The sequence below is a fragment of the Flavobacterium sp. 2755 genome (genome assembly GCF_031455715.1).
In the GTDB taxonomy this organism is placed as follows: domain Bacteria; phylum Bacteroidota; class Bacteroidia; order Flavobacteriales; family Flavobacteriaceae; genus Flavobacterium.
Genome location: NZ_JAVDTG010000006.1, coordinates 230,686 through 346,028, shown reverse-complemented (window position 1 = coordinate 346,028; position 115,343 = coordinate 230,686). Strand labels below are relative to the sequence as shown.

95 protein-coding genes (2 of these 95 only partly in view) are annotated in these 115,343 nt (G+C 33.3%); 41 read left to right on the top strand and 54 right to left on the bottom strand.

From position 1 onward, the window contains the following. Window positions 1–585: the 3' portion of a helicase HerA-like domain-containing protein gene (locus J2Y38_RS16335; protein WP_309844543.1), read on the top strand. The gene continues 933 nt to the left of window position 1, outside the view; only the last 585 of its 1,518 coding nucleotides appear in the window; its start codon lies beyond the left edge, outside the window; the stop codon is at window positions 583–585. 161 nt (window positions 586–746) lie between these two features. Here J2Y38_RS16335 and J2Y38_RS16330 read toward each other — a convergent pair whose 3' ends face one another. Further along, window positions 747–2,090, bottom strand: coding sequence for an NAD(P)/FAD-dependent oxidoreductase (locus J2Y38_RS16330; RefSeq protein ID WP_309844540.1), 1,344 nt, complete (start codon window positions 2,088–2,090; stop codon window positions 747–749). A gap of 301 nt (window positions 2,091–2,391) precedes the next feature. Between J2Y38_RS16330 and J2Y38_RS16325 the strand changes: the two genes are divergently transcribed. The 7 genes from J2Y38_RS16325 (at window position 2,392) to J2Y38_RS16295 (ending at window position 8,810) form a co-directional block, all read left to right on the top strand. After that, complete coding sequence (locus J2Y38_RS16325) at window positions 2,392–2,985, top strand: GNAT family N-acetyltransferase (RefSeq protein ID WP_309844537.1); 594 nt, start codon at window positions 2,392–2,394, stop codon at window positions 2,983–2,985. Between the two features lie 72 nt (window positions 2,986–3,057). Next, entirely contained in the window at window positions 3,058–3,597 is a 540-nt protein-coding gene (locus tag J2Y38_RS16320; RefSeq protein ID WP_309844534.1) for a hypothetical protein, read from the top strand. A 36-nt stretch (window positions 3,598–3,633) separates the two neighbouring features. Then, window positions 3,634–4,425, top strand: coding sequence for an AraC family transcriptional regulator (locus tag J2Y38_RS16315; RefSeq protein WP_309844531.1), 792 nt, complete (start codon window positions 3,634–3,636; stop codon window positions 4,423–4,425). Between the two features lie 74 nt (window positions 4,426–4,499). Further along, complete coding sequence (locus tag J2Y38_RS16310) at window positions 4,500–6,008, top strand: serine hydrolase (protein WP_309844528.1); 1,509 nt, start codon at window positions 4,500–4,502, stop codon at window positions 6,006–6,008. A 43-nt stretch (window positions 6,009–6,051) separates the two neighbouring features. Next, window positions 6,052–6,519, top strand: a complete 468-nt coding sequence (locus J2Y38_RS16305) for a nuclear transport factor 2 family protein (RefSeq protein WP_309844525.1) — start codon at window positions 6,052–6,054, stop codon at window positions 6,517–6,519. Window positions 6,520–6,744: 225 nt separating this feature from the next. Then, a complete protein-coding gene (locus J2Y38_RS16300) occupies window positions 6,745–8,208 on the top strand; it encodes a serine hydrolase (RefSeq protein ID WP_309844523.1) in 1,464 nt (487 codons plus the stop codon). Window positions 8,209–8,360: 152 nt separating this feature from the next. Next, a complete protein-coding gene (locus J2Y38_RS16295) occupies window positions 8,361–8,810 on the top strand; it encodes a hypothetical protein (protein WP_309844521.1) in 450 nt (149 codons plus the stop codon). A 111-nt stretch (window positions 8,811–8,921) separates the two neighbouring features. On the opposite strand, the gene J2Y38_RS16290 is transcribed toward J2Y38_RS16295, so the two are convergent. Then, window positions 8,922–10,622 (bottom strand): RDD family protein, encoded by a 1,701-nt coding sequence (locus J2Y38_RS16290; RefSeq protein ID WP_309844519.1) that lies wholly within the window; start codon window positions 10,620–10,622, stop codon window positions 8,922–8,924. 55 nt (window positions 10,623–10,677) lie between these two features. After that, entirely contained in the window at window positions 10,678–13,065 is a 2,388-nt protein-coding gene (locus tag J2Y38_RS16285) for a penicillin acylase family protein (protein WP_309844518.1), read from the bottom strand. A gap of 116 nt (window positions 13,066–13,181) precedes the next feature. On the opposite strand from J2Y38_RS16285, the gene J2Y38_RS16280 reads away from it, so the two are divergent. Further along, window positions 13,182–14,738, top strand: coding sequence for a hypothetical protein (locus J2Y38_RS16280; RefSeq protein ID WP_309844516.1), 1,557 nt, complete (start codon window positions 13,182–13,184; stop codon window positions 14,736–14,738). Between the two features lie 385 nt (window positions 14,739–15,123). Beyond that, the gene (locus J2Y38_RS16275; protein WP_309844512.1) at window positions 15,124–16,932 is read left to right on the top strand and encodes a hypothetical protein; all 1,809 of its coding nucleotides are present in this window, start codon (window positions 15,124–15,126) and stop codon (window positions 16,930–16,932) included. 55 nt (window positions 16,933–16,987) lie between these two features. On the opposite strand, the gene J2Y38_RS16270 is transcribed toward J2Y38_RS16275, so the two are convergent. The 21 genes from J2Y38_RS16270 to J2Y38_RS16170 form a co-directional block, all read right to left on the bottom strand. Beyond that, the gene (locus J2Y38_RS16270; protein WP_309844511.1) at window positions 16,988–17,422 is read right to left on the bottom strand and encodes a YMGG-like glycine zipper-containing protein; all 435 of its coding nucleotides are present in this window, start codon (window positions 17,420–17,422) and stop codon (window positions 16,988–16,990) included. 410 nt (window positions 17,423–17,832) lie between these two features. Next, entirely contained in the window at window positions 17,833–19,110 is a 1,278-nt protein-coding gene (gene kynU, locus J2Y38_RS16265; protein ID WP_309844509.1) for a kynureninase, read from the bottom strand. Between the two features lie 235 nt (window positions 19,111–19,345). Beyond that, window positions 19,346–20,395: a tRNA preQ1(34) S-adenosylmethionine ribosyltransferase-isomerase QueA gene (gene queA / locus J2Y38_RS16260; RefSeq protein WP_053472529.1), complete on the bottom strand. Its 1,050-nt coding sequence runs from the start codon at window positions 20,393–20,395 to the stop codon at window positions 19,346–19,348. A gap of 311 nt (window positions 20,396–20,706) precedes the next feature. Then, complete coding sequence (gene aroA, locus J2Y38_RS16255; protein ID WP_309844506.1) at window positions 20,707–21,936, bottom strand: 3-phosphoshikimate 1-carboxyvinyltransferase; 1,230 nt, start codon at window positions 21,934–21,936, stop codon at window positions 20,707–20,709. A 134-nt stretch (window positions 21,937–22,070) separates the two neighbouring features. Then, window positions 22,071–22,397: a nucleotide pyrophosphohydrolase gene (locus tag J2Y38_RS16250; RefSeq protein ID WP_012022600.1), complete on the bottom strand. Its 327-nt coding sequence runs from the start codon at window positions 22,395–22,397 to the stop codon at window positions 22,071–22,073. Window positions 22,398–22,399: 2 nt separating this feature from the next. Beyond that, window positions 22,400–24,391 (bottom strand): DUF3857 domain-containing protein, encoded by a 1,992-nt coding sequence (locus tag J2Y38_RS16245; protein WP_309844494.1) that lies wholly within the window; start codon window positions 24,389–24,391, stop codon window positions 22,400–22,402. Between the two features lies 1 nt (window position 24,392). Next, the gene (locus tag J2Y38_RS16240) at window positions 24,393–26,357 is read right to left on the bottom strand and encodes a DUF3857 domain-containing protein (protein ID WP_309844493.1); all 1,965 of its coding nucleotides are present in this window, start codon (window positions 26,355–26,357) and stop codon (window positions 24,393–24,395) included. Between the two features lies 1 nt (window position 26,358). After that, on the bottom strand, window positions 26,359–28,374 hold the full coding sequence (locus J2Y38_RS16235) for a DUF3857 domain-containing protein (RefSeq protein ID WP_309844491.1): 2,016 nt from the start codon (window positions 28,372–28,374) through the stop codon (window positions 26,359–26,361). Window positions 28,375–28,379: 5 nt separating this feature from the next. Next, window positions 28,380–30,287, bottom strand: coding sequence for a DUF3857 domain-containing protein (locus J2Y38_RS16230; RefSeq protein ID WP_309844490.1), 1,908 nt, complete (start codon window positions 30,285–30,287; stop codon window positions 28,380–28,382). Window positions 30,288–30,351: 64 nt separating this feature from the next. Beyond that, a complete protein-coding gene (dtd, locus tag J2Y38_RS16225; protein WP_309844488.1) occupies window positions 30,352–30,804 on the bottom strand; it encodes a D-aminoacyl-tRNA deacylase in 453 nt (150 codons plus the stop codon). Window positions 30,805–30,909: 105 nt separating this feature from the next. Next, window positions 30,910–31,887, bottom strand: a complete 978-nt coding sequence (gene rsgA / locus J2Y38_RS16220) for a ribosome small subunit-dependent GTPase A (protein ID WP_309844486.1) — start codon at window positions 31,885–31,887, stop codon at window positions 30,910–30,912. A 138-nt stretch (window positions 31,888–32,025) separates the two neighbouring features. Further along, complete coding sequence (locus J2Y38_RS16215) at window positions 32,026–35,421, bottom strand: VIT domain-containing protein (RefSeq protein ID WP_309844483.1); 3,396 nt, start codon at window positions 35,419–35,421, stop codon at window positions 32,026–32,028. A 217-nt stretch (window positions 35,422–35,638) separates the two neighbouring features. Beyond that, the gene (locus J2Y38_RS16210; RefSeq protein ID WP_099709674.1) at window positions 35,639–36,721 is read right to left on the bottom strand and encodes a bifunctional 3-deoxy-7-phosphoheptulonate synthase/chorismate mutase type II; all 1,083 of its coding nucleotides are present in this window, start codon (window positions 36,719–36,721) and stop codon (window positions 35,639–35,641) included. A gap of 12 nt (window positions 36,722–36,733) precedes the next feature. Next, a complete protein-coding gene (locus J2Y38_RS16205) occupies window positions 36,734–37,594 on the bottom strand; it encodes a prephenate dehydrogenase (protein ID WP_309844480.1) in 861 nt (286 codons plus the stop codon). Window positions 37,595–37,730: 136 nt separating this feature from the next. Then, on the bottom strand, window positions 37,731–38,876 hold the full coding sequence (locus tag J2Y38_RS16200; RefSeq protein WP_309844477.1) for an aminotransferase class I/II-fold pyridoxal phosphate-dependent enzyme: 1,146 nt from the start codon (window positions 38,874–38,876) through the stop codon (window positions 37,731–37,733). 83 nt (window positions 38,877–38,959) lie between these two features. Continuing rightward, complete coding sequence (locus tag J2Y38_RS16195) at window positions 38,960–39,799, bottom strand: prephenate dehydratase (protein ID WP_309844475.1); 840 nt, start codon at window positions 39,797–39,799, stop codon at window positions 38,960–38,962. A gap of 408 nt (window positions 39,800–40,207) precedes the next feature. Then, a complete protein-coding gene (locus tag J2Y38_RS16190; protein WP_309844473.1) occupies window positions 40,208–40,483 on the bottom strand; it encodes a hypothetical protein in 276 nt (91 codons plus the stop codon). 7 nt (window positions 40,484–40,490) lie between these two features. Next, entirely contained in the window at window positions 40,491–40,715 is a 225-nt protein-coding gene (locus J2Y38_RS16185) for a hypothetical protein (RefSeq protein WP_309844471.1), read from the bottom strand. Between the two features lie 105 nt (window positions 40,716–40,820). Continuing rightward, entirely contained in the window at window positions 40,821–43,214 is a 2,394-nt protein-coding gene (locus J2Y38_RS16180; protein ID WP_309844469.1) for a ribonucleoside-diphosphate reductase subunit alpha, read from the bottom strand. A 266-nt stretch (window positions 43,215–43,480) separates the two neighbouring features. After that, window positions 43,481–44,458: a ribonucleotide-diphosphate reductase subunit beta gene (locus J2Y38_RS16175; protein WP_053472511.1), complete on the bottom strand. Its 978-nt coding sequence runs from the start codon at window positions 44,456–44,458 to the stop codon at window positions 43,481–43,483. Between the two features lie 336 nt (window positions 44,459–44,794). Then, on the bottom strand, window positions 44,795–45,364 hold the full coding sequence (locus J2Y38_RS16170; RefSeq protein WP_073485373.1) for a DUF3109 family protein: 570 nt from the start codon (window positions 45,362–45,364) through the stop codon (window positions 44,795–44,797). A 381-nt stretch (window positions 45,365–45,745) separates the two neighbouring features. Here J2Y38_RS16170 and J2Y38_RS16165 point away from each other — a divergent pair, with 381 nt between their 5' ends. The 3 genes from J2Y38_RS16165 to J2Y38_RS16155 all read left to right on the top strand — a co-directional run bounded on the left by J2Y38_RS16165 (window position 45,746) and on the right by J2Y38_RS16155 (window position 47,240). After that, window positions 45,746–46,324: a MarC family protein gene (locus J2Y38_RS16165; protein ID WP_309844465.1), complete on the top strand. Its 579-nt coding sequence runs from the start codon at window positions 45,746–45,748 to the stop codon at window positions 46,322–46,324. 106 nt (window positions 46,325–46,430) lie between these two features. Further along, window positions 46,431–46,631, top strand: a complete 201-nt coding sequence (locus tag J2Y38_RS16160) for a hypothetical protein (RefSeq protein ID WP_053472508.1) — start codon at window positions 46,431–46,433, stop codon at window positions 46,629–46,631. Between the two features lie 3 nt (window positions 46,632–46,634). Next, the gene (locus J2Y38_RS16155; protein WP_309844462.1) at window positions 46,635–47,240 is read left to right on the top strand and encodes an FAD-dependent oxidoreductase; all 606 of its coding nucleotides are present in this window, start codon (window positions 46,635–46,637) and stop codon (window positions 47,238–47,240) included. A gap of 105 nt (window positions 47,241–47,345) precedes the next feature. On the opposite strand, the gene J2Y38_RS16150 is transcribed toward J2Y38_RS16155, so the two are convergent. From J2Y38_RS16150 to J2Y38_RS16130, 5 genes are all read right to left on the bottom strand, one after another. Continuing rightward, entirely contained in the window at window positions 47,346–47,663 is a 318-nt protein-coding gene (locus tag J2Y38_RS16150) for a hypothetical protein (protein ID WP_309844459.1), read from the bottom strand. A gap of 90 nt (window positions 47,664–47,753) precedes the next feature. Next, a complete protein-coding gene (locus J2Y38_RS16145; protein ID WP_309844457.1) occupies window positions 47,754–48,119 on the bottom strand; it encodes a nuclear transport factor 2 family protein in 366 nt (121 codons plus the stop codon). A gap of 19 nt (window positions 48,120–48,138) precedes the next feature. After that, complete coding sequence (locus tag J2Y38_RS16140) at window positions 48,139–49,716, bottom strand: S41 family peptidase (RefSeq protein ID WP_309844455.1); 1,578 nt, start codon at window positions 49,714–49,716, stop codon at window positions 48,139–48,141. Further along, window positions 49,716–50,147: a dCMP deaminase family protein gene (locus J2Y38_RS16135; protein WP_291152575.1), complete on the bottom strand. Its 432-nt coding sequence runs from the start codon at window positions 50,145–50,147 to the stop codon at window positions 49,716–49,718. Before J2Y38_RS16135 ends, J2Y38_RS16140 begins: the two co-directional genes overlap by 1 nt. A 5-nt stretch (window positions 50,148–50,152) precedes the next feature. Next, window positions 50,153–50,746, bottom strand: a complete 594-nt coding sequence (locus J2Y38_RS16130) for a HupE/UreJ family protein (protein ID WP_309844453.1) — start codon at window positions 50,744–50,746, stop codon at window positions 50,153–50,155. A gap of 169 nt (window positions 50,747–50,915) precedes the next feature. Here J2Y38_RS16130 and J2Y38_RS16125 point away from each other — a divergent pair, with 169 nt between their 5' ends. After that, window positions 50,916–51,347 carry a TerB family tellurite resistance protein gene (locus J2Y38_RS16125; RefSeq protein WP_073485385.1) on the top strand — a complete coding sequence of 144 codons (432 nt, stop codon included), beginning with the start codon at window positions 50,916–50,918 and terminating at the stop codon, window positions 51,345–51,347. Between the two features lie 129 nt (window positions 51,348–51,476). On the opposite strand, the gene J2Y38_RS16120 is transcribed toward J2Y38_RS16125, so the two are convergent. After that, window positions 51,477–51,968, bottom strand: coding sequence for a hypothetical protein (locus J2Y38_RS16120; protein WP_309844450.1), 492 nt, complete (start codon window positions 51,966–51,968; stop codon window positions 51,477–51,479). Between the two features lie 154 nt (window positions 51,969–52,122). Next, entirely contained in the window at window positions 52,123–53,130 is a 1,008-nt protein-coding gene (fbp, locus tag J2Y38_RS16115; RefSeq protein WP_309844447.1) for a class 1 fructose-bisphosphatase, read from the bottom strand. A gap of 250 nt (window positions 53,131–53,380) precedes the next feature. Between fbp and J2Y38_RS16110 the strand changes: the two genes are divergently transcribed. Both J2Y38_RS16110 and J2Y38_RS16105 read left to right on the top strand, forming a co-directional pair. Then, window positions 53,381–53,875 carry a GNAT family N-acetyltransferase gene (locus J2Y38_RS16110; RefSeq protein ID WP_291152579.1) on the top strand — a complete coding sequence of 165 codons (495 nt, stop codon included), beginning with the start codon at window positions 53,381–53,383 and terminating at the stop codon, window positions 53,873–53,875. Window positions 53,876–54,060: 185 nt separating this feature from the next. Then, window positions 54,061–55,320, top strand: coding sequence for an aspartate kinase (locus tag J2Y38_RS16105; RefSeq protein WP_309844440.1), 1,260 nt, complete (start codon window positions 54,061–54,063; stop codon window positions 55,318–55,320). 197 nt (window positions 55,321–55,517) lie between these two features. Here J2Y38_RS16105 and J2Y38_RS16100 read toward each other — a convergent pair whose 3' ends face one another. The 3 genes from J2Y38_RS16100 to J2Y38_RS16090 form a co-directional block, all read right to left on the bottom strand. Beyond that, the gene (locus tag J2Y38_RS16100; RefSeq protein ID WP_309844437.1) at window positions 55,518–57,764 is read right to left on the bottom strand and encodes a TonB-dependent receptor domain-containing protein; all 2,247 of its coding nucleotides are present in this window, start codon (window positions 57,762–57,764) and stop codon (window positions 55,518–55,520) included. 114 nt (window positions 57,765–57,878) lie between these two features. Further along, on the bottom strand, window positions 57,879–58,928 hold the full coding sequence (locus tag J2Y38_RS16095) for a helix-turn-helix domain-containing protein (protein WP_309844436.1): 1,050 nt from the start codon (window positions 58,926–58,928) through the stop codon (window positions 57,879–57,881). Between the two features lie 2 nt (window positions 58,929–58,930). Next, window positions 58,931–59,992 (bottom strand): helix-turn-helix domain-containing protein, encoded by a 1,062-nt coding sequence (locus J2Y38_RS16090; protein WP_309844435.1) that lies wholly within the window; start codon window positions 59,990–59,992, stop codon window positions 58,931–58,933. A 196-nt stretch (window positions 59,993–60,188) separates the two neighbouring features. On the opposite strand from J2Y38_RS16090, the gene J2Y38_RS16085 reads away from it, so the two are divergent. The 3 genes from J2Y38_RS16085 (at window position 60,189) to J2Y38_RS16075 (ending at window position 65,629) form a co-directional block, all read left to right on the top strand. After that, complete coding sequence (locus J2Y38_RS16085) at window positions 60,189–63,620, top strand: hypothetical protein (protein ID WP_309844434.1); 3,432 nt, start codon at window positions 60,189–60,191, stop codon at window positions 63,618–63,620. Window positions 63,621–63,684: 64 nt separating this feature from the next. Continuing rightward, window positions 63,685–64,257 carry a hypothetical protein gene (locus J2Y38_RS16080; RefSeq protein WP_309844433.1) on the top strand — a complete coding sequence of 191 codons (573 nt, stop codon included), beginning with the start codon at window positions 63,685–63,687 and terminating at the stop codon, window positions 64,255–64,257. Between the two features lie 295 nt (window positions 64,258–64,552). Next, window positions 64,553–65,629, top strand: coding sequence for a glycosyltransferase (locus J2Y38_RS16075; protein ID WP_309844431.1), 1,077 nt, complete (start codon window positions 64,553–64,555; stop codon window positions 65,627–65,629). Between the two features lie 136 nt (window positions 65,630–65,765). On the opposite strand, the gene J2Y38_RS16070 is transcribed toward J2Y38_RS16075, so the two are convergent. From J2Y38_RS16070 to J2Y38_RS16060, 3 genes are all read right to left on the bottom strand, one after another. Further along, window positions 65,766–67,061, bottom strand: coding sequence for a porin (locus J2Y38_RS16070; protein ID WP_309844430.1), 1,296 nt, complete (start codon window positions 67,059–67,061; stop codon window positions 65,766–65,768). A gap of 162 nt (window positions 67,062–67,223) precedes the next feature. Beyond that, window positions 67,224–68,309 carry an ATP-binding protein gene (locus J2Y38_RS16065; RefSeq protein WP_309844428.1) on the bottom strand — a complete coding sequence of 362 codons (1,086 nt, stop codon included), beginning with the start codon at window positions 68,307–68,309 and terminating at the stop codon, window positions 67,224–67,226. A 228-nt stretch (window positions 68,310–68,537) separates the two neighbouring features. Next, window positions 68,538–69,221, bottom strand: coding sequence for a response regulator transcription factor (locus J2Y38_RS16060; RefSeq protein ID WP_012022635.1), 684 nt, complete (start codon window positions 69,219–69,221; stop codon window positions 68,538–68,540). Window positions 69,222–69,454: 233 nt separating this feature from the next. Between J2Y38_RS16060 and J2Y38_RS16055 the strand changes: the two genes are divergently transcribed. The 4 genes from J2Y38_RS16055 to J2Y38_RS16040 all read left to right on the top strand — a co-directional run bounded on the left by J2Y38_RS16055 (window position 69,455) and on the right by J2Y38_RS16040 (window position 75,223). Then, a complete protein-coding gene (locus tag J2Y38_RS16055; protein WP_309844426.1) occupies window positions 69,455–72,268 on the top strand; it encodes a TonB-dependent receptor domain-containing protein in 2,814 nt (937 codons plus the stop codon). A 195-nt stretch (window positions 72,269–72,463) separates the two neighbouring features. Next, the gene (locus J2Y38_RS16050; protein ID WP_309844425.1) at window positions 72,464–73,657 is read left to right on the top strand and encodes a hypothetical protein; all 1,194 of its coding nucleotides are present in this window, start codon (window positions 72,464–72,466) and stop codon (window positions 73,655–73,657) included. 107 nt (window positions 73,658–73,764) lie between these two features. Further along, complete coding sequence (locus J2Y38_RS16045) at window positions 73,765–74,103, top strand: T9SS type A sorting domain-containing protein (protein WP_056208428.1); 339 nt, start codon at window positions 73,765–73,767, stop codon at window positions 74,101–74,103. A gap of 85 nt (window positions 74,104–74,188) precedes the next feature. Further along, a complete protein-coding gene (locus J2Y38_RS16040; protein WP_409025146.1) occupies window positions 74,189–75,223 on the top strand; it encodes an acyl transferase in 1,035 nt (344 codons plus the stop codon). A gap of 65 nt (window positions 75,224–75,288) precedes the next feature. Here the strand turns inward: J2Y38_RS16040 and J2Y38_RS16035 are convergent, their stop codons facing one another. Further along, window positions 75,289–75,633, bottom strand: coding sequence for a hypothetical protein (locus J2Y38_RS16035; protein WP_309844420.1), 345 nt, complete (start codon window positions 75,631–75,633; stop codon window positions 75,289–75,291). Between the two features lie 133 nt (window positions 75,634–75,766). Then, window positions 75,767–77,062, bottom strand: a complete 1,296-nt coding sequence (tyrS, locus tag J2Y38_RS16030) for a tyrosine--tRNA ligase (protein ID WP_309844418.1) — start codon at window positions 77,060–77,062, stop codon at window positions 75,767–75,769. Window positions 77,063–77,215: 153 nt separating this feature from the next. Here tyrS and J2Y38_RS16025 point away from each other — a divergent pair, with 153 nt between their 5' ends. Then, window positions 77,216–78,217 (top strand): NAD-dependent epimerase/dehydratase family protein, encoded by a 1,002-nt coding sequence (locus J2Y38_RS16025; RefSeq protein ID WP_309844416.1) that lies wholly within the window; start codon window positions 77,216–77,218, stop codon window positions 78,215–78,217. A gap of 3 nt (window positions 78,218–78,220) precedes the next feature. Here the strand turns inward: J2Y38_RS16025 and J2Y38_RS16020 are convergent, their stop codons facing one another. The 3 genes from J2Y38_RS16020 to J2Y38_RS16010 are packed head-to-tail and all read right to left on the bottom strand — an operon-like array spanning window position 78,221 to window position 80,794. Next, window positions 78,221–78,709 (bottom strand): DUF4296 domain-containing protein, encoded by a 489-nt coding sequence (locus tag J2Y38_RS16020; protein WP_309844413.1) that lies wholly within the window; start codon window positions 78,707–78,709, stop codon window positions 78,221–78,223. Between the two features lie 9 nt (window positions 78,710–78,718). After that, window positions 78,719–80,059, bottom strand: a complete 1,341-nt coding sequence (locus J2Y38_RS16015) for a dihydroorotase (protein ID WP_309844412.1) — start codon at window positions 80,057–80,059, stop codon at window positions 78,719–78,721. Window positions 80,060–80,068: 9 nt separating this feature from the next. After that, window positions 80,069–80,794 carry a polyprenol monophosphomannose synthase gene (locus tag J2Y38_RS16010; protein ID WP_073485429.1) on the bottom strand — a complete coding sequence of 242 codons (726 nt, stop codon included), beginning with the start codon at window positions 80,792–80,794 and terminating at the stop codon, window positions 80,069–80,071. Between the two features lie 107 nt (window positions 80,795–80,901). Here J2Y38_RS16010 and J2Y38_RS16005 point away from each other — a divergent pair, with 107 nt between their 5' ends. The 3 genes from J2Y38_RS16005 (at window position 80,902) to J2Y38_RS15995 (ending at window position 83,060) form a co-directional block, all read left to right on the top strand. Further along, the gene (locus J2Y38_RS16005; protein WP_309844410.1) at window positions 80,902–81,570 is read left to right on the top strand and encodes a DUF4271 domain-containing protein; all 669 of its coding nucleotides are present in this window, start codon (window positions 80,902–80,904) and stop codon (window positions 81,568–81,570) included. 14 nt (window positions 81,571–81,584) lie between these two features. Further along, entirely contained in the window at window positions 81,585–82,334 is a 750-nt protein-coding gene (locus J2Y38_RS16000; RefSeq protein ID WP_053472472.1) for a uroporphyrinogen-III synthase, read from the top strand. A 255-nt stretch (window positions 82,335–82,589) separates the two neighbouring features. Continuing rightward, the gene (locus J2Y38_RS15995) at window positions 82,590–83,060 is read left to right on the top strand and encodes an Lrp/AsnC family transcriptional regulator (protein WP_035681816.1); all 471 of its coding nucleotides are present in this window, start codon (window positions 82,590–82,592) and stop codon (window positions 83,058–83,060) included. 542 nt (window positions 83,061–83,602) lie between these two features. Here J2Y38_RS15995 and J2Y38_RS15990 read toward each other — a convergent pair. From J2Y38_RS15990 to leuS, 5 genes are all read right to left on the bottom strand, one after another. Next, window positions 83,603–84,289, bottom strand: coding sequence for a zinc metallopeptidase (locus tag J2Y38_RS15990; RefSeq protein ID WP_309844396.1), 687 nt, complete (start codon window positions 84,287–84,289; stop codon window positions 83,603–83,605). A gap of 149 nt (window positions 84,290–84,438) precedes the next feature. Beyond that, window positions 84,439–85,032: a hypothetical protein gene (locus J2Y38_RS15985; RefSeq protein ID WP_309844392.1), complete on the bottom strand. Its 594-nt coding sequence runs from the start codon at window positions 85,030–85,032 to the stop codon at window positions 84,439–84,441. Continuing rightward, entirely contained in the window at window positions 85,019–85,492 is a 474-nt protein-coding gene (locus tag J2Y38_RS15980) for an RNA polymerase sigma factor (protein ID WP_309844390.1), read from the bottom strand. The genes J2Y38_RS15985 and J2Y38_RS15980 overlap by 14 nt, the downstream gene beginning before the upstream one ends. A 169-nt stretch (window positions 85,493–85,661) precedes the next feature. After that, complete coding sequence (locus J2Y38_RS15975) at window positions 85,662–86,342, bottom strand: alpha/beta hydrolase (RefSeq protein ID WP_309844387.1); 681 nt, start codon at window positions 86,340–86,342, stop codon at window positions 85,662–85,664. A 512-nt stretch (window positions 86,343–86,854) separates the two neighbouring features. Continuing rightward, window positions 86,855–89,719: a leucine--tRNA ligase gene (gene leuS, locus J2Y38_RS15970; protein WP_309844385.1), complete on the bottom strand. Its 2,865-nt coding sequence runs from the start codon at window positions 89,717–89,719 to the stop codon at window positions 86,855–86,857. Between the two features lie 198 nt (window positions 89,720–89,917). On the opposite strand from leuS, the gene J2Y38_RS15965 reads away from it, so the two are divergent. From J2Y38_RS15965 to truB, 6 genes are all read left to right on the top strand, one after another. Continuing rightward, window positions 89,918–90,265 carry a winged helix-turn-helix domain-containing protein gene (locus J2Y38_RS15965; protein ID WP_053472466.1) on the top strand — a complete coding sequence of 116 codons (348 nt, stop codon included), beginning with the start codon at window positions 89,918–89,920 and terminating at the stop codon, window positions 90,263–90,265. 237 nt (window positions 90,266–90,502) lie between these two features. Beyond that, on the top strand, window positions 90,503–93,064 hold the full coding sequence (locus J2Y38_RS15960) for a TonB-dependent receptor domain-containing protein (RefSeq protein ID WP_309844383.1): 2,562 nt from the start codon (window positions 90,503–90,505) through the stop codon (window positions 93,062–93,064). Window positions 93,065–93,351: 287 nt separating this feature from the next. Then, window positions 93,352–94,227, top strand: a complete 876-nt coding sequence (locus tag J2Y38_RS15955; protein WP_053472464.1) for an ABC transporter permease — start codon at window positions 93,352–93,354, stop codon at window positions 94,225–94,227. Window positions 94,228–94,341: 114 nt separating this feature from the next. After that, the gene (locus J2Y38_RS15950; protein WP_309844377.1) at window positions 94,342–94,602 is read left to right on the top strand and encodes a DUF3098 domain-containing protein; all 261 of its coding nucleotides are present in this window, start codon (window positions 94,342–94,344) and stop codon (window positions 94,600–94,602) included. Between the two features lie 91 nt (window positions 94,603–94,693). Beyond that, on the top strand, window positions 94,694–95,491 hold the full coding sequence (locus tag J2Y38_RS15945) for an undecaprenyl-diphosphate phosphatase (RefSeq protein ID WP_309844375.1): 798 nt from the start codon (window positions 94,694–94,696) through the stop codon (window positions 95,489–95,491). Beyond that, entirely contained in the window at window positions 95,491–96,183 is a 693-nt protein-coding gene (gene truB, locus J2Y38_RS15940) for a tRNA pseudouridine(55) synthase TruB (protein WP_309844374.1), read from the top strand. The genes J2Y38_RS15945 and truB overlap by 1 nt, the downstream gene beginning before the upstream one ends. Window positions 96,184–96,555: 372 nt before the next feature. Here the strand turns inward: truB and J2Y38_RS15935 are convergent, their stop codons facing one another. Then, on the bottom strand, window positions 96,556–97,173 hold the full coding sequence (locus J2Y38_RS15935) for a thioredoxin family protein (RefSeq protein WP_309844371.1): 618 nt from the start codon (window positions 97,171–97,173) through the stop codon (window positions 96,556–96,558). Between the two features lie 190 nt (window positions 97,174–97,363). On the opposite strand from J2Y38_RS15935, the gene pyrH reads away from it, so the two are divergent. The 3 genes from pyrH to J2Y38_RS15920 all read left to right on the top strand — a co-directional run bounded on the left by pyrH (window position 97,364) and on the right by J2Y38_RS15920 (window position 101,340). Beyond that, window positions 97,364–98,071 carry a UMP kinase gene (pyrH, locus tag J2Y38_RS15930; protein ID WP_053472459.1) on the top strand — a complete coding sequence of 236 codons (708 nt, stop codon included), beginning with the start codon at window positions 97,364–97,366 and terminating at the stop codon, window positions 98,069–98,071. Window positions 98,072–98,162: 91 nt separating this feature from the next. Next, window positions 98,163–98,726 carry a ribosome recycling factor gene (frr, locus tag J2Y38_RS15925; protein ID WP_053472458.1) on the top strand — a complete coding sequence of 188 codons (564 nt, stop codon included), beginning with the start codon at window positions 98,163–98,165 and terminating at the stop codon, window positions 98,724–98,726. A gap of 118 nt (window positions 98,727–98,844) precedes the next feature. Further along, complete coding sequence (locus J2Y38_RS15920) at window positions 98,845–101,340, top strand: DUF5686 family protein (RefSeq protein ID WP_309844366.1); 2,496 nt, start codon at window positions 98,845–98,847, stop codon at window positions 101,338–101,340. 348 nt (window positions 101,341–101,688) lie between these two features. On the opposite strand, the gene J2Y38_RS15915 is transcribed toward J2Y38_RS15920, so the two are convergent. From J2Y38_RS15915 to J2Y38_RS15900, 4 genes are all read right to left on the bottom strand, one after another. Next, the gene (locus tag J2Y38_RS15915; protein ID WP_309844363.1) at window positions 101,689–103,959 is read right to left on the bottom strand and encodes a cation:proton antiporter; all 2,271 of its coding nucleotides are present in this window, start codon (window positions 103,957–103,959) and stop codon (window positions 101,689–101,691) included. 214 nt (window positions 103,960–104,173) lie between these two features. After that, window positions 104,174–104,893 carry a response regulator transcription factor gene (locus J2Y38_RS15910; protein ID WP_309844361.1) on the bottom strand — a complete coding sequence of 240 codons (720 nt, stop codon included), beginning with the start codon at window positions 104,891–104,893 and terminating at the stop codon, window positions 104,174–104,176. Next, complete coding sequence (locus tag J2Y38_RS15905) at window positions 104,856–105,617, bottom strand: histidine kinase (protein ID WP_309844358.1); 762 nt, start codon at window positions 105,615–105,617, stop codon at window positions 104,856–104,858. Before J2Y38_RS15905 ends, J2Y38_RS15910 begins: the two co-directional genes overlap by 38 nt. 154 nt (window positions 105,618–105,771) lie before the next feature. Further along, entirely contained in the window at window positions 105,772–106,101 is a 330-nt protein-coding gene (locus J2Y38_RS15900; RefSeq protein ID WP_309844356.1) for a multidrug efflux SMR transporter, read from the bottom strand. A 181-nt stretch (window positions 106,102–106,282) separates the two neighbouring features. Here J2Y38_RS15900 and J2Y38_RS15895 point away from each other — a divergent pair, with 181 nt between their 5' ends. The 4 genes from J2Y38_RS15895 (at window position 106,283) to rpoN (ending at window position 112,790) form a co-directional block, all read left to right on the top strand. Continuing rightward, on the top strand, window positions 106,283–108,649 hold the full coding sequence (locus J2Y38_RS15895; RefSeq protein ID WP_309844355.1) for an efflux RND transporter permease subunit: 2,367 nt from the start codon (window positions 106,283–106,285) through the stop codon (window positions 108,647–108,649). Between the two features lie 197 nt (window positions 108,650–108,846). Then, a complete protein-coding gene (locus J2Y38_RS15890) occupies window positions 108,847–109,377 on the top strand; it encodes a hypothetical protein (protein ID WP_309844353.1) in 531 nt (176 codons plus the stop codon). 356 nt (window positions 109,378–109,733) lie between these two features. After that, entirely contained in the window at window positions 109,734–111,179 is a 1,446-nt protein-coding gene (asnS, locus tag J2Y38_RS15885; protein ID WP_309844351.1) for an asparagine--tRNA ligase, read from the top strand. 150 nt (window positions 111,180–111,329) lie between these two features. Next, a complete protein-coding gene (rpoN, locus tag J2Y38_RS15880; protein ID WP_053473445.1) occupies window positions 111,330–112,790 on the top strand; it encodes an RNA polymerase factor sigma-54 in 1,461 nt (486 codons plus the stop codon). A 394-nt stretch (window positions 112,791–113,184) separates the two neighbouring features. Here the strand turns inward: rpoN and J2Y38_RS15875 are convergent, their stop codons facing one another. Together J2Y38_RS15875 and J2Y38_RS15870 are read right to left on the bottom strand one after the other, a co-directional pair. Continuing rightward, window positions 113,185–113,604 carry a hypothetical protein gene (locus tag J2Y38_RS15875; RefSeq protein WP_309844348.1) on the bottom strand — a complete coding sequence of 140 codons (420 nt, stop codon included), beginning with the start codon at window positions 113,602–113,604 and terminating at the stop codon, window positions 113,185–113,187. A 47-nt stretch (window positions 113,605–113,651) separates the two neighbouring features. After that, window positions 113,652–114,242: a thymidine kinase gene (locus J2Y38_RS15870; RefSeq protein ID WP_053473446.1), complete on the bottom strand. Its 591-nt coding sequence runs from the start codon at window positions 114,240–114,242 to the stop codon at window positions 113,652–113,654. A 245-nt stretch (window positions 114,243–114,487) separates the two neighbouring features. On the opposite strand from J2Y38_RS15870, the gene J2Y38_RS15865 reads away from it, so the two are divergent. Next, window positions 114,488–115,343: the 5' portion of a hypothetical protein gene (locus J2Y38_RS15865; RefSeq protein ID WP_309844346.1), read on the top strand. Its footprint extends 176 nt past the window's final position; 856 of the gene's 1,032 nt are visible here — the first part of the coding sequence; it begins with the start codon at window positions 114,488–114,490; its stop codon lies off the right edge, out of view.

Below are 115,343 nucleotides of genomic sequence, written 5' to 3'. Positions count from 1 at the left end.
AAATTAATTCGTTCAAAAGGTGTCGGCGTTTATTTTGTTACTCAAAACCCAATGGATGTTCCGAGTGGGGTTTTGGCACAATTAGGATTAAAAATTCAGCATGCACTTAGAGCTTTTACAGCAAATGATCGTCAGGCGATTAAAAAAACTGCGGATAATTACCCAACTTCTGAATATTATAAAACCGATGAATTGCTGACAAGTTTAGGAATTGGAGAGGCTTTGGTAACAGCTCTAAACGAAAAAGGAGTTCCAACGCCGCTTGTTGCCACAATGATGCGCGCACCGCAAAGCCGAATGGATATTTTATCGGCTTCAGAAATTGATGAAATAAACGGTAAATCAAAATTGGTTAAAAAATATAGTGAAGAAATTGACCGAGAAAGTGCCTTTGAAATCTTATCTAAAAAAATAGCTGATGCTAATGAAGCTGCTGCTCAACAAGAAGAACATGCTCCAGCAAAATCTTCAAAAACAGGACCGAGTACTACAGAAGTTGTTACAAAATCTGTTTTAAAAGTAGTAACAAGCGCTACCTTTATAAGAGGTGTATTTGGCGTTTTGACCAAAATCTTTAAAAAGTAAAAAATATTAAACCATATAAGTTATATAAGTTCATTTAATTTATATGTCGAATTACATTAAGTATCTAAATATCAAACCCGACAGGTTTTTGAAACCTGTCGGGTTTGTTCTATACGCAAAGCATTATATTAACTTATATCACTTATATGGTTTAAAAAAAATTATGCTTTTTGCAGTAAACCCAGGATTTTATTTTCAACTTCTGGTGAGTCCCAGATATTTTCTATGTTGTCCAGTTTTAAAACTTCTTCCATAATACCGTTTTGGAAATCTCCAATTGCAAGTGCTTCGGCATACGGACGGTCACTAAAGGTAACACGGCTGTAAAGCGGAATCCATTTATCTGGGTGTTTATCTGAAAATACTTTTTCTATTTTCTTTTGTAATAAGAATTTTTCATCTGCCGTTTTGGTACTCATTTCCATGAAATTTCGGTACGAAAGTTCAGCAATTGCATCGGCATTTGGTTTGCGAGAAATTTGATATTCAGAGAAAATCTTTTTCCAGTCGTTTCCAAATTTCTCAATCATTTCATTTAGAACCGTAATATCTTCAAAACCGGCGTTCATTCCTTGCCCGTAAAAGGGAACAATAGCATGGCAGGCATCTCCAATTAAAGCAATTTTATCTTCGTAAGTCCATGGAAAACATTTCATGGTTACTAAAGTACTCGTTGGATTCTTAAAGAAATCATTTGCCAGTTCCGGAATCACTTCAATCGAGTCAGGGAAATTTTTCTCGAAGAAATCTTCCACCATTTTACGATCTGTAAGCGACTCAAAAGAATTAGCGCCTTCAAAAGGCATAAATAAGGTACAGGTAAAACTTCCGTCGAGATTAGGAAGCGCAATTAACATGTACTCGCCTCTTGGCCAAATATGAAATGAATTTTTATCTAATTTATGAGTTCCGTCAGCATTCGCGGGAATATTCAATTCCTTATACCCCATATTTAAAAATTCCTGAGAATAATTAAACATACTCTGACGCTGCATTCTGTGGCGGATTCTCGAAAAAGCCCCATCGGCACCAAAAACCATATCGTATTTTCGTTCTTCCCACTCGCCTCTTTCACTTTCGCCAATGTGCAAAGTTGCATCACTCAGCGTTACATCCCAGATTTTTTGTTCAAAATGAAATTCGGCTCCGGCATTTTCGGCTAAATCAATCATTTTGCGGTTTAGCTTTCCTCTGGAAATCGAATAAATTGATTCGCCTTCCTGTCCATAATTCTGAAAATTGAGTTTATCGACCAAATGAATGGCACGTTTATCCATAGGAATTGCAATTTCCCGAACCGCATCTCCTATTCCAACGCCGTCAAGCGCTTTCCATCCACGATTAGACATTGCAAGATTAATAGAACGTCCAGAAAAATTTATTTTTCGAATATCAGGGCTGCGATCATAAACATGAACTGTGTGACCTGCTTTTTTAAGATAAATTGCCAACAGCGATCCTACAAGTCCAGAACCTACAACAGCAATTTTTAGAGAAGTTTGCATCGGGGAAAATCTAATATATAAGATCGTAAAAATAAGTAATAATTGTACATAAGCTTTAAATTACAACAAATATTTAACCTTAAACACCAATATTTAGCTGGGCATGACCCGCCGAAAAAAGCGGGTCGGGCTTTCGGCTTTATCTTTTATTCCGCTCCGCTTCATAAAAGGATATCGCCTCTATCCCTCATGCAACACTCGTTTTCATAACAAAATCTCGTTTTAATGGATTTATTTAGATTTTCAAAAGAAGTAATTTCGCTACAGAAAACTATTAATCTATTCCAATTAAATAACCACAATGAACAGCGAAATTTTACAATCGGAAATCATTTTAGAAAATGAAAAAGTATTATTGATTCCATTTGAGAATGAAAGAAACATCGAACTCAAAGAAATTATTTTTGATGACGAAATCTGGAAATATATGGGAATGTATGTTCGCAACGATCAGGATTTCGAAAGTTATATTCAAAGTACCTTAAAACAAAAAGCAGACGGAATTTGTTATCCATTTCTCATTATAGATAAAGCTACAAACAGAGTTGCCGGAAGTACTCGTTACGGTTATTTAAATCATGCGAGTCAAAAATGTGAAATTGGCTGGACTTGGTACGGAAAAGATTTTCAGGGAACTGGTTTAAATAAAGCCTGTAAATATGAATTACTAAATTTTGGCTTCGAAAAAATTCAATTTAAAAGAATACAATTCAGCGCTGATCTTGAAAACTTAAGATCACAAAGAGCGATTGAAAACTTGGGAGCTTTAAAAGAAGGTTTATTTAGAAATAATTATATAGATTCTGAAGGAAACAGCAAAGACGATGTTTATTATAGTATAATTTTAGAGGAATGGCAGCATACTAAGCGAGATTATTTTGATGAATTTGTGTAAAAATCAATTCATATGTTTAATAAAAAAAGTAATACATTAGCTTGATATAAACTTATCTTTTCTTCGTAACCTATGAAAATTAAAACTTATTTAACAGCACTTCTTATTCTGGTTTCTTTTAATTTTTATGCTCAGTCAAAAATGCTAACCGGCCCTAAACATTTAATAAGGCTGGAAATTCCTAAAAACTGGGTTCAGGCCGAAAATGATCAAATTCCTTTTTTAATAAGGCCAGACGAGAAAAATAGCAGCGACGATACTTATATGTATGTTTATGGATTAGATTATCAATCGCCGCCTGATTTAAATTTATGGATTGAAGGAAATAGTTCGGAATTAAAAAATGATATTCCTGAAATAAAGATTGGTGAATTAAATTACAGCTTTGAAAATTTAAAGAAAGATAACTTTTTAACCGGACGTTATAAAGTTGTAAGCTACATATATCCTAATTTTAAAGAAGAAGCTTTATTGGTTATTGAATCTAAAACTACCATTATTACAGCTGTTTTAGCAGCAAAAGATCATGCTGAATTTGATAAATATCTTAATTCGTTTAAAGAACTTGTAAATTCAATTAAAATTAATGCTGCGAAAGTAACATTTGAATAAATTTTTAAGAGAAACAATTCAAACTAATAAACAAAAATGAACCTCTACTCAGAACATTATGTAACTCAAAAAGCTGAAAGGTTCGTCAATAAAATTTGGTGTTTAGACAACAGCATCGGCGAAAGCCTGATCGAAAATAAACTCGTTTTGCCAAACGGCTGTTTTAATCTCGCCATTGTAACGGGAAATGCTATAGAAGTTCATACCAGTAAAAACAAATACGAAATGAACAAAGGCATTTACTTTTGTTCGCAAATGACCAATAAAGTTTTGGTGAATATTCAGCCGAAAACTAAAGTTACTATAATACAGCTTCATACATGGACGCTTTCGATGTTTCCTAAATATGATTTAAGCAATTTTACAGATTCTATTCTTAAAATTAATCCTGAAGAATTACCTTTTAAAATTCAAATTGATGCTGAAATTGAAACTTTATTGAAAACCATAAATACTTATTTTGAAGAACTGTCTGATTTACATTCAGATAAAAATATGATTGAAAAAATCTGCGAAATCATTAAAAAACAAGAGGAAATTTCGGTTTCTGAAATCAGTAAAGATTTAAAATCATCACAACGATTGCTGCAGATTAAATTTAAAACGGCGACCGGATTAACTATTAAAAAATACATTCAGATTTTGAAGTTTAGAAAATCTGTTGATCAAATGGTAAATTCTGATTTAGAAAAACTAAAACTAACTGATGTTGCATTGTACAATAAATACTTCGATCAATCGCATTTCATAAAAAAGTTTAAAGATGTAACGAAGACAACGCCAAAGATGTTCGACCCCAATTCCTATTTTCTTTCGCAAAAAAGGTAAGTTTTCGCTTTTATACTATTTTTCAATTTTTGATTGATGTAATATTGCAAGTCATTAATCATCAATCAATCACAATGAAAATCAATCACACTTTTTTTCAATTAAAATTTATTTTAGTTGGAATTTTACTTTTTCAAATCCAATTTGGATTTTCTCAGGAAACCGAAAACTCGGCTTTGTACAAAACCATTATGTCAAAAGATAGTCTTCTTTTTAATATTGGTTTAAATACCTGCGATATAAAACAATTTGAAAATCTTTATACCGAAGATTTTGAGTTTTATCATGACAAAGACAGCATTTCGGATAAAGCCAGATTTTTAAAAACATTGAAAAACGGAATCTGTTCTCCAACAAGAAAATATAACTATCGCAGAGAACTAATTGATGGAAGCACCGAGATTTATCCGTTGTATAAAAATGGTATTTTATACGGAGCGATTCAAATGGGAACGCATCGTTTTTATGAAAATACGGCTGGCAGTACTGAACAGGCCGGAAGTTTTGCCAAATTCACGCATCTTTGGCTCTTAAAAAATAAAGATTGGAAATTAGCGCGATCATTGAGCTACAATCATCAAATGACAAGTTCGGCACCAAATAAATCGACTCTTTTTGATAATGACGATTTAACCGAAAAATGGCTGAAAGAAAACAAAGTACCAGCCCTTGGAATTGGAATTATAACAGATGGAAAACTAAAACAGGTAAAAGTTTTTGGCGAATTAAAAAAAGGTGTTACCGCGCCATATAATACCATTTGGAACGTAGCTTCTTTAACAAAACCTATCACTGCGATTACGACTTTAAAATTAGTGAGTTCAGGAAAATGGGATCTTGACGAGCCGCTTTATAAATACTGGACAGATCCTGATATTGCAAATGATCCTTATTTAAAATTATTGACTACGAGAATTGTTTTAAGTCATCAAACTGGTTTCCCAAACTGGAGATTTTTAAACGAATCTAAAAAACTGGATTTCAAATTCAAACCCGGAACTCAATATCAATATTCCGGCGAAGGTTTTGAATATCTGCGAAAAGCATTAGAGAAAAAATTTCATAAAACATTAGAACAATTAGCCGCAGAATTGGTTTTTGAACCGGCAAAAATGAATGATTCACAGCTGGTTTGGAATGATAAAATTGATCTTTCAAGATATGCCATTAATTATGACAAAAATGGAAATCCTTATGAACCGGTTAAAAATAAAACTGCAAACGCTGCCGACGATTTATTAACGACTATTGAAGATTACGGTAAGTTTCTTTGCAGTGTTTTAAACAGCGAAGGCTTGAGTAAAAAAGTGTTTGACGACATGAATGCGCATCAGGTCACAACGAAAAAAGATAAATATTTTGGTCTTGGTTTTGAAATTTATGATTTCGGAAACGGAGAATATGCTTTATCACACGGCGGCGCAGATCAGGGTGTTCAAACGCTGTTTTTCATACTTCCAAAAACAAAACAAGGTATTATTATTTTCACCAATGTTGATGACGGCTATAAAGTATACAAAGATTTAATTTCGCATTATCTTGGCGAAAATGGGCAAAAACTAATTGATATTGAAACGAAATAATTCACCCGAAAATCAATATTATAAAACTATAGCTATGCCAAAAATGATCAACATATTAGTTCTCTTTATGCTATTTTTAAAAAGAGAAGCTATCGCGCAAACCAATTCAGAGGTTTTAAAAATGGATCTTTTAAAAACTGAAATTATTAAAATGGACAGTTTACTTTTTGATGTTGCATTCAATCAATGTGATGCTGCTCTCTTTAAAAAAATAATTTCAGAAGATGTGGAGTTTTACGATGACCGTTCTGGATTGAACATATCTCAGGCAAATGAAATCAAATCGCTGATTTCAAAATGTGAGAGTCCGAAAAAATTAACCAGAAAATTAAATTCCTGTACAATTGATAAATTAGGCGATTTTGGAGCTGTACAATTAGGAGAACATACTTTTTATGTTGATGGCGTTCCAAAAGGAACCGGGAAATTTGTTCATATTTGGGAAAGGAATGGTAAAGACTGGAAATTGAAACGAATTGTGAGTTACGAGCATAGACCTTATAAAAACTAGCTTTTAGTTGACACTCAAATTCTTTTTTAGTAAAGTGAATGAAAAAAATCGTTGAATGTTGAAACCAAAACAAAATTCAATCGTCTAACATTTTAAGCACTTGGATTTATTGAAGTAAAAAAAATCGTACTTTCGGTTTCATTTTATTGAAAAATCTAGTTCTTAGAAGTTTCAATCATCAATCAAAAACGCATCATTCATTAACTAAACCCATAACCCAGCATTATGAAAAAATCAATCAAACTCATTGCACTCTGCGCAATACTATCGCTTTTTACAATAACTACTTTTGCGCAGGACAAAGCAAAACAAATCGAAGACCTTTTAGCCAAATACACTGAATACGGACAGTTTAACGGATCTGCTTTGGTGGCAGAAAACGGAAAAGTAATCTTTAAAAAAGGTTTTGGTCTGGCTAACATGGAATGGAATATTCCAAATCAATCTGATACTAAATTCAGATTAGGTTCTATCACCAAACAATTCACAGCATTTTTAATAGTAAAACTGGCTGAAGAAGGAAAAATAAAACTAGATGTGCCAATCACAACTTATTTACCCGATTATCCAAAAGAAAACGGCGATAAAATCACGATTCATCATTTGTTAACACATACATCGGGAATTCCAAATTATACTTCTACTCCAAACTTTCTTAGAGATAAAAGCCGTAACCCATATTCTCCGCAAGATTTTGTAAAAACATTTGATAAACTGCCACTTGAATTTAAACCGGGCGAAAAATTTAACTATAGTAATTCTGGATACTTTTTATTGGGTTATATTATCGAAAAAATTACAGGTAAAACCTATGAGCAATATTTACAGGAAACTATTCTTACTCCTTTAAATCTGGTAAATACAGGTTTTGACCATAGCGAAATTATCCTTAAAAACAGAGCTTCCGGTTATGAAAAACAAGGCAAAAACTTTGTTAACTCTTCTTTTATCGACATGAGTATTCCTTATGCTGCAGGTTCTTTATATTCGACTGTAGAAGATTTATATCTTTGGGATCAGGCGCTTTATGGCAATAAAATACTTTCAGAAAAATCAATGGAATCTTTATTCAAACCTTATATAAAATCATGGGGAGATGAATCTTATGGTTATGGATGGTCTTTAGAAGATGTTACTATTCAAGGTAAAGGCAAATTAAAAATTATTGAGCATGGCGGCGGCATAAACGGATTCAACACCATCATTTCACGCGTGCCTGCTGATAAAAATTTAGTTGTTTTACTGAATAATACCGGCGGAACGGTTTTAGGCGAAATGAATGAAGCTATTCGTAATATTTTATACAATCAGCCTTATAATCAGGCTAAAAAATCAATGGCACTTGAGCTTTTAGAAATTTTTAAAGAAAAAGGTACAGCTGCAGGTGTAGATACTTATAAGAAATTAAAAAGTGACCCTACTTATGGTATTAAAGAAGGCGACATGAATAATGCGGGTTACCAACTATTACAAACTGGAAAAAAGAAAGAAGCAATCGAAATTTTTAAAATTAATGTAGAAGCTTTCCCAAAATCAGGAAATGTTTATGATAGTTTAGGCGAAGCTTATTTAGCCGATGGAGACAAAAAACTGGCCTTAGCTAATTATTCAAAATCGGTTGAACTTGATCCTTCAAACGAAAATGGTAAAAAAGTATTAGAAGAGCTTTCAAAAAATAAAGCGAAATAATTTTTAGAAAATCTCTTAAAACCAACTCCGATAAAACCGATTTAAAATCTGTTTTATCGGAGTTCTTTTTGTTATAACTTGTAACATTCAAACTTTATAATTTATCATAAAAAATATTATTTTAGCCGTACCCAAAACAACTAAAATAACCTATGAAAAATCTAAAAAAGCACGCTTTTCTGGCTTTATTGCTATGCCTTTTAATTCCAACTATTTGTGTTTCGCAGACAAATTCTCCATCTGCAAAAATGCCTTCACAGCAAAATAAAATCATAATTGATAAAATCGTCGAAGCGGCTCATTACAAAAATTATGTAATTGATTATTGCCTTTCTAAAATAAACGAAGCTTCTGCAAAAGAAGGCTGGAACGAACAAAAAGCAATGGAAATTACGGAAAGCATTAATTACAAAAACTTCAGGGATGCGATCTACAATCTTTTTGTTGTGTATGACGAAGTGGAGCTTGAAACTCTGCTAAAAGCATACGAGAAAGATACAGCGTATCAAAGTCAAAATATTATGACAACAAGTAAAGTCCTTACTAATAACCTGAATATTTTTGCTAATGATATTGTGAAGGGGAAGTATATTGCAAAGTAAAGGCTCTGAGGTTCTGAGATACTAAGGCGCTAAGTCTTTTTTAAATTTTAAAAAACCTTTATCAAACATCAATTTGATAAAGGTTTTTTTATATCACAAACTTTGTAAAGTTTACTTTAACAAAATAACTGTGGCTTCGTGTTGATCCTTTGTTCCTGATATTTCGTAAATAAACTGCTTGTTTAGACTATCATTTACTATTACTTTTAATTTATAATTTTCAATGCCTTTTCCTTCTGCGATCAGATAAACTATATAGTTATCATCAAAATCCGTAGGGAAATCATCTACATTCCATTTTACATTTTTGCTTTCTGGAATTATTGAAACTACTTCGGCAGGAATGCCTTGGTTGTGTAATCTCAACTTCAACAACAATTCATTATCAGTAAAATTTGGTTCAAATATTGCCTTTAAATTAGGCGAATTCAGCTCTAACACATCGTCAATATATTTTCCTTTTAACATAGGAATTTCAGATATTCCTAGAAAAGGCTTTTTATCATCTTCTTCATAATGAGGAGATTGTTTAAAATCCCTTAAAATCATCCTTTGCAAATCGCTTCTTTTTAATTTGACTCTCCGTAATTTTCCTTTAGCATTTTCATATCCCTTTTCAATATAGAGATCATCTCCTGTTTCTTCCACATATAAAACTGAAAATTCAATAATAGAATCTGTTACTTTCTCCGTTTTTAAAAATATGTTTCTAAAATTAAAAGCATTGGTTGGTAATTGCAATACCGTATTTGTATCAATAGTTTTTAAAGATGCTGTTATTTTTTCATTTTTTTCTCTAAGAACTTTATTTGAATATTCTAAATCCATTTCTTTTTTTACTTTAACCTCCCAACAATGCATTGAAGTCAAAACAATTGCGCATACTGGAAGAAGTAATAAATAGTATTTGCCTTTAATTCCCGTTTGTTTTTCTTTGTAAACTACTGTATTAGAAACAGAATCGTGCCAATTTCCTTTACCTAAAAACGAAAGCGGATCAAAAGGAATATTTCTGCTCAGGGATCTTTTAAAAATAGTTGAAGCAGATACTTTTGCACCATTTTTATCTGTTACTCTGCTTTCTGTTAAAAATTTACCGGGTGTTGCCTGAAAAAGACTTTCAAATACAAAATAAAGAAGAGTACCAAAAAAGAAAACGAGAAACGAAATAAGAACTTGTCTATTAAATTGGGTTTCGAAACTCCTAAAAAACAAATCCAAATTATCAGTATGTGCAAAAATAAATAAGAATTGAAAACTAATAATTCCAAAAACTACTGCATCAATAATAAAATGCAATAATCGCTGCCAATTATCAGGTTTAAAGTAAATTATTTCTGTAGTTCTTGTATACACAAGAGTTTCAGAATCTATTACTTTTAACTTATTCAGATAAATAGTGCTTTTATAAAGAAAATAAAATATAAAAATTCGCAATCCTATTAAAGCAATGCTATAGATAATTTCCAGCACACTAAGCTGTTGTTCCGGGGCGAAAATAAAATAAAAATTGAATATAAGAGTATAGCAATTACTTATCAATAATACCGGAAAAGCGAAACGTAAAATTCTGGTTTCTTTTTCTTTAGAAAAATAAAAAACAAGACCTCCAATGAAAACCAGAACATTAAAAAGCACTATCCAGGAATTTCCACTTATCCACAAAATATCTTCTCTTATAACTAATACGTTATAATTAAACTGAAATAATACAGTCGAAATTGTTCGATTAATATCATCGTAAAAAAATTGAAGTATTAATCCTGAAATTGAAATCAATAAGGCAAGAAGCGTAATTATTTTTTTATACATTAAAAAAGAGTTAGGTTTCAAAAATAATCAAAATATTTTGGCAATATAATTACTGCTAATGTTTCGGTTTCAAAACCAGTTTAGTCGACGTTTTTATAATTTCCTCTTTATTCAATTTCATTTTTCTAAACTTTCCGGCGTTGTACATTTCTGCCTGATCACTGTAATGTTTACTGAACGGATTTCCAGATTGTCCGGTAGGCAGAATACTCCAGCTGTTTTCGATATCTGAAAAATCTACAATTCTTCTCGTTGAAGGTCCGCCTTTTACATAATACTTTCCTTCATTGGTTAAACCGAAAAATAAATTATTGATTACTTCATTTGAACCTGGCGAAGCAAAAGGCCCTACATTAAATAATCCACGAAGTGCTGCGACTTTTCCTAACGGATGTTCATGTTCAACCGTATGAACTTCTCCCCATTTCCAATCAGCAATTGTGGTTCCCAATTGTTTTTGAAGATCTGAAATAGCTTCATGAAATGATTTTGAAACAATGTCTTTTCTGGTTTCTTTTACATTTTTGGTTTTGATATTATCCCACCAAACCGAATTTTCATTTTTAACCTGATTGGCAATAACTTGTTTTCCAACAGAAATTCCCAAAAACATATTAAAATTGTCCTCGCCCATTTCGTCTTCAAAAGTATTCTTCAGATAAAGATAAACCCATTTATTATAAATCGTTGGCGCAACATCTTCCATGTTTGTAGTTCCTTTCCATGATTTTAAAACTTTTATAGCTTCTTTTTCTGATGCCGAAACAGTATTAAGATCAATATTCGAAATTAGATTTTGAACCGTTCCAACTGCAACTTCCGATGTATTATCATAAATCATTTTGCTGATTGCTTCTTTATCCCAATCTGATTTTGCATCCATTAAGCCCGAAATTCTTTTCGCACGATCTTCGGGCAGATAATATCCCGGATATAAAAATCCATCAATTGGTTCCGGTTGATTATTAGCCGAGTATACATAACCCCATTTCGGATTTTCAGCCGATGGGTTTTTCGAAAAATCTAAATATTCTACAATATCATCTTTCCCGCTTGAACCGTCTAAAATTAAATGTGTATTTACGCCTTTGCTATGTTTATACAATTTTCCTGTCGCCCACCAGCCTACATTTCCTTTGGCATCGCCGTACATCACATTTAATCCCGGCGCAGCAATTAAGCTGGCAGCCTTTTTAAAATCCTCTTTATTTTTAGCATGCGAAAGACCATAAGCGGCATCCAGAATTTGAATGGGTTGCTGCGTGTATGTCCACAACATGGCAATTGGATGTTTGCGATCCAATCGTTCCAGTAAATCATTCATGATTGGCCCGTGTCGGCTTGACTTAATTGTCAGCACAACATCCGAAGTATCTTTTACCTTAATTGTTTTTTTTCTGACTTCGTAATTCGAAAAACCCGTTGGCGTTTGATATTGATTAGAATCTCCGTCTTTATTTTTTTCCTGATAAAAATCGATGTCATCATTTTCAAACATCGTTAAACCATAGGCATAATCACGATTGTGCGCCAATAACGGAAACGGAGTTCCGGCCAAATAACAACCGTACAATTCATGTTTCGGAGTTACAATATGTGCCTCGTACCAAGTGGCTGGCTGCGAAAAACCAATATGCGGATCATTGGCAAAAATCACTTTTCCGCTTTTTGTTTTGTGCGGTCCCGCAACCCAGCTGTTACTTCCTATAAATGGCGGAATTGGCGATTTATCCAACAAAGCCGTAATTGATTTTGAAACAGCGGTATAATCTTCAATGTTTTCTTTTGAACTTTTGATCTGCGTAGTATTGAATTCACCTTCAATTCCTAAATCTTTCAAATATTCAACACCATATTTATTGCGAATATCGGTCAATAAAGGATCTGTTTTTTGAGCCATTGCAAAGCTAAAAGACATATATCCGAAGATATTATAAACATCTTTTATGGTAAATTTTTCCTTTTTTACGCCGACCAATGTAAACTCAACTGGCGTCGTTCCTTCTTCTAAATATTGATTTATTCCGTCCAGATATGCTTGCGTTAATTTATAACTTTCACTGTTTTTATCTAATTTGGCAATGGCTTTCGCCGAAGCTTCTTCAATACCAATTCCGGCAAAAAACTTATCATTTTTAAGTGCCACAGATCCGAAGATTTCCGATAATTTTCCCGGAGCAATTCTGCGAAGCAATTCCATCTGCCATAATCTTTCCTGCGCGTGAACGTATCCAAGTGCTGTCATGGCATCTTTTTCAGAATCGGCATAAATGTGAGGAATCCCATATTCATCAAAATATACTGTAGTTTCCTTTGAGAGATTTTTCAATTCTAATTCTCCTTCATACTTGGGTTTCAAATGAAAAATATAAGCACATAAACCTATTCCAAGTACAACAATAAGCAGTACTAAAACCAGCAGAAATTTTTTAAATCTTCTCATATTTTGCAAAAGTATAAACCGTGATGTTTGTAAAATGATGTAACCAAAATGAAGAATAATGTAATAATCATCCTTTTTTAAAGCCTAAATTTATGTATTTAAAATCAATCTTATAAATGTCAATATATAAAAAAATAGCAATCGGTGTAATTTCCCTTTTCTTACTTGTGATTTTGGCAAATATTGGCCTGAATTACTGGATTAAAAAACAGCTTCCGATTATTATTCACGAGAAAAACAAAACCGTTTATAATATCAATTATGAAAAAATTGAAGTTTCTCTTTTTTCCCGAAATATCTATGCAGAGACATTATTAGTAAGTCCGAAGAATCAGCCGAAAGACAGCAAAAATGGACTTTTCTCTAAAATTGAATCCATTACAATCAAACATTTTAACATTTGGGATTTGGCTTTTCGTGATATTATTCAGGCCGAAAGTATTATCATCAATAAACCCAGAGTGATTTTATATAAAAAAGGCGAAAAATTGTTGAATAACAGCAAAAGTATTAAAAGCGAAATCTTTGAACCTTTCCGTAAAATTGTTGCCGTTTCGAATATTTACTTAAATGACGGAACGGTCGATGTTGTTTCTTTAGATACTCAAAAACCAATTTTCAGCATTAAAAAAATCATTCTGAAATTAGAAGGAATTTTATTGACCGATGCTACTTTAAAAGAAAAAATTCCGCTGCAGTATAAAAGTTATGCCTTAGTAATTGATAGTTTATTTTATCGCCCGAGTGCTTTTTATCATATCAACATCGGAAAAATAAGTACCGAAAAGAACTTTCTAAAAATCAATAATTTCTCTAATCTTCCGCAATTTAGCCGAAGAGAATTCACGAAACGTTTAGATAAAGAAAAAGATATTTATACACTTAAATTCGACTCGGCTCAAGTTTCAAAAATGGATTGGGGATTTAAAAATGATCGTTTTTTCTTTAAAGCAAATTCACTTGTAATCAATCATTTTGACGCGAACATTTATCGCGGAAAAATGCCGAAAGATGATTTGAGCAAAAAATACCTGTACAATCATTTATTACGAAATATAAAATTCCCGCTTCAAATTGATACTTTGCAGGTTTTACAATCAAAATTGGTTTACGAAGAAGAAATTGATTTCTCCAAAGGTCCCGGAGTTTTAAATTTCGACAAATTCAATTTGCAGGCAACCAATCTGAGAAGTGGTTTTGGTTTGAAAAAAACAAACGATGTCAAAATCAAAGTGAAATGTATTTTTATGAAAACTTCGCCTCTCGATGTTGATTGGAGTTTTAATGTTTTGGATAAAAATGACAGTTTCCACATTCAGGGCGTGATTTCAAATTTTGATGTCAGGGCGATTGGGCAATTCAGTAAGCCGTATATGAATGCTTCTTTCACTGGAGTTTTTAATAAATACCGTTTTAATTTCTACGGAAATGACAATATTTCAAAAGGAAATGCTTCGTTAGATTATGACGATTTAAAAGTGAAATTGTACAAAAAGAAAAATCCTGAAAAAGAAGCCAAACTAAAATCGGCAATTGCTAATCTACTCGTCAAAAATGATTCAAAAGACAAAGCCAAAACCGCCGATGTCGAAATTGAAAGAATTCAGGAAAAATCATTCTATAACTTTTTATGGAGAAGTATTGCAGAGTCTTTGAAGAAGATTTTGATATAAAAGCATCTACGTTAATATAGCCTGCGGTTTCAACCGCAGGAACACAAGGCATTTCTACAATACGTTTCCCACGGTTGAAACCGTGGGCTATGTTTTTTTTATGAATCATAGTATTCCGAATAGTTTTGTCATTCCGAGGAACGAGGAATCGCACAAGAAACTCCGTACAGCATATCGCCAATCTTTGTCGGTTCCCTAATGCGATTCCTCGTTCCTCGGAATGACAAGATTGTGGAAATGTTCACGAATTAATTTTTAAAATTCTTCTAATAAAAATTTGTGAAAATTTGGGTAATTCGTGGCAACCAACCCACAAACCTGACAATTATCAGCTTTTAAAAAAATCCTTTTTTCAATATTTGCCTTTATTTTAATCTGAAAACAAATGGCAAAAATACCTTTACACACTTTTCATATTCCGGTGATGGGTCTTGCATATACAATTGACAGCCCAATTCGCGTGGCGCAATATGGAATTTCATCTGTTATTGCTCTCGCTGATGATGATTTGATTGAGAAGATGCGTAACTTTTACAGCACTAAATTCAATATTCCATACGAAGAAATCACTCAGAAATTTCATGATTACCGTGCAGAAAGAATTACTTCTTACTTAAATTTAGTTGATAAAATCGTAAAAGAAAAATTCGAGAATTTTAAAACGGAATTAGCAGAAAGCAAAACTTCTCTTGAAAATTTTATGTCGATGTTGCCTAATACTTCTGATATAAAAAAAGGATTTCAAAATTTACTGGATGATGGAATTGCTTTTAAAGAAAATATTCAGAATTATATCGAAACGAATCTTTTTCCGGGAGAAATCGACGTTAGCATTATGACGAAACTGGACAAAGATAATTTCATTAAAAACGAACAACTTCCGATTGAATTTAATGACGCTCACGCCGCTTTAAGAGGTTTTGCAAACAGTAATTTAGAATCGTCTGTTGTACTTTCTGCCGGAATGAATCCGAGATTGTTTGGTTATTTCGAAAATTTCAAAGATTTTTTCCCAAATGAAAATAACGAACTTAAAAAGAAAATCATTCTAAAAGTTAGTGATTTTAGATCAGCTATGATTCAGGGAAATTTCTTGGCCAAAAAAGGGCTTTGGGTTTCTGAATACCGAATTGAATCGGGATTAAACTGTGGTGGACACGCCTTTGCCACCGACGGACTCTTATTAGGTACGATTTTAGAAGAATTCAAGCAGAAAAAAGAACAACTGGTACAATCGACCCACGATTTAATGATTAAAGCTTTACAGCTAAAAAATCAGGCTTTTCCGGAAAAACCTTTAGAATTGAAAATTACAGTTCAGGGCGGAGTTGGAACAGCAGAAGAACATGAATTTTTATTAGATGAATATCAAGTGGATTCTGTTGGCTGGGGATCTCCGTTTTTATTAGTTCCAGAAGCAACTTCTGTAGATCAAGAAACAAGAAATTTATTGATGAATGCCAAAGAAGATGATTTTTATTTAAGCAATATTTCACCTTTGGGAGTTCCTTTTAATACTTTAAAAGGAACAACAAATGAATTTTTAAAACAAAAAAGAATTCACGAAAATAAAGCCGGAAGTTCTTGTCCGAAGAAGTTTTTAGCTTTAAGCAAAGAATATGATTCGCATGGAATTTGTACGGCTTCTAAAAAATATCAGGATATTAAACTGGAAGAGTTAAAAAATATAAAAGATACTTTATCTGCCGATGCATTTGAAAAAAGCAAAATCAAAATAACCGAAAAATCTTGTCTATGTGTTGGCCTAGCAAATGCTTCATATCTTGAAAATGACATAAAAGTAAAAGGTCAGGCACAAGGCGTTGTGATTTGTCCGGGGCCGAATTTAGCTTATTTTGATCATGAAGTTTCTTTAAAAGAAATGATACAGCACATCTATCACGGAAAATCGGTTTTGAGAACAGAACGTCCAAATTTATTTGTGAAGGAATTAAAAATGTATGTTGATTATTTTAGAAATGAAATTGAAAACATTTCAGGAGAAGTAACCGCAATGCAGTTAAAAAAATGGAATTCATTTAAAACAAATATTTTAGAAGGAATTGAATATTATCAGAATCTGTTTTTATCCACTTTTTATTTTAAAACCGAGGAAGAAAAAATCAAAAATCAATTCGATTTTTATAAATCAGAATTAAATGCGATCCAGATTCCGAAACCAGAATTAGTATAAAACAAAACGCCGATTTAGAAATTCTAAATCGGCGTTTTTAATATATAGTTAAAATCTATTCTTTCTTCTTGTTTTTGCTGTCAATAACAGCACCAGTTCCAGTTCCTAAAGCAGCTCCGGCCAAACCACCAATGATAGCGCCTTCACCTTTTTTCTTACTCACAATTGCTCCGGTTGCAGCACCAACTCCGGCACCAATTACAGCACCTTTAGCAGTTGCACTCCATCCTTTCTTTTTGGTAGTTGTGGTAGTTGTAGCATTTCCGTTTGCAGCTTGCTCATGTACAACAACAACTTTTTGAGATTCAACTTTCTGCTCTTCTTTTATCTTCGCCATTTCTGTCTTCATTGAATCGATAACACGCTGCTTGTTAATCTCAACTTTCATTGAATCAATACTGGCTTGTTTGGCTTTGTTTATATCTTCTTTACTTTGATTTTGACAAGAAGTGATAAGTATTGCCGCTAATAATATATATAAGCCTTTCATGATTGTAGTTTTTAAAATTATACACTACAAAATACGGAATATATCCCGTGCTGATTATTACATGATTTTTGAGAAACGTTATATGATTAGAAGATTTTGTGCTGTTTTCTCGCAAAATTTTTATTTTAAGCTGAATGGTTTAATCTCGCAAAGTTGCAGAGGCGCAAAGTTTTAATTTTTTAAGTTCAATTGCGTCCAGCTCTAGCTGGATGAAAAATTGATCAAAAGAAAAAAGCTTTAGCCAAACTATGCGTTTGGCTAAAGCCTTTTCAAATTTTATATTTAATACCTCCAGCTAAAGCTGGAGGCAATTGAAAAAAATCTTTTTAATTCTTTTATCCCGATAGCTATCGGGAGTGGCAAAAAAACTTTGCGCCTCTGCGACTTACGAGATTAATTTGCAACCGTTCTTACTTCCCTAAAATTCCTTTTTTCAAAATCTGTCCAAAGTCATACATATCCTCATAAGAACAATATAAGGGAACCGGTGCCAAACGAATTACATTTGGTTCTCGCCAGTCTGTAATTACTCCGTTTTTCATTAAATAATCGAATAAACTTCTTCCTTCTCCATGCAGAAAAACAGATAATTGTGAAGCTCTTTCGATTGGGTTTGAAGGTGTAATAATTTCAAAATTACCTGCAACTTCTTTATCTATTTCGTGTAGAATAAATTCTAAATAAGAAGTAATGTGATCTCGTTTTGCAATTAAAGCATCCATTCCAACCTCAGCAAACATTTCTACAGAAGCCAAATAAGGCGCTAAAGACAAAACCGGAAGATTACTAATCTGCCATCCTCCTGCTCCGTGAACGGGATCAAAATTAGGTTCCATTTTAAAGCGACGTTCTTTGTTATGTCCCCACCAGCCAGCAAAACGTGGTAAATCCGGATCGTTGTGATGTCTTTCGTGAACGAAAACTCCAGAAGCATTTCCTGGCCCTGAGTTCATATATTTATAACTGCACCACGCGGCAAAATCTACATTCCAGTCATGAAGTTCTAATTTTATATTTCCGGCAGCGTGTGCTAAATCCCAACCTACTTTTGCTCCGGTTTTTTGTCCGGCAGCCGTAATGGCTTTAATATCGAAAACTTGTCCGGTATAATAATTTACTCCACCAATTAAAACTAAAGCTAGTTCATCGCCAACTTCTTCGATTTTTGCCAAAACATCTTCCAGACGAATATTATGTTCTCCTTCACGACGTTTAATTTCTACGATCGCATCTTCTGGTTTGTATCCGTGAAAATGAACCTGGCTTTGAAACATATATTGATCTGATGGGAATGCTTTTTCTTCGCAGATAATTTTATAACGTTTTCCTTTTGGCTGATAAAAAGAAACCATCAATAAATGAAGGTTTACAGTTAAAGTATTCATTACCGTAACTTCTGACGGAAGCGCTCCCACAATTTTACTCAATGGTTCTGCAAATCTTTCTTGGTAATCCCACCAAGGTTTCTCAGCATAAAAATGACCTTCGACAGCCAATTCAGCCCAGTCGTTCATTACTTCATCTATATAGGCTTTGGTGCGTTTTGGTTGTAACCCTAATGAATTTCCGGTGAAATATATAACTCGTTTGTCATTTACTTTAGGAAAAATGAATTGTTCCTGATAGTGATTTAGTGTGTCTTTCGAATCTAGCTCTCGTGCAAATTCGCGTGTATTTTGAAAAGTCATTGTGTTTATTTTGAGTCGTAAAAATAACAAAAATTTCGATTATTGTTTTTTTTGTTTCAGGTTTCAGGTTTCACGTTGATATGGTTTGTGAAATTTAACGCAATCCCGATAGCTATCGGGATTGCGTTAAATCACATAACGAACTTGAAACCTGAAACTTGAAACAAAACTATTAAAAACAAAAACCCGACAGGTTTTAAAAACTTGTCGGGTTTCTTTATAAGATAAATTCTAGTTATAGAATTAACATTGCATCTCCGTAAGAATAGAATTTGTATCCTTCTTTGATTGCTTCGTCGTATGCTTTTTTCATTAAATCATGTCCACAGAAAGCAGAAATCATCATTAATAATGTTGATTTTGGTGTGTGGAAATTTGTAATCATACAGTTTGCAATACTAAAATCGTGAGGAGGGAAAATAAATTTATTTGTCCATCCTTCATAAGGATTTAAAGTATTAGCAGAAGAAACAGAACTTTCGATTGCACGCATAGAAGTTGTTCCTACTGCACAAATACGTTTTTTCTTTGCTTTTGCTTCGTTTACGATATCACAAGCTTGTTGATTAATGATCAATTCTTCTGAATCCATTTTGTGTTTAGATAAATCTTCAACCTCAACTGGATTGAAAGTTCCTAAACCTACGTGTAAAGTTACCTCAGCAAAATTTACTCCTTTGATTTCTAATTTTTTCAAAAGGTGTTTTGAAAAGTGTAAACCAGCAGTTGGTGCCGCTACAGCTCCTTCTTCTTTTGCGTAGATGGTTTGGTATCTTTCAGCATCTTCAGCAGTAACTTCTCTGTTGATGTATTTAGGAATTGGAGTTTCTCCAAGTTCTGTCAATTTGTTTCTGAATTCTTCATAAGAACCATCGTATAAGAAACGTAATGTTCTACCACGAGATGTTGTATTGTCAATTACCTCAGCAACTAATGAATCGTCGTCACCAAAATAAAGTTTATTTCCGATACGGATTTTTCTAGCCGGATCTACTAAAACGTCCCATAAACGCTGCTCTGAATTTAATTCTCTTAATAAGAAAACCTCAATTCTCGCTCCTGTTTTTTCTTTGTTTCCGTACAAACGAGCAGGGAAAACTTTTGTATTGTTAAGAATTAAAACGTCTCCGTCATCAAAATAGTTGATAACATCTTTAAACATTTTATGTTCTATAGTTTGTTTTTGACGGTCAATTACCATTAAACGAGATTCATCTCTATTTTCTGCCGGGAATTCAGCTAAAAGTTCTTTCGGTAAATTGAAATTGAAGTGTGATAATTTCATATTTGAAGTTAGATTTTAAAATATCAATCTTAGATTTTTTTATCTAAAATTTTAAATCGCCTGCAAATATACGATTGTGAGATAGGCGTTGTCAAGTGTTTTGACGTTTATTTTCAAAAGTCCTTGATTTAGTGCCGTTTCGAGAACCATTAAAAATGCTTTTTTGAACCATATAAGTTATATAAGTTAATTTAATTTGGATTCCTTTAACAAAAAAGCCTCTGATTAAAACCAGAGGCTATGTTTTTTTCGCCACGAATTCACGAATTTATAATTTAAAAATTCGTGAATTCGTGGCTATTTTTTATTTGTTATAATTCTGAGACTTGGAAGTTTAAGGCTTTTAAATCGTTCCAGAAATCCGGGTAGGATTTAGAAACTACTTCGGCATCGTCGATAATAATTGGCACTTTTATCGCAAGCGGCGCAAATGCCATTGCCATACGGTGATCGTTATATGTTGCGATATGTATGTCGTGATTAATAGTTGAAGACGGTTTTAAAGTTAAGCTGTCATTTGTTACTGAAATGTTTGCTCCTAGCTTTGTAAGCTCAATTCTTAAAGCTTCTAACCTGTCTGTTTCTTTAATTTTTAAAGTATGAAGACCTGTTAAATGACATCCAATTCCTAAACCTAAACAAGTTACTACGATTGTCTGTGCAATATCCGGCGTGTTATTCAATTCAAAATTTACATCTTGGTAATTAAATCCTGCCACTTTTTCCAAAGTCATTTTGTTGTTTTGGAAAGTGGTTTTTACACCCATTTTTTCATAAAGTGAAACTAATTCTGAATCTCCCTGAAGACTGTTTTCTTTATAACTGCTCAAAGTGATTTTTGCAGCATCGGCCAAAGCCACGAGACTAAAGAAATACGAAGCTGAACTCCAGTCAGATTCTACAACCATTTCTTTTGATTCAACAGATTCTTTAGGATAAACTTTAATTATATTTCCTTCAAAAGTTGTTTTGATATCTAAATCATTTAACAAAGCCAAAGTCATTTTGATATATGGAACTGAAGTAATTTCTCCTTCTAATGTCAGTTCTAAACCATTTTCTAGTTTTGAAGCGACTAATAAAAGTGCCGAAATATATTGGCTGCTTACATTTGCTGCTAAACTAACTTTTGAAGCGGTAACTTTTTTTCCTTTGATTCGAATTGGCGGATAACCAACTTCTTTTTCATAACTAATCTCGACTCCTAATTGTGCTAATGTTTCAACCAAAATTTTGATTGGTCGTTCCTGCATTCTGCTTGAACCTGTCATTACGACTTCTCTGCCTTCAGTTACCGCAAAATATGCTGTTAAAAAACGCATTGCAGTTCCGGCGTGGTGAATGTCTACAATTGTATCATTGCCAATTAATGCTTTCTGCATTACTTCGCTGTCGTCTGAGTTTGAAGTATTTGCTAAAGTAATATTCGGGAATAAAGCTTTTAGTAATAATAAGCGGTTTGTTTCGCTTTTAGAACCTGTGATATTTAATTGTGAATTATCAATGGTGAATTGTGAATTCGTACTTAATTTTAAATTCATTTTTTTAATTGTAAGTTGTGAATTATGAATTATGAATGATTAGAAACATAATTCAGCCCCGCAATTTACCACTCCCCATTCATAATTCAAAATTCAAAACTCATAATTCAAAACTTATGAGTGATATTTCACAATTATTTCAATTTATCGTTGTTTTTGTGACGATCTTTATCTCTAACCGATTTTAAGTCCATTTTTTTATCAAAAGCAGCTTGTAAATCGATTCCAGTTTGGTTGGCCAAGCATAAAACTACAAATACAACATCTGCCAATTCTTCGCCTAAATCTTTATTTTTATCGCTTTCTTTTTCAGATTGTTCTCCGTAACGACGGGCAATAATTCTGGCAACTTCACCAACTTCTTCTGTAAGCTGTGCCATATTGGTTAATTCGTTAAAGTAACGAACTCCGTGTTCTTTTATCCAGGTATCAACATCTAGTTGTGCATTTTTCAAATCCATGATTACATTTTTTTAAGGACAATTTTTTCATTTTGACTGGCAACAACTTTTTGAAAAATATTTTTCAGACCTGTATATTGCTCTGCTGCAAAAATACTGCTGTTAATTTCTTTTGAGCAGGTTATTTGAATTTTATTTCCTTCGGCAGAAAAATTTAGCAAATAGATTATATTTTTATCTTCTGTCGCAATTCTAATAGGCTGTGGCAGAGATTCTACTTGAAAACCTTCTGGAATTTCGATATTAACATTATATTTTTGTTGATTTTTATATCCAAAATAAACCGGCATAACTCTTTGTTCCTGATTAAATGGATTTTTGGTTCTTGTAAAAAACAATAACGGACTTACGAAAATTTTCCCTCCTATTATATCCGACTGACTGCCTGATGTAAAAGAAAAGGTTTCCAGAATTGGATCTTTAATATTTGATTTTTGATTCTCAATTTTATAATTTGAAATAGCCAAATTTCCTAATTCTGCTTCAAATTTTTCAAGGTAATTATCCTGGGTTTTAGCACCATTTTCTACCCTAAAATGATAGGCATCATAATCTGTTCGAAGAATTCTGACCTGTCCGCTCATCTTTCCATCCTGAGCAATTTTTGCCATCAAATTAAAACTTTCTTTGGAAGGATTTGAAGGTTCTAATTCGATCTCTAATGAAGTTCCGTCATTTTTTATAAGTCTTCCTTTCCAATTCAAAACATTTAAAGGCAAAATATTTGGAGAAGTATATTTGTGTGTTGCGTCAAGTAGAAATTGTTTTCCATCAATTTCTGCCGCGGCAATTACATAATTAAATCCGGTTCTGGTAGGATAAACAGGCTGTCCGTTTTCGATTGTACTTACTAAAACTGGGGCTGCCTCTATTCCTGCCAATCTTAGCATATTAATCAAAATGAAATTAATTTCGGCTACATTTCCTGTTTGGTCAGTATATGCTTTTTTAATTCCTTTATCTGTATAATAACCGTAGTTTTCATTCCAGTTCATTTTGTTTTGAACGTAGGTAAAAACCAAATTCAGTCTTTCGTTTTGAGATTCTACATTTCCAATTAATCTTTTTACATCTTCGACTAAAAAACTCATTTCATTAAGTTCTTTTCCAAAGCTGTCATCTTTAAAAATTGTTTTTGCCACACCTTCCCAAGTCATCGTATAATCTTTTACGGGTTGTTCCGGCATTCTTACTCTTTCCAGCTCGTGTTTGATTGTTCCTTTGTAATTTTCAATGTTATTTACATACGGTTCCTCATACAAAGCCGGTACATTTTTTCCTGAATAATAGGCTTCAATTTGTCTATATGAAAATGAATTGGTTTGATTGTGTTCATTTTCGAATGTTTGGCTTCCTGTAGAAAACTTAGAATCATTTTCCAGCGGAATGTCTCCTATTAAAATTGGTTTATAGATGTAGAATTCCGGTATTTCAGTTTTATAATAGAAGTAATTAACCGGAATATCGTATTGCATATCAAAGTCAGGGAATTTTACAATATTCTCAGACTTCAAAATGTATTTATATTCGATAATTGAACCCACTTTTACATTGGGCAGTGTAATGGCTTTTTCTTTCCAGTAATTATTGATTTTTTTCTTAAATGCGCCTTGATTCTCCAGCTTGGTTTTTACTACGGCGCCATTTTCGAGATTATAGGTAATTGCATCAGAAAATTCTAGTCGGTCTTCGTTTAAGTTTTCATAACCTATATAAAATCTAACTTTTTGATCAGCCCATTTTAGGCCTTCTTTTTTGTAAATTTTAATTTTGACTTCACAGATATGGTTGGCCGTAAACCCGGCATCTTTATTATAACTAAAATAGGTTCTGCCTTTTTTAAACAATATAGCTGCAGAGGCGCTGCTGTCTATTGGATGCACTTTTTCCTGAAGTTCGGCAATAGTTACTTTTCCCAATTGATAGTTTTGAGAATTGGCTTTTGCGATAAAAACAAAGAAAATTATAGCAATTAAAAATTTTGGCAGCTTCATATTATATTCTTTTTAATACTATTTTTTCGTTTTGATTGGCTAACATTTTCTGATAAAGATTTTTCAATCCTTCATATTGATCTGCTTCAAAAACGCTATTCTTAATAACTTTTGAGCAGCTAATTTGTATTCTGTCATCGACATTCACAATATCTAAAACAAAAACTATCTCTTTATTTTCTGATGAAATCTGAATAGGTTTAGGCATTGATTCTATTTTATAACCTGCAGGAATTTCCAGGTTTATAATAATTTTTTCCTCTGAAGGATATCCAAAATAAATGGGTAATACTCTCTTTTCCTGATTAAATGGATTTTTAGTTTTGGTTAAAAATAATAAAGGATTTAAAAATATCTTATCATTGATAATCTCCGATTGATTTTCTGCTGTAAAAGAAAAACTCTCCAAAACGGGTTCTGCAAGATTTGTTTTTTTATTTTCTATTTTATAATCTGATATCTGCAGATTTCCTAATTCTTCTTCTAACTTTTCAAGATAAGTTTCCTCATTTTTATTGTCATTTTCAACCCTAAAAACATATGCTTCATAATTAGTTCTCTGAATTCTGGCTTTACCATTCATTTTCCCTAAATCGTCCATTTTTACCAGAATGTTTGTGTATTCCTTAGATAAGTTGACTGGTATTAAATCAATTTCCTGCGAGGTGCCGTCTTTTTTGATTAGCCTTCCTTTCCAGTTTAATAAATTTAGCGGTAATATATCTGGTGAAGTGAGCTTGTGAGATGCATCTAAAAGAATTTGCTTTCCGTCAATTTCAGCAGCAGCAATAACATAGTTAAAACCAGTTTTTGTGGGATAAACAGGTATACCGTTTTCAACCGTGCTTACCAAAACCGGATTTGCTTCTATCCCTGCTACTTTTAGCATGTTTATCAATATGAAATTGATTTCGGCAACATTCCCAATCTTGTCTTTATATGCTTTTATCACACCTTTATCTGTGTGGTAACCTTTTTCTCCATTCCAGTTCATTTTATTTTGGAGAAACTTAAAAATAATATCTAATTTTTCTTTTTGAGATTCAACGTTTGCAACTAATCGTTCGACATCTTCGGCCAGAAATTCTTTTTCTTTTAATTCTTTTCCAAAGCTTTCACTTTTGTAAATGATATTCACCACATCCTGCCAGGGATCAGCAGATTCTACAAAGGGTACATTCTGAAGTTTTTTTCCTTGCAATTCGTTATGTATGGAGCTGAGATAATTATTTATATTGTCAATATAATTTTCTTCAAAGAGTGCCGGAATATTATGGGCTTTATAAGTATTATTGGCTACTTTAAAAGTAGTCCCATATATTTCTTTATTTTCTGTGAGATGAGATTCATTTTCTATTTTATTAAATCCTATTAACAATGTTTTGTAAATATAAAACTCCGGGATTTCGGTTTTATATTCGGCATAATTAACGGGTATATTAAACTGAAAATCAAAATCCGGAAGCCTAATTAACATTTCTGTTTTTAAAATGTATTTAAACTCTATTATTGAGCCTTCTTTTACATTAGGAAAAGTAATCGATGCTTCGTTCCAATATTTATTTTTTTTTGCCTTAAAACTACCTTCGCTTTTCAATGGCGTCTTTACGATTACACCATTTTCAAGATTGTATGTTACCGCATCTAAAAATTTAACGGTATCATCATTCAAACCATCATAGCCCACATAATACGGAACTTTTTGATTTGCCCAGCTTAAACCGCCTTTTTTATAAATTTTGATTTTTATTTCGTAGACATTATTCGAAACAAAACCTGCTGACGGACTGTGAGTAAAAAAAGTCCTTCCCTTTTTAAATAAAATAGCAGCGGATGCGCTGCTATCTTTTGGGTGTATTTTTTCTTCAAGTTCAGCAATAGTTACTTTTCCTAACTCGTAATTTTGGGATTGTACCTTTACAATAAAAAGAAAAAACAAAATAAATACTGAACTTGAAAATTTCATATTAGATTCTTTTTAAAACTATTTTTTCAGTCTCTTTCGCTACCATTGCTTTGTAATATTCCTTTAGCATTTCATATTTTTCTGCAGATACAATTGCTTCATTAATTTGATGTGTAACTGATAATTGTAAAAAATTACCATTAGCAGCAATATTAAATTTAAAAGCCCCCAAATTATCTTCCATAGATATAGCTGCCGGAGCAGGCAATGTTTCAATTGTAAAACCTTCCGGGATTTGAATTGTGATATTATATTTGTCAGCAAATGGGTAACTAAAATCTACAGGGTATTCTCTCACTTCCTGTGTGAATGGGTTTTTATTTTCTGTGAAAAACAACATTGGGCTTACATAAATTTTCCCGCCAATTTGTTCACATAAATTTGTTCCTGTAAAAGAATAGGTCTCTGTTATAGGTTGTAAAACATCTTTTTCATTTGTTTTTACGTATTCGCTAATTTCGATTTTATTATTTCTGTTTTCCAGTTTTTCAAGATATTCTTCTTCTTTTAAACTACTAATGTTCTCTCTGGTAACCATCGCATTATAGTCTGTATATTGTCTTCTGGTTTTTCCTGTAACTTTTCCTTCAGAATCTATAGCATAATTCATAAATACATTATCACCTGAAACTTTTTTCGGCATTAAATCGACTTCTTCTGATGTCCCGTCTTTTCTAATTAAACGCCCATTCCAGTTTAAAGCCCTTAATGGTAAGGTATTTGGCGTCGAAAACTTGTCGGTTGCATCAAGTAAAACATTACCATTTGGAGTTTCTACTGCAGCGATAACATAATTAAATGCAGTTCTGTTAGGAAATAACGGAATCCCATTAGAACGTGTACTTACTAAAACCGGATTTGCCGTTAAGCCTGCATAGCGAAGCATTGCAGTAAGCATAAGATTTATATCGGCAACATTTCCTGTTTTTTCTTTATATGCTTTTTTAACTCCATTATCGCAACTATAGCCTTGATAATCATTCCATTTTACACTAGCTTTCACATGATTAAAAATACCCCATATCTTTTCTTCAGGTGTATTTAAATCTGCCAGTAATTTTTTCAAATCATCTTCAAAATAACCTGTTTTATTTAATTCCGGACCAAAATCGTCATAATCATAAATTGTTTTTACAACAGAATTCCAATCCGCAGAATATAATTGCTGCGGTCTGTTTGGCCATTTTTCTGAGGCTAGCTCAAAAGCTAAAATTGAAGTATAATTATCAATATTGTTAACGAAAGCTTCCTCTTTTATAGCTGGCAAATTTTTAGCTGTGTAAGTTGTTCTTGTTTCAGAATATTCTACCTTTTCTGTCGAAAATTTACTTTGACTTGAGTTATTTACGCTTCTTTCATTGCTTGTCAACAATACAGAGTTGGTTCTTGTCAGCATTGTTTTTTCAGGAAAAACATATCCTTTATGCATCACATTAAACACATAATATTCAGGAATATAAGTTGAGAACTCTGAGTCATTTACAGGAATATCATACTGAAATCTCCAGTCACGCATCCAGCTGATATAGGGAGCTCTCACTGTATATTTATACTCAATAACAGAACCTTCTTTTACATTAGGTAATGTGATTTTTTTTCTTCCGTAAAATTTACTAACTGACTCATCAAATATTCCGTCGCTTTTTAATTTTGTTTTTTCTACTTTTCCAGCTACTAAATTAAAAGTATTCGCATCAGATATTTGAACATTCTCTTTTGAATTTCCGGAAATAGAATAACCTATAGCTTGATTAGCATAACTATACCCTTCTTTTTTATATATTTTTATTCGCGTTTCAACTTCTGTTATTAGGACAAAACCATCATTCGAATTATAATCCAAACGGGAAACCCCATGTTTGAACAAAATAGCTGCCACTGCTGCTGTATCCTTAGGATGTTTTTTCTCTTCCAATTCAGCAACTGAAACTTTTCCTAGTTTAAATTCCTGAGCATTAATAGTAAAAATTGAAAAAAAGAAGAAAAAAAAGATAATTGGTAATTGGTTAATTTTCATTTTGGTTAGTTTTTGTTTAAGATGATTTTGGCATTGTCATTTCTTGATACCTGCTCTATAAAAAGACGGTATTCATCATATTCTTTGTTTGAATATTTTCCTTTATTTACAAACATAGAGCGTTTGTAAATCAGTTTATTGTTGTCTTTTTTGATAATTTCAGTTTTGTATTCTCCAAATTTCCCTTTTAATTCAAAGTTTGAAGGCAGAAATTCTATTGAAAAACCAGCAGGAAGATTGATCTCGATTTCGTCTGTATCTAAATATCCACGCTGAATTTGAAATGGATTTTTACGGTTTCTGATTCGTTTTATACTTCCTGTATATTGATTAAAAGCATCAACCACGAACATCATTTTTGTACCCGTAATTGTTCCGTAATTTGAAGCATTAATCTGAGCATCTTCAATAAAACGAACATTTTCTTTATCGTTTGTAAAAGTTATTTTGCCCAATTTCAAATTATTAATATTATCCCAATAATCTTTGTAATGTTCTTCTTTTTCATTGGGCTGCATCGTTTCAACTCTTGACTTTGAAGCATATTGGCTTCCTTGTGATGCAATTTTTAAAACACCTGAAAAGTTTCCGTTTTCATCAATTGTATAAGTTCCTTTTCCTTCCTGAGTATTTCCTTTATCATCGTAAATTTTAGTACGAACAATTTCTCCTCCTTCAGGTTTTACTACTAAAACATCACGATCATCTGTAAAAATGCCCTGATATCCAAAAGGATCATCCTGACTTGTACATTCTAACCAGATATAATTATTCCCGTTTGGAACGGCGAGAATCATATGATTGCCCTGCATCGAAACAAAATCTGACTGAATATCTAACTTATAACGATCTCCATATAAAATAGTGTTGTAAGACGGCACATCTACAACCTCCAGAAGTGCTTTTGTATAATTTGATAATGCTTTACAATCTCCATATCCTAAACGATCTACATCGCTGGCAAACATAGGCTTCCATCCTCCAATGCCAACTGCAATATTCACATATCTGGATTTTTTTTGAACATAATCGTAAATAATTTTAGCTTTCTTGACAGGATCTTTTTCGTCTCCTACAAGTGCTTTTATTTTTACTTTAGTTTCATCTGGTAAAACAGTAGTTCCATTTAAGATTTTTTCTCCGTACCATTTTCCAAATGCTTCCCATGTAGTAGCTTTTCCGTCAACTCCTTCTAGGTGAAAATTTTCTAATCCCATCATAACTTTTGGAAAAAGCTCTCCATAAGACGGACTCAAATCTTCTTGTTTCTGAGCCACAATATTGGTTGCTGTGTAGCTCAAATTAGTATCTGTATCAGACGTTTTTTTAATATTGAAACCATCAAATCGGAACTCTTTCTTTTTAAATCCCAATTCTTTAGGAAAAGTAACATTCAAAACACATTTCTCTACGCTTAGATTATAAGCACTCAGGAAATACCATTGCGGTATAAAAGCTGTATTTGAAGTTTCTGTTTCACAGTTGTAGACAATTGTAAAAGGATATGAGATTGGAGTATAATCTAAATAAAGTACGCGATTATCTGAAAACAGCGTACTGCCGCTAACTGCACTTTGATCTCTAAACTCTTTTTTCCTGATTTTTTTTATTTCATTTCCTAATACATCATAAACTATAGCTTCTATATTTTTTATTGAAGTAGTTTTATCATAATGTGCATAAGCGTCAATGTCATTTAAACCTTTTTCATTTAAAACAGAAACCACTCTTTGACTTTTGATATTCATACTTCTTTGTGAAGCAATAACAATATCCATTTGATCTAATCGAACAACAGCATTAGCATTTTGTTTAAGACTATCTGCAATAGTAACTGTAGAATAATTAGTCTTCTGAGCAGAAGAAATAAGGGAAAATAAGATAAAAAAAAGCCTAAAACAGGTAGATTTCATTAGTCAGTAATTTCGTCAAATATATATTATTTTTAGAAATTCTTAACATTTGTTGAGTTTATTTTTACTCTCTGTTTTTGCTATCGATTAGGATCGTTACAGGGCCATCATTTAATAAACTGACTTTCATATCGGCACCAAAAATTCCGGTTTGTATCTTTTTATCAAATTCTTTTTCTAAAGCTTTTACAAAGTTCTCATACATAGGAATTGCAAATTCCGGTTTGGAAGCTTTTATGTAAGATGGTCGGTTTCCTTTTTTTGTAGAAGCGTGAAGTGTAAATTGGCTCACAACAATAATTTCGCCATCGATATCCTGAACCGAACAGTTCATAACATCATTTTCGTCACCAAAAATTCTCATTTTTATGATTTTTCCAGCAAGCCAGTCAATGTCTTCCTGAGTGTCGGCATCTTCAATTCCAACTAAAACTAATAATCCTTTTTTAATATCGGCTGTTTTTTGACCGTTAACAATTACAGATGCTTCGGATACTCTTTGAAGAACAATTTTCATTTAATGATTAATTGTGAATTATTAATTATTGATTTTTTCTTTAGAGGTGATAAAATTAAAATTGCAGTCAATGATAATTTACAATTAACCATTCACAATTAATAATTATTTACGTGTTTCATCACTCGCAGCTCGATCATCACCATAAATATCAGTACGATAATGTTCTTCATCACCTTCTAATATTTTTAGGTAACTATTGTAACGTGACCACGCAATTTCATCTTTTTCTAAAGCTGCTTTTATGGCGCAATGCGGTTCTTCTTTATGGAGACAATTATTAAACTTGCATTGATCTTTCAGTTTAAAGAATTCAGGAAAATAACCGCTGATTTCTGATGGTTCCATATCGACGATTCCGAAACCTTTTATTCCTGGTGTATCGATGATTCGCGCATCAAAAGACAAATCATACATTTCGGCAAAAGTTGTTGTATGTTGTCCTTGTTTGCTTTGCTCTGAAATTACAGTTGTTTTTAAATGAAGACTTGGTTCCATCGCGTTTACCAAAGTCGATTTTCCAACTCCAGAATGTCCAGAAAACATACTCACTTTACCAATCATCATCTCTTTAAGTTGGTCAACTCCTTTATTTTCTGTTGATGAAATTCGGAGGCATTTATATCCAATTTCGGTATAAATATGCTGTAAGTAAAGCTGATCGTCTAAAGTCTGTTCATTGAGCGTATCGATTTTGTTGAAAATTAAAACTGCTTCTATTCCGTATGCTTCCGCAGTAACCAAAAAACGATCAATAAAACTTGTTGTAGTTGGTGGATTATCAATAGTAATCAGTAAAAAAACCTGATCAATATTCGATGCAATAATATGTATCTGTTTTGATAAGTTAACCGATTTACGAACAATGTAATTTTTTCTTTCGTGAATTTTATGAATCGTTCCCGTTAAGGCATCCGAAGTTTCTTCTAATTCATAATCGACAATATCGCCTACAGCAATTGGATTGGTACTCTTAATACCTTTCATTCTGAATTTCCCTTTCATACGGCACTCGATAAAATCCCCTTTTTCAGATTTTACGGTGTACCAGCTTCCTGTAGATTTATATACGATTCCTGTCATTCAAATTTTAGATTTCTGATTTTAGATTTTAGATTGCTCTTAAAACTAAAAATTTTAAAAGGCAAAATTACGTTTTTAGAATTGAACAACGCAACTTCGCCTTTTAAATTTGAAATCTCTAATTTGAATTTATGAATCTTACCAGACTATTTCAGCTAAAACTTCATTTTCTTTCACTTTTCCTAATTGAATTGTTTTTAAAGTTCTGGATATTTTTCCAGCTTTAGTTGTATAAATTTCAACCATAATTGTAGCCGGGCCATTTTCTGTTAATTCTGTTTCTCCAAAATAATTGGTTTTAATTTGATATTTACCTTTTACAGCATTTCGAATTATATATTGTTCCGGGCCATAACCTTCTGTAAAATCTTTAGAAAATCTTCCACCAATTTGTGTTGAAGTATGGCTGTAGTAACATTCTTCATTTGTTGGTTCAATAACATGAAGATCTAAATCGACATCCATTTGGTTCCAGTTCATTATAATTCGAATATCAACTGGCTTTTTTGCTGTATATTTTTTATCAAGTTTTCCTGTTTTCAAACCTGAATGCTCTGCCATCAATCGATTAATATCCATTAAAATAATATCTTCAACACCTTCGTATTGACCGCTCATTTCTCCGTAATAATTTACTTCCATCGCTTTAATTAATTGATCAAAAGCTTCCTGATATTTTCCTGCATCTTCTAGTGTTAAAGCATAATCTCTAAGACTCTGTGGTTCATGTTCTCTCCATTTTGCAACTTGTTTTGCGGTAAAAACTGCATCATTATAATCTTTCCACTGACGTAAAGTATAAGTGAGAGTTTTATAAAGCTGATGATTTTCTAAACCTAAATCGGCAATATTACTGATAATCAATAATGCTTTTTTGACATCTCCCTGATTGTAAAAGAAATGCGCCACATCAAAATAAAAACTCGGATTTCTTTCCTGTGCTTTTCTTAATTCTAAATACAAATCGTATTGTTTTTCTTTTGTAGCTTTTGCTAAAGCTTTTAAATACAATCGATCTGGATTCCAACTTTTTGTTTGGACAACTCCACTATTTGTAGACTGCTTTTTCGTTGTTATTATAATAACTCCATTTGCCCCTTTGCTGCCATAAGCAGCAATTCTCGAAGCATCTTTCAAAACATCTACGGTATCGATATCATCTGACTTTAAATCGGTGAATTCACCCTCATAAAACTGACCATCAACTATAATTAAAGGTTTTTTTGAATCTCCATCTAAATATCCCAGATCTAGATTTGAATCTTGTGGAATATCTTTATTTTTTGAGATGCCTTCTGAAATAGCACCAACAACATCTGATTTTTTTTGAGTCCCATATCCTACAACAATTGTTTTTTGTGATTTAGCAGCATTTACCTCTCTTTGTATCACTTCGCTTCCAACCTTTTTATCTTTTAATTCAACAATTCTTGGGATGTCATCAATAACTTCTTCTGCTTTTGCAACCACAGGCGCAACAAATTTAACCTGATCAGCTTGAGGTGTAGATGATGCAGGAGCGGCATTATACACCCTATTGTCTTCCTCAATAACCATTGCAGCTGGAGCTGCTCCAACAGGTTCGTCTATTGTTAAAACAGCATCCGGATCTCCTTTTATAGTTTCATATCCAATTGTTATATCCTCATCTCTACTTCTTGCCCCTGGCGGTGGCGGCGGTGGCGGTGGAACTTGTCCTTTGTGCTTATACTTCGACGCTATTTTTTGTCCTTTATACTTAATATTTTTTTTCCACCAAATATCTAATCCGTTAAAATAACTTTCTATATTGTCCCAATTACTTTTTTCCTGCGCTAAAGTAGTATCATGTTCCTGTTTTTTAATTCTGTCAAATTCTGCACGTAATTCTGCCGGTGGAATAATATCGTACGAAATATAATCGCGGATATTTTCTAAAACAATCAACGAAGTATTTTTAGTAATGATGCCGTATTTTTTTCCCAAAAGTTCAATTTCGTCAGCATTTTTAGCATATTCAAAATCAAGATTTGCTATTTTTTTCTGTGCCCAAAGTTTTTCAATATTTACATCATTAGTGTTTTGAATCGCACCATCAAGCGTAATTTTTCTTTCTAAAACAGCTTCATTATTATATCCGAATAATAACGTAATCTCATTTTTTGGATTTAAAGAAATCCCAGAAAAACTAAAATTTCCTGAAACTGAAGTTCCTTCTATTGGGAACAAATCAGTTACTGTTAAATTCTCTTTTATTCCTAAAAATTTCAAATTTGTATTTGTCAATTTATCCAGAGCAATTTCAGTATTACTTTGATTTAAATTGATGAAATTGCCGCCCGTCTGCATTGCTGAATAATTCAGAAAAGCAAAATCAGCAGACACTGAAGAGGTAATCGTATAAATTGATTTTTTAGTTTTTGGCAGAAGATTTTCACTCAAAGAAGACAATCCATCTGTAAAAAACAAATATTCATCCTGACCCGTAAAGTTGAGCTGCGAAAAACGGGTTCCTCCATCGTATTTTGTTTTTTCTAAAACGGCTTTTAAAGCATCCCAATTTCCGTTAGAAACAATATATTCTTGTTGTTTATCAAACGTATAATTCAAAAAGTACAGCGTAACTTTTGTGTTTTTTATTTTCTGAAAATACGCATCCAGTAAATTCAATTCTTTCTTTACATCCCTGTTCTGACAGCTTAAAGAATTATCCCAAATTAATCCAATTGAAGCTGGTGATTTTTTAACTGTTTTATTGCCTTCGATAAAAGTATTTCCGTAAAAGTAATGCTGTCCGCCAACGTCCTGCATCAAAACACTTGGAATACTTTGTTGTATTGGAATTTTAAGCACAATTTTTTCTGCAGGCTGGTAATTTTCTTTTTTAACAGAAGCCTGAAAAGCTTGATTCCATTTTGAAAAGACAATTTCGTTTCCTGAATTCTCAGTAACGGTTGGTGCTGTTGAAGTTCCTAAAACCGAAACATTAATTTCAAACTGATCTAATTTCTTCGGAAAACGACTTACCAATTGATAGGCCAGATTATCTTTATCAAAAGCCGCAAGTTCTTCTTCGTAACCAATTATTACAGTTCGTTCTCCGTTTGGCATTAAAGGATAAATTCTGGTTCTGAAATTATTTCCATCTACTTTCTCTAACAATCCCGGATCAACACGACGATGTTCAATAGCTTCAAAAACCTGTTTTCCTTTATTTTTATTTACAGGAACGGCTTCTCTCATTTTTCCATTGATATCAATGGCATATCTTGAAACCGAAACATTTTCCGGCAGCGGAAAAATAAGTTCTGCTTCCATCTGTCGAGTTCCCGAATTGAAAAAATGCATTTCGGCAGTGGTGTAAGCGATATTCCCAACAACTTTTACATTGACTAAAAGTTTGTTCATTCTCACTTTTTCAGCATCATCACCTTTAACATTTAGTTCAGGGCTTTGTGCGAAAGTTTTTGTTCCTAAAAACAGTACAAAACAAAATAACAATTTGAAGTTAACTTGAAACATTGCTGGCATAAAAACATTGGTTTTAGATTTCATAACGTGAAAGTTAAGGTTGTATATTGATATAGAGAGCAAAAAACATCAAAAGGTTGGGAAGAGAATACTTATTTTCAAAAAAAATCTCCAAAGCCTTGCGACAATGGAGATTATAAAATTTTACGATATAAGTGATATAAGAAAATCTAAGGGTTGAATTTGCAAAAATTAAATAAAACTTATAACACTTATGTAACTTATATGGTTTTAGAAAAAATTATGCGTTGAAAATCTTCTCTTGGTGACCAATACTTTCCTGGTGAATTGCTTTGAACATTCTTAAAACAAATTCTTCAGTAAGACCTTTTTTCTCACCTTCTAAAATCATTTTTCCTAAGATTTCGTTCCAACGATTGTTTTGAAGAATCGCTACGTTTGCATCTTTTTTCACCTGACCAATTTCGTCAGCAACTTTCATACGTTTTCCTAACAATTCTAATAAGTTAGCATCAAGAACGTCGATATTAGCTCTTAGTTTTGTCATTTTTTGGCTGTACTCATCTGTAGTATCATCCGTTTTTCTGATAGTCAAATCTTTAATGATTTGTTTCAAAGCATCTGGAGTAACTTGCTGCGCAGCATCAGACCAAGCGTTGTCCGGATCGTAGTGCGTTTCGATAATCATACCATCGTAGTTCAAATCTAAAGCCTCTTGCGTTACTTCAAAAATCATTTTACGATCTCCTGTAATGTGAGATGGATCGATGATTAATGGTAAATCAGGGAATTTATTTTGTAATTCGATAGCAATCTGCCATTCTGGAATGTTTCTGTATTTTGTTTTTTCGTAAGTAGAGAAACCTCTGTGAATAACTCCTAATTTCTCGATTCCAGCCATGTGTAAACGCTCAACACCACCTAACCATAAAGCTAAATCCGGGTTTACAGGGTTTTTAACCAAAACAATTTTATCAGTTCCTTTCAAAGTATCAGCAATTTCCTGAACCGCGAAAGGGTTTGCAGTTGTACGAGCACCAACCCATAAAACGTCAATATCATGTTCTAAAGCTAGTTTACAGTGAGCCGCAGTTGCAACTTCAGTTCCCATTAATAAACCAGTTTCTTTTTTAGCTTTTTGTAACCATTTTAATCCAATTTCTCCAACACCTTCAAATCCTCCTGGACGTGTTCTTGGTTTCCAGATTCCTGCTCTGAATACACTAACTTTTGAATCTTTCAATTCGTGAGCAATTTTCAATACTTGATCTTCCGTTTCTGCACTACATGGTCCAGCTATCACAAGTGGGTGATTTAAATTGAAATCTTCTAACCACTTTCTCATTTCTTTCTTATTTTCCATCTTAATTTTAATTTATTTCTTAGTTGTTGTTAATCCGTTTAATATCTCTTTTATTTTATTTGTGCTTTCCATTTCTTCAAAAATGGCATTGTAATTTTCATCTTTCAACAAATCTCTAAACCGACTGAGATTTGAAATGTATTCTTCTAATGTTTCCAGAACGTGTTCTTTATTCTGTTTAAAAATTGGTGTCCACATTGCGGGCGAACTTTTTGCTAAACGAACCGTACTTTCAAATCCACTTCCCGCCATATCAAAAATATCCTGTTCGTCTTTTTCCTTATTCATTACCGTTTTACCCAGCATAAACGAACTAATGTGCGACAAATGCGAAACGTAAGCGATGTGTTTGTCGTGTGAAATCGGGTCCATATATCGAATCCTCATTCCGATTTCGCTGAAAAGCTTCAACGCCTTTTCCTGCAATTTAAAAGTGGTTTTTTCCACTTCGCAAATAATATTTGTTTTTCCTTTAAACAAACCTTTTATTGCCGCCGAAGGTCCTGAAAACTCCGTTCCTGCTATTGGATGTGTGGCAATAAAATTTCTTCTTTTTGGATGACTTGCTACTGCTTCGCAAATTGGCTTTTTAGTTGATCCTACTTCAAAAACAATTGTTTTATCTCCAACTGAATCCAGAACTTTTGGCAAAACCGTCAGCGCCACATCGACCGGAACCGAAACGATTACAAAATCGGCTTCAGCCAAATCTTCAAAACTTCCTGCTTCGTCGATAACTCCTAAGTCAATGGCTTCCTGCAAATGCTTTTCGTTGCTGTCGATTCCAAAAATGGTCGAATCAGGATGTTGATCTTTGATGTCCAGCACCATAGAACCGCCTATTAATCCTATTCCTATTACGTATACTTTCATACTATTTCTTTAATTTCCAAATCTTGATTTTTTATTTGTCACCCTGAGCGAAGTCGAAGGGCTTTCCAATTGGAACGTGGGCTTCGACTTCGCTCAGCCTGACAATCTAAAATCTAAAATCTGATATCTAAAATTTTCAAAATCGGTCAATCGCTTCTTGTACTTTTTCTTCTTTTACACACAATGAGAATCTGATATAACCTTCACCATTGCTTCCAAAGATTGTTCCCGGTGTAATGAAAATATCTTTCTCGTATAATATTTCGTCAATGAACTTCTCTGCTGATGCTATTCCTTCCGGAAGTTTTGCCCAGACAAAAAGGCCAACTCCTTCTTTATAAACTTCGCAGCCTAACTTTTCTGCTAACTTTTCAGTTAATTCTCTACGGCGTCTGTAAATTTTGTTTTGGTCTTCGAACCAGGATTTATCACATTTTAAAGCTGCAATTGCACCTTTTTGGATTCCGTAGAACATTCCGCTGTCCATGTTGCTTTTTACTTTGAGGACTGCATCGATAATTTCAGGATTTCCTAAAACCATCCCGACTCTCCAGCCTGCCATGTTGAAAGTTTTACTTAATGAATTCAATTCTAAAGCCACATCTTTTGCTCCTTCAACCTGCAATAAACTCATTGGGTTATCATTCAAAACAAAACTATACGGATTGTCGTTGATCAATAATATGTTGTGTTTTTTAGCAAAAGCAACCAATTTTTCAAATAACGCTAAACTTCCTCTCGCTCCTGTTGGCATGTGCGGATATCCCAGCCACATAATTTTAACTTTCGAAAGATCTAATTTTTCAAGAGCTTCAAAATCCGGTTCCCAGCCATTTTCTTCTTTCAAATCATAATAAACCGGAACTGCCTGAACCAAATTGGTTACCGAAGTATAAGTTGGATAACCCGGATTTGGAATTAAAACGTGATCGCCTTCATTTAAAAATGCTAACGAAATGTGCATAATTCCTTCTTTTGAACCCATAAGAGGTAAAATCTCATTATTTGGATTCACTTCAACACCAAACTGATCTTTATAAAAATCTGCCATCGCCTGTCTCATTTCCGGTAATCCCTGATAGCTTTGATAACCATGTCCGTTTTCGTCTTGAATTGCGGCAGCGACTGCTTCAATTACTGCTTTTGACGGACTCAAATCAGGGCTTCCAATTCCCATATTGATGATCGATTTTCCTTCAGACATCAGTTGACGAACTTCTCTCAATTTTGATGAGAAGTAGTATTCTTCAACTGTATCTAATCTTTTTGCTGTTGTAATCATTGTTTTTAATTTTTGCTATATGCTTTAAGCTTTAGGCTATATGCTTTTTCTTTTTTGACTTTAAGACTTTCGACTTTCCAACTTTATGACTCAGTCAAAGGTTTTGTATTTTTATATTCTCCTAATACTTTGAAATATTCTGCCATGATGTTTAATAACGCTTTGGCTTTTGCAAAATCTTCATATTTCTCAAATGTCACGTCTACAAAGAATGAATATTTCCAAGGTGTTTCGATTTTTGGAAGCGACTGAATTTTTGTCAAATTCAGTTTGCAGTCACTCATTACATTTAAAACCGCTGCTAAACTTCCTCTTTTGTGATCTAATTCAAATTTTACAGATGCTCTATTGATTTCGTTTTCCGGCAAAAATGAATTTTGCTTTTTGATGATTACGAAACGCGTCATATTATTTTTTATCGTTTGAATCGACGGCGCAATAATATCCAGATCGTACATTTCAGATGCTGTTTCACTTGCAATCGCTGCAATTCCGGTTAATTGTTTTTCCTGAATTCTTCTTGCCGTTTCAGCGGTATCTTTATCTTCAACCAATTTGATGTTTGGATATTGTTTCAGGAAATCCATGCATTGCAAAAGTGCCATTGGGTGTGAATGAACTTCTTTTATATCTTCAATTTTCTGACCTTTTAAAGCCATTAAATTCTGCTGAATGTTTAAATAATGTTCTCCAATAATGTGTAAATTATTCTTGTCAATCAAAGCATAATTCGGAATAATTGGTCCTGCAATTGAATTTTCGATCGCCATAACCGCCTGATCAGATTTTCCGGCAATAAGGCTGTCGATCAATTCTTCAAAAGACAAACATTCATCAATATCTACATTTTCAGAGAAATACTCCTTCACAACCTGATGATGAAAAGATCCTTTAATACCTTGTATTGCAATTTTCGTTGTCATATATTCAAAAAAAAATCCTGATTTGCATCAGGATTGTATATTAGTTTTATTTGTCTTAGAAATATTTCTCAAATAACCATAGCACAATCCTGACTTCTACTAAAGAAGAAATAAAAACTGTTGCTAAAATAAAAACGGTTACTTGACATTTTGTTTGTGTTATTTTGTAAATTCTCTGCGAATGTATAAATTATTTTTACCGCACCAAAAAAAATATTGCATTTTATGAAACAAAAAGGGATTTCTTAACAAATTTAGGCTGATTTGTATGATAATATAAAAATATGGGCTTAAAATGAGATATTTACAATTGAGTTTTTTCTAAGATGCTAAGATTCTGAGTTACTAAGGTTCTCAGATGTTTTATTTACTAATGATTTTTAAGAGAGATAAAATCCTGTTGAGTAATCAATAAATTATTAAAAATTCATCTATAAATTCCTTATCTTTATTTACATATAAAAAATAGGAACCGACTTCTTTTTGATCTTGAAGAAGATTCAATCTAATTTCAACACAAGGAGTTAAAATAAAATCATGGTCGATTAATATCGAAATAGACTTTGAAATAACTGCATTGAATTTCTCATGTTCATAATCCTCAACAATTATATTATTGAAGTACTCATTTGCAAGATTATAATATTCGTTTTTATTTCCAACAACAAATTCATTTAAATCCATTTCTATACTATTGTATCATTTTACAGTTTACACCAAATCTATCTGCTTCATTAAGAAACTCTCGAGCTATATTTTCATCTTCAATTTCTAAAATTATTATCTGATCTTCTAAAAGCATATCAGCATTTGTTTTAGATTCAAGTAAAGACAAACCAAGCTTTTCATGTTGTAATTTAGTCAGAGATATCATCTGCAATCCATATCTCCAACTTTCCATTATTACTTTTGCCATAAAATATTTATATTAAAAAAGCAGTTATCATTACAATAACTGCTTTCTATTAACTAAAGAATAAACTTTTTCTCTTTCTTCTAATTTTTTTCTTCTAAAAAAGAATTAAGACCCACACATTTCACAATCTTCAGGATCTGCGGCTTGTGCTTTTAAAAGCATTGCTTTATAATCCTCAACGCTGATTGCTTCAGTTTCTGCAACTAATGTTGGAGCTGTTTCTTCTTTTTTATCGTTGTTTAATGTGAATTTAATCGCATCTACAGCCGCTTTTGTTCTTAAGTAATACATTCCTGTTTTTAAACCTGACTGCCAAGCGTAAAAGTGCATTGACGTTAGTTTAGAATAGTTTGCATCCTGCATGAACAAGTTCAACGATTGAGACTGGTCAATAAAATATCCTCTTTGACGAGACATATCGATAATATCTTTCATCGACATTTCCCAAACTGTTTTGTATAGTTCTTTTAAATCTTGTGGGATAATGTCAATATTTTGAACAGATCCGTTATGACGCATAATTTCTTGTTTCAACGTTTCGTTCCACAAACCTAATTTTACTAAATCTTCTAGTAAGTGTTTGTTTACTACGATGAACTCTCCAGACAATACACGACGTGTGTAAATGTTTGATGTATATGGTTCGAAAGCTTCGTTGTTTCCAAGAATTTGTGAAGTCGACGCAGTTGGCATTGGCGCCACTAACAATGAGTTACGAACTCCGTGTTCTACCACTTCTTTTCTTAATGAAGCCCAGTCCCAACGTCCTGATAGTTCTTCATCTTTCATTCCCCACATATTGTGTTGGAATTCTCCTTGTGACATTGGTGAACCTTCAAATGTAGAATATGGTCCTTCCTCTTTTGCCATTTCCATAGAAGCGGTTACAGCAGCAAAGTATAATGTTTCGAAAATCTCTTGGTTTAATTTTTTAGCTTCATCGCTTGTAAACGGCATACGTAACATAATGAATGCATCAGCTAAACCTTGCACACCTAAACCAACCGGACGGTGACGCATGTTAGAGTTTTCTGCTTCTTTAACTGGGTAATAGTTTCTGTCGATTACTTTGTTCAAGTTACGGGTTACACGTTTTGTAACATTGTAAAGTGCTTCGTGATCGAATTTTCCGTTTTCAATAAACATTGGCAACGAAATAGAAGCTAAGTTACAAACTGCAATTTCATCTTTAGAAGTAAACTCCATAATCTCTGTACACAAGTTAGAAGAACGAATTGTTCCTAAATTCTTGTGGTTCGATTTACGGTTTGCTGCATCTTTGTACAACATATATGGTGTTCCGGTTTCGATTTGTGATTCAAGGATTTTCTCCCATAATTCACGAGCACGGATTGTTTTTCTTCCTTTTCCTCTAAATTCATAATCAGTATACAATGCTTCGAATTCATCTCCGTAAACATCATATAATCCCGGACATTCGTTTGGACACATTAAAGTCCAGGTTGAATCTTCCTGAACACGTTTCATGAATAAATCTGAAGTCCACATGGCGAAGAATAAATCTCTTGCACGCATTTCTTCTTTTCCTGTATTTTTCTTTAAATCTAAGAAATCAAAAATATCAGCATGCCATGTTTCGATGTAAATCGCAAAACTTCCTTTACGTTTTCCACCACCTTGATCTACGTAACGAGCCGTATCGTTGAAAACTCTCAACATCGGAACAATTCCGTTTGAAGTTCCGTTTGTACCGCGAATATAAGATCCTGTTGCACGAACGTTATGAATAGAAAGTCCGATTCCTCCCGCTGACTGCGAGATTTTTGCTGTTTGTTTTAATGTATCATAAATACCATCAATACTATCATCCTGCATTGCCAAAAGGAAACAAGAAGACATTTGAGGTTTTGGAGTTCCTGCATTGAACAACGTTGGCGTTGCGTGCGTGAAGAACTTTTTAGACATTAAATCGTAAGTTTCAATTACTGATTTTAAATCGTCTAAGTGAATACCAACAGAAACACGCATCAACATATGTTGTGGTCTTTCTACGATTTTCCCGTTTATTTTAAGAAGATAAGAGCGCTCTAAGGTTTTGAAACCAAAATAGTCGTAATTAAAATCTCTTGTATAAATGATATGAGAATCTAAAAAAGCAGCATTTTCCTGAATCACTTTAAATACGTCATCAGCAATTAATGGTGCATCCTGACCATTTCTTGGATTTACGTAGTGGTACATATCTTTCATCGTTTCTGAGAAAGATTTTTTTGTATTTGAATGTAAATTCGAAATCGCCACACGAGCTGCTAATTGTGCATAATCTGGATGAGCAATCGTCATAGATGCCGCAGTTTCTGCCGCAAGATTATCCAATTCAGAAGTAGAAACTCCATCATACAATCCTTCGATAACTCTCATTGCTACCTTAACAGGATCTACAAGCTCATTCAGGCCGTAACACAATTTTTTGATTCTTTCTGTAATCTTGTCAAACATTACAGGCTCTCTGTGTCCATCTCTTTTTACTACATACATAAGCTTACTATTTAAAGTTATTGAATAAATGAAAGTAACTAGAAAACGAATTCCAGTCCTTAAACATTGCGTGTTTTTAAATTATTTTTTGAGAATTACAGGATTCTCAATAGTTGTCCTTTCCCAATTTGAATATCAAACCGAAAAGCCGTTAAAATTGCTATTAAATCTCCGATTTGGGTGATAGAGATTTAACCTAAAATGTTCTGTAAAAATTAATCCGGGCTTTAGATAAAATTGTCCCGAATTAAAAAAATGCTGTTGTTCTAAAAATCTGCGTCAAATGAAATTTTTTGAGCATCGCTGTCTGTGTTCATCACACCAGATTTTTGATACTCGGCAACACGTTTTTCAAAGAAATTAGTTTTTCCCTGAAGAGAAATCATGTCCATGAAATCAAACGGATTCGCTGATCCGTATACACGCTCGCAACCTAATTCAACCAAAAGTCTATCTGCGACGAACTCCAGGTACTGTGTCATTAAACCTGCATTCATTCCAATTAAACTTACCGGAAGAGATTCTGTTACAAACTGTCTTTCGATATCCAGTGCATCAACAATAATTTCTTTGATTCTGTCTTTTGGCACTTTGTTTACCAAATGGTGATTATGCAAGTGAACTGCAAAATCACAATGTACGCCTTCGTCACGAGAAATCAATTCATTAGAAAAAGTTAAACCTGGCATTAAACCACGTTTTTTCAACCAATAAATTGAACAGAAAGCACCTGAGAAAAAGATTCCTTCAACAGCGGCAAAAGCAATAAGTCTTTCAGCAAATGAATCAGACTCGATCCATTTTAAAGCCCATTCTGCTTTTTTAGCAATTGCCGGGAAAACTTCTAAAGCATTAAACAACTCTGCTTTTTCTGCTTCATCTTTCACATAAGTATCTATTAATAGTGAATAGGTCTCACTATGAATATTCTCCATCATGATTTGAAAACCGTAGAAAAATTTTGCCTCAGCATATTGAACTTCATTTACAAAGTTCTCAGCAAGGTTTTCATTTACGATTCCGTCAGAAGCAGCAAAGAATGCTAAAATGTGTTTAATGAAATATCTTTCGTCGTCATTAAGTTTATTATTCCAATCTGTCAAGTCCTGGTGCAAATCGATTTCTTCAGCAGTCCAAAAACTAGCTTCCATTTTTTTATACCATTCCCAAATATCATGATGTTTGATAGGAAAAATAACGAAACGATTTTTATTTTCTTGTAAGATTGGTTCTACTTGTGACATGACAAATTTTGTTAAATTTTTATACTGAAACTTTACTAATTCAGTAGACTACAAAGATTGGCAATTATAGCTAAAAATGAAAGTCAAACTTATTCACAATTTGATGTAGTTTTTAACAAAGGTTAAAATTTGAAACATTTTTCATACAATAATTAATTTACTGTAAATGAACGCATTAAACACACCAATTACACGTTGAAGCCCCGTAGAATATAGACTTTTTAATATAAAAAGCAAGAAATTTTAAATTGTTTTAAAAAGTTTTTTTGAGTCAAAACTTTATTTTTTTGAGTCAAAATAAGCCTTCGCAAAAAGGTATTTTTTACACTTTAATTTTTAAGAATTTTTAAGTTCCTGAGCTACCTTTTCAAGTTCTAAATACCAGTCTTCGCCAAAACGGCGAATCAAGGCTTCTTTCACAAATTTATAAACCGGAACTTCTAATTCTTTTCCTAAAGAGCAGGCATCATCGCAAATATCCCATTTGTCATAATTAACCGCTGCAAATTCTGTGAAGTCTTTTACACGAATTGGATATAAATGGCAGGAAACCGGTTTTTTCCAATCTACGATTCCTTCATTATAAGCTTGCTCGATTCCGCAAAGCGCGGTTTTTCCATCAAAAATAACATAAGCACAATCTTTATTATCGATAAGCGGCGTTTCAAGATCGCCGTCGGTTCCTTTTACCCAGGTTCCCTGTGCTTCGATTGCAGCAATTCCTTCTTTTCGTAAAAAAGGTTTCACTTTTGGATAAATTTCTTCTAAGATTTTAGTTTCTGCTTCACTCAAAGGCGCGCCTGCATCTCCATCCACACAACAAGCCCCTTTACAAGCTGACAAGTTGCACACAAATTCTTTTTCCAGAATGTCCTCTGAAACAATAGTTTTCCCTAACTGAAACATGATAATAAAATACGCTAAATTTATAAAGTGCAAAGATAGTCAAAGAAAACAGATATATTTTTATTCTTTTTTTTCACGCAGATTTGGCAGATTTAAGCAGATAATAAAGATTTATTTAAAAATAAAGTAAATCTTAACCATCAGCAAAAAATTAAAAATCTGCTCAAATCTGCCAAATCTGCGTGAAAATTTTTTATACGATCCAAAAAAAATCATTTGAGCTGCCTTTGAATTAGCAATCTAAATCATCAATTGTTATAAATATCATTTTTTTAACCACAAAACCATGTTTTTATAACAAAAATGAATTATACCGAAAAAACACCTAACTTTATTAACTACTTTTGCAGCAGTTTTTTAAACCCTTAAAATCAAAGCGATATGTTAGATATAGACTTTAAAGAAATCATTACAGTAAGCATGGTACTTTTTGCCGTAATTGATATTGTAGGTTCAATTCCAATTATCGTGAACTTAAGAGCAAAAGTGGGACACATTGAATCTGAAAAAGCTTCGATTGTTGCTGGAGCTATTATGATTGTTTTTCTTTTTGTTGGAGAAGGATTATTGAACTTAATTGGTATTGATGTGCATTCATTTGCCGTTGCTGGTTCTTTTGTATTATTTTTTCTTGCTTTAGAGATGATTTTAGGAATCCGTATTTATCGTGACGAAGAGCCGGGTTCTGCTTCTATTGTGCCATTGGCTTTTCCGTTAATCGCCGGAGCGGGAACTATGACTACTTTACTTTCTCTTCGATCTCAATTTCATACTATTAATATAATCATTGCGATTTTACTAAATATTATATTGGTTTATGTTGTTTTGAAATCTTCTAAAAAAATCGAAAATTTACTAGGAGAAAACGGACTTGGCGTGGTCCGCAAGACATTTGGAGTGATACTTTTAGCAATTGCTGTTAAATTATTCGCTGCTAATGTTAAAGGTTTGTTTGTCTAAGATTTATTTTTATACTTTTACCCCCATTAAATTTATAAAATACAACTTTAAGTCATTTTTTATTAGAGTTTTACTTTGATATTTTTATACAAACAAAACAACCAATATGAAAATCTTCACTTCAATCTTAGTGCTTTTAGCATTAGCTTTAATTGTGTTTAATATTACGCTATTAGACTTTACAAATCCTTTTCAAGGAGACAGTATGGTAGCTTTTATTGGAATCGCAGCTTCATTTTGCGCCGTGTTGATTCTTTTGATTTTTAGAATTTCAAAAAGAATTGAAGAAAAAACAAACGGTCGATAATATATGTTTGACGTTTTAATTATCGGCGGGGGCGTATCGGGCATGTCTTGTGCCTTAGTTTTGGGATCTGCTAAAAACAAAGCTTTTGCTACCGAGAAAAAAATCGGAATTTTTACGCATCAGAAAAACTCTTCTTTACAAGAGGCTATTTTCTACAATGCTTATGGCATTACGCCAGGCAAATTAGGTTCTGAATTACTGGAAGAAAGTACGCAGGATTTAGCAGCATCTTATCCGCATATCGAACAGATTGCAAATGAAAAAGTAATTAAAGTAGAAGGTTCTTTTCCTTCCTTTACTGTTATTACCAACAAAAACTCTTATCAAACAAAAAGTATCGTTGTGGGAATTGGTTCTGCCAATACATTTGATATCGAAGGTTTGACACAATATATTGAGCCGCATAAAAAGGCACTTCCGGAAAAACAGCGCATTCAGCTTAAAAACGAAGATCATAAAGTTACTGACGGCATTTATGTTATTGGAACTTTAGCCGGATGGAGAAGCCAATTGGCGATTGCTGCAGGAAGCGGCGCTGCTGTTGCCACAGATATTCTAACTTTATGGAATAACGGAACGCAGACTCACTCTCACGACAGCATTCGATAAAATTTTTAAACCATATAAGTTATATAAGTTCATTTAATTCTATACGCAAAGTATAATATGAACTTATATAACTTATATGGTTTATTTTTTTGTTTGTTGTTGGCTTTATTTCACCGAAACAATCTGTGTTACTTTGATATGGTTTTCGTCGTCGGTTTTCCAGATTTCTCCTTTTAGTGACACTACATCTCCAATTTTGAGTTGTTTGTAATTTTGCGGACCGCCAACGTTTACAATGCTGATGGTTGCAAAATATACTTCTTTTGTGTCTGTATTGATTTTTGCCGTGTAACCGTCTTTTCCGGATTCTATCGATTCTACTTTTCCTGAAACTGCACTATTTTTATCATTTTTCATAGTTGTACAAGAGATTGCAAAAGTCATTAAAACGATAAGGAAACTTATTCTTTTTAGATTTTTCATGTTTTGAAATTTTTAACCGCGAAGTACGCTAAGATTTACGCAGGGTTCGCTAAGTTTTGTTTTATGTTACTATTAAATTTGAAACAAAATTTATGCCAGCTGAACGCAGCTTCCGGCAATAACTTTCAAATTGCCTTCAAATTGTTTCCAGACTCTTATGTATTTCAAAACGCCGTTAATAGGATTATTGTCGTAAGTTCCTTTTAATGAAATAGAAACGGCAACTACAGCAGTATCACCTATAATATTTATAATTTGATCTGAAGCTTCAAGAGAATCAACTTTCATTTTACCCGAACGATAAGAATTTAAATCAAACTCTTTTGTGATGGTTTCTCCGGTTGGTAAATTAAAAAGCAAATCGTCGTGAAGAATTTGTTCTAAAACAGAAACATCGGCGTTTTTAATTGCGGTTAAAAGTTCAATTTCGGCATTTACAATTAGATCTTTTTCCATCAAATTAGAATTTTAAGGATTATTTCTTCGGATTCAAAATTGTCTTTATCATGGCATCATCTTTTAAAATAACATCATAATAATACATTTCGCCATATAACTGGCGGGCAAATTCGGCCGTAATATGTCGGTTTACCAATGCTTTGGTTTTGTCTAATTTAAGATCTAAACCTGTCAGTAAAATATAGTTTTTAAACTTTTTGAAATAAGTATCAGAGCTTTTCATTTTCTCTAAAAACTCATTGAATTTAACTCCCGCAAAAGCATTTCGGTTTTTATCTAATTCTTCAAAAACAAAATGACCAACAATTCCCGTTTGAAGCAAATAGGCCACATTTTCGTTTCCGTGCTCTGCTTCCATCGGAACAAAAACATCCGGAACGATTCCGCCGCCGCCATAAACGATTTTACCTTTTGGTGTTTTAAATTTTAAAGAATCGGCCACTTTTATACTGTCTTTTGCGTACAATTCGCCAGAATTTATTCTTGATTCAGATTCTTTAAAATATTCTTCGTTTCCTTTTTTATACGGTTTTTGAATGGATCTTCCGGTTGGCGTATAATATCTCGCAACGGTCAAACGAACGGCAGATCCATCGTTAAAATCCATCTCGCGCTGTACTAAACCTTTCCCGAAAGAACGACGCCCAACAATGGTTCCGCGGTCACTGTCCTGAATTGCTCCGGCCAGAATTTCACTTGCAGAAGCGCTGTTCTCATTAATTAAAACATATACTTTTCCGGTTTCAAAACTTCCGGCTTTTGTGGCGTATGTTTTTTCAGTCGTTCCGTTTTTATTTTTGGTAAAAACAATTAACTGTTTGTCTTTTAAAAATTCATCGGCAATTGCAATCGCCTCTTCCATATAACCGCCGCCATTATCGCGAAGGTCAATTACAAGCGACTGAATTCCTTTTTGTTTTAAACGTGTTAAACCGGTTTTGAATTCGTTAAAAGTGGTTTCGGCAAAACGATTGATTTTGATGTAACCTGTATTATTTCCAATTAATAAAGAGGCATCGACACTTTTTATCGGAATAACATCTCTTTTAATTTTAAACTTGAGTTTCTTTTGTTCCGATTTTCTAAAAACGGTCAATTCGATTTCAGAACCTTTAATTCCTTTTAATTTTGAGAATAAACTATCCGAAGGTAGTCTTCTGCCATACAATTTAGTTTTCCCAGCATATAAAATCCTATCGCCCGATTTTAATCCTGCTTTCGCAGAAGGTCCGTTTTCGACTGGTTTTATAATCGCAACAGAATCTTTGTACATATAGAAATTGATTCCGATTCCAACGAAATCGCCTTTCATGCTTTCGGCAACTTCTGCTTGTTCGCTTGGCGGAATATAAACAGAATGCGGATCTAATTTTGAAAGTATATTATCGACTGTAAGGTTTACAATCGAATCTGTGTTAACACTGTCAACATATTCAGTATTGATAAAATCAATCAGTTTATTCAGCTTGGTTTTGGAGTAATTTTTGGCCAAAAGCTGATCATCTGCGGAAGAGTTTGTTAAACTTCCGATTACGATTCCGAGGGCAAGTGTCGCCCCGATAATCATTGGCAGATATTTTGGATTAAATTTCATTATTCTTCTAAAACAGGAATATGTTCGACTTCGACACCTGCTTTTATTAAAAACTGAATTCCCGAATCATCGCGGTATCCATCTTGGTACACCACTCTTTTTATCCCGGATTGGTGTATTAATTTACTGCATTCTTTGCAAGGCGAAAGTGTAATATACAAGGTTGCACCTTCGCAGGACTGCGTTGATCTGGCTACTTTTAGGATTGCATTTGCCTCGGCGTGCAAAACGTCCCAGCGTGTTAATCCTTCTTCATCTTCGCAGCAATTTTCAAATCCCGATGGCGTTCCGTTATAACCGTCAGAAATTATCATTCTGTCTTTTACGATAATCGCTCCAACTTGTTTACGCTTGCAGTAGGATAATAAACTCCATTCTTTAGCGATTCGCAAATAAGCTTTATCGTATTTATTTAATTTTTTTACTTCCATTTATTTTATCTGTTCCAAATTGGACTTTCAATAATCATCGGAATTACAACTCCAATAATAAAAGCTGACATTACCAGTGCCCAATCGCGTTTTGAAAAACGAAATACTGTTTGTACAATATAGGAGATTACCAAAACTACAAATACAACTACCAGCTGTGCGGCTTCAATTCCTAAAGCAAATTCTCCTAAAGGCAATAATTTTGAACTTGCCGATCCTCCTAAAATTGTTTTAAAATAGTTTGAGAATCCAAGTCCGTGTATAATTCCAAAGAACAAAGTCACAAAAAATATCACATTTACGCCGTCATTTTTAGTTGCTTTTCCTGCAGTAAAAAGATGGTACAATGCCGTGATCAAAATCGTAATAGGGATTAAAAATTCAACGATATTTACTTTTATGGCAATTATTCCGAAAACAGAAAGTATTAAAGCTAAGGTATGACCGATTGTGAAAACGGAAACCAAAAGCAATATACGTTTCCAGTCTTTAAATGAATACGGAACAGTTAATGCGATTAAAAAAAGAACGTGATCGTAAGCGTTGATATCTAATACATGCTTTAATCCTATTTGAAAATAAATCCAAAATTGCGACATATGGGTAATACTATTAAATGATTAGGGGTTGTAAACTTACGATTTATTTTGAAGAATTTACGATGCGGATTCTTAAAACAACAAGTAAAAATAAGTTAAATTTATGAGAAATTTAAAATTGTTAAATTAAAATAAGATTTATCTTTGCGTGATAAAAAACTTTATAATTATGTCATTTTCAGATTTATTCGATAGCGAATTCAAACAAAGAAACAAAGGTCATTTTTCAGCTATTGTTCGTGTAGCATTAGCAGACGGAATAGTTCACCCTGAAGAAAAAAGTTTCTTGGATAAATTAGCTTCGCGTTTAGAAATTTCAGAGTCAGAATACGAAGAAATTTTAAACGATCCTTTAAAATATCCAATCAACCCTCCTTATTTACACGTACAACGTTTAGAGCGTTTATACGATTTAACGAGGATGGTACACGTGGATCACCATTTAGAAGATCAACAAGAAGTAATGCTAAGAAAATTAGGAATTGCTTTAGGTTTCACACCAAGTAACGTAAATTATATTATTGCAAAAGCATTGTCTTTAGTTGATAAAAAAGTAGATGCTGATACTTTTGTATACGAAATGCAGCACATGCATAAATAGTATTTAGTTTGTAGTTTTCAGTCACAGTTTACAGTTTGTGCTGAAACTTCATACTTATATCAAATTATAAACCCGACAGATTTTAAAAATCTGCCGGGTTTTGTTTTTATTTTCAATTGATTGTCAATTTTATTTAGTTTGTTCCATTACGATTTTTCCGTGTAGTTCGCCTTTAAAAGGCACTTTCACATTTTTTATTCCATCGTAAGCTTCTGGAGAAACAAATTCAAAGTCAAAATTAGAATCGCCTTTGTCGGTTATTTTAAGAGAATATCCCACAATGTAATATCGTTTTTCTGGAGCATAAAACTCAGCCATTACCAATAATTCATCAGCCGTTCCAGGCCCAAATGAATATTCACCAGTCAAATTTTTCTGAGATGCGGGGAAAGAAATATCAATATATAAGTATTCTTGTTTTCCTTCGTTGTTAATTACAAACCGAACTCTTTTCTGAGTTTCAAAACTTGCTTCCTCATATGAATAAGTCGCTTTATTTGGTTTAAAGTTAATTCCATCAATAACAATTGAAGAATTCACTCCCGCTTTGTCATCTTCATCAGATGAACATCCTGTTGCTAAACCTAATATTAAAAAAAGAATTAAAGTAATATTTTTCATGTAAATAATTTTAATCAAATATATGTAAAAGTATAAAACGTAGGTTACCTTAATATCATTTTTAGCCCATTATAAAAATGAAACCCGACAGATTTTAAAAATCTGTCGGGTTTGCTATATCTGAAAACTGTGACTAAGACTGAAAACTAAAAACTTACTCAGCCACCGCCATAAACTCCTCCGCTTTTTCTACCATATTATAACTTCCGCAGAAAAAAGGAACTCTTTGGTGCAGTTCTGTCGGCTGGATTTCCATAATTCTTCCAAAACCGTCTGTTGCTTTTCCTCCGGCTTGTTCTGCCAGAAATGCCATTGGGTTACATTCATATAATAAACGCAATTTTCCTTTTGGTGCTTTTGAACTTGTTGGATAAAGATAAATTCCGCCTTTAATCATATTTCTGTGAAAATCGGCCACTAAACTTCCTATATATCTTGAAGTATAAGGTCGGTCTTCTTCTTCACGCTGACAATATTTGATGTAGTTTTTTACTCCTTGCGGAAAATGGATATAGTTTCCTTCGTTTACCGAATAGATACTTCCGTCTTTTGGAAATTTCATATTAGGATGCGAAAGGTAAAATGTACCAATTGCAGGATTTAATGTAAATCCGTTTACGCCATAACCGGTTGTATAAACCAGCATTGTCGAAGTTCCGTAAATTACATAACCTGCTGCAACCTGATTAATTCCCGGCTGCAAAAAATCTTCGATTGTTACCGGAGTTCCTATTGGTGTAATTCTTCTAAAAACAGAAAAAATAGTTCCTACAGAAACATTTACATCAATGTTTGAAGATCCGTCAAGCGGATCCATTAAGATCACGTACTTATTATTATGACTGTTGTCGCTCCCCTGAACAGTTATAAAATCGTCGTTTTCTTCAGAAGCAATACCACAGACAATCTCACGGTTTATTAACGTCTGGATAAATACTTCGTTTGCATAGACATCTAATTTCTGCTGGTCTTCTCCCTGAATATTCTGCTCGCCTGCGGCGCCAATAATATCCACCAATCCAGCTTGGTTTACTTTGTGATTGACAACCTTGGCTGCCAAACGAATTGAGTTGATGATCCGGGAAAGCTCTCCCGACGAATACTGAAATGCTTTTTGGTTCTCAATAATAAACTCTCCCAGTGTTTTATTGCGTTCTTCCATTGCTATATCGTTATAGTTTTAATTTTAAGTCACAAATATCGCTTATTTTGTGAGAATGATTTAAAAATTATTTTGTTAGTTTGCTACTATTGTATATTTGCTAATTAAAGACAAAAAGAATGCAGTAAATACATTTTTTTTTGGCTAATATGCAGTTAATAATAAGAATAAATGAATTGCTTCTAAAGAAAGTCTGCTTTGAATAGTTTAAAAATACAAAGCAATTTTATGAGGCACAAATAAGTAAATTATGAATATTAGAAAAGGAAATCCTGAGGACATGAAATCGGTTTTGGGGTTAATTCAGGAGCTGGCAATATTCGAAAAAGAACCTGATGCTGTAGTCATTACAGAGGAAGATTTAGTACGTGACGGATTTGGAGAAAAACCACTTTTTCAGGTTTTTGTAGCTGAGATTGATTCAAACGAAACTGAAACAGGAAAAGAAATAGTGGGAATTGCGTTGTTTTATTACCGTTACTCAACCTGGAAAGGAAAAACAATACACCTTGAAGATTTAATTGTAAAGGAAAAAATGCGCGGTACCGGTTTAGGATCTGCACTTTATGCCGAAATAATGAAACAAGGAAAAAGAGACAATGTTAGAAGAGTGGAATGGAATGTTTTAGACTGGAATACTCCGGCCGTTAATTTTTATAAGAATTCCGGCGCGAGAATTCTCGATGGCTGGCAGGTTGTTCAAATGGATGAAACAGGAATTAATTCGTTCTTAGAAAAATTATAAAAATTTATTTTGCCACGAATTTCACAAATTCCCACTAATTTAATTCGTGCTAATTCGTGAAATTCGTGGCAAACCGACACAGATTGTAAAATCATTTTAATCCTTATAATCTGTGGCAAAAAAACATAAAAGAATACCTGATTTCATTCAATCTGAAATCTAAAATTAAAAATCTAAAATTAAAAATGAGAGTATTTAAATTTGGTGGTGCATCGGTAAAGGATGCCGAAGGAATTAGAAACGTATACGACGTTTTACAAAAAGTGGGTTATGAAGATGTGATTTTGGTCGTTTCGGCAATGGGGAAAACCACAAATGCTCTTGAAGTTGTAATCAAGAATTATTTTGAGAAATCGGCAGAGTTGAATTCATCTGTACAAGAAATAAAAAAATACCACAATCAAATATTATTAGATTTATTTGATGATGAAAAAAATGCTGTATTTGCTGCGGTAAATGAACAGTTTTCAGAATTAGAATACTTCTTAGCACACAATAAATCACCAAACTACAATTTTGTTTACGATCAGGTTGTAAGTTTTGGAGAATTGATTTCTACAAATATTCTAAGTCATTATATGAATTTCAGAGGAATTCAGACGCAATGGCTTGATGTTCGTAATTTCATTAAAACAAATGCAAATTACAGAGACGCAGAAGTTGACTGGGAAGCTACACAGCAAAACATCAGCAAAAATGTACCTAGAAAACAGCTAAATATCACACAGGGATTTTTAGGTGCCGATGAAAATAATTTCACCACTACTTTAGGTCGTGAAGGTTCTGATTATACTGCGGGAATTTTTGCTTACTGCTTAAATGCCGAAAGTGTTACAATTTGGAAAGACGTTCCGGGAGTTATGAATGCCGATCCACGTTATTTTGAAAATGCAAGTTTATTAAACCAAATTTCATATCGTGAAGCAATCGAATTAGCATTTTACGGAGCAACGGTTATTCACCCAAAAACATTACAGCCGTTACAGAAAAAAGAAATTCCGTTATACGTAAAATCATTTATCAACCCATTATTAAAAGGAACTTGTGTTTCAAAAGGTGTTGATTTAGAGCCGCAATATCCTTGTTTTATTGTAAAAAGAGAACAGCTTTTAATTTCGCTTTCGTCTATTGATTTCTCTTTTATTATGGAAGAAAACATTAGTGAGATTTTCGGATTATTCCACGAATTTAAAATCAAAGTAAACCTGATTCAGAACTCTGCGATTAGTTTTTCTGTATGTGTGGAAGATAAATTCGGAAACTTTAATGAATTGAATGCAATTCTGTCTAAAAAATTCAAAGTAGATTTTAATGAAAATGTAACGCTTTACACTATTCGTCACTTTACAGAAAATGCTGCACAAACGGTTGAAGAAAACAAAGAGGTTTTATTGAAACAAGTAAGTCGTGAAACCATGCAGATTGTAACTAAAGAACTAAATTAATACTTGATAAAAAAGGTAATTATTAAAATTCAGATATTTTTGAAAAGGCTTCACTTTATTGGTGAAGCCTTTTTGTTTTTATTTAGATATTTAGGATTGTCGAGCCTCTTGCGTTCCTTCGACTTCCCTCAGGATGACAATAGATATAAAAATAAAATCTGTGTAAATCAGTTTAATCTGCGTCATCTGTGCGCCATTTACCTCGCCCTACTATTCTCTGACTGCTCAATTTCAGTTTTTTTATAATTTGTCTTTTTAGAGTTTCCGAAACTATACGTTGCAATTAGTTTAAAATAGTTTGTGGTATAAGTTCGGTGATAATAAATTTGAGTTTGCCCGACTTCATAATCACCGGAAACCATGAACTTGTGAAAGATATCATTTGCGGTAAAATTTAGTTTTAAGGCATCTTTAAAAAAATTTCTTTCGATTCCTAAAGTTACTGTTGAGCGTGCATTTTCACTTCGTAATCCGTAACTTTTATCTCCTAAATACCACGCTAATAATTGCACTTTAAAAAGATCCGGAATTGTAAATGTATTATTCGAATATAAATAGATTTGCGGCTTAACCGGACCCAACGCATATTCATAAAAATTATCGATCGATTTACTTAAACTCATGCTTACGGTATTAGTCGAAGTCCACCATTTGACATTGAAAGATCTTGAAAGCGAAGTAAAAAAAGTATGTTCTTTCTCAATGTTTAAAGATCTTAAAATATAACTGTTTGGCGTATCGCCTCGCAAAGCAGCGCCAGAAATAGGATCAATTTTATAAGTATAACCTATTTTAAAATCAAATTTCTTGTACATTGTTCCAATTTCAAAAGCGTGCACTTTTTCAGGAAGCAAATTTGGGTTTCCTTCAATTGTCGTAAACGGATCCTGATAAATAACATACGGATTCAAAGCCTGATATCTTGGTCGCGTAATTCTGGAAACATAAGATAAATGCCCTTTCCAATCTTCAGAAAAATCAAAATTTAAAAGCAGGTTTGGAAAAAAGTTACCATAGCTTTTTCCGAATTTCTGAATTCCGTTTGCATTTGTATACAAATCATAATTAGTTCTTTCTGCCCTTGCTCCTATTGAAAAATTGACTTTTTCACCCCATGTACTTCCAAAAGTAAAATAGGCCGCAGCAATTTTTTCATTGTATTTAAAATCACTTGAAAGTTCGTCATCCGGTTCAAAAATTATATCATCGGCATTGGCGATTAAAAAATCTGTTCCTGATTTTATGGTGGCGTAACTGTATTTTGCACCCATTTCGAGTTTGGTATTTTCTTTTATTTTCTTCGAATAATCGGCTTGAGCAGCGACAATATTTATAGTACTTCCCACATTATTTTTCAGATATTTTTGAATGTTGCTTTCATCAACCAAACTGTTTTCTTCGATAAAATCTCTTATCGTTCCGTTGTAATTGGAATATTGCGTTCCTATAAACAACGACGAACCTTTTGGATCCGTTATTATATTATAATTCAGGTTTACAAATTGATTCAGCAAAACATCATTTTTAGCAATATCGGTAGCATAAAAACTGTTTCCGGTATTATTTGTAATTGAATTTCTGCTTTCTACAACTCCGCCCAAATCTTCAATATTCCCGCTGTAAGCCAATGAAACATAACTTTTTTCAGAGAAAGTATACTGCAGACCAAATCCAAAATTCGAATAATTATTATATTCCCTTCTCCAGTCTGTTGTTAAAACGGATCTCATATATTCATCAGGATTTGGGCGCGTTCTTGTGGTGTACAATAATTCTCGACCTTTGCCTAATTGCAAACCATAATTGGTTATAAAAGAGAATTTTCCTTTTGAATAATTAAAATCAAGAAGTGTATTCGTGCTTTTTCCGGCAAATTTTGAAACGGTAACATGCTGACTTGCTGATCCCATTATCCCGTTTTCGATATTTTGTTTGGTAATAATATTGACTACCGCTTTTCCTTCGGCATCATATTTTGAAGACGGATTTGAAATCACTTCAATTTTGGCAATCTGTGAAACCGGAATTGCGGCAAAACGTTCGTAATTAATCAGGATTCCATTTAGGTAAATAATCGCTTCGCCTTTTCCCAGAACGCTGATTTGTCCTTCGGCAACAACAACATTTGGAACACGGCTCAATAATTCGTTTACAGAACTGCTTGTTGCGAGAACTGTTCCCTTAACATTGACATCGATTGTTCCGTTTGCACCATATTTTAATAATGACGGATTGCTTTTTACCACAACTTCATTTAACTGATTATGATCTTGATCCTTTACTATAGAATCCAGAGCAGACTCTGGTAATGTTGTTTTTTCTATTAGTTTATCCTCTTCAACATAGGATTTATCCCGATTATTTTTTACGACTTGTGCTTTTACTTCGATTGATGAAAAAATCAGGCAATAAATAGAAATAACAACAACAATAAGAAATTTCATAAACTTTAAAGATTAGCGGTTTGACTTTATTTGAAACAAAAGTCATCTGAAAATCTGTGAATAAGGTTTTAGAAAGCGAAATCAGGAGTACGGATTTATAAATTGATACTCCTTTTACGGCTGTAAAGCCTGAATTTGGTAATTTAAAGGTGTGGTTCCGGTATGTTTTTTAAAGGCAGCGAAGAATGTAGATTTAGAATTAAAACCTACATCATAACCAACCGATTCTAAAGTTAGTTTATCGTTTGAAGTAATAATTTCGCAGGCATTATTGATTCTGAATTCGTTTACGAAACTGGTAAAATTCTTTCCTAAATTATTGTTTAAAAATTGCGACAATTGATAACTTGGAATTTTTATTTCTTCAGATAAATCTTTTAAACTCAAATGCGGATTTTTGTATAATGCTTTTTCGTTCATTATTTTTTCCAGTTTTTGAGACAAAATGAAAGCTTCTTCTTCATTCAATTTTTTTTCTTTTTGAATATTGAGCAAAAACAAATCATCAGTTCTTGTTCGGTGCAAAAGAACTAAAATTATCAGGTATAAAATAAAAGTAAATGCTAACGCTCCGGTAATACAGGAAACAAACGGAACTCTCACAAATCCTAAAAAGTAGGATATAAATACTAAAGCAATTCCCAGAAAAATTGTTCCAAACCATCTTTCTGACGGAAGTGTGTTTTGGTAATTCTGAATTATTTTCTCCAATAATAATCTGATTTCAAAACCTGAAATAAAAATATAAGTAAACCATTGAAGGAAAATAAAAGCCACAAAATAATCATTCCATAAAACGGGATAATTTTGGTATGGAAATACAAAACCAATTATCAAAATAGTCAAAATCCAAATAGCTAAATGCGATTTCCATCTTACCGAAATTGTATTCTGAATTCCTGATTTTAAAGTAAAATATAAAAGCGGCCCGATTAATAAACCCGCCGAAAGACCAATTTGCAAATAGCTTTTCTGCAGATTATTATTGAAATATACAAAAACGGTAACGGCAATTCTAGTGCTTAAGGCGAATAAAAGTGCACCAAGAAATAAATTAGAAAGGTATTTTTTCTTTGTAAAAAACAAAAAGTACAGACTCAGAATAAATCCGTTGAAAGCGCCTAGAGCTCCAAAAAAGAATAATATTTCTTTACCTAAACTCATATTTAAGTTTGTAATGCCTGAAGCTGATAATTGAGCGGCGTTGTTCCGGTATGTTTTTTAAAAGCGGCGAAAAATGTAGATTTTGAATTAAAACCCACATCGTAACCCACAGATTCTAATGTCAGTTTATCTTTTGAAGTGATTATTCTACAAGCTTCGTTGATTCTGAATTCGTTTACAAAACTGGTAAAATTCTTTCCGAGATTGTTATTTAAAAATTGCGATAATTGATGGCTCGAAATATTAATTTCTTTGGACAAATCCTGCAGGTTTAAATTCGGATTTTTATACAAACTTTTGTCGTTCATTATATTTTCTAACTTTTCAGAAATAATAATGGCTTCCGCCGAATCTATTTTTTTACCTGAAATTTTCTGGGCATTCAGTAAAAACAAATCGTCGGTTTTTTTTCGGTATAAAAGAATGGAAATTATCAAATATAAAATAAACGAAAAAACAACGGCTCCGCTTATATAGGTTGCACCCGGAGCGCCCATAATGGCTAAAAAGTAAAAAAGAAACAATAAAAAATTTCCAAGAAAAAGCATTCCAAACCACATTTCAGATGGCGTTGTTTTTTCTTTTGTACTGCCTATTTTCTTTATAATACCACTAATTGTAAAGGCTGATAAAACGATATAAACAAACCATTGAAAGTAAATGATTTTTATAAAATAACCTCTCCAAAGTTCGGGATAGTATTCATAAGGATATAAAATTCCGGCAGCAACAATTATGGTTCCCCAAAACAGCAGAATAAATTTCCATGATTTTGGCATTACATTGATTTCTTCAACTGCTGATTTTAGGAAATAATACAAACAAGGACCAATAAAAAAACAGGCTGTTAACCCAAACTGCAAATACATTTTGGGAAGTTCGGGATGAAAATAAACAAATACAGATTTGGCAATCCTGATACTTAAAGCAAACAAAAGTGCGCCAAGGAAATAATTGGTCAGGTATTTTTTCTTGGTAAAAAAGAAAAAATAAATCCCAAGAATTACTCCGTTGAAAGCTCCCAAAGCACTAAAAAAGAATAAAAGTTCTTTGCCAGTATCCATATTTTAAATTCGTTATATACTGAACAAAGCTAAAAAAAAGATTGATGTGTGATAAGAATTCTACTTCAAATTATAATTAAATATCATATATACAATGAGAGATTGAGCTCAAAATCAGCTGGTTTCCCAATAAATAAAAGCCTCGCAATTTCTTGATTATATATACTACTTTTGAATTTTTAGAGTTAAAATGTTTATGTTGAAAAAATTACTGTTTTTTGCGGTACTGTTTTGGTATTCCGGGCTTATGGCGCAGGATACGGAATCGCTGTACAAAACAAAAAAAGTAATTGCTGTAAAAGACACAATTTATCTTGAAAAATTCAGCATAAACTCCAGCTTTTTTGAAATTTTAAACAGTAAAAATGAACCAATTGATTCGAGTTTTTACAAAATTGATTTTCAAAAAGGAACGCTTCTTTTAAATGAAAAATTCACTTCAGTTTCGGATACTTTAATTGTCAATTATCTCAATTATCCTGATTTTCTAACGAAAGAATATGGTCTTTACAAAGACAGTCAGGTTGTAAGCAATGATGTTGGAACTCAAAAATTATACAAAATTGACAATGCCAATGCTAAAAAAGTGACGCCTTTTGATGGTTTAAATACTTCCGGAAGTATTACCCGCGGCGTTACGATTGGAAATAATCAAAGTACGGTTTTAAATTCTAATCTGGATTTACAGATTACGGGAAAAATCTCAGATAAAGTAAGTTTGCGGGCTTCACTTCAGGATAATAATATTCCGCTTCAGGATGGCGGTTATTCCCAAAAACTGGATCAGTTTGATAATATTTTTATGGAACTTTTTACGGATGACTGGAACATTCGGGCGGGAGATGTTTTTCTGGAGAATCGGAAAACACAATTCCTGAGTTTCAATAAAAAAGTTCAGGGACTTTCTGCCAGTTTTGATTTTGATACAGAAAAAAGTAAAACCAATGTTTTTGCTTCGGTTTCGTTTGTAAAAGGGCAATATGCCAAAAGTACTTTTACGGGTCAGGAAGTAAATCAGGGACCGTATAAATTAAAAGGCCAAAATGGCGAATTGTATGTTTTGGTTATTTCCGGTTCTGAGCGTGTTTATGTAAACGGTGTTTTGCTCAAACGAGGCGAAAACAATGATTATGTTATTGATTATAATGCGGGCGAAATTGTTTTTACTTCGCTTTTTCCTATTACTTCTGAAATGAGAATTAATGTTGAATATCAATATTCTGAACGAAATTATAACCGATTAGTTACCTACGCTGGAGCAACAACTGAAAACAAAAACTGGAGTTTTGGCGGTTATTTGTATTCTGAAAATGATTTGAAAAATCAGCCTTTACAACAAAATCTTTCTACAGAACAAGTTCAGATTTTAGGTCAGGCGGGCGACGATCCAAGTAAAATGACAGCGCCTTCTGCTTATGAAGATAAATATGCCGACAATAAAATATTGTATAAAAAAACGATTGTAAACGGGGTTGAAGTTTATGAATATTCCAACAATTCTGCCGATGTTTTGTACAATGTAAAGTTCAGTCTTGTTGGCAATAATCTGGGGAATTATATTATTCAGAATACAAATTCTGTCGAAAGAATTTACGAATATGTTTCGCCTGTTGGCGGTATTCCGCAGGGAAATTACGAACCTATTGTTCAGCTTGTTGCGCCTATGAAAATTCAGGTTGCGACTTTTTTAGGAAAATACAATCCTGATGAAAAAACGCTTGTCGATTTTGAAATTGCCATGAGTAATAACGATAAAAATTTATTCTCCGGAATTGACGATTCTGACAATGAAGGAATTGCTTTTAAAACGAATATTAAAAAACGTCTTTTTACCAGAGACTGGACTCTGGACGGTTTTGCGAATTATCAATTTGTGCAGAAAGATTTTAGATCAGTCGAGCGTTTGTATAATATTGAGTTTAACCGAGACTGGAATTTAAATTCGACACTTTTAGGCAATCAGAGTTTATTGGTTACGGGCGTTAATTTTGATTTATTTGCTAAGAAAGAAACGTCAAATATTGGTTTGTTTACCTATCAATTTGAGAAATTAGATTTTACCGAAAGCTATTCAGGAACGCGCCATACAACAACGGCTTTATTTAAATTGAAGCAATGGACGATTCAAAATCAGGGTAGTTTTTTAAATTCTGATGCGACGGCTTCGACTTCAAAATTTATCAGAAACCAAACCCGGGCAAAATATCATTTTGGTAAAAACTGGATTGGCGGAAGTTTACAGCTTGAAGATAATCAGGAAAAAGATAAAGTTACGAATCAGTTTTCGGCTTTAAGCCAAAGGTTTTCTGAATACGGTGTTTTTGTTGGACGCGGCGACAGTACAAAGGTTTTTGTTGAATTAGGTTATTTACAGCGTAGAAACGATAGTTTGCAAAATGGGCTTTTACAGCATGTAAACAATTCGCAGACGTACTTTTTAAAGTCAAAATTAATTCAGAATAAAACGACTGATTTAGCGGTTTACGCCAGTTATCGAAATCTTGATTTTACAGATTCGAGCAGAAAAAATGAGCCTTCGCTAAATTCGAGAATTTTGTATAACGACCGATTTTTTAATCAGTTTATGCAGATTGGAACGGCTTACGAAACAAGTTCGGGAACTATTGCTCAGCAGGAATTTACATATGTTGAAGTTCCAACGGGACAAGGCGTTTATACCTGGAACGATTATAACGGAAATGGAATTCAGGAATTGGAAGAATTCGAAATTGCTGCTTTTCCGGATCAGGCGAAATATATTCGAATCTTTCTCCCGAATCAGATTTACATTAAAACGAATCAGAATAAATTTTCGCAATCGGTTATTTTGAATCCGCTGCAATGGCAGAATGAAAAGGGCTGGAAAAAACTGCTTTCTTATTTCTATAATCAGACTTCGTTTATTATGGACCGCAAAGTGCGAAGCAATGGCGATCGTTTAGAATTGAACCCGTTTTATTCTTCAGAGGAAAATATTCTGGGTTTAAATTCCAGTTTCAGGAATAGTTTGTTTTACAATCGCGGTAAGCAAAAACATTCTGTTACGTATTCTTACCTTATTAATAATGGTAAAAATTTGCTTTCTATTGGTTCTCAAAATGTCAAAAACAGTTCGCATCAATTGCAGTATACGCATTTGTACCAAAAAAGCTGGCTGTTTAATTTGTTTACCAAAACGATAAAAACAGATTTGATTTCGGAGGATTTTGTCGAAAAGAATTATGATTTAAAAGGCTATCAGGTGGCGCCAAAAATCAGTTATTTGTTTTCTAAAAATACAAGTCTGGATTTCTTTTATGAGTTTCAAAACAAAGAAAACAAAATTGGAAATCAGGAGAGTTTAGTCCAAAACCGACTTGGAACTTCATTTTCTTTTGCGGGTGAAAAGAAAGTAACGGTAAATGGTGAGTTTTCTTTTTATGAAAATAAGTTTACGGGAAATGAGTTTTCTTCTGTTGGTTTTCAAATGCTGGAAGGATTACAGGCGGGTCAGAATTTAGTCTGGAAATTGCTTTTGCAAAAAAATATTACTTCTTTTTTAGATGTTAATCTAAATTATCAGGGACGTAAAAGCGAGACTGGAAATACGATACATACTGGAAATGTTCAGCTTCGTGCTTATTTTTAACACTTTACGAAAAACATAAGAATTAATTGCTTAATTTTAAATGAAATTTAAACTCTAAACCACCATGAAAAAATTATTATTACTTTGTTTTATAGTAGTTTTATCTACTAATTTCTACGCGCAGGAAACAACTAAAGACACTAAGGCGAAAACAGAGGCTAAGGCTAAAAAAGCAAAATCTGATGCTGACAAAGCAAAAGCCGATGCTAAAAAAGAAGCCACTAAAGCTAAAAAAGAAGCATCAAAAGCTACTGACGCATCTGCGAAAGCGGAAAAAGATGCGGCAGCCAAAACTAAAGCAGCGGCAGACAAAGAAGCTGCAAAAGCTAAAAAGGAAGCAGCAAGTGCAAAATCTGACGCAGCTAAAGCAAAAAAAGCTTCTGATAAAGCTGAAGGTGCAAAAACTGACGCCAAAAAAGCAAAAGCCGATGCTGACGCAGCAAGTAAATCTGCTAAGAAAGATGCCGCAGCAGCTAAAAAGACAGCCACAAAAACTGTAAAAGAAACCAATGAAAAAGCTCCAAAAACACCGGATAAGGTTACTGGAGAATACAATGGTAAAAAAGTGTACACTGGTCCAAAAGGTGGAAAATACTATATTAACAAAAACGGAAACAAAACTTATATTCAGGATTAAGAAAAGATACTAAGATGCTGAGTTGCTAAGTTTCTAAGATACTGATACAAGACTTGAAGCCGAACTTACGTTCGGCTTTTTTATTTACTGAGAAAAAACTTAGAACCTTAGTATCTCAGTACCTTAGCAACTTAACATATAAGTAACTTTGTTTTTTGTATTGGTGTATTTTCTTCTTCTTTTTAACGAAAAATAAAGCCTGAGGATGCCTGTAGAGTTAATAATTTAGTAATGTGTGCGAAATAACATAAAAAACATATTTATCTATCTTCGTTTTTTAAAAGCGTTAAAAACTATGAGCATTGATTATTCTGCTAACAAAACTATATTAGTTGCTCCGTTAAATTGGGGACTTGGGCATGCCACTAGATGTATCCCTATAATTAAGGCGCTTCAAGAAAATAATTATATTCCGATTATTGCTTCTGACGGTGTTGCGCTGGCTTTATTACGAAAGGAATTTCCATACATTCAAACTCTGGAGCTGCCTTCTTATCATATTGAATATGCTAAGAATGGTAAAAACTTTAAATGGAAGCTGATTAAAAATCTTCCAAAAATGATTACGGCCATTTTAGATGAAAAGAAAATGGTGAACGGCTGGATTAAAAAACATGGTATTGACGGAATTATTTCTGATAACCGACTGGGTGTTTTCAGCAAAAAAGTACCTTCTGTTTTTATGACACATCAGTTGAATGTAATGACAGGAAACACAACTTGGTTTACGAGTAAATGTCATCAGCATTTTATAAAAAAGCATACAGAATGCTGGGTTCCAGATTCTAATGATAAAGTGAATCTTACGGGAGATTTAGGACATCTTAAAACAGATGAACTGAACCTGCGATATATTGGTCCTTTGAGCAGAATGAAGAAAAAGGAAACGCCAAAAATTTATGACTTGATGATTATTTTATCAGGGCCTGAACCTCAGCGTACTTTTCTGGATGAAAAACTGCAAAAAGAAGCTGCTAAATTTAATGGAAAGGTTGTTTTTGTACAGGGAATTGTTGAGAAAACCCAGGAAAAATGGGAAGCAGGAAATGTTACCTATTATAATTTCATGAACTCAAAACAACTGGAACAAACTTTTAACGAAAGTGAAATTGTACTTTGCCGTTCTGGTTATACCACTGTTATGGATTTGGCTAAATTAGGAATGAAAGCTTTTTTTATTCCTACGCCGGGACAGTATGAACAGGAATATCTGGCGGTAAAACTTCAGGAAGAAAATCTTGTCCCGTATGCAATGCAAGACGACTTTACGATTGAAGATTTATCAAAAGTAAAGTCGTTTAAAGGTTTGTCCCAATTTAAAAATGAAATAGACTGGGACTTATTATTTAGTGTTTTTGAAGATCATCTTTAGAAAAAGAAAAGATTATAAAATCTGTGTAAATCCGCGATTTTGCAAAAGCAAATCCGTTTAATCTCTGTCTAATTTTCGACGCAGATTAAACGGATTCAATATCGTGAAAACGCGGATTGACACGGAATTTTATTTGTTAGAAGTTGAACTGCGCTTGTAATCGCAATACATTTCCTTGTTGTCTGTTTATTGGAAGCGCGCTGTCTTCAAAAGTTCTGTCGGCGATTACATATTCTGCCGTTAATTCAAAAGCTTTAATTGGCTGCCATTCGACACCAAATTCGTAATCTCTTACGACATAACTTCTGGCATCTTTTTCATATTTTTTTCCTCCGTCATAATATTGAAATTTGGCGAAAGGATAAATATGCTGTTTTTTAATGTCCCATTTATAGTTTAATAAAACATAACCTCCGTTTAAATCTGTTTCGTCTACATGATTGGTTAATGTATTATAACGCGGACCTCTTCCTATATTATATTCTGTCTGGATTCCGAATGGTTTTGGATATAAAACAAAAGTTGCCCCAAGTCTTTGGTCTTTCACATATTGCGGATCATTAACTGTTACACCATTAGAAATTTCTCCGGTAAAAGCCCATTTCCCTGTGTAAGCCTGAATTCCAGGTTCGATAATCTGATTTCCAATTACGAATGGATATGTTACTCTGGCCACCACATTTAAATCTCTGTTTCCGTCTATTTTATTAGCAATTTGTCCATTATAAACTCCTAAAGCAAATACACCAAAATCACCAGAACCTTTATATCCGTCTTTAACCAGCATGGCAAAACGCTCTCTAATTTCGGCCGGTGCCCAGTAAAAGAAGATTCCTAAATCACGCTCATTTGCTATTGAACTGTTTATGGCATCTGCACGATCAAGCGTTAAACGCTGTGAACTTGACTGCATGTTTTCAAATCCGTATGGAATTTTACTCTGTCCAACACGAACGCGGTATTCTTTTTTCTTATCAAAAGAAAGGTCAAAATATAAATCTCTAATTTGAACGAAATTCTGAATTCCCGTACTTGGTGAACTCGCAAAATCAGGTTGAAAATAGAAAAATACATTTGGATGAACCTGTCCTGAAAACACTAAACGTGCACGGCGAATAAAAAGTCCGTTATTTGCTTTTGCGTCTGGAGCAGTTGAAGTTGTTCCCCAGGATTTATCGCATTGTTCGCAGGAAACTTTATCATTTGTAGAGAAAAGTCCGTTGTATCTAATTTGAGCATAACCTCTTAAAGAGATTCTGTCGTACCAGTGTTCTTCAACTCCTCCTCCAGATTTAGTTTCCGGAAGTTTTGCTTTGTTGATGGAATCTAAAATACGAAGTACTTCATTTTTTACTTCTTGTTTGTTTATTTCCTGTGCATTTGCAGCACAAGTAATCAGCATTAAAACGGCTAATATTTTTCTTTTTATCATTAGTTCTTTAATTCCCTTAATTTCAGGATGCAAAGATGACTCACCTATGTTAAGAAATCATTAACCAGATGTTACTATAATAAAAATTTAATGTTATCGACTAAAATCGTATGTTTATTTATTGTTAAAACCTTTGTTTTAGGGCTTCCAGCAAAAATGAACTTACGATTTTTTAACGTCGGCTTTTTGTATTTTGAATGCTTTTTCGAGCGTAAAAGAGAATTCTGAACCAATTCCGAACTCACTTTCTACATAAACTTTCTCTTTATGTGCTTCAATAATATGCTTTACTATTGCTAAACCTAAACCAGAACCTCCTTCAGAACGTGTTCCGCTTTTGTCAACTCGGTAAAAACGTTCAAAAAGCCTCGGAATGTTTTGTTTTTCAACTCCTTCTCCGTTATCACTTATACGAATTAAGACTTTTTTCTTGGTTAGGTTTACAACGCCAACTTCGGTTAAACCGCCTTCTTTTCCGTATTTAATGGAGTTCACAATCAGGTTTTCTAAAACTTGCTGAATTCTGTCCTGATCACCGCGAATAATTACCGACTGAACATTTTTGCTTTCAAAAGCCAGTTTGATTTTCTTTTTATCGGCTTTCATTTCTAATAAATCAAAAACATTCTGAATCAGCTCAACAATGTCAAAATCAGTCATATTTAAATCTAAATCACCAGATTCTAATTTGGTAATCATATCTAAATCTTCAACTATATATATAAGACGCTCTACTCCTTTTTCGGCACGTTTTAAATATTTTTTTCGAATATTCTTATCGTCCATTGCACCGTCAAGCAAAGTCGAAACATAGCCCTGAACGGTAAATAATGGTGTTTTTAATTCATGTGAAACGTTACCCAGAAATTCCCTGCGGTATTGTTCACGAATTTCGAGCATTTCGATTTCGAGCTTTTTATCGGTTGCAAACTTTTTCACTTCTCGCGAAAGTGTTTCCATATCGGTTGTAATGGGCTGGTTGATTAGTGTTGTGGATTCTAATAACGAAACCTCATCGTATATTTTCTTTACTCTTCGATAAATAAAACGTTCTACACGATATTGTAAAACCAAAAAGGAGAATATATAAATGGATATTATGAAAATAATTCCAAATGCAATTTGATGTTTTAACTGATTTTTATATAATAACGACATCAAAATCAGTACAAATCCTGTCGAGAAAAGACTGATGTACAATGCCGATTTTATGGCAAATTTGTATGTTTTTTTAAAATTAATTTTCATTGATATATTTAAAATATAAAACCATTAAGAGCTTATTCTTTTCACCATATAAGTTATATAAGTTCATTTAAAAATAAGCTTATTTCTTTGGGTTACAAAACAATGTAAAAAAGTAAATCTTTGCCAAAGTTCAGAACTTTGACAAAGATAAATTTTAACACAAAAGTATTTGCACTATAATTTAATTGAACTTATATAACTTATATGGTTCAAATTTATATAGAATTTTTAAACTTCAAATTTATAACCAACACCTTTTATGGTTTTAAAAAGGTCTTCTCCTATTTTTTCACGCAGTTTTCTGATGTGAACATCAATTGTTCTTCCTCCTACTACTACTTCATTTCCCCAAACTTTATCAAGGATTTCATCTCTTTTGAAAACTTTTCCTGGTTTTGAAGCTAATAAATAAAATAATTCGAATTCTTTTCTTGGTAAAGCAATTTCGACATTGCCTTTTATGATTTTATATTCTTCGCGGTTAATCTCGATTCCTCCAACATTTATAGTATCTGTAACGACTTCTTGTTCTTTTAACCTTCTTAACAAAGCCTTTACTTTAGACACTAATAATTTTGGTTTGATTGGCTTTGTAATATAGTCGTCAGCACCTGCGTCAAAACCAGCTACTTGCGAATAATCTTCGCTTCTTGCGGTAAGAAATGTTATGATAACATTATTTAACTCAGGAATTTTTCTGATGTGCTCACAAGCTTCCATCCCGTCCATTTCTGCCATCATCACGTCCATGATAATTAATTCCGGCAATTCTTTCTGAGCCTTTGCTATAGCGTCTTTTCCGTTAGAAGCTGTAACAATCTGGTAGCCTTCCTGAGCGAGGTTATAGCCAACGATTTCTAAAATGTCCGGTTCGTCGTCAACTAATAAAATCTTAGTTTGTGTTTTTTTCATAAATAGCAAAAATTGAGATTTTTACATCAAATATTCTTATTTATTTATCCGATGTTTTTTATTTCACAGGGTAAATATACTAACAAATGAACGGTTAAAAATTGGTGTTAACCGTAATTTAATCTGGTAACAATTTCATAATCTTAACAACACAAAAACATAACAAGTCCGTAACATGAACTTTACAGGGCGGTTCTTTCTTTGCACAAAAATAAATTAAACACAACACACTAATGAAATTCAATTTAAGATTTCTATTTATTGCATTATTTATCTGTACGATTTCGATCGCGCAAAACAAAGGTACGATTTCTGGAGTTCTGACTGACAAAGAAGCGAACAATGCATCGTTACCTTTTGCTAATGTTTTAATTAAAGGTACAAATATTAGCGCAAACACTGACATCGACGGAAAATATTCGTTGAATGTAAATCCTGGAAACTATACTATCGTTTTTAGTTTTGTAGGATATGAAACAAAAGAAGCTCCAGTTACTGTAAAAGCAGGCGAAACTGTAGTTATAAATCAAGTACTTTCTTCTGGAAGTTTTACTCTTAAAGATGTTGTTGTAAAGTCTACAGCAAACAAAGAAAAAGAAACTGCTCTTTTACTAGACCAAAAAAATGCTGTTGTCATCAAACAAAGTATTGGTGCACAGGAAATGTCTAGAAAAGGTGTAAGTGATGTTGAAGAGGGTTTAACTAAAATTACCGGAATTAGTAAAGTAGGATCAAGAGGTTTATTTGTACGTGGTCTTGAAGACAGATACAACAACTTATTGATTAATGATCTTGCCGCTCCATCAAACAGTCCGTTTTCTAAAATCGTTCCGCTTGACTTGTTTCCAACAAACATTGTAGGTGTAATTGATGTTTACAAAACTTTTAACCCAAATGTTTATGGTGATTTTGCAGGAGGAACATTTAATATTCAAACTTCAAAAGCAACAAAAAGTGTTACTAAAATCAATGTTGGCGTTGGATATGTAACCGGAAACAGCCTGAAAGATTTCTTACTTTCAAGCGATGCAGATACTGCTGCAGGATTTTTTGGATTTAACGGAAAAGACAGGGAAATACCAAGCTTTTTAGGCCCAACCGCTTCAAAAGCATCTTTTACAAAAGAACAGGCTTTAAATTCTGTGAGCGGTGATAAAGGTTTTAATGTGAGCAAAAGTAAAAGCCCTTTAAACTCAAGTTTTAATTTATTGCACTCAGAAAAATTTGATTTAAGCAATGAGCGTTCTTTCGCATACTTATTATCTATTAACTACGATAATAGCTACGCAGTTAGAGAAGGTGTTGACAGAACTTTAGATTTACAAACAACTGGGTCAAAATATACTAACAATTTTGTTATAACTGATTACCGTTTTAAAACTACTACATCAGCATTGTTAGGACTAAATTACAACGCAAACAGATTTAAACTAGCATTCAATACGCTTTACATTAAAACTACCTTGAACGAAATCAAAGATCAATTTGGTCAAGCTGGCGGTACTGCTATTCAAAACACATTTATTCGTACGAATCAATTAGACAAAAGTGATTATTTAAACTTCCAATTATTAGGTGAATATAATTTGACTGAAGATAAAAATCAAACTTTGAAAGCAGGTGTTTCTTACGCAGATACTAAATTTGAGCAACCTGACAGAAAGTTTTTTACAGGACAAAAAACAGATGATGAGATAAACACTACGTATGGCGCTAATAACTTTTTACGCCAATACTTAACTATAGACGGAAATTCATTTGTATCAGCAATGGCTGAATACAACCTTAAGTTTGGAAAAGACGGAAAGCAAAACAAATTAACAGTGGGTTACAATGGTAATGCTTCACAAATGGAATCTTCGTACCGATTTGTTTCAAGCCGAGGTAATGCATTCACATCAAATATAAACAGTATTAATGATCATATCGTAAGTGACCTTCAAGCTGATAACGGGACTTCTTTTGAAGAAAATTCTAACTCAACCTGGAAAGTAAAACTTGCCGAAACGTCAAATGCAGGTTATACAAATTTACTTTTGAAATTTGGAGATAAGTATGAAGTTAATGCTGGTGTGAGAGTTGAAAGCACAACTAAAGAAACTAAATATAGAGGATTAGGAAATTTTGATGCTCCATTTAGCATCCGTAAATATGACAACATGTATATTTTACCTTCATTGAATATTAAATATTTAATGAATGAAAAATCAAACTTACGTTTTGCTGCAAGTAAGACATATACAAAACCGGTAATTATGGAATCGTTTCCAATTACATACCAAAATGCTGACGGAACTTCAGTACAAGGAAATCCAATATTAAAAAACAGCGACAACTACAATGTTGATTTAAAATATGAATTGTTCCCAACTGCAAAAGAAATGTTTACTATAGGTGCATTTGCAAAATACCTGGATAATCCAATTGAAAGAACTTTTGTTTCTAACGCTACTACAGGAACTGTTACAACATTCTTAAATTCTGACAATGCAACTTTATATGGAGCTGAAGCTGAATTCCTTTTTGGATTAAACAGAATTAGTGAAGATCTTTCAGCATTCTCATTTGGTTTAAATGCAACTTTAATGGCTACTAAAGTAAATGTAAGCCCTACATACGAGTCTGTAGATGAAGATGGAATCCCGACTACTAACACATCAATTGAAACACATAAAGGTTCGAGAGATTTACAAGGTGCATCAAACTGGTTAGTAAACTCAGATTTGAAATATGAATTCAACTTAGGGAAAGACTGGACAAACACAATGTCTCTTGTTTATGGTGTATTTGGAAAAAGAATTTATGCAGTAGGAACAAATGGTCAGGACCATACTTATGAATTACCAGTTTCACAATTAGATCTTGTTTGGTCAAGTAAAATTTCAGAACATTTTGATGTGAAATTTACAGCAGACAACTTATTGAATCCGGAAAGAAAATTAGAATTCGGAAACGAAGGAACTATAAAAGTTGCTGAACCATCTTTACTAGCTAACAGCTACAAAAAAGGAGTTGGTTTCTCTGTAAAACTAGGATATACTTTTTAGTCCACATTAAAATAAATATAAAAACGAAGCTCCAGATATCTGGAGCTTTTTTTTTATGCATAAACCTAAAACTGGCTTAACATTCTCTTCACGTTTTAATTCAATTTTGGTAACTGTAATGTAATGTTCAGATAACACCTGAAAAAGATTATCGTTCTAATTTTGACACAAATAAAAACACATAATAACACAACTATGAAAACTAAACTTTTTGCTTTAGCTCTTGCTACAGGATTATTTTTAAATTCTTGCTCAAGTAGTGATGATCCAACTCCTGTTACTCCACCTGCAACTGGCGAAATCACAGGTACATTCACTGCAAACAAAACCTATGCTTACGGTAACTACACTTTAAAAGGTATTGTAAAAATTAATTCAGGTGTAACTGTAACTTTTGAAGCAGGTTCAACAATTACTATCGATAAAGCTACAGGAGACAACGCATTAGTTGTTTTAAAAGGCGGAAAATTAATCACTCAAGGTACTGCTGATAAACCAGTAGTATTTACAGAAAAATCTAAACTTCCAGGTTCTTGGGGAGGTATCATCGTTTACGGTGACGCTCCTGCAAAAGTAGCTGGTGGAGGAACTACTGGTACATCTGAAGATGGTAACAAAATTTCTTACGGTGGAACTAACGCAGCTGACAATAGTGGTTCATTAGTATACACAAGAGTAGAATATGCTGGATCTAAATTAGCTGATGGAGAAAAAGAAAACAACGGTTTTACTTTCTATTCAGTAGGTTCAGGAACAACTTTAGATCACTTAGTATCTTACAAAGGTGCTGATGACGGATTCGAATTCTTCGGTGGAACTGTAAGCATGACAAATGCTATTTCTTACGGAAACTATGATGATTCATTTGACTGGCAAGATGGATGGCAAGGTTCTACTAATACTAACTGGTATGCTTACCAAACTGGTAAAGGTAACTACGGAATGGAAATCGAAGCTTCTTTAAATGACAATGCTTTCGGACCAAAAATTTCTAACATTACTTTAAAAAGAGCAGCTGGTAACGTTCCAGAAGCTAATGACAATCAAGTTGATGCTTTCCAATTTAAAAGAGAAGGTAACGGAGAATACAGCAACATTATCATTGATGGTTACGGTAACTATACAACTACTGATGGAAAAACTACTTACAAAGGTAGCGCTGTTAGCATTTTAGATGGTGTAACAAACGATCACCAAGTAAAAACAGGAAAAATCAAACTTTTGAATGTTAAAATTACTAACACAACAAACATCAACCCAATTGGAGCTACTGACGCTATAGTTGTTGCTTTCCCAACAGGAGCTTTCGTACCTAGCAATACTGCTACTGGTGCTTCTTTAACTGCTGGTGCTTGGGCAACAGTTGACGGAGTTGATTTGACTAAATAATAGTTAGAAAAAATAAAATGTTAAAAACATCCTAAATTATTAGGATGTTTTTTTTTGGCGTAGTTTTTGTATTTTTTTTTGTATATTTACTTACATAAATAAATGCGATGGCAAAAAACTACTTTTATATTACATTCTTATTGGCTTTTTTCTTTACTGTAAGTGTCTCGGCACAAGACAGTAAGCAATTACCAAAAACTCAAGACGCTGCGGGCATTGAGGGACTAAGCTTGTACCCTAACCCAGTTACCAGCGGAAGAGTATATATTTCTTCTAAAAATGATCTGGAGAAAGAAATAATCGTTTTTGATATACTAGGTAAAAAAGTACTGCAGACGCATTTAGCTTCCAGAGAACTTAGCGTTGCAGATTTAGTTCCAGGCGTTTATATCATAAAAATAAGCGAACAAAACGCCTCTTCAACCCGAAAACTTATTATTCGATAAATATAAAAAAGCTCCTTTTTGGGAGCTTTTTTCGTTTTCAGTCCCAGTCGCAGTTTTCAGCGTTTCGTAAAACTGAAAACTGCGACTGAAAACTGCGACTGAAAACCGAAAAACAATATCTTTGCACAAAAAAGAAGTTTTGATTACAGCCAGCGATATATTTACGATTTCAAGCCATAAACAATTTGAAAAAACAGCATTAAAAGTCTTTCGCTTTCAATATGCTAACAATACAGTATATCGTGATTTCTGTGATTTTTTAAAGACCGATGTGCAGCAGGTAAAATCATTACAGCAAATTCCTTTTTTACCCATTCAGTTTTTCAAAAGCCACGATGTGGTTTCTAACGAAAATCCTGCTCAGGTTACTTTTACAAGCAGCGGTACAACCGGAATGATCACCAGCCGACATTTAGTGACCGATGTTTCCCTATATGAGGAAAGTTACCGCAAGGGATTTTCTCAATTTTACGGCAATATCGAAGATTATGTTGTTTTAGCCCTTTTGCCGTCATATTTAGAGCGTGAGGGATCTTCGCTTATTTATATGGTCGAAGACTTGATAAATCTATCCAATCAACCTGAGAGTGGCTTTTATTTACACAATCACGACGACTTAATTAAAAAGTTAACTGAATTAGACGAAGCAGGTCAAAATGTAATTTTAATTGGCGTTACATATGCCTTATTAGATTTGATCGAAAAACATCAGTTCAACCTTCAAAATACCATTATTATGGAAACCGGAGGAATGAAAGGAAAACGCAAGGAAATGATTCGTGAAGAACTTCACGAAATACTTTGCAAAGGTTTTGGTGTTTCTTCTATTCACTCAGAATACGGAATGACAGAACTATTAGCTCAAGCTTATTCTCTTGGTGAAGGCGTTTTTGAATGTCCGTCATGGATGCATATTTTAGTACGCGATCCCGAAGATGCCCTCACTTATGTAAACGACGGAAAAACGGGTGGAATAAACGTAATTGACTTAGCCAACATCAATTCATGTTCTTTTATTGCCACACAGGATTTAGGCAAAAAAAATCCCAACAACTCTTTCGAAGTTTTGGGACGTTTTGATAATTCTGATATTCGTGGTTGCAACTTAATGGTTTTATAAATTGGTTAGTCGCTGATTTGTTTAATCGGTTAATCGAATCAAGGATTAAACAGTTAAACAAAAAACTAATTTTCTTCTACCAAACCGATACTTTCTATTCCTTCTTTTTTAGATAATTCCTTTTCTTTTTCGCCTTTGCTTTCTAAATATTTATAAACACCATAACAGCCTAAGCCTCCTAAAAGCGCAAAAAAGAAATCTAAACCAGAACCATAGCTGCTTTCATCATCCATCGCATCAAGCCCATTTATAACTCCAATTGCAATTACATACACAATAGCAGACAGAAAAGTAATTCCGTAATATGATCCTAATCCAATAAAGAAATACTTCCACTTGTTCTTATCATATTCAATTGCCAAATTGCTAAACGCTTTCCAAATCCAGTAAATAAATATAAATCCAATCATAAATTTTGTTTTTAGATGATAAACATACTAAAAATATTATTTGATATTAATCTGAAATAAAAAATCCCAATAACTCTTTCGAACTATTGGGATCTATATAATTATATTTTAACCTAAGAAACCGGTTAAATCATTAAACTACTCTAATTACATAATAATTTCTTCTTCCGCTTTGAACTAATACAAATTGATTATTAATCAAATCATTTGTACTCAAAACAAAATCTTCTTTAATTTTCTCTCTGTTTACAGAAATTGAATTAGCCGTTAAAGCTCTTCTCGCCTCTCCGTTTGATTTAAAGAAACCCGTTTTTTCGTTTAAAACTGAGATAATATCCAATCCGTTTTCTAAATCTGCTTTTGCAATTTCAGCTTGCGGAACTCCATCAAAAACTTCTAAAAAAGTCGCTTCATCTAATTGTTTTAAATCTTCGGCAGTAGAATTTCCAAATAAAATATTCGAAGCCTGAATTGCTTTTTCTAATTCTTCTTTGCTATGAACAAAAATCGTAATTTCTTCCGCCAGTTTCTTCTGCAAAATTCTTAAATGCGGTGCCGCTTGATGCTCTGCAATTAAACCATCAATAGTTTCTTTATCTAAGAAAGTAAAGATTTTGATATATTTCTCTGCATCAACATCTGTAGCATTTACCCAAAATTGGTAAAATTTGTAAACAGAAGTTTTATCAGCATCTAACCAAACATTTCCACCTTCAGATTTACCGAATTTAGATCCGTCAGCTTTTGTAATTAATGGCGTTGTTAATGCAAAAGCTTTTGCGCTTTCTCCACCCATTCTGCGTACTAATTCTGTACCCGTGGTAATATTTCCCCATTGGTCAGAACCTCCCATTTGCAAAAGGCAGTTATTGTTTTTATATAAATGATAAAAATCGTATCCCTGAATTAATTGATAAGTAAACTCTGTGAAAGACATTCCTTCACCTTCTCCGTTAATTCTCTTTTTAACAGAATCCTTCGCCATCATATAATTTACCGTAATACGTTTTCCAACTTCACGGGCAAAATCAATAAACGAGAATTCTTTCATCCAGTCATAGTTATTAACCATAATTGGAGCGTTTGCTTCTTTTGAATTAAAGTCTAAGAAACGAGACAGAACACTTTTGATTCCGGCAACATTTTTAGCCAAAGTTTCTTCGTTCAACAAATTTCTTTCGTCAGATTTTCCAGAAGGATCACCAATCATTCCGGTCGCGCCGCCCACAAGAGCAATTGGCTGATGACCAAAATTCTTTAAATGAACCAATAAAATAATCTGAACCATACTGCCTATGTGCAGCGAATCTGCCGTTGGATCAAAACCAATATATGCCGCCGTTACCTCTTTTAGCAATTGTTCTTCCGTTCCTGGCATGCTATCATGGTATAAACCGCGCCACTTTAATTCTTCAACTAGATTCTTCATTTTTAAAATATTTTGCGCAAATATAATCAATGGTAATGGCAATATCAAAAACTTATGCCACTAAGGCACAAAGGCGCAAATATTATTAAAAAACAAAAAAACTTTGCGCCTTTGTGCCTTTGTGGCAAAAACCAAAAAACTTATCTTTACAAAATGGTATTAGTAACTGGCGGAACAGGTTTAGTGGGTTCACATTTATTGCTTCATTTAATTGAAAATGGAGAAAATGTTCGGGCTATTTACCGAACCGAAAGCAATATTCAAAAAACAAAATCGGTTTTTGAATTGTATCAAAAAGCTGATTTATTTGAAAAAATAGAATGGCTTGAAGCCGATATTTTAGACGTTCCTTCTCTGGAAATTGCTTTTAATGCTATTGATTACGTTTATCATTGTGCCGCATTTATTTCTTTTGATCCAACAGATGAAGAAATACTCCGAAAAACCAATATTGAAGGAACAGCCAATATGGTTAATTTTTCTCTTGCCAGAGGAATAAAGAAATTCTGTTTTGTGAGTTCTATTGCCGCTCTTGGCGATTTAGCTCCTCATGAAACTTACATTACCGAGGAAACCGACTGGAATCCGGAAAAACCGCACAGCGACTACGCCATTTCTAAATATGGTGCCGAAATGGAAGTCTGGCGTGCGCATCAGGAAGGTTTAGATGTAATTATCGTAAATCCGGGCGTTATTTTAGGCCCAATTCCCAAAACAAAAAGTAAACAGCAGGGAAGTGCAGAATTGTATGTAAAAGTTGCAAACGGACTTCCTTTTTATACACTCGGGAGTACTGGTTTTATTTCGATTGATGATGTTGTAAAGACAATGTATCAATTAATGAAAAGTGACATCAAAAACGAACGTTTTACTTTAATTACGGACAATGTTATTTTTAAGGATATTCTGGACACCATTGCCGATGCTTTAAAAGTTAAAAAACCACATCTTCATGCAAAACCCTTTTTAATGAATTTCCTTTGGATTGCTGACGGAATATTTTCGACTTTATTTTTTCAAAAAAGAACTATTACAAAAGCTACCGCAAAAGCATCTTATTCTAAAAATCTGTATTCTAATGAAAAAATAAAAACCGCTCTGGGAACGGTTTTTTTAGATGTACATCAATACATAAAAGATATTTCGAAGTTATAAACTTTATCTTCTAGGTGGTTTTTTCATCTGTCGTCTTATCGAATCGAGATTTATTTGTTGCTTTGAAGTTTTTTTGATTGAATCCTTTGAAGTTTTTGGAACTTCTTTAAGTTTCTTTTTTGCTTCTTTCGCTGCTTTTTTATTTTCAATAGTAACAAGAGAATCTGCTGCTCTCTCGGCTACCTTCAATCGCTTGCCTACTTCATCAAACATCTCCTTGTAGTTCTCATAATCTGCAGCATAATACATATTATTTTGAGCAAACTGAAGACTGTCAACTTTATATTTTTTTAAAATGAATTTTGTTGGGCTCGTTTCTGTAGAATCTAACAATTCCTGATGTTGGTATTTCATTGCTTCCAGAAGAGACAAATCATACATAATATCAATCATTTTATCTTTCTCAATAAGTTTTGCAGGCTGTTTTACAACGTCCTTTTTACAACTTACAGAAAGAAACAAAACCAATAGTATTACTAAACAATTCTTCATTTCAGCTTTTTATCTATCAAACAATAATCGTTTTCCGGCGCGGATATCTTTTACTTTAAAATTATTGTAAACTAATTCCCCGTTTACAAAAGTATGCGTAATTCTAGATTTAAAAGTATAATTTTCAAAAGGCGACCATCCACATTTTGCAAGGATATTTTCTGGTTTTACACTCCAAGGCAAACTTGGGTTTACAATTACTAAATCGGCAAAATAACCTTCTTTAACAAAACCTCTTTTTTCGATTTTAAAAATCTTAGCCGGATTGTGGCACATTTTCTCCACGATTTTCTCCACACTGATTTTTCCCTGATGATGTGCTTCGAACATTGCCACAACGGCGTGCTGTACAAGCGGGCCTCCAGAAGGAGCTTTTAAGTACGATTGTAATTTTTCTTCTTTAGTATGCGGCGCGTGATCTGTTGCAATAACATCAATTCGGCCGTCATTTAAAGCTTTCCAAAGTTCAGCTCTGTCGTGTTCTGTTTTTACAGCAGGATTCCATTTGATGAAATTTCCTTTTGTTTTGTAATCTTCATCGGTAAACCAAAGGTGATGTACACAAACCTCAGCGGTGATTTTTTTATCTTCTAATGGAATTTTGTTTGTAAACAATTCCATTTCTTTTGCTGTCGAAAGGTGAAAAATATGCAAACGTGCTCCTGTTTTTTTCGCCAAAGCTACCGCTTTTGAAGACGAAAGATAACAAGCCTCAGCACTTCTAATTAAATTGTGCACCGTTACCGGAATATCTTCACCGTATTTTTCTTTGAATTCTGCTAAATTGTTCTGGATTGTAGTTTCATCTTCGCAATGCACCGCAATTAACATTGGTGTACTTGAAAAGATTTTTTCTAAAGTCTCTTCCTTGTCAACCAGCATATTTCCTGTTGAAGAACCTAAGAAAATCTTGATTCCGGCAACATTTTTTGGATTTGTTTTTAAAACTTCTTCCAGATTATCATTGGTTGCCCCCATCATAAACGAATAATTCGCAAATGATTTCTCGGCAGCAATTTGGTATTTATCTTCTAATATTTCCTGAGTAACCGCATTGGGAACCGTGTTTGGCTGTTCGATAAAAGAAGTAATTCCTCCTGCAATTGCAGCTCTCGATTCTGATTCGATATCACCTTTATGCGTTAATCCCGGCTCTCTAAAATGAACCTGATCATCAATTGCACCCGGCATCAAATAACTTCCTTCTGCATCAATTACAATACAATCTGATGTTTTTAAACTGATGCTGTCTGCAACCTCAACAATTAAATCATTTTCGATCAAAACATCTCCGTCAAAAATAGATCCTTCGTTTACAATTTTGGCATTTTTTATTAAAATCCTGTTCATGTCCTATCTTTATAATGTATTGACTAATTTTTTTAATCGAAGAGAAATCACACCCAGAATTGCTTCCTTAATAATAGCGTTACTCATTTTTGAAACTCCTTTTGTTCTGTCTGTAAAAATAATAGGTACTTCTTTTATTTCAAATTTAGCACAATAAGTTCTGTACTTCATTTCGATTTGAAACGCATATCCAACAAACTTTATTTTGTTCAGATTAATTTTCTCTAAAACTTCTCTTTTATAACAAACAAAACCGGCTGTTGCATCGTGAATTTTCATTCCGGTAATAAACTTTACGTAAACTGATGCAAAATAAGACATTAAAACTCGGCTTAAAGGCCAGTTTACCACATTTACACCTGTAACATAACGGGATCCAATGGCTAAATCTGCACCTCCGAAGTGGCAGGCATCGTATAATTTTTCAAGATCATTTGGGTTATGCGAAAAATCGGCATCCATTTCAAAAATAAAATCATATTTATGTTCTAATGACCATTTAAAACCATGAACATAAGCGGTACCTAAACCGGCTTTTTTAGCTCTTTTTTCAAGAAATAATCTTCCCGGATATTCTTCCTGTAATGCAACAACTTTATCGGCGGTATGGTCCGGCGAATTATCGTCGATTATCAGCAAGTGAAAAGATTTATGCTGCGAAAGTACAGCTCTCACTATACTTTCTATGTTTTCAATTTCGTTATAAGTAGGGATTATGACAATACTATCACTCATTTTTTTCTCGGTAATTTCACCGCAAAAGTAAACTTTTTATAGCATTTGGTTCATAATAAATACATAATAAAACTATTGATACAAAAAATTACTAATTTTGTCACGCTATGATTGAACACCTTCATCCACGAATTATTGAAAACAAAGACTGGGCAACGGCTTTATTTGTCCTGACCTTTGCTGTTGTTGCCATGACAAAATCTGCTTATGAAACTCGTTTTTCAGAATTTAGTAAGCTTATTTTTTCAGATAAGTATGCAAAAATTTATCGGGATAACAGCCACATGAAAAGCAGCTTTACGGTTGGGTTATTTTTTGTGCAGGTTATTTCGTTTGCCTTTTTTATCCTTCTTACATTAAATATGTATGATAAAGCATCAAAAACTGATTATGTTTTATTTATTCAGATTGCAACTTTTCTGCTTTATTTTATTCTGGCAAAATATTTAGTAGAGAAAATTGTAGCTGCGGCATTCAACATTGACGACTTTGTGGAGCTTTTTAATTTGCAAAAAGTTACTTACAGAACTTATATTGGCGTTTTAATCCTTCCAATCAACGCTATTTTGTTTTATTATGACAATATTCCAACGATTGTACCACTAGCAACGATAGGCATTTCACTGTGTATCAGCCTATACTCTTATTTTATTTCAATTAAAACATATCAAAACGTAATAATCGGTAAGTTATTTTATTTTATTTTATATCTTTGCGCTCTTGAAATAGCGCCTTATTATTTTCTTTATTATTGGATAACAAAAGGGAGTGCTTAGAAAATGTTTATAATATGAAAGTGAAAACAATTTTGGTGTCACAGCCTGAACCTAAAGTGGAGAATTCTCCTTACTTTGAGCTCCAACAAAAACACAAAATAAAAATTGATTTCAGACCATTTATTCATGTGGAAGGGGTTAGCGCAAAAGAGATTCGATTACAAAAAATCGATCTTAATCATTACACTGCGATCATTTTAACAAGTCGAAATGCTGTAGATCATTTTTTTAGAGTGGCTGATGAAATGCGTTACAAAGTTCCTGAAGGATTGAAGTATTTTTGTCAATCTGAAGCAGTAGCGTTTTATCTTCAAAAGTATGTTGTTTACAGAAAACGTAAAATTTACGTTGGAGCAAAAGATTTTGCAGATTTATCTCCGCTTATCAAAAAGTACAAAGACGAGAAGTTTTTACTTCCTGCATCTGACCAGTTAAATGCAGATGCACCTATAACATTAAACGGCCTGAAAGTGGACTGGGCACAAGCAATTTTTTACAGAACTGTAATGAGTGACTTGTCTGATCTTGCTGATGTTTATTATGATGTTTTAGCGTTTTTTAGTCCAACAGGAATTAAATCTTTATTTAAAAATTTCCCGGACTTTCAACAAAACAACACCAGAATTGCTGTTTTTGGAAGCACAACTCAAAAAGAAGCTTTAGATCATGGTTTAAGAATTGATATTCTTGCTCCAACTCCTGAAACGCCTTCTATGACAATGGCTTTAGAGAAATATATTGCAGAAGCAAACAAAGGAAAATAATCCTTTTACAAATATTAAAATTTTTAAAATTCCAAATTCCAATTTTTATGTTGGGATTTGGAATTTTTGTTTTTAATCAATTTTTTATCTTCTTCCGTTTCCCGTGGTTGAAACCACGGGCTATATTTGAAATTTGAGGTTTCAAGTTTGGCATTTGGAATTTAAAAATTGAAATTTCATTATTTAAAGCCTTTTAACTACATTTGATTTCTATTCTAAACCCAAATCACAATAAATAGTTTCAAATTATAAGTTATGAAAATCAACTCCCTTTTAATCGAAATTGATGGTATCGATAAAGAAATCCTTCGATATCTTATGGACGATGCCCGAAAACCTATTTTACAAATCGCCAATAAAATTGGCATTTCGGGAGCCGCAATTCATCAGCGGTTAAAAAAGCTGGAACAGTCCGGTGTTATTTCAGGATCGAAGTTTACTGTAAACCCAAAAGTTTTGGGATATAACACTATGGCGTTTGTGGGAGTTTATCTTGATAAAGCTTCCCGAAATTCTGAAGCCGTAAAAGATTTAAAAAAAATTCCTGAAGTTTTGGAATGTCATTATACAACTGGAAACTGGTCGGTTTTAATTAAAATTATCTGTCGTGATAACGAACATTTAATGCAGCTTTTAAATACTAAGATTCAGGCAATCGAAGGAGTTTCAAGAACAGAAACCTTTATTTCCTTAGATCAGCAGATTGACAGACAGATTCAATTGTAAAATTAGAGAATGTCTCAATTTGATAATTAGATAGTTTCTTAAAGAACAATTGTCACCCTGAGCGAAGTCGAAGACTTAATTGCATGTGAGAGCTTCGACTTCGCTCAGCCTGACAGACGATTAGCCCAAAAAATAAAATCCAACATACTCATATCAAAAAAATGATACCAAAAATTAGACTTGAAATTAAAACTGCTTTATATTTTGTTGTTTATTTCATAGTGGCTTTCATTTTTACTTTATTAGATTCTGGAAATCGTTCAAGACTTAGCTCTGGTACTATTTTATTTTTTCTCTCGGTCCCAATAAGTATAATTTGCGTTATAGTTTTATTCTTCAAACTATACGAATCTAAAGAAACCAAATATCTAAACTGTATTTATGTATTAACAATTATGTGGGCCTTATTTTTTATACTCTTACACGGAATGGACTAGATCATTTAAAAAAATAAATAGATAAAAAAACAAAACCCGACAAGTTTTTAAAACCTGTCGGGTTTGCTATAAATTATCTAATTGAATAATTTCCTTATTATCAATTTAATTCCTTCTGCTTCCAGAATAAATTGAAATATAGTACAACAACGTTGCAATCGATCCAAGAGCGGCAACCACATATGTTCTTGCAGCCCATTTTAAGGCGTCTTTTGCACCAGCCTGTTCTTCTTGTGTCAGCATGTGTTTGTTTTCAAGCCATGCTAAAGCCCTGTTGCTCGCATCATATTCTACCGGTAATGTAATGATAGAAAATAATGTTGTTACTGCAAAAATCACAATTCCAACTAATAACAACTGCGGAAAAGTCCTGATCATTAAAATTCCGGCCAATAAAATCCACTGCATATAGCTTGAAGCTACATTTACAACTGGCACTAATTTAGAACGCATCGTTAACCATTCGTAACCAATAGCATGCTGAACTGCATGTCCACATTCGTGAGCTGCAACTGCCGCTGCCGCTGCATTTCTATGATTATAAACAGCTTCACTTAAGTTTACTGTTTTATCTGACGGATTATAATGATCTGTTAGCTGACCCGGAGTCGAAATAACACGAACATCAGTAATTCCGTTATCAGCAAGCATTTTTTCAGCTATTTCTGCGCCGCTCATTCCGTTTCGTAATTGCAGTTTAGAATACAACTCGAATTTACTTTTAAGTTTTGAACTTACCATCCAGCTAAACAACATTATAGCTCCGGCAAGTATTAAATATCCACCTCCCATATCTTTATCTTTTTTGATTGAATTTAAATTTACAAAACAAACTGCAAATTATGAACCATTTTAACAAAATGTCATTTTGGCATTTTTTCAGACAAAAAACCATATCTAAATAAAAAAGACGCACTGCTGTGCGTCTCTACAATCTATCTCTATAACAATTGCTTATTTATTTCTTCAAATTTCTCGATCAGGCTGTTTATTTTGAACTGCTGTTTTTTGATTTGTTTTGGAAGAATAAAAAACCAATTAACCGCCATCCATAATAATGTTAGTCCATAAGCCAGACTTGCTCCTAAAAAACTCATTCTGCTGGCGTATTCATACATATATAAACAGATTCCAAACGTAAGCGTTGCAAAATAAAAACGCATCATTGTGGTTTGTAAAAACTGTTGTTTCTTTTTAATCAAAATTAAATTTTGCAAGTATTCCTGATTGGTTTGCGTTGTTTCGATGTTTTTATAAGCACTTAATAATTTATTGTAAACAAATAAATAAATCATCATTGCCAGAATCGTTAAAATGATTCCAATTTTAGTCGAAATAAATTGTGGCTGATAATAGATCCAGACAAAAACAATAAACGCAGTTGTTGCAAAAAGCAGCATATTGGTAATCCACAAACTTCTTAAACCTGCTCTTTTAAATTTATTTACTCGTACTAGCAAATCCTGCATATCGGGCTGACTTACGGATTGTTTTTTCCATAAATCTTTAAAATCTATATTGTTATCGTTGTCCATTTTCTTTAAATTTTTGAGTCAGTTTTTCTTTTATTCTGTGAATTTTCACTCGCACATTGGCTTCAGAAAGCCCAATAATTTTAGCGATTTCCGCCTGCCTTACATCTTCTAATTCTAATGAGATAATGATACGTTCCGTTTCGGGCAGTTCAGCAATGCATTTGTATAAAAACTGAATTTGAGGTTCTAATGAAGTCTGTTTTTCTTCTGAAAGATGAATCGGCAGATCTGATTTTGGAAAACGTTTCTGCTTTTCAATCTGTCGAAGGCAATTATTCGACGCAATTCTAAAAATCCAGGTTCCAATCGCCGATTCGTTTCTAAAGGTTTCAAGTTTCTGCCAGACAATTATAAATGTTTCCTGAGCTAAATCCTGCGCGGCGTCATAATCGTTTACAAATCCCATGCAAAGCCTGAAAATCCTATCCCAATATGTTTTATAGATTTCTTCGAATTCCATTTTAAGATTTTAAAAAATTGTTTAATTGTGCCAAATACCAATCTTTGTCATCATACATTATAAAATGCAAACCTTTATCAGCATATTGAAAATTAGCCGTTTTTAAGTTTTTATATTGTCCTTCGATTGCCGGTTTTAAATTTATAAAATAAGATTCTAATAAAATTAGCTACGGACACTTTATCGCTGCAATTCTTTCTCTCAAATCGGTATTAAAGAAATCGCAATACATTTGAGCAAAGGTTTTTCTATCTGATTTCACACTCCAGTTTATTACCATTTCCAGTTTTGAAGTATCCTGCAAAAGTCTCGGCATGGCTTGTTTCTGCATATCATAAAACTGTGTTTCGGTCATTGCCATCATTTGATTTACTGTTGATGAACAATCATTATTTTCTTTTGATTTAAAAGAAGGATCGGTTAAAGCAGCCAAACAAGGCAAGGCATCAACAACGACAACTTTACCAATTAATTCCGGATAATCGGCAACAATGGCAAGCGCCAATCCGCCGCCCATGCTGTGACCTATTACAATTGGTTTTTCTATTTTATTTTCTTTAATGTAATTAGCAATTCCTGTTTTCCAGTTTTCAAATGAAGGATTTGGCTGCGGTTCTGCTCCGGCAAATCCAGCCATTGTTAGCGTATAACAAGTAAAATCTTTTTCGAATGCGGTTTTGGTTTCGTTCCAAACTTCGCCAGAAGAAGCAAATCCAGGAATGAATATAATCGATTGTTTTCCTTTTCCGGTTTTAAGAACTTCAAAAGGATATGATTTTGTTTGTGCAAAAACATTTAGACATAATGCTGAGAATAAGAATGCGATAATTAAGATGATATACTTTTTCATTTTAATAGTTTTAAGTTGTTAAATAATCGGATCCATGCTTTTGATACGAGAACTATTAAAATGTTACAGATTTTTTAAAAATTTTAATTATTAAATTCTAGATACCAGTCTTTGTGGGATTTGTAACGCAAAGTGCACTAAGGTTTTTCGCAAAGTTTGGAAGTTTTTTTGTTTGTAATTCCGATAATTATCGGAGAAGGTCGCAAAGTTTTTCCACAATCTTGTCATCCTGAGGAACGAAGGATCACACAAGATATTCCGCAAACTGAATCGCCAATCTTTGTCGAGTTACGTGTGTGATCCTTCGTTCCTCAGGATGACAAACTTTACGCATTGTCAGTCTGAGCGAAGTCGAAGACTACGCAAGAAGCTCCGCAAAGAAATTGACAATCTTTATAGAGTTACGTGCGTGGTCTTCGACTTCGCTCAGACTGACAAAACAAGATGTAAAAAAAATCCCAAACCCCAATCGTAAAATTGGAATTTGGAATTTTTATATTGGAATTTTAAAATTAACCTACAAGATTAATAACTCTTCCAGGAACGATTATCACTTTATTTGGAGTTTTTCCGTCTAATTGTTTTAACGTTCTTTCATCTTTCATTACGATTTCTTCGATTTCGTGTGGAGTTAAATCCAAAGGCAATTCGATGGTGAAACGCATTTTTCCGTTGAAAGAAACCGGATATTCTTTATTAGTTTCAACTAAATGTTTTGCATCAAAAATTGGGAACACCACTTCTGAAATTGAAGTTGTATGTCCTAACTGCGACCATAATTCTTCTGCGATATGCGGTGCATAAGGCGAAACCAAAATGGCTAATGGCTCTAAAATTGCTCTTGAATGACAGTTTTGAGAAGACAATTCATTTACACAAATCATAAATTGAGAAACCGAAGTATTAAAAGAGAAATTCTCAATATCATCAGCTACTTTTTTAATTGTTTTATGTAATGATTTTAAGTTGTCTTTTGTTGGTTCGTCGTTGTTTACGATTAAGCCGTTATCATCAAAATACAATCTCCATAATTTTTTCAAGAAACCAAAAACTCCAGAAATTCCTGCAGTATTCCAAGGTTTTGCCTGTTCTAAAGGCCCTAAGAACATTTCGTATAAACGTAATGTATCAGCTCCATATTCGTCACAAATATCATCTGGAGTTACTACATTGTATTTTGATTTTGACATTTTTTCAACTTCGCGACCAACAATGTATTTTCCGTTTTCATCTAAAATGAATTCAGCATCAGCGTAATCTTCTCTCCATGCTTTGAATTTTTCAACATCTAATTCATCAGAAGAATTAACCATTGAAACATCAGCGTGAATTGGTTGCACTTTATGATCTCCAATTTTATTTTTAGAAACAAAGCTGTTCGTTCCTTCAATTCTATAAACAAAAGCGCTAGTTCCCAAAATCATTCCCTGATTAATCAGTTTTTTGAATGGTTCTTCGGTTGGAGCAAAACCTTTGTCTTTTAAGAATTTGTTCCAGAAACGAGAATATAATAAGTGACCTGTTGCGTGTTCGCTTCCTCCAATGTATAAATCAACACTTTCCCAATAAGCCAAAGCTTCTTTGCTTGCAAATTCATTTTCATTGTGCGCGTCCATATAACGCATCCAGTACCAAGAACTTCCTGCCCAGCCTGGCATAGTATTTAATTCCAATGGAAAAATAGTGACATTGTCAATCAACTGCGTACTAACTACTGAACACTTAACACTGTCCCAAGCCCAAACAGCTGCATTTCCTAATGGAGGCAATCCGTCTTCTGTTGGTAAATATTTCTCAACTTCTGGTAAAATAATTGGCAAATGCTGCGCATCAATCATTTTTGGCAATCCGTTTACATAATAAACTGGAAATGGCTCACCCCAATAACGCTGACGAGAGAAAACAGCATCACGCAAACGGTAATTGGTTTTACCTTTTCCTTGTCCGATTTCTTCTAACTTATAAATCGCTTTTGCGGTCGCGTCTTTGTAGTTTAATCCATTTAAGAAATCAGAATTCGCGATTTCAACATTATCTTTTGATCCGTAAGCTGCTTCAGAAATATCAACATTAGCAAAGATATTTTTGATTTCCTGCATTCCGTTTTGACCTTTAAAGAAATTAGCAAAAGCATAATCTCTTTCGTCTCCGCAAGGAACCGCCATTACAGCACCAGTTCCGTAACCAGCCAAAACATAATCACCAATCCAAACCGGAATGGCTTCTTTTGTAAATGGATGTTCTGCATAAGCTCCTGTAAATACTCCCGAAATGGTTTTTACATCGGCCATGCGCTCACGCTCAGAACGTTTTGCTGTTTTTTCGATATACGCTTCAACTGCAGCTTTTTGTTCTGGAGTTGTAATTTTAGCCACCAAATCATGTTCTGGTGCCAAAGTCATAAAAGTAACTCCAAAAATAGTATCAGGACGAGTAGTGAAAACTTCGATTACCTCATCGTGATTTTTTAAATTAAAAGTCACCAAAGCACCAACTGATTTCCCGATCCAGTTTCTTTGAGATTCTTTAATAGATTCGCTCCAATCAATATCATTTAAACCTTGAAGTAAACGTTCGGCATAAGCAGAAATTCGCATACTCCATTGTGTCATTTTTTTTCTTATAACAGGAAAGCCTCCACGCTCAGAAACTCCGTTTACAATTTCGTCATTTGCCAAAACAGTTCCTAAACCAGGACACCAGTTCACTTCAGTTTCTGCCAAATACGTCATTCTGTATTGCAAAAGGATTTTTTCTTTTTGATCTTCAGAATATGAGTTCCATTCATCAGCAGTAAAAATCGCAACATTATCGTCGCAAACTGCTTCAACAAGTTCATTTCCGCTTTCTTCAAAAACTTTTACAAGTTCTGAAATTTCAAACGCCTGTCCTTGTTTTCTGCAATACCAAGAATTGAACAACTGAATAAAAATCCATTGTGTATGTTTATAATAATCAGGATTTGAAGTTCGTACTTCACGGCTCCAGTCAAAAGAGAATCCTATTTTATCTAATTGTTTTCTGTATCCGGCAATCTGCTTTCCTTCTTTATCTACTCCACCGTCAATATTTACGCGCGTTGTATCTTCCGGACGCTGTCCTGTTTGAATTGCATATTGTTCTGCCGGCAATCCGAAACTGTCGTAACCCATTGGGTGCAAAACATTGAAACCTTGATGTCTTTTGAAACGAGAATATACATCTGAAGCTATATAACCCAGCGGATGCCCAACGTGTAATCCTGCTCCAGATGGATAAGGAAACATATCGAGAACATAATGTTTAGGTTTTTCAGAGTTATTTTTTGCTGCAAAAGTTTGATTTTCTGCCCAATATTTTTGCCATTTGGCGTCAATTTCGTTTGGATTGTACTTCATTTCTAAGTGACTAAGATTCTAAGTTACTAAGGTTCTAAGGCTTTTCACTAAATTAATTATTAGGCGCAAATTTACATTTATTGTCGTTTGTACCAAAGCTATTTCATTGACAAACAAATAAATTTACGTTTTACGTATTTACAATTAAGTAAAAATACGTATTATTGCAATTACAAATACTTATTTACACTGAAATCTATGGCAGAAAATAAGAAATACAATATCGAAGTTCGGGTTTGGATTGAAGGAGCAGAAGGCGCCTTTCTTGGTATTGGCAAAGTCTGGCTTTTAGAAAATATTCGAAAAACAGGCTCGATTACAAATGCTGCAAAAGAAATGAAAATGGCGTATCGACAAGCCTGGCAATTAGTTGAAGAAATGAATCAGCGTGCCGAAAGTCCGCTTGTTGAAAAATTACTGGGCGGAAAAGGCGGCGGCGGCGCACGATTGACAGAAGCCGGAGAAAGAGCGATAACTACTTTTTATGAACTCGAAAAACGTATTAAAGATTTCGCTGAAAAAGAAACTCAAAATCTAAAATTTTAAACCTAAATATTTAAACACATAGAAACATAGCTTTAGTTACCTATAAAAGGCGTTTCACTTATTTCAAATACACATAGCAAAATCTATGTTTTAGAAACTAGTTTCTTATTTATCATCTTTATTAGAATAAAAAAACTATGTTTCTATGTGTTTAAAAAAAATAAACGTTCAAACCAAAACCATTTTTTTAACCATCAGTATTCATTTTAAAACATACTGAAATAGCAAACCAAAAACATGAACCAAAAACTATATCTGTTTTTTCTAATTATAAGCTTGAAAAGTTTTTCTCAAACTGAAAATTCTAAAGCAAAACAAGACAGCATAAAAAAAGAAGAATTAAACGAAGTTGTAATAACAGCATCCCGACGTCCTGAAAATTTAATGCGTTCTCCTATAAGTATCGAGCAGTTAAAATCGGCGGAAGCCAAAAATATGGGATCGGCAAGTATTTATGAAGCGCTGGAAAATGTAAAAGGCGTTCAGATTATTACGCCAAGTTTGGGTTTTAAAGTGATTAATACGAGAGGTTTTGCGAATTCGACCAATGTTAGATTTGCGCAATTAGTTGACGGAATTGATAATCAGGCTCCGCATTTGGGCGCACCAATTGCAAATGCGCTGGGTGCCAATGAACTTGATATTGATAAAATTGAAATTATTCCGGGAACTGCCGCGGCTTTGTACGGAATGAATGCTATTAATGGATTGGCCAATATCCAGACTAAAAATCCTTTTGAGTATCAGGGAATCGCTGTGCAGCAATTAACTGGTGTAAATCATGTTGGAAACATTGACCGGTTTTCACCAAAAGTTTATTCGCAGTTTAATTTGAGATTAGCAAAAGCTTTCAATGAAAAATTCGCTTTTAAGATTAATGCTTCTTCAACTGGAGGAACAGATTGGGTTGCGGATGACAGAACCGATCTGGCTCCAAATGCAAATGCTTCAACCAATTTATTTGGCGCCGATAATCCGGCTTATGATGAAGTAAATGGCTACGGAAACGAATCGGCAAACCGAAAAACATTAAACCTAAACGGCAAAAATTATGTTGTTGCGAGAACAGGTTATCGCGAAACAGACATTACTGATTATGATATTAAAAATTATAAAGCCGATGTTGGTTTTTACTTTCGTCCAAAACAAGGAAATGAACTTTCTGTTACGTATAAAACCGCTTTGATCAATACAATTTATCAGCGTTCGAACCGTTTCAGACTTGACGATTATACTTTAAATCAGTTTGCGGTAGATTATCATACGCCTATTTTTCAGGTAAAAGCGTATGCAACAACTGAAAATACGGGAAACTCATACAATTTGCGTTCGCTTGCCGAAAACATGGATCGTGCTTATAAATCTGATGATAAATGGTTTGCAGATTACAGTACGGCTTATAAAAATGCGGTTACAAATGGCGCTTCTGTTGCAGATGCACACAGAATTGCCAGAACGCAGTCTGATCAAGGTCGATTTGAACCTGGAACTGAGGCTTACGAAAACAAGAAAAACGAATTAATTGATATCAATAATTGGGATATTGGTGCGGCTTTGCGCGTAAAATCGACTTTAGTTCATGGCGAAGGTTTATTGAATTGGGATAAAGCTTTTGTTGATTTCTTCGAAAAAATCGATGCCAAACTTTTAAGCGGTTTTGATTACAGAAATTACATTATCGTTCCCGATGGAAATTATTTTATAAATCCTGTTCATGTTGATGAAAATTTGACGTATCAAAAAACAGGCGGATTTACACAATTAACAAAAGATTTATTTCGCTCTAAATTGCGATTAGGCGCGACAATACGAATTGACAAAGCGGATTATTTTGATGCTAAATTTACGCCGCAGTTTACTGCCGTTTATTCTCCAAAAGAAGCGCTTAATTTTAGAGCTTCGTACCAAAACGGATATCGATTCCCAAGTATTTTCGAAGGTTTTTCGAATGTGAATTCCGGCGGTGTAAAACGTGTTGGCGGTTTACGAATTATGTCTGATGGGATTTTTGAAAATTCATATACCAAAGCTTCTATCGATAAATTTCAGGCGCAGGTAAACAGCGATGTGAATACAAACGGTTTAACTCAGGCGCAGGCGATTGAAAAGAATAAAAATACGATTCAAAAAAATCCTTATACGTATTTACAGCCAGAATTTGTAAAGTCGTTTGAGTTTGGTTTTAGAGGAATTGCATTAAACCGAAATCTTTATATCGATGCTGATTTCTATTATAACTCGTATAAAAACTTCATCGCTCAGGTTGAAGCCAGTATTCCAAATACTACAGATCCAAATCAAATTCCAACCGCATTATATTCTAAAAACACGCAAAATCGCTATCGTTTATGGACAAATTCTAAAAGTAAGATTTATAATTATGGCGGAAGTTTAGGTTTAAAATATCGAATTGATCAAACTTTTACAGCTTTGACCATTCTTACTTACACCAAACTCGACCGAACGGATGATAAAGATGGTTTAGAAGATGGTTTCAACACACCGGAATTTAATGTAAACGGAACTTTATTGGCTCAAAATATCTGGAAAAATCTTAGTGCAAGTGCAACGGCGCGTTATCAAAACAATTTTGATTATGTTTCTTTTTTAGTCAGCGGAACTGTTCCGGCTTATTGGTCGATGGATGCACAAGTAAATTATAATTTCAAAAAAACAGGCCTTACTACAAAATTAGGCGGAACGAATATTTTAAATAAACCTTACACTTCCATTCTTGGCGGGCCGTCAATTGGCGGATTGTATTATTTATCTTTAGTTTGGGAAACCAGTAAAATTTAATATTTAACCGCAAAGTTCGCTAAGCTTTGTGTTCATAAAGCTTAACGAACTTTGCTTTTTTTGCCACAGATTAAAAGGATTAAAAGGATTTTTTTAATCTGTGTGAATCCTTTTAATCTGTGGCTATTATCTTTTAACTTTGTGAACCTTGCGAAAACCTTAGCGAACTTTGCGGTTAAATTCCCTTAACTATTCAATATCAAATCGTACATTTATAGTATAAAAGTTTGTTATTAACTTTAAATAAAGAAATTCTTTATTATTTTTACCACATAATTTAAGTATCTATGAGTTCTAATTTTGATAAATTTCAAAAACGCAGGTTAATTTCCTCTTATTTTTCGGTTGTATTAAGTGTATTCTTGGTTTTATTCCTTTTAGGAGTACTAGGATTATTCATTATCAATTCTAAAAAACTGGCAGATGATTTTAAAGAAAAAATCGCTATGACAGTTTTCTTTAAAAACGAAGCGAATGACAGTATTATCAAAGCCTTTGATTCAGAATTAAAAAGAGCCCCTTTTGCGCTTTCTTATGTTTATGTTACCAAAGAAAAAGCAGCGAAAGAGCATACTGATATTATTGGAGAAGATTTCCTGACATTTTTGGGCGAAAACCCATTATTGAATTCATACGACATTCACTTAAAAGCTGATTATGTTGAACGTGACAGTATCTCTAAAATCGAAAGTGCATTACGTCAAAATACTATGATTGAAGACATTGTTTACGACAAACAATTGGTAAATCTTGTAAACGACAACATTAAAAAAGTAAGTATGTGGATTTTGATTATCAGCGGTTTTCTTACCGTAATTGCTGTTTTATTAATCAATAGTTCGCTGCGTTTATCCATTCATTCCAATCGTTTTATTATTAAAACCATGCAAATGGTGGGCGCTACAAAATCGTTTATTCGTAAACCTTTTGTAACACGCAGTGTAAAATTAGGAATGCTTGGTGCTTTATTGGCAATTATCGCCTTAATTGGGCTTTTATTCTATGTAGAAACTAATTTCCCTGGTTTAGGAATTTTAGAAGATAAAGCTTTAATTGGATTGGTTTTATTGGCCGTTTTCGGATTAGGGGTTTTAATTACTTGGGTAAGCACACACTTTGCAACACAGCGTTTCCTTAATTTAAGAACTGACGATCTTTATTAATTTTAGATTGTTGATTTTAGATTTTAGATTAAACGAAAATGCCTTCGACTTCGCTCAGGCTGACAAATAAATTAAATAATCTTTGACTATAGTCAGGGTTACAAAATAAACAAAATGAAAAACAATTTTAAAGAAGAACCACAATCACAACCACAAAAACAAGAATTTCTTTTTGACGGTATTAATTACAAAATTTTATTAATTGGTATTGGTGTGATTGCATTAGGATTTATTTTAATGTCTGGCGGTGGAAGTGATAATCCGAATGTTTTTAATGAGGATGTTTTTAGTTTTAGACGTATTCGTTTAGCTCCAACAACTGTTTTAATTGGTTTTGGAATCACGATTTATTCTATTTTCAAAAAATCTAAATAAATTAGGTTTATAGATTTCAATTAAAACTTTGAGCACAGCGAAAAGAACAATCTGAAATCTGAAATCTGAAATCTGAAATCTAAAATTTCTAATGAACACATTACAAGCTATCGTTCTTGCCATTATTGAAGGAATTACAGAATTTTTACCTGTTTCTTCAACTGGACACATGATTATTGCCTCTTCTTTTTTTGGAATCGCACACGAAGATTTCACTAAACTTTTTACGATTGTTATTCAGCTTGGTGCTATACTTTCGGTTGTTGTTTTATACTTTAAACGTTTCTTTCAAACGCTTGATTTTTACTTTAAACTTTTAGTCGCTTTTATTCCGGCCGTAGTTTTAGGATTATTGCTGAGTGACTTTATTGATGGTTTATTAGAAAACCCGGTTACGGTTGCAATTTCTCTTTTAATTGGAGGATTAATTTTATTGAAAGTTGACGAATGGTTCAACAACCCAAATACTGCCGAAACTTCACAAGAAATCACGTATTTACAAGCTCTAAAAATTGGATTATTTCAATGTATCGCGATGATTCCCGGAGTTTCACGAAGCGGCGCCAGTATTGTGGGCGGAATGTCTCAAAAATTATCAAGAACAACGGCTGCCGAATTCTCGTTTTTTCTTGCAGTTCCAACTATGCTGGGCGCAACAGTAAAAAAATGTTACGATTATTACAAAGCTGGATTTGAATTATCTCACGATCAAATCAACATATTAGTTATTGGAAACATAGTTGCTTTTATTGTGGCACTTTTGGCTATTAAAACCTTTATTGGATTTTTGACTAAAAATGGTTTTAAAGTTTTTGGTTATTACCGAATTCTTGCCGGAATCATCTTATTGCTGATTCACTTTTTCATTCACCCGCTTACCATTATATAATGACACCCGAAGAATATTTAAACGGACAGGTTTTATTGATAGACAAACCTTTAAAATGGAGTTCGTTTCAAGCGGTCAATAAATTAAAATACCTTTTAATTAATAAAGTCGGGCTTCCAAAAAAGTTTAAAATTGGTCATGCCGGAACTTTAGATCCGTTAGCATCGGGACTTTTATTGATCTGCACCGGAAAATTTACCAAAAGAATTTCTGAACTTCAGGGTCAGGCAAAAGAATATACGGGAACATTTTATATTGGAGCCACTACTCCATCATATGATTTAGAAACCGAAATCGATCAAACTTTTCCAACGGAACATATCGACGAAGCTTTAATTCACGAAACGGTGAAACAATTTTTAGGCGAAATCGATCAAAAACCGCCTATTTTTTCGGCTATTAAAAAAGATGGTGTTCGCTTATACGAGCACGCACGCGCCGGAGAATCTATAGAAATTGAAAGCAGAAAAACTACGATTCACGAATTTGAAATTACACGAATAGAATTGCCTGAAATTGATTTTAGAGTTGTTTGCAGTAAAGGAACTTATATTCGTTCACTTGCTTACGATTTTGGAAAAGCAATGAATTCCGGTTCGCATTTAACTGTTTTACGCCGAACAAAGATTGGTGACTACGACGTAAAAAATGCGATTGATATTACTTTGTTTGAAGAAACTCTTACTTCATAAATACAAGAAGCACATTACATATGTAAAATTTGTAATGTGCCTACTCCTAAAATAATGTTACACCATATTTGCTTTCTACAAATCAATAGTGTGGAACATTTTTACCTCCAAACAAGTACATGGAGAAAAAATCATAAAACCTTTCGAATAACTTTTTCATAATAGTGCATTTTTAATTGTTAGTAGAAAATAGACACCAATAAAAAGAGTAAATCAAAAAATATATAATAGAAGTGGGATTGGTTATAGCAAGATACAAAATTTTCTAATAAAAAAAATATTTTCTTACATTTTTTAAAAACATTATAACATTTACTATCAACACCTTACCACTAAAAGGCTTCAGACAAGTATTACAAAAGTAATCAACAATTAAAGACGGTTATATTTGATATTTTCCATGATTTCGAGCAGTTCTTCCTGCACAGAAATTCCTTTATCTGCGAGATACCATAATTGTAAATCGGTTTTAATTTTTTCATCAATTGGACCAACGTCTCTTTTATGATTGTTCATTAATTCGGTTGCGCCTTTTGGTCTTGGTCCCCAATCTGTACGAACAATTCCGGCTTCTTTGCAAATCACAATAACTTTTGGAATTGCTCTTCCGCCGTTTGTTAAATATTGGCTCATCAATTCGTCGTTTTCATCACGAAGTACAATTCGAAGATCGATTCTTTTATCAGATGCATGCGCCATTTTATCTAAAATGGGAAGAATCTGCGCCGCATCTCCGCACCAGCCTTCAGAAATTACAAGCCAGATATAATGATTATTGAGATGCTGGAGTTTTGAAATAACATCTTCAGAAATTTTGATTGTTTTTTCTAATCGATTCATTCTGGCTTCGTTCAATTTGGAATAATTGGTCAGACTTTCAGACTGTTCGCTTCCTGTTGATTTTCCTTCAGATAATAAATCAGTAACTAATTTTCGATATTCAGCATAAGAATGACTGTTGAATAATGCTTTGGCTACAGTACTTTTCATAGAGGTTTATTTTGCTTACTATAAAATTACGGATTTTAAAAAGAACCTCGAATGACTTTTATCACATTCGAAAGAAAAAATAAAAAAAGTCGTTATAAAATTAAATCTCAAGTACAATTAATTTTTTATCAACATTATTTTTAAAAATCAGAATATGTCTATATTTGCACAAATTAACGCAACACGAAATATGAAATATAAAAGAATTCTTCTAAAACTTAGCGGTGAGGCCTTAATGGGTGATTTACAATATGGAATTGACCCAAAAAGATTAGCCGAATATGCAGATGAAATTAAGCAGATCCATGCAAAGGGAGTAGAAATTGCAATCGTTATTGGAGGAGGAAATATTTTTAGAGGCGTTGCCGGTGCCAGCGCAGGAATGGACCGAGTACAAGGTGATTATATGGGAATGCTTGCTACTGTTATTAACGGAATGGCTTTGCAGGGTGCACTTGAAGACAAGGGAATGAAAACGCGTTTGCAGACTGCTTTAAAAATGGAATCTATTGCAGAACCATATATCAAAAGAAGAGCAGATCGTCATTTAGAAAAAGGAAGAATTGTTATTTTTGGTGCCGGAACAGGAAATCCATATTTTACAACTGATACTGCAGCGGTTTTAAGAGGAATCGAAATCAATGCTGATGTGATCTTAAAAGGAACCCGCGTTGATGGTGTTTACGATTCTGATCCTGAAAAAAATGCTTCGGCTGTAAAATTTGATTTTATCTCGTTTGATGACGTTCTTAAAAAAGGGCTAAATGTAATGGATACAACCGCTTTTACTTTAAGCCAGGAAAATAAACTGCCAATTGTTGTTTTTGATATGAACAAAATTGGAAACCTTTTGAAAATCTGCGAAGGAGAAAACATCGGAACTGTAGTAAATATTTAGACTACTTAGATTGTTAGAATTCTAGATTATTAGATTTATTAAAAAACAATACTCTTTAAAACAATCTTCAAAAACATAAAAAATAAAAAAAATGACTGAAGAAATCGATTTTATATTAGAAAGTACTGAAGAATCTATGAACGGTTCTATTGCACACTTAGAGAAAGAATTTCTAAACATTCGTGCAGGAAAAGCTTCTCCGGCTATGCTTGGAGGTGTTTTTGTTGATTATTACGGATCTGCAACGCCACTTTCTCAAGTGTCAAAAATCAGTGTTCCTGATGCAAGAACAATTACTTTGCAGCCTTTCGAAAAAAACATGTTACAAGCCATTGAAAAAGCTATTTTAATTGCTAATATTGGTTTCAACCCAATGAATAACGGAGACGTTATTATCATCAGCGTTCCGCCTTTAACAGAAGAGCGTCGTCGTGATTTGGCTAAACAAGCTAAATCTGAAGCTGAAGATGCAAAAATTGGTATTCGTAACTCTCGTAAAGATGCAAATACTGACATCAAAAAATTAGAAAAAGAAGGAACTTCTGAAGATATCTGTAAATCTGCAGAAGAAGAAGTTCAAAACTTAACCAATACTTATATCAAAAAAATTGATGAATTATTAGCTGCAAAAGAAGCTGAAATCATGAAGGTTTAAGTATTTGATACTGAAATTCAAAAATCCGTCTGGTAAAATTATCAGACGGATTTTTTTTATTCTTATTTTTGCATACCAAAATCAAATTCTTTCCGTTTTTGAATCTATATAATTCTCTATGAGGCTATTTTGTTTATTGACTTTATTTTTTACGCTTAACATTCAGGCGCAATTTCAAATAAGCGGAATTGTAACAGATTCAAACAACAAGCCACTTCCCTTTGCGACTATTAAAACTTTTGATAATAGCAATACCATTACGGATGTTGACGGAAAATTTACCTTTAAAACTTTTACACAATCCGGAAATTTTATCGTTTCCTATATTGGTTTTCAAACTAAAACTGTTGCCATACTAGAAAACAAAAAGTTTTATACTGTTTCCTTATCTCAAAAAACAGATGATTTAAAAGAAGTTATTGTTTCTAATGAAAATCCTGCTTTAACAATTATCAAAAAAGTTATTGCCAATAAAAACAATAATAATCCGCAGAAAAAATTAAGCAGTTTTGAGTACAAAACGTACAACAAACTTATTGTTACCGCCAATCCTGATTCGATTGACGGAAGAATAGATTCATCTGCCGTTTATAAGGATTTCAATAAAAAGAAAATCAACATCGATTCTTCTGATTATAAATTCAAAGAAATCATAAGCAAACAGCATTTATTTCAAACCGAGAAAGTTTCGCAATATCAATTCGGAAATAATAAGCTTAAAGAAACGGTTCTGGGAACCAAAATAGCCGGTTTTAAAAACCCTATTTACGAAGTTATTGCTTTCAATTTACAGTCAATTTCGATTTACGATAACAAATATGAGCTTTTCGAAACTAAATATGAAAATCCTATTTCGAATACCGCTCCGGGAACCTACAATTACAAATTGCTTGATACTGTAAACATAAAAGGCCGTGAAACTTTTATGATTTACTTTAAAAATAAGCATAAAAGAAAAACATCGGGCTTAGAAGGTGTTTTGTATATCGACTCGCAAAATTTCGCTATTGCAAAAGCGGTAATGCGTATAAAAGGCGTTTTAGATATTAGCGGTATTCACGAATTTGATTATGTGCCGAATGAAAAAGTATGGTTTCAAAGTAACACCACTTTTAAAATTGTAAAAGGTAAAAATGACGATGACATTAAGATTTTAGGTGGAACTATTCAGTTTGACGGAGATGTTGCCGAAGATTTTGAGCCGAGAAAGAAAGCCGCTTCAGATTTTACCTATTTACTTTCTGAAAGCAATAATTTCGATATTCATTACAATACCGAAACTCCAATAAAAAATCCATCACTTTATATCGAAATTAAAGACGATGCAAGCAAAAAACCGGAAGAATTCTGGAACCAGTACCGTAAAGAAGCTTTAGATCAAAAAAGCCAGAAAACGTATCAATTATTAGACAGCTTATCGATCAATAAAAGAATTGAAAAACGTTTAGGATTGGGCCGAAAAATCATCAATGGTTACATTCCAATTGGCCCTGTTGATTTAGATTTAAAGAAAATTATTAGTTACAACAATTACGAAGGTTTTCGTTTAGGTCTTGGAGGCATTACAAATGATAAATTTTCTAAAGATTTTAGAATTGAAGGCTATACGGCATACGGCACAAAAGACGGTGTTGTTAAATACAATTTAGGAGCTGGTGTTTTATTAGACCAAAATACGAACACTTGGTTAAACGGATCTTATACAGATGATGTTAGGGAAATTGCGAGTACTGTTTTTGCTGTTGATAAACGTGTATTTAAAATTTATGATCCGAGGCCAATCAACATTAGTACTTTTTATCATTATAAAAGCTGGAAAGCAAATGTACAGACGAAAATTATTCCGAAGACAGAAGCTGTTCTGGAACTATCCAGAACGTATGTTGAGCCTAAGTTCGATTATCTTTTTAATTACAACGGTCAGTTGTATTCAAGTTTTATTATGACAACCGCAATGGTTTCTATTGTTTGGGCGCCTTTCAGCGATTTTATGCAGACTCCAACTGGAAGAACTGAATCAGACAAAAGATTCCCTAGATTTACTTTTCAGTATACACAATCGCTGCCAAATGTTTTAGATAATGATTTTAGTTTCGGAAAAATAGATTTCAAAACAGAGTACGAAAAGAAATACCTAAACGGTCAAAAAACAAGCCTGCTTTTGCAAGGTGGTCATGCAATAGGCGATGTTCCGCTTACGCATTTGTATAACACCATGCCGAATAACCTTACCAAGGAAACTGTTATCCAGCGTATTACTTTTGCCGGAAGAAACAGTTTTGAAACTATGTTTTTTAATGAATTTTTCTCGAGTCAATATGTGTTTTTCCAAATCAAACATGGTTTTGAAAGAATTAAAATCATGAAAAAAGTACGTCCTTCATTGGTTTTAGTTACCAGAATGGCGTGGGGAAATATGGAAAAACCGGAACAGCATGTTGGCCCAACTTATAAAACGCTTGACAAAGGTTTCTTCGAATCAGGAATTGAATTAAATAAAATCTACAAAGGTTTTGGTCTCGGCGGATTCTATCGCTATGGACCAAATCAGTTACCTGAATTTGATGATAATATTGCGGTTAAGATTTCTTATGTTCTTGATTTGGGGCTTTAGATTTTGATTGAGGATTTAACCGCAAAGGTCGCTAAGATTTTTTTTAAGAAATAAATTTTGATGAGAGCGCAAAGGCATCATCGCTATTTTTGTCTTCCTGAGCGAAGTCGAAGGATCATATCGTAACTACGTAAAGTTAATCTCAAATTCTAATTATAGACAAAGTTTGTCATTTCGAGGAACGAGAAATCGCACTAGAGAATCGACAAAGATTGGCGACATCACTGTGTAGAGTTTCGAGTGCGATTTCTCGTTCCTCGAAATGACAAAAAAATCCATAAAAAAAATCCCAAACCCCAATCATGAAAATTGGAATTTGGAATTTAAATATTGAAGTTTTAAAACTATCTACGGCTTCAAAATCAAAACCGAAGGCGTATTATTCAGCCATGTACTTTGAGATTCAATTAATTTTTTCCAACTGTCTAAACTTATAATCATTAAATCCTGACTATCCAGAAAATCTTTTTTGATTGTTCTGTCGTGCATAATCATAATATGATTTGGTGCAATTTGCTCAATAGATCTAATCGTTTCCTGAATGTCGCGTGTATTTTTTACTTCACCGCTGGCATCCAGAACTGTAATTTGTGAACCATTATTATTGATTAATTTCTTCGCAAAATCAATTAAAAAAGCATCTTCTCTACTAAAAATCGGCATGAATACCTGATTTACTTCTTCAAGATCTTTATCGATAAAAATACCAACCGGCATTTTGGTTTTTGCAAGAATGTGACGCGTTCTTTCATCAAAAGGATTATTTTCAAATAAACCTTCTTTTCCGGTAAACTTGTCAATTAAACGATCCGGATTTACGATTCGGGTGGTAAAACCAAGAATTTTTCCGAGTAAAGTCCCGTCAAAGATAGACTGCCCTAAACCAACCAATAATAAATCATATTCGCCTTGGTTAGCTGCGTCAATAATATCAGTATCAATATCATTAGAAACCTTAAACAGGCTTACCATATTTTGATTCAGCTTGTGCGATTCTTCGATAACCGGAACTAACATTTTACGTTCGTGTTCTTTTACATCAAACGAATGTATTTCTGTACTTAAAGACAAATGCATCGCCGTTACGATCGAATTATCCTGCTGTTTTCTAACTAAACTATTGGCGATTTGCAACAATTTTTTTCCTCTTTCAGGAGTTCCAAATGAAAGCAGTATCTTGTATTTACTTTTATTTCCAATTTCCTGCGGAATAGCCGTGATTTTATCTTTAAAAACAAACCCGATGAAATCTAAGGCCGGACCTGTCATAAAAGTGGTTACCAAGGCCATAATAACCATCATGGTAAAAATCTCTGTCGATAAAACACCAAGATCGTATCCAATATTTAAAACAACCAATTCCATTAAACCTCTTGTGTTCATTAAAGCTCCAATCGCTAAACTATCTTTCCAGTTTTGGCCCACAAATTTTGCTGCTAATGCGCTTCCAAAGAATTTTCCGGCCACCGCAACCGCTATGATTAATCCGGTAATTTTCCATAATCCAGGATCATTAAGCAAACCTATTTGTGTACGCAAACCTGTAAATACGAAGAATAATGGCAGTAATACAATTATCGCAACATCTTCTACTTTCTCAATAAATATATTTCTGAATTTATTGTTTTCCGGCATGATTGCTCCCGCTAAAAAAGCTCCAAATAAAGCATGGATTCCGATTAATTCAGCAGCGTATGCAGAAATTAAAAGTGTGATAAAGAAAATCGCAACAACTGGTTTGTTTAAACTTTCTCTTGTTGAATTTAAATCTCCAACACGTTTTAGGAACGGGCGAACGATTTTCAACATAATAATTACATACAAAATTGCTAAACCAATCACGTATAATGCGCTCGTAAAAGAACCTGCTTTTACAATAGCAATTACAACAGCCAGGATACACCAAGCCGTGATGTCGTCTGCAGCGGCACACGTTATGGCAATGGTTCCGAGTTTGGTTTTCTGCATACCTCTCTCCTGCACAATTCTGGCCAAAACCGGAAATGCAGTAATACTCATCGCAATTCCCATAAACAATCCGAAAGAAGCAAACTCCACACCAACCGGCGCAAAAGTATGATATATATAATACGCTAAACTTAATCCTAATGCAAACGGAATTACAATACTAGCGTGACTAATAACAACGGCATCGTGCGCTTTGTTTTTTAGCACTTTCAAATCCAGTTCCATTCCGATAACGAACATGAAAAGTATTAAACCAATCTGACTTAAAAATTGTAAGTTTCCTAAAGATTCTTTTGGAAATAAGGCGGCAGAAAACTCCGGAAAATACATCCCGACTAAAGATGGCCCTAAAACAATTCCGGCGATCATTTCACCAATTACAGACGGCTGTCCGATTTTTCTAAAAAACCATCCAAACAAACGTGCAACTAAAATAATAGTCACAATCTGCGCCAGTAAAATAGCTAATGGATGCTGTAAATTTTCAACCATTGAATGAAGGAAATCATTCCAATGATTACTTTCGATTTTTTTCTTGATGATATTACGGCCTACTTCTAATGCAGCGCCTTTTGAAATTACCCAATATATCAGAGCGGTAAAACCTCCAATAATGGTTACGTAGAATAAGGAGTTCTTAATGTTATTCATAACTCGTTCTTTTAATTATTGCCGCAAATATCAGAAGTGGACTTCAAGTGGAAAAGTAAATTTACACCTAATTTTCAATGTATGTAACAAGTCGGAAAAACTTTGTAATAAGTTAAAAACAACACCAAAAAACGACTCAAAAAAGAACTATTTATTTCTAAAAAAGGGCTTCGACTTCGCTCAGCCTGACATAATATTGAGCTATGAAATAAGCTTATAATTTTACTTTTTTCAAAAAATCAGATCGGTAAGTTTCGCTTAAAATTAAATTAATGTTTTTATTGTTTTCTTCAATGTGATGCAGTACAATTTCATTGTGGTTGAAGAATTTTATCGCTTTTACAGCAATGATTTCTTTTTTGTTAATTCGGCAGAAATCGGTTTCAGGTAATTCTTTTAAAAGTGTATCGAATTTTACGTTTTTCAAATTTAAAAAACTTCCGTCGGCAAGTAAAACCGTTTTGTCCCGACTGTCACTTACAGCCGTTTTGATGTATTGAACCTGATTAAAATAAAGCAGTGTTTTTCCTTTATCAGTATTTAACTGAATAAATTTTTTAGCTGCATCCGGTTTTTCAAAACGTTCTAAAGCTTTTGAGACTGCTTTTTGCAAACGTTCCAGTTTTACAGGTTTTGTGATATAATCTACCGCATCGATATTAAAAGCATCGGCGGCATATTCTTTATAGGCGGTACAAAAAATCACTAATTTATTACCAACCATTTCAGCCAGATGAAGTCCGTCCATTCCCGGCATTTCGATATCTGAAATCAGCAAATCAAATTCGAGTTCGGGAATATCAGACAAAAGTTTCTGCGGATTATTAAATGTCTTTACGATTTCCAGTTCAGGAATTTGTTCGCAAAGCATTTTTAAGTACGTTAATCCCGGAAGCTCATCGTCCAGAAGCAAGCATTTCAGTTTTGTATTCAAGTAAATCTATTTTTAGATGAGCAATATAAACATCGTTTTCTACAAATTTATCAAGTTTAAAATTATTCTTGTAAATAATACGCAGACGATGTTCTAAAGTGGCGTGACCAAAACCACTGCGCTCCTTTTTCAATACTTTTTTATCTGAAATTTTATTCGAAACAGTCATAGAAAAAGCGTTGTCACGAAATTCAAAAACTACCGAAATAAAAGCATCAGCACTTTGAAGATCGGCATGTTTAAAGGCATTTTCAATTAAATCAATCGAAATCAAAGGCGCCAGCAAAGGCTGATCGAACAGTTTATCGTCTTCGTTGATATTGGTTTTGATCTTCAATTCAAAAAGCGGACTGATTTTAATTTTATTGATTTCGATTAAATTCAGTGCAAAGTTTATTTCTTCTTTTGCGGTTACGAATTTCTTTTTGCTTTCGTATAAAATATAATCCAGAACATTGGCCAGTTTATCCAGAGCAAAATAAGTTTGATATGCGTGCGACTGAATTGAATTCAAAATATTCTTAAACAAATGCGGATTTAGTTTTGACTCTAAATTCTCTAACTGCAAGTCGTTTACTTTTGCTTCGAGCGCATAAAAACTTTTTTCGGCATTATCTTTTGCCTTTTTTGCCTGCGTTAATTGATATATCATAAAACAAATTATGATAATTAACAGTAAAAGAATGGCTAGAAATATAAAAGTTGTGGTATTGTTTTCCTGCATTGTTTAAGATTGGTTAAAGTTTTTTTTGCCCACTGATTTTACTGATTGAACTGGTTTACACAGATTTTATTTTTTACATAATGGATAATCAAATCTTAAAAAAAACCTGCGTAAACCCTTTTCATCCGCTTAACCCGTGGGCAAATATCATTTTTTAATGACTTGAAACGAATTTCAACCCAATAATTGAAGCAATTAATGTTGTAAGAAAAAATATTCTCCAAAAGGCTGCGGGTTCTTTAAAAATAAAAATCCCAACTAAAACAGTTCCAACTGCACCTATTCCTGTCCAAACGGCATAAGCAGTACCAATGGGTAAAGTTTGTGTTGCTTTATACAATAAAATCATACTGATTGAAAGACATACAAAAAAACCAACCATCCAATAAGTTGATGTAATTCCTGATGTTTCTTTTGCTTTTCCTAGACATGATGCAAATCCAACTTCAAAAAGTCCGGCAATAATCAATAAAATCCAATTCATTTTCTTTTCATTTTTAAATTAACTGCAAATATGAGAAAAGCTAGCGACTAAACAGCAAAAAGCAGGAAATTTATCACAAAATATTCAAGTCCCGATTTGTGTTAACATTAAGTAAAATACAATCGATTGTTTATGATTTTGAGCAGTTTTCACTACATTTGCAACCATTTTTAAAGATTTTATGAAAAACGCTATTAAAGTTGGGTTCTGGGAAAAATTAGCCCGAATCATACTTAAAAACAGAATCACAATTCTGGTCATCCTTTCTGCTTTAACTATTTTCCTTGGTTACCAATGGAAAAACCTTTCTATGACTTATACTGAAGCAAACCTGCTTCCAAAAGATCATATCGCAAACAAAGAATATCAAAAATTCTTAGACAAGTTTGGCGAAGAAGGAAACCTGGTTGTAATTGGTTTTCAGGATAAAAACTTTTTTACTCCAAAAAATTATGCTGCCTGGAATGAGTTAATGACGGGTTTAAAAAAATCTAAAGAAGTTGATTTAGTTGTTTCATTAAATGATTTGAAAAAACTGGAGAAAGATACCGTTAACGAAAAATTTGTTTTAACACCATTTATCGATCAAAGCAAAGTTTTAGATCCTGCCTATTTAAAAAACGTTCAACACGATTTATTCCATAATTTACCTTTTTACGAAGGATTATTATTCAATAAAGAAAGTGGAAGTGTTCGCTCTGCGATTTACATCAATAAAAAACTGGTAAATACTTCTGAAAGAAAAACTTTTATACTTGAAAACCTGGTTCCAAAAATCGATAAATTCGAAAAAACAACCGGAATCGATCTTAAAGTTTCTGGAATGCCATACATCAGAACGATCAATGCGGCTGATATGAAAGGCGAAATTGGTCTTTTTATCGGCGCGGCTTTATTGACTGTTTCGTTGATTTTCTTTTTCTTTTTCCGTTCATTCAGAGCAACTTTTATTTCGATTTGTATTTTAATTGTCGGTGTAATCTGGTCGTTTGGAACACTTGGTTTATTTGGTTATAAAATCACGATTTTAACAGCAATTATTCCACCGCTGATTATCGTTATCGGAATTACGAACTGTATTTTCCTAATCAATAAATATCAGCAGGAAATTAAATTACATAATAATCAGGCTAAGGCGCTGCAGCGTGTAATTTCAAAAATTGGAGTTTCTACTTTAATGACGAATTTAACCACTGCGATTGGTTTTGCTACGTTTATGATTACCGGAAATGATCTGCTTTTTGAATTTGGTCTGGTAACTTCAATCAACGTAATTTCTGTTTATTTATTGACCCTTTTTATTGTGCCAATTGTATACAGTTTTATGCCATTGCCAAAAGAAAAACATTTATATCATTTGACTAAAACTTACATTTCTACTTTATTAAATGTGGTTGAAGATGTAGTTAAAACAAAACGCAGATACGTTTATATTGTTTACGGTTTATTTTTGATTTTCAGCGTAATTGGAGTTTCACAAATGAAAGTTTCAGGAAGTTTGATTGGTGAAATGCCAAAAAGCGCTTCTTTCTTTAAAGATATTTTATTTTACGAAAAAGAATTTAACGGAGTTATGCCGCTTGAAATCATGATTGATACCAAAAAGAAAAAAGGTGTTATGAAGGCTTCGACAATCCGTAAAATGGATGAACTGCAAAATACAATTGCTGAAATTCCAGAATTGGCAAAACCCGTTTCAATAGTGAATTTGGTTAAATATTCTAAACAGGCTTTCTATAACGGAAATCCGGAATATTACCAATTGCCAACTTCACAGGAGCAGACTTTTATTTTGAGTTATGCTAAAAATGCGACCAAAAACAGCAAAGAAAATTTAATGAAAGCTTACGTTGATTCGACTGGACAATATGCCCGAATCACAACTTTTATGAAAGATATTGGAACGGACGAAATGGCTAAAGTGGAGAAAAAACTTCACAGCAAAATCGATGAAATTTTCCCAAAAGATCGTTATGAAGTTACCGTTACCGGAAAAGCATTGGTTTTTCAAAAAGGAACTTCGTATTTGGTTGAAAACTTAATCGAGTCATTAATCTTCGCGATTTTAACGATTGCAATTCTGATTTTGTATTTATTCCGTTCTTTCAAAATGGTAATGGCTTCTGTAATTACAAATGTTTTACCACTTTGTATTACGTCTGGATTAATGGGTTATTTTGGAATTCCATTAAAACCGTCAACCATTTTGGTATTTAGTATCGCCTTCGGAATTTCGGTTGATAATGCGATTCAGTTTATGGCGAAGTACAGACATGACTTGCTTCAAAGCGGCGGAAAAGTTAAAAAATCCGTTTTCAGTGCTTTAAGAGAAACTGGGATCAGTACTTTCTATACATCGGTTGTTTTGATTTTAGGTTTTGCGACTTTCACATTATCTAGTTTCAGCGGAACTATTGCACTTGGAGGATTAATTTCTTGTACTTTGGCTTTTGCAATGTTTGCGAATTTGGTTGTATTGCCTTCGCTGGTTTTGACTTTTGAGAAGAAGAAAACTAAGAAAGAGGAATTGGAGAATTTGGAGAAGTAGTTTTTTTTGCCACTCCCGATAGCTATCGGGATTCACGAATTGACACGAATTAATTTATCTGTCAAAACATTGTAAAACAATTTATGAAGAACATTTTTTTCTATATTTTATTGCTAAATTCTTTTACCTTTTTTAGTCAAACTAAAATTGATAAAAACATTACGGTTACCTTTCCTGGTAAACCAGAGATCTCTGAAATGAATCAGCAAAATGCGAAGGCAAAAGTATATTATGTAAATTCAAAAGAAGATTTTTTTTTAGTAATGAGAGTAGGTGTTATTCAAAATGACACATTAAGTGAAGAAAGCCCTAAAGATCTAAATGAATTAAAGAAAAGCTACAAGGTTAAAATAGATTATCAGATTAAAAGCATGGCAAAAAAAGGTTTATTTCTTAAAGATTCATCTGAAATAAAACTCAATACTTTTTTAGCTTACAAATTGAATTTTAAAGGAAATACCTCCGAAGAAGAAATCGGAGAAAGCCAAATTTTATTTTTAAACGGCATAACTTATATTTTTGTTTACTCAAAAATCAGCAGCTATAGTAAGTCAAAAAAAGAACTTTTTTTTAAATCCATAAAGATTAATGATTCTGAAAATTTAAAACAAATTAATGAATCGTTTAACTATTTTAATGCTATCCTATCTATTTTAGGATCTATTATCTTTATTTATTTGACAAATAAATTTCGAAAAAACGAGAAAAAACGAAATCTAATACAATAAAATAATTATCCAGATTTATATTTAAGGTTTGTTATTCCCAGAAACGTAGCACACGAGATAGCGAACTGGCGAATCAATCTCATTTATTAAATCAAGTCTTATCTTTTATCGTAGTGAGGTTGCTTCGTTCCTCGCAATGACAAAAATTAAGAAATAAAAAAGGTCTCATGCAACTGAGTGCCCTAGCCCTGATAGAAGCGGCATCCTTTTTCTTGCTCCTTTAGCAAGAAAAAGATATAGCGGATAGCAGGAAACAGCTTCAAAAATTAATTATTATCGTTTATATTTGCAATTCGATATAAAAAACACTGATTTTATTTTAAACTAAAATCAGCAATCTAAAATCTAAAATTAAAATGAAACACACAAAGGTTAAAGACTTATTAAACAGTACGACGACGCTACAGGAAGTGAATGCAAAAGGATGGGTGAGAACTTTTAGAAATAATCAGTTCATCGCGCTTAATGACGGTTCTACCATTAATAATATACAATGTGTTGTTGATTTTGAAAATACACCGGAAGAGACTTTAAAAAGAATCACGACTGGAGCTGCAGTTTCTGTATTTGGAACTTTGGTTGAAAGTAAAGGTGCAGGTCAGAAATACGAAATTCAGGTTACAAAATTGGAAATTCTTGGGGATTCTGATCCTGAAAAATTCCCAATGCAGCCTAAAAAACATACTTTAGAATTTTTACGTACAAATGCACATTTACGTGTACGTACTAATGCTTTTGGAGCAATTATGCGTGTGCGTTCGGTATTGTCTTATGCAGTTCACAAATATTTTCAAGACAAAGGTTTTGTTTACGTAAATACGCCAATTATTACCGGAGCTGATGCTGAAGGTGCTGGAGAAATGTTTCAGGTAACATCTTTACCACTTGACAATCTTCCAAAAAATGAAGAAGGAAATATTGATTTCAAAAAAGATTTCTTCGGAAAACATACGAACTTGACGGTTTCTGGACAATTAGAAGGTGAAACCTTTGCTATGGCTTTGGGTCAGATTTATACTTTTGGACCAACTTTTAGAGCTGAAAACTCTAACACTTCTCGTCACTTGGCAGAGTTTTGGATGATCGAGCCAGAAGTTGCTTTCAACGATCTTGATGACAACATGGATTTGGCTGAAGATTTTATTCAGTATGTAATTAAATATGCTTTAGACAATTGTAAAGACGATTTAGCTTTCTTAGAAGGAAGACTTTTAGAAGAAGAAAAATCAAAACCACAGGCAGAAAGAAGCGAAATGGCTTTGTTAGAGAAATTGAACTTTGTTTTAGAGAACAACTTCAAACGTGTTTCTTATACAGAAGCAATTGATATTTTAAGAGATTCAACTCCAAATAAAAAGAAAAAATTCCAATATATCATCAACGAATGGGGAGCTGACTTACAGTCAGAACACGAGCGTTATTTAGTAGAAAAACACTTTAAATGTCCGGTAATTTTATTTGATTACCCGGCAAACATTAAAGCGTTTTACATGCGTTTGAACGACAACACAGAGCCAGGAAGAGAAACGGTTCGTGCAATGGACATCCTTTTCCCTGGAATTGGAGAAATCGTTGGTGGTTCTGAAAGAGAAGAGCGTTACGATGTTTTGGTTGAAAAAATGAAAGCCTTAGAAATTGACGAAGAAGAATTATACTGGTATTTAGACACCAGAAGATTTGGTTCTGCAACTCACGCAGGTTTCGGTTTAGGATTTGAGCGTTTGGTATTGTTTGTAACTGGAATGACAAACATTAGAGACGTAATTCCTTTCCCAAGAACTCCTGGAAGCGCTGAGTTTTAATCGATTTAGTTTAAAAAAGTTTCAGGTTTCAGGTTTCAAGTTATTTGGAGCGTGAACTAAAATAATAATATTTGTTTCAGGTTCCAAGTTTTAAGTTGTGGCACGTCCTGCAACCTGAAACTTGAAACTTGAAACTTTTAACAAAAACAAATGCTAAAGCAATTTTTAAATTTAAAATTATCCCAAAAATTATCTCCACAGCAAATTCAGCTGATGAAGTTAATTCAATTGCCTACGCAAGCTTTTGAACAGCGTTTATTAGAAGAAATGAACGAAAATCCGGCTCTTGAAGCTGGAAAAGAAGAAGAATACGAAGCGGATGAATTCGCAAATGAAGACTACGACGATTATGATGATGCAGAATCGGACAGAATCGAAGCAGACGACATTAATATTGACGAATACTTAAGCGACGACGATACTCCAGATTACAAAACTCAGGTTAACAATTATAGTGATGATGAAGAACGCGAAACGCCTTTTGCTTCGCCAATTAGTTTTCATCAGGATTTAATCAATCAGCTGAATACTTTTATTTTGAACGATGAAGAACGCGAAATCGCCGAATTCCTTGTTGGAAGTATTGATGATATGGGTTACATCCGCAGAAGTGTTCCGGATATTGTAGACGACATGGCTTTTACTCAGGGAATTTATACTGATGAAGCAATGGTCGAAAAAATGCTTCATGTAATTCATGAATTGGAACCTTCGGGAGTTGGAGCGCGTGATTTACAGGAATGTTTATTACTGCAATTAAAGCACAAAACGCCAACCGAATATGTTGATTTAGCGATTGATATTATCGAAAATCAGTTTGATGCTTTTACGAAAAAGCATTACGATAAATTATTACAGAAATACAGCGTTTCGAACGAACAGCTTAAAAAAGCGATTCACGAAATTGAAAGACTAAACCCAAAACCGGGCGGCTCTTTTACAGGAAATAATAAAGTAACTGAAAATGTGGTTCCTGATTTCGCGATCAGAATTGTGGATGGCGAATTAGAGCTTACATTAAACGGACGAAATGCTCCTTCCCTGCACGTTTCTAAAGATTATCAGGAAATGATGCAGACGTATAAAGATTCTCGTGATAAATCGACGGCACAGAAAGATGCGGTTCAGTTTATCAAACAAAAATTGGATTCGGCTAAATGGTTTATCGATGCGATTAGACAGCGTCAGGAAACACTTTTTGTAACGATGAATGCGATTATGCATTATCAGGAAGAATTTTTCCTAGACGGCGACGAAACCAAACTAAAACCAATGATCTTAAAAGATATTGCCGATATGGTTGGTTTGGATATATCTACGATTTCACGTGTTGCAAACAGTAAATATGTGGAAACGCCATACGGGACAAAACTGATTAAAGAATTTTTCTCTGAAGCGATGAAAAATGATCAGGGTGAAGATGTTTCGACTTTAGAAATCAAAAAGATTCTTAAGAATACCATTGAAGAAGAAGATAAAAAGAAACCGCTTCCAGACGATCAATTGGCCGAAATCTTAAAAGAAAAAGGATATCCAATTGCGAGAAGAACCATTGCAAAATACCGCGAACAACTTGATATTCCGGTAGCGAGAATGAGAAAGAAAATTTAAGCTTTTCTTTTTATAAACCATATAAGAAATATAAGTTCATTTTAAAATAAAAGGCCCAATAAACCAAAGTTTATTGGGCCTTTTATTTTTTTCCCATAGCATATTCATTACTAAACTGGACTGAAGTCCATCTCTACAATATGGATCGAGCCGAAGGCTCTTTCAAAGTTCCGAAGGAACGAATTATTTTGTAGAGCTGGACTTCAGTCCAGTTTACATTAATTAAGATATTCATCATTCGATTAATCAAACGTTCCAATGGAACGTATACGTCACAAACCAAATATTTTTCTACCAATGAAACATTCCTACGGAATGAATAAGTTCTTTTAAAAACAAAAAACCCGGCAGATTTTAAAAATCTGTCGGGTTTATCAACTTGTAAAAGTTTAAATTATTTATATTGATCCGGTAAAATTTTCACCGTAAACAAAAATCCTTTCTTTTTGTCACTATAACTATAAATCAAAGTATAATCGTTATCTCTAAAAACCTGAAGTCCCGGATTTGCTTTTGCTGTACTTAAAAGACTTTTCTCAATTTCGTCCTGTATAACATTAACTTCGGCAGTTCCTTTTGCTACGTTCAACAATGTCAAATTATACTGAACAACTCTTTCTTCATGTAAACTAACACTGTCTAAACGAATGCCTTCCTGAATTTTTAACGGACAGCTTTTATTATATTTTTCAACTAATTCTGTTATTTCAGTGCTTACCTCATCTGCTTTTTCAGAAAGAAAAAATTGAAAAAAAACAGCTAAAGCCACCGCAATTCCAATCACAACTAATAGTAAGATATTCTGTTTTCTCATACTCTGCTTTTCTTGTATTGGTTATTAAAGTTAAATAGAATTTAGATTTATTTTTCCTGGTTTTTTTTCATCGCTTTAAAATAGGCTGCCCGACTCAGCGGCTCATATTCTTCGGTTTCGCCAAGCATTACCAATTTATCATTATCCGTTTTACGAAAACTATAATTCGCAAGATTTCCGGTTCTGGTGCAAACGGCGTGAACTTTCGTTACATATTCGGCAGTAGCCATAAGTGCCGGCATTGGTCCAAAAGGATTTCCTTTAAAATCCATATCAAGACCTGCAACTATCACACGAATTCCCTGATTAGCAAGATCATTACAAACTGTAACAATTTCATCATCAAAAAACTGAGCTTCGTCAATACCTATAACGTCACAGCCTTGTGCTAAAATAGCAATATTGGCTGCAGCCGGAACTGGCGTAGAACGAATTTCGTTGGCATCGTGAGATACCACCAATTCGTCATGATATCGGGTATCAATTGCGGGTTTAAAAATTTCGACTCTTTGTTTGGCAAACTGGGCGCGTTTTAATCTGCGGATTAATTCCTCGGTTTTACCCGAAAACATTGATCCACAAATAACTTCAATCCAACCAAATTGTTCTTTGTGATTTACTGTATTTTCGAGAAACATTTTGTATTTTTCTGCCTTTAAAAATGAATAGTTTTTATTACTTTGTACTGGTAATAAATCGACGTAAAAATGTGCTGTTTTACATTTTTTCAAAAGTAGAAAATTTTTATCAAATCAGGGATTGGCAGACGCTTATTAACAGAAATAAAAAATATCTTTAAAATATCTGTCCGTTTTCCTTAAGAATAAAGACATTCAAGCATCAAATACACTAAAATACCTTATTCACTATAATTTCAACAGTTATGAAAAAAAAATTGGAAGCCGATTTAATCAGCATTGCACATCGAATTTTAAAACTTAAAAATAAATCCGATATCAATCAATTATATCTTGAAACTCAGAAATTATACGAGAAATTAGCGATTTTAAAATTTGTCGATGAAAATTTTGACGAAGTAAAACCAACAATTAGCCACAGCGAAATTAGTTCTGAAATTGAAGCTATTTTTGAAAAAGAAGAAGTTCCAACAGAAACTATTACTGCTCCGGCTATTGTTGAAGAAGTTAAAGCTGAAGAAACTGTTGAAGTTCCAGTTGTGGAAGAAATTAAAGAAGAAGAAACTCCTGAACCTGCGATTATCGAAGATATAACAGCGGAAATTCCAGAAGAGCCAGTTACAGAAGCCGTTGAAGAAACAGCTGCAATACCTGTTGAAGAAAAAATAGAAGAGCCAATTGCTGCAGAAATTCCTCAGCCAGAAGTTGTAGAAGAAGTTGAAGAGGCAGAAGATTCAAAAAACAATCTTGAAGAACTTTCGTTTACGACTGTAAATAATTTAAAACCAATTCCGGATTTCAAACCTGCTTTTGAGTTAGATACAGAAGAAATTAAAGAAGAACCTAAAACAGAATCAAAAGGAACTCCAATTCCAATTGCATTTGAGGATTTCGGAATTAATTATGCTGATGCACAATTTGTAAAAGTGGACAGTTTTGAGCCTGTTTCTTCTTCAAACAATGATTTAAAAGAGAAAAAGAATATTGAAATCCCGGTTTTAGAAACTCCGAAAGAACCAAAATCAGTTTCTTTAAACGAAAAATTGGCAAAAGGTTTTCATATTGATTTGAACGATAGAATCGCTTTTACAAAAAATCTTT

Coding starts and splice junctions, on each gene's coding strand:
- J2Y38_RS16315 (WP_309844531.1), top strand. CDS start 3,634: ATGAACCTCTACTCAGAACATTATGTAACTCAAAAAGCTGAAAGGTTC.
- J2Y38_RS16205 (WP_309844480.1), bottom strand. CDS start 37,594: ATGAAAGTATACGTAATAGGAATAGGATTAATAGGCGGTTCTATGGTG.
- J2Y38_RS16300 (WP_309844523.1), top strand. CDS start 6,745: ATGAAAAAATCAATCAAACTCATTGCACTCTGCGCAATACTATCGCTT.
- J2Y38_RS16330 (WP_309844540.1), bottom strand. CDS start 2,090: ATGCAAACTTCTCTAAAAATTGCTGTTGTAGGTTCTGGACTTGTAGGA.
- J2Y38_RS16195 (WP_309844475.1), bottom strand. CDS start 39,799: ATGACAACGAAAATTGCAATACAAGGTATTAAAGGATCTTTTCATCAT.
- J2Y38_RS16000 (WP_053472472.1), top strand. CDS start 81,585: ATGAAAGTGAAAACAATTTTGGTGTCACAGCCTGAACCTAAAGTGGAG.
- J2Y38_RS15900 (WP_309844356.1), bottom strand. CDS start 106,101: ATGAATTGGATTTTATTGATTATTGCCGGACTTTTTGAAGTTGGATTT.
- J2Y38_RS15965 (WP_053472466.1), top strand. CDS start 89,918: ATGGCAGAAAATAAGAAATACAATATCGAAGTTCGGGTTTGGATTGAA.
- rsgA (WP_309844486.1), bottom strand. CDS start 31,887: ATGACAGGAATCGTATATAAATCTACAGGAAGCTGGTACACCGTAAAA.
- J2Y38_RS16010 (WP_073485429.1), bottom strand. CDS start 80,794: ATGAGTGATAGTATTGTCATAATCCCTACTTATAACGAAATTGAAAAC.
- J2Y38_RS16325 (WP_309844537.1), top strand. CDS start 2,392: ATGAACAGCGAAATTTTACAATCGGAAATCATTTTAGAAAATGAAAAA.
- J2Y38_RS16310 (WP_309844528.1), top strand. CDS start 4,500: ATGAAAATCAATCACACTTTTTTTCAATTAAAATTTATTTTAGTTGGA.
- frr (WP_053472458.1), top strand. CDS start 98,163: ATGACTGAAGAAATCGATTTTATATTAGAAAGTACTGAAGAATCTATG.
- pyrH (WP_053472459.1), top strand. CDS start 97,364: ATGAAATATAAAAGAATTCTTCTAAAACTTAGCGGTGAGGCCTTAATG.
- J2Y38_RS16125 (WP_073485385.1), top strand. CDS start 50,916: ATGTCATTTTCAGATTTATTCGATAGCGAATTCAAACAAAGAAACAAA.
- J2Y38_RS16155 (WP_309844462.1), top strand. CDS start 46,635: ATGTTTGACGTTTTAATTATCGGCGGGGGCGTATCGGGCATGTCTTGT.
- J2Y38_RS16230 (WP_309844490.1), bottom strand. CDS start 30,287: ATGAAATCTACCTGTTTTAGGCTTTTTTTTATCTTATTTTCCCTTATT.
- J2Y38_RS15875 (WP_309844348.1), bottom strand. CDS start 113,604: ATGAGAAAACAGAATATCTTACTATTAGTTGTGATTGGAATTGCGGTG.
- J2Y38_RS16160 (WP_053472508.1), top strand. CDS start 46,431: ATGAAAATCTTCACTTCAATCTTAGTGCTTTTAGCATTAGCTTTAATT.
- J2Y38_RS16130 (WP_309844453.1), bottom strand. CDS start 50,746: ATGTCGCAATTTTGGATTTATTTTCAAATAGGATTAAAGCATGTATTA.
- aroA (WP_309844506.1), bottom strand. CDS start 21,936: ATGAATTTAAAATTAAGTACGAATTCACAATTCACCATTGATAATTCA.
- rpoN (WP_053473445.1), top strand. CDS start 111,330: ATGCTAAAGCAATTTTTAAATTTAAAATTATCCCAAAAATTATCTCCA.
- J2Y38_RS16025 (WP_309844416.1), top strand. CDS start 77,216: ATGGTATTAGTAACTGGCGGAACAGGTTTAGTGGGTTCACATTTATTG.
- J2Y38_RS16200 (WP_309844477.1), bottom strand. CDS start 38,876: ATGATTACAACAGCAAAAAGATTAGATACAGTTGAAGAATACTACTTC.
- J2Y38_RS15870 (WP_053473446.1), bottom strand. CDS start 114,242: ATGTTTCTCGAAAATACAGTAAATCACAAAGAACAATTTGGTTGGATT.
- J2Y38_RS16045 (WP_056208428.1), top strand. CDS start 73,765: ATGGCAAAAAACTACTTTTATATTACATTCTTATTGGCTTTTTTCTTT.
- J2Y38_RS16290 (WP_309844519.1), bottom strand. CDS start 10,622: ATGTATAAAAAAATAATTACGCTTCTTGCCTTATTGATTTCAATTTCA.
- J2Y38_RS16305 (WP_309844525.1), top strand. CDS start 6,052: ATGATCAACATATTAGTTCTCTTTATGCTATTTTTAAAAAGAGAAGCT.
- J2Y38_RS16075 (WP_309844431.1), top strand. CDS start 64,553: ATGAGCATTGATTATTCTGCTAACAAAACTATATTAGTTGCTCCGTTA.
- J2Y38_RS16145 (WP_309844457.1), bottom strand. CDS start 48,119: ATGGAAAAAGATCTAATTGTAAATGCCGAAATTGAACTTTTAACCGCA.
- J2Y38_RS16250 (WP_012022600.1), bottom strand. CDS start 22,397: ATGGATTTGAAAAATGCACAACTAGATGTTGATACCTGGATAAAAGAA.
- J2Y38_RS16165 (WP_309844465.1), top strand. CDS start 45,746: ATGTTAGATATAGACTTTAAAGAAATCATTACAGTAAGCATGGTACTT.
- J2Y38_RS15905 (WP_309844358.1), bottom strand. CDS start 105,617: ATGCAGGAAAACAATACCACAACTTTTATATTTCTAGCCATTCTTTTA.
- J2Y38_RS15980 (WP_309844390.1), bottom strand. CDS start 85,492: ATGGAATTCGAAGAAATCTATAAAACATATTGGGATAGGATTTTCAGG.
- J2Y38_RS15950 (WP_309844377.1), top strand. CDS start 94,342: ATGAAAAACAATTTTAAAGAAGAACCACAATCACAACCACAAAAACAA.
- J2Y38_RS16110 (WP_291152579.1), top strand. CDS start 53,381: ATGAATATTAGAAAAGGAAATCCTGAGGACATGAAATCGGTTTTGGGG.
- J2Y38_RS16080 (WP_309844433.1), top strand. CDS start 63,685: ATGAAAAAATTATTATTACTTTGTTTTATAGTAGTTTTATCTACTAAT.
- J2Y38_RS15890 (WP_309844353.1), top strand. CDS start 108,847: ATGAATCAGCAAAATGCGAAGGCAAAAGTATATTATGTAAATTCAAAA.
- J2Y38_RS15945 (WP_309844375.1), top strand. CDS start 94,694: ATGAACACATTACAAGCTATCGTTCTTGCCATTATTGAAGGAATTACA.
- fbp (WP_309844447.1), bottom strand. CDS start 53,130: ATGGAAGAACGCAATAAAACACTGGGAGAGTTTATTATTGAGAACCAA.
- J2Y38_RS16180 (WP_309844469.1), bottom strand. CDS start 43,214: ATGTATGTAGTAAAAAGAGATGGACACAGAGAGCCTGTAATGTTTGAC.
- J2Y38_RS16270 (WP_309844511.1), bottom strand. CDS start 17,422: ATGAAAGGCTTATATATATTATTAGCGGCAATACTTATCACTTCTTGT.
- J2Y38_RS16090 (WP_309844435.1), bottom strand. CDS start 59,992: ATGGATACTGGCAAAGAACTTTTATTCTTTTTTAGTGCTTTGGGAGCT.
- J2Y38_RS16070 (WP_309844430.1), bottom strand. CDS start 67,061: ATGATAAAAAGAAAAATATTAGCCGTTTTAATGCTGATTACTTGTGCT.
- J2Y38_RS16285 (WP_309844518.1), bottom strand. CDS start 13,065: ATGAGAAGATTTAAAAAATTTCTGCTGGTTTTAGTACTGCTTATTGTT.
- J2Y38_RS15960 (WP_309844383.1), top strand. CDS start 90,503: ATGAACCAAAAACTATATCTGTTTTTTCTAATTATAAGCTTGAAAAGT.
- J2Y38_RS16035 (WP_309844420.1), bottom strand. CDS start 75,633: ATGATTGGATTTATATTTATTTACTGGATTTGGAAAGCGTTTAGCAAT.
- J2Y38_RS15985 (WP_309844392.1), bottom strand. CDS start 85,032: ATGGACAACGATAACAATATAGATTTTAAAGATTTATGGAAAAAACAA.
- J2Y38_RS15915 (WP_309844363.1), bottom strand. CDS start 103,959: ATGAATAACATTAAGAACTCCTTATTCTACGTAACCATTATTGGAGGT.
- J2Y38_RS16210 (WP_099709674.1), bottom strand. CDS start 36,721: ATGGAAAATAAGAAAGAAATGAGAAAGTGGTTAGAAGATTTCAATTTA.
- asnS (WP_309844351.1), top strand. CDS start 109,734: ATGAAACACACAAAGGTTAAAGACTTATTAAACAGTACGACGACGCTA.
- J2Y38_RS15975 (WP_309844387.1), bottom strand. CDS start 86,342: ATGAAAAAGTATATCATCTTAATTATCGCATTCTTATTCTCAGCATTA.
- J2Y38_RS16085 (WP_309844434.1), top strand. CDS start 60,189: ATGTTGAAAAAATTACTGTTTTTTGCGGTACTGTTTTGGTATTCCGGG.
- J2Y38_RS16215 (WP_309844483.1), bottom strand. CDS start 35,421: ATGAAATCTAAAACCAATGTTTTTATGCCAGCAATGTTTCAAGTTAAC.
- J2Y38_RS16295 (WP_309844521.1), top strand. CDS start 8,361: ATGAAAAATCTAAAAAAGCACGCTTTTCTGGCTTTATTGCTATGCCTT.
- J2Y38_RS15995 (WP_035681816.1), top strand. CDS start 82,590: ATGAAAATCAACTCCCTTTTAATCGAAATTGATGGTATCGATAAAGAA.
- J2Y38_RS16135 (WP_291152575.1), bottom strand. CDS start 50,147: ATGGAAGTAAAAAAATTAAATAAATACGATAAAGCTTATTTGCGAATC.
- J2Y38_RS16320 (WP_309844534.1), top strand. CDS start 3,058: ATGAAAATTAAAACTTATTTAACAGCACTTCTTATTCTGGTTTCTTTT.
- J2Y38_RS16175 (WP_053472511.1), bottom strand. CDS start 44,458: ATGTCACAAGTAGAACCAATCTTACAAGAAAATAAAAATCGTTTCGTT.
- J2Y38_RS16150 (WP_309844459.1), bottom strand. CDS start 47,663: ATGAAAAATCTAAAAAGAATAAGTTTCCTTATCGTTTTAATGACTTTT.
- kynU (WP_309844509.1), bottom strand. CDS start 19,110: ATGACTTTTCAAAATACACGCGAATTTGCACGAGAGCTAGATTCGAAA.
- J2Y38_RS16065 (WP_309844428.1), bottom strand. CDS start 68,309: ATGAAAATTAATTTTAAAAAAACATACAAATTTGCCATAAAATCGGCA.
- J2Y38_RS16055 (WP_309844426.1), top strand. CDS start 69,455: ATGAAATTCAATTTAAGATTTCTATTTATTGCATTATTTATCTGTACG.
- J2Y38_RS16170 (WP_073485373.1), bottom strand. CDS start 45,364: ATGTTTCAGTTAGGGAAAACTATTGTTTCAGAGGACATTCTGGAAAAA.
- truB (WP_309844374.1), top strand. CDS start 95,491: ATGACACCCGAAGAATATTTAAACGGACAGGTTTTATTGATAGACAAA.
- J2Y38_RS16240 (WP_309844493.1), bottom strand. CDS start 26,357: ATGAAATTTTCAAGTTCAGTATTTATTTTGTTTTTTCTTTTTATTGTA.
- J2Y38_RS16005 (WP_309844410.1), top strand. CDS start 80,902: ATGATTGAACACCTTCATCCACGAATTATTGAAAACAAAGACTGGGCA.
- J2Y38_RS15895 (WP_309844355.1), top strand. CDS start 106,283: ATGAAAAACGCTATTAAAGTTGGGTTCTGGGAAAAATTAGCCCGAATC.
- J2Y38_RS16020 (WP_309844413.1), bottom strand. CDS start 78,709: ATGAAGAATTGTTTAGTAATACTATTGGTTTTGTTTCTTTCTGTAAGT.
- J2Y38_RS16275 (WP_309844512.1), top strand. CDS start 15,124: ATGGCAAAAATACCTTTACACACTTTTCATATTCCGGTGATGGGTCTT.
- J2Y38_RS16235 (WP_309844491.1), bottom strand. CDS start 28,374: ATGAAAATTAACCAATTACCAATTATCTTTTTTTTCTTCTTTTTTTCA.
- J2Y38_RS16140 (WP_309844455.1), bottom strand. CDS start 49,716: ATGAAATTTAATCCAAAATATCTGCCAATGATTATCGGGGCGACACTT.
- J2Y38_RS16095 (WP_309844436.1), bottom strand. CDS start 58,928: ATGAGTTTAGGTAAAGAAATATTATTCTTTTTTGGAGCTCTAGGCGCT.
- queA (WP_053472529.1), bottom strand. CDS start 20,395: ATGAAATTATCACACTTCAATTTCAATTTACCGAAAGAACTTTTAGCT.
- J2Y38_RS16190 (WP_309844473.1), bottom strand. CDS start 40,483: ATGGATTTAAATGAATTTGTTGTTGGAAATAAAAACGAATATTATAAT.
- J2Y38_RS16060 (WP_012022635.1), bottom strand. CDS start 69,221: ATGAAAAAAACACAAACTAAGATTTTATTAGTTGACGACGAACCGGAC.
- J2Y38_RS15990 (WP_309844396.1), bottom strand. CDS start 84,289: ATGGGAGGTGGATATTTAATACTTGCCGGAGCTATAATGTTGTTTAGC.
- J2Y38_RS16050 (WP_309844425.1), top strand. CDS start 72,464: ATGAAAACTAAACTTTTTGCTTTAGCTCTTGCTACAGGATTATTTTTA.
- J2Y38_RS15935 (WP_309844371.1), bottom strand. CDS start 97,173: ATGAAAAGTACTGTAGCCAAAGCATTATTCAACAGTCATTCTTATGCT.
- tyrS (WP_309844418.1), bottom strand. CDS start 77,062: ATGAAGAATCTAGTTGAAGAATTAAAGTGGCGCGGTTTATACCATGAT.
- J2Y38_RS16100 (WP_309844437.1), bottom strand. CDS start 57,764: ATGAAATTTCTTATTGTTGTTGTTATTTCTATTTATTGCCTGATTTTT.
- J2Y38_RS16185 (WP_309844471.1), bottom strand. CDS start 40,715: ATGGCAAAAGTAATAATGGAAAGTTGGAGATATGGATTGCAGATGATA.
- dtd (WP_309844488.1), bottom strand. CDS start 30,804: ATGAAAATTGTTCTTCAAAGAGTATCCGAAGCATCTGTAATTGTTAAC.
- leuS (WP_309844385.1), bottom strand. CDS start 89,719: ATGAAGTACAATCCAAACGAAATTGACGCCAAATGGCAAAAATATTGG.
- J2Y38_RS16105 (WP_309844440.1), top strand. CDS start 54,061: ATGAGAGTATTTAAATTTGGTGGTGCATCGGTAAAGGATGCCGAAGGA.
- J2Y38_RS15920 (WP_309844366.1), top strand. CDS start 98,845: ATGAGGCTATTTTGTTTATTGACTTTATTTTTTACGCTTAACATTCAG.
- J2Y38_RS15955 (WP_053472464.1), top strand. CDS start 93,352: ATGAGTTCTAATTTTGATAAATTTCAAAAACGCAGGTTAATTTCCTCT.
- J2Y38_RS16015 (WP_309844412.1), bottom strand. CDS start 80,059: ATGAACAGGATTTTAATAAAAAATGCCAAAATTGTAAACGAAGGATCT.
- J2Y38_RS16120 (WP_309844450.1), bottom strand. CDS start 51,968: ATGAAAAATATTACTTTAATTCTTTTTTTAATATTAGGTTTAGCAACA.
- J2Y38_RS16280 (WP_309844516.1), top strand. CDS start 13,182: ATGTCAATATATAAAAAAATAGCAATCGGTGTAATTTCCCTTTTCTTA.
- J2Y38_RS16245 (WP_309844494.1), bottom strand. CDS start 24,391: ATGAAGCTGCCAAAATTTTTAATTGCTATAATTTTCTTTGTTTTTATC.